The organism is Limnohabitans sp. TEGF003 (genome assembly GCF_055395455.1).
In genome coordinates, this window is sequence record NZ_AP029225.1 from 3258934 (window position 1) to 3372169 (window position 113236).

The following is a 113236-nucleotide window of genomic DNA, read 5'->3' on the forward strand; positions in this document are numbered from 1 at the left end:
GCGGTGCCCCAGATGATGCCTTTGGTGCGTTGGTGGTCCGGCAGCTGGCGGCAAGCCAGTGCAATCACCACGGCGTTGTCACCGCCCAGCAAGATGTCGATCATGATGATCTGGCCGACGGCGAACCAGAAAGCAGGGGTCAGAAATTCTTCCACGGTATTCCTTTGGTCACAGGCACGAAGCCGGTGAAGCATGAGTTCAAAAAAACGGAAAGCCGGATTGTCCCGCAGGACATCCGGCTTTGGCATTGTGGCTAACCACAGCCGCCCGTAAGCGGCCTGAAGTTTACTTCAGCTGGGCTTTGAGCAGTTTGCCCAGCTCAGACGGGTTGCGTGTGACGATGAAACCGCACTCTTCCATGATGGCCAGCTTGGCATCGGCCGTGTCGGCACCGCCAGAGATCAGGGCACCGGCGTGGCCCATGCGCTTGCCGGGAGGGGCGGTCACACCAGCGATGAAACCCACCACAGGCTTCTTCATGTTGGCCTTGCACCACTGGGCGGCTTCGGCTTCGTCCGGGCCACCGATCTCGCCGATCATGATGACGGCGTCGGTGTCGGGATCGTCGTTGAAAGCCTTCATCACGTCGATGTGCTTCAAACCGTTGATCGGGTCGCCACCGATACCGACAGCGCTGGACTGGCCCAGGCCCACTTCGGTCAACATCGCCACGGCTTCATAGGTCAAAGTGCCCGAACGGGACACCACGCCAATGCGGCCTTTGCGGTGGATGTGACCGGGCATGATGCCGATCTTGATTTCGTCGGGCGTGATCAAGCCGGGGCAGTTGGGGCCCAGCAGCAAGGTTTTCTTGCCACCTTTGGCTTCCTTGGCCTTCATCTTGTTGCGCACTTCGAGCATGTCACGCACTGGGATGCCTTCGGTGATGCAGATGGCCATGTCGAGGTCGGCTTCCACAGCTTCCCAGATCGCAGCGGCTGCGCCGGCTGGGGGCACGTAGATCACGGACACGGTCGCGCCGGTTTGCTGGGCGGCTTCCTTGACGGTGGAATAGATCGGAATGTTGAAGATGGACTCGCCAGCCTTCTTGGGGTTCACGCCGGCCACGAAGCAGTTCTTGCCGTTCGCGTATTCCTGGCACTTCTCGGTGTGGAACTGACCGGTTTTGCCGGTGATGCCTTGGGTGATGACTTTGGTGTCTTTGTTGATGTAGATGGACATGGGTTTTCCTAATCAGTTGGGGACAGCGCTGAAGTGCTGTCCCGCAAAGTCATTTATTTGACGGCAGCAACAATCTTGGTCGCGGCTTCGGCCATGGTGTCTGCGGCAATGATCGGCAGACCGGATTCGGCCAACAGCTTCTTGCCCAGCTCTTCGTTGGTGCCCTTCATGCGCACGACCAGTGGCACGGACAGGTTCACGGCCTTGCAAGCGGTGATCACGCCGGTCGCGATGGTGTCGCACTTCATGATGCCGCCGAAGATGTTGACCAGAATGCCTTTGACATTCTTGTTGCCCAACATGATCTTGAAGGCTTCAGTGACCTTCTCGGCTGTTGCGCCGCCGCCCACGTCCAGGAAGTTGGCAGGCTCGCCGCCGAACAACTTGATGGTGTCCATGGTGGCCATGGCCAAGCCAGCGCCGTTGACCAGGCAGCCGATGTTGCCGTCCAGGCTGATGTAGGCCAGATCGAACTTGGAAGCTTCCACTTCCGCGGGATCTTCTTCGTCCAGATCGCGGTAAGCCACGATTTCGGGGTGACGGAACAGGGCGTTGGAGTCGAAGTTGAACTTCGCGTCCAGAGCCATCACGTTGCCTTTGCTGTCGCGGTTCAGCGGGTTGATTTCCACCAACGAAGCGTCGGTTTCCATGTAGCACTGGTACAGCTTCTTGAAGATGTCCACGGCTTGCGCGGTGGAGTCAGCAGGCATGCCAATCGCGTCAGCGATCTTCTTGGCTTGGGCATCGCCCAGACCGCTCAGGGGATCGATGAACTCGGTGATGATTTTCTCGGGGGTGGAGTGGGCCACTTCCTCGATGTCCATGCCGCCTTCGCTCGAAGCGATGAAAGCGATCTTTTGTGTGGCGCGGTCGGTGACCACAGACACGTAATATTCTTTGTTGATGTCAGCGCCGTCTTCGATATAGAGGCGACGGACTTTCTGGCCTTCGGGGCCAGTCTGGTGGGTCTTGAGCTGCATGCCCAGGATCTCGCCAGCCAAACGCTTGACGTCGTCGATGGTTTTGGCCACTTTGACGCCGCCGCCTTTGCCACGGCCACCGGCGTGGATCTGGGCCTTGACCACCCACACTGGGCCGCCCAGTTTTTGAGCGGCTTCAACAGCCTCTTGAACGGTGAATGCCGGGATGCCGCGAGGAACGGGCACACCGAATTGACGCAAGATTTCCTTGCCTTGGTACTCGTGAATCTTCATGAGGTCTTCTCTCAGAGGGGTGGTAATTCGACCGGTCTGCCGGGGTGCCTGAATCAAGCCGGGCACGTCAGCAGGCTCTGGACACTGCAGCCTGCGACTGTATCATGCTGCAATGCACCAATCCTGAGCCTTGCGTCTTACATTGACTTGACGTGCAGGCCCGGAATTCTTCAGAAAGTAATACCCATGGCCAAAATATTCATCGATGGCGAAGCCGGAACGACCGGACTGCAGATCCGCGAGCGGCTGGCATTGATGCCCCAGATCGAGGTGCTCAGCATCGACCCGGCCCGTCGCAAGGACCCCGAGGCCAAACGCGAGTTGATGGCCGCGGCCGATCTGGTGGTGCTGTGCCTGCACGACGATGCGGCCATCGAGTCGGTGGCCATGATCGACAGCCTGCCGGGTAAAAAACCGCGCATTGTGGATGCCTCGACCGCGCACCGCTGCCATCCCGACTGGGTCTTTGGCTTTCCTGAACTGGCCGCCGACCAACTGGCCGCCGTGCAGAAGGCCGAGCGGGTGGCCAACCCCGGTTGCTATGCGACGGGTGCGATCGCCATCTTGCGGCCTTTGGTCGACGCCGGGCTGCTGCCGCGTGATTTCCCGGTCTGCCTGCCTTCAGTGAGTGGTTACTCCGGTGGCGGCCGCAGCATGATCGAAGACTACGAGGCAGGACGGGCTCCCCTGTTTGAAGCCTATGCCCTGGGCCTCAAGCACAAGCACATCCCCGAAATCATGCGCTACACCGGGCTGACTTGCCGCCCCTTGTTTGTGCCGGCGGTGGGCAATTTCCGCCAGGGCATGCTGGTGCAACTGCCCCTGCATTTGGACAGCTTGCCGGGCAAGCCCACAGCGGCTGCCCTGCACGCGGCCTTGCAGGCGCATTACGCGGCCAGCCAGGCTGCAGGCGGCTGGGTGAGCGTGTTGCCGCCCACGGACAACTTGAAACTGGACGCCACGGCCCTGAATGACACCAACCAGCTGGAGATCCGGGTGTTTGCGAATGAAGAGGCTCGCCATGCCGTGGTGATCGCTCGCCTGGACAACCTGGGCAAGGGTGCCAGTGGTGCGGCGGTGCAAAACATCGCGTTGATGCTGGGCTTGTGACGGGTGAGATGCAGGCTGTGTGACACAACACACGGTCACGCCCCGAATTCTTCAAGATACTGAAGCCATCGACAGAGCCCTGTGGCGGCTCTCTCCAGCTTGAAGTGCCCCTTCGGGAGCAAGAGAAAGCAAGGTGGTTTCCCTGGTATCAGGGAGGTTCATTGGGGGGAGCCCTCAGAGGGCTTTGTGGGCTGTGCCTTCAGTTCAGTCTTCGTCGGCGCCTTGCACGATCTTGCGCACCACCTCGGCGTTGAACCCGCGGGTCATCAAAAAGCGAATTTGTCTGGCCCGCTCGTTCGGGTCGACGGCTGGGCGGTCAAACTTTTTGCGCCAAACGGCCAAGGCGCGGCTGAACTCGGTTGCGCGCAGGCCCTCCATCGCGGCGCTCACGGCCTCACCCGACAAACCTTTTGCAGCCAGCTCTTGCTTGACCCGCGCCGCACCCAGCTTGCCCGAGCGGCGGTGCACCACCGACTCGATGGCACGGCCGTCGTTGATGAAGTCCCGTGCTTGCAGCTCGTCCAGGGCTTTGGCCAGCTCGCCGGGCACTTCTTCGTGTGGCGCCAGCTTGCGTTCCAGCTCAGCGCGCGAGTGTTCACGCTGGCTCAAAAGCCGCAGGGCGCGGCCTTTGAGCGAGGGCTGAAAGCCGGGCTTGTTCAAGGCTTGTCTCCGCGCAATGGCCTTTTATTCGCCTTTGGGTTCGGCAATCGCCGATTCCAGCAAGCGGATGCCCAGCGATTCGCGCACCTTGTTCTCGATTTCGCGGGCCAGGGCCGGGTTTTCGCGCAGGAATTCACGGGCGTTGTCACGGCCTTGGCCGATTTTTTCGCCTTGGTAGGCGTACCAAGCCCCCGATTTGTCCACGATCTTGGCGGTCACGCCCATGTCGATGACTTCGCCTTCGCGGCTGATGCCCTCGCCAAACAGGATGTCGAACTCGGCCGTCTTGAAGGGCGGGGCCACTTTGTTCTTGACCACTTTGACTTTGGTCTCGTTGCCGATCGCGTCGTCGCCCTTCTTGATGGTGCCGGTGCGGCGGATGTCGAGGCGCACCGAGGCGTAGAACTTGAGCGCGTTGCCGCCTGTGGTGGTTTCGGGGCTGCCAAACATGACGCCGATCTTCATCCGGATCTGGTTGATGAAGATGACGGTGCAGTTGGTTTTCTTGATGGTGGCGGTGAGCTTGCGCAGGGCCTGGCTCATCAATCGCGCTTGCAGGCCGGGCAGGCTGTCGCCCATGTCGCCTTCGATTTCGGCCTTGGGGGTCAGGGCTGCGACCGAGTCGATGACCACCAGGTCCACCGCGCCGGAGCGCACCAGGCTGTCCACGATTTCCAGGGCTTGCTCGCCGGTGTCGGGCTGGCTGACCAGCAGGTCTTGCAGGTTGACGCCCAGGTTTTGGGCGTATTGCACGTCCAGCGCGTGTTCGGCGTCCACAAAGGCGCAGGTGCCGCCCAGGCGTTGCATTTCAGAGATGACTTGCAGCGTGAGGGTGGTTTTGCCCGACGACTCGGGGCCGTAGATTTCGATCACGCGACCACGGGGCAGACCGCCCACGCCCAAGGCGATGTCCAGGCCCAAAGAGCCGGTAGAGACGACCTGGATGTCGGCGATGGCTTCGCCTTCGCCCAGACGCATGATGGTGCCTTTGCCAAATTGTTTTTCAATCTGGGCCAGGGCGGCTTGCAGGGCTTTGGACTTTTCGCTGTTGTCGTCGCTCATGGGAATCTCCTTGAATATCAATGGGTTGGGGCACCGGTTTCAGCGGGAAGCTGTGTTTACTGGATGCGTGAACAGTACTGTAAACGAGCTGTATAAAGCTGTAAACACTATTTTTGGTCAGTTTGCCTTATCATTTGGGCATGTCAGAAAACACCCTTTCAACCGCCTTGAGCAGCCCGGCGCTGCAGGATGACCGCTGGCGCCAGACGCATCTGGGCCGTTTGCTGGGCCATGCGATGCGGCGTTTTGACGAGCGCGTGTTGCACCTGATGGCGGGCAACGAGGGCGTGCCCTTGGCCTTGGCCAATCTGGCCTCGCGTGACCAGATCAGCGCCGCGCATGTGCACATCACGCGGCACCTGGCGCTGGAAGGCTCTCGCCTGACCGATCTGGCCCGCGCTGCCGGGATGAGCAAGCAGGCCATGGGCGATCTGGTGGACCAGTGCGCCGCCTGGGGTTTGGTGCAGCGCGAAGCCGACCCGCTGGACGCGCGGGCGAGGCGCGTGGTGTTCACGCCCGTGGGGCTGGCTTGGCTGCAGGCCTTCAAAGATGCGGTGGCCCAAGCCGAGGCCGAGTTTCGCGAGGCAGTGGGCAAGGACGTGGCCACGGTAGTGGCCCTAGGGCTGGAGGCCTACGCGCATTGAGCGGGTGCCCGTGTGTGTCCACAGGCAACGCGCAAACCTGACACTAGAATCACAGAGCCGGGACAGACCGCCCAGCGCCGCAGCCACAACAAGAGGAGACAGACATGCGCATTCTGATAGCCGAAGACGACCAGGTGCTTGCCGATGGTTTGTTGCGCACTTTGCGCAGCGCAGGGGCGGCGGTCGACCATGTGGCCAGTGGCAGCGAGGCCGATGCCGCCTTGATGACCAACAACGAATTCGATCTGCTGATCCTCGATCTGGGCTTGCCCAAAATGCACGGTCTGGAAGTGCTCAAGCGACTGCGCGCCCGGGGCTCCACTTTGCCGGTGCTCATCCTCACCGCGGCCGACAGTGTGGAAGAACGCGTCAAGGGCCTGGACTACGGCGCCGACGACTACATGGCCAAGCCCTTCAGCCTGCAGGAACTCGAAGCCCGCGTGCGCGCCCTCACCCGCCGGGGCATGGGGGGTGCCACCTCGCAGATCAAGCACGGCCCACTGATCTATGACCAGTCCGGCCGCGTGGCCACCATCGACGGCAAGATGGTCGAGTTGTCGGCGCGGGAGCTGGGGCTGCTCGAGGTGCTGCTGCAACGCGCGGGCCGCTTGGTGAGCAAAGACCAGTTGGTCGAGCGCCTGTGCGAATGGGGCGAAGAGGTCAGCAACAACGCCATCGAGGTGTACATCCACCGCCTGCGCAAGAAGATCGAAAAAGGCCCGATCCGCATCGCCACCGTGCGCGGTCTTGGCTATTGCTTGGAAAAAATTCCGGGCTGAGCACCGGTTGATGTGACCCCCGCCCGCACCGCACCCAGGATGACGCCACCATGAAATCCCGTGGCTGGCGTGTGCGGCTCTTCAAGCGTGAACAGCGCTCCTTGTTCGGGGAAATTCTCGACTGGATGCTGACGCCGCTCCTGCTGCTGTGGCCCATCAGCCTGGCCCTGACCTGGCTGGTGGCGCAAGGGCTGGCTAACAAGCCCTTTGACCGCGCTTTGGTCTACAACGTGCAGGCCTTGGCCCAGCAGGTCAAGCTGGGGCCAGAGCAGCGCGTGCAGTTCAACCTGCCCCAACCCGCCAGTGAATTGCTGCGCGCCGACGAGACCGATCTGGTGTACTACCAGGTACGAGGTGGGCGTGGCGAACACCTCAGCGGTGAACGCGATCTGCCCATGCCCCCGCCCGATGAAGACAAGGGCAGCAGCTACGAAGTGCACATCCGCGATGACGAGATGCGAGGCCTGGAAGTGCGCGTGGCCTACACCTGGATCCGGCTGGATGCCGAGGGCAAAAACCCGGCCCTGGTGCAGGTGGCCGAGACACGAGAAAAGCGCTCGGTGCTGGCCGCCGAGATCATCAAGGGCGTGATGTTGCCCCAGTTTGCCCTTCTGCCCTTGGCGGTGCTGTTGGTCTGGCTGGCGCTGGTGCGCGGCATCAAGCCGCTGTCTGAACTGGAAGAGCGCATCCGTGCGCGCAAGCCCGACGACCTGAGCCCCTTGGACGACAAAGCCGTGCCCATGGAAGTGGCACCGCTGGTGGTGTCGGTGAACGATTTGCTGGACCGCTTGAAGGACTCCATCGTCACGCAAAAACGCTTTTTGGCCGATGCCGCACACCAGCTCAAAACGCCTTTGGCTGGTTTGCGCATGCAGGCCGATCTGGCGCAGCGCTCAGGCTCCAGCGAAGAGGACCTGAAAAAATCCCTGCAGCAAATTGGCCGTGCCAGCGTGCAGGCCACACACACCGTGAACCAACTCTTGTCGCTGGCCCGTGCGGAAGGTGGCGGGGTGCACTTGACGCAACAAAGCTGCGACATGGTGGTGCTGGCCCAGGAAGTGTTGCAAGACTGCCTGCCCCGCGCCATGGACAAGGGCCTGGACATGGGCTACGAAGGGGTCGATCCCGACACCACGGGCGCACAAGTGCAGGGCAACCCGACTTTGCTCAAGGAAATGCTGCGCAACCTGGTCGAAAACGCGGTGCATTACACCCCCAGCACGCCAGAGCGCCAAGGCGTGGTCACCGTGCGCGTGTTGGTGGACCCGTACAGCAAAGCCCTGGTCATCCAGGTCGAAGACAACGGACTGGGCATTCCGGCGGCCGAGCGCGATCTGGTGTTCCAGCCTTTTTACCGGGCGCTGGGCACCAACGTGGACGGTTCAGGCCTGGGTTTGCCGATCGTCAAGGAAATCGCCCAGCAGCACGGGGCCTCGATCACAGTGGATGCCGCCCACCCCGGACAGACCCCACCAGGGGCTTGCTTCACGCTGCGGTTCAACGCACCTGCTTGAGCACCCGCGCTGCCCGGGACTTTGTGGGAGGCGGCCCCTGTAGCCGAATGCCTGAAATGGCTCTGGCGGTCATTCGCGAGCAGGGACTCGCTCCCACCTGAACATGCAAGCGGTGCGAATTTTGTGGGAGGCTGCCCCTGCGGCCGAATGCCTGAAGGGGCGTTGTCCGCCTTAAGCAGGTTTGCCCATGTTCAGCTGCAAACGCTCGCGCTCCATCACCCGTGCCACGGCAGGTTCAGCGGCCACTTTTTGCACAAAGGCCCACAGCTCGGGGTGTTCTTCGGGGGTGATGCCGGCAATCGTGCCCCAGCGGGCGAGCGTGAGGCTGTAGGCGTCCAGAGGGCCGAAGCGTTCGCCGCTCAACCAGGGCTGGCCTTTGGCGGCAGCGGCCTTCACCAAGGCTTGCAACTCGCCGAGCATGCCCCGGAACAATTGGGTGTTGTAGGGCTTGAGCGCCGCTTGCACTTCGGGTTGATCCGAAAACTTCTGCGGCATGAAGATGTGCGTGAACGTCGGGTGCACCGTGTTGTTCATCCAGGCCAGCGTCGAGAGGGCTTGTGCGCGGGCCAAGGCCTCTGTGGGCAAAAAGCCCATCTGCGGGAAGAGCTGGTCCAGGTGCAGGACGATGGCCACAATTTGTGTGATGGGCTGGCCGTTGTTCACCAGCACGGGCACCTGACCGCGTGGGTTGATGGCTTTGTAGTCGTCGCTGTTTTGCTCGCCTTTGTGCAGCTTGACCATGCTGGGTTCAAATTCGGCACCGCTCATTTCCAGCAGCACGTGCGGCACAAAAGAACAGGCGCCGGGGGCAAAGTAAAGTTTCAGGCTCATGGGTGGGGTCTCCAGAAAAAAATCAAGGGTGAGCGGTTTTCGGGCTTTGGCCTGCGTCAGGGACAGCAGCGCCAGTGACCGGGGCAGTCGGCTCGGCCGCTGCAGGCGGCGTCGTTGCAGAGGGGCTGGCTGCGGACGAGGCTTCAGCTGGCAAGGGTGCCGGAGGGATCTCTATTTTCAGGGCTTCGGGCCGTATCTGTTTCAGCAGGCGTTCAGGTTCCTGCTGGGTGTGCGGGCCCCAACCCCAGCGGGCAAAGGCATCCCATTGCCAGGCGAGTGTGGCCAGGTTCAGAACCAGCAGCAAGGCGATCAGCCAACGCATCATCGGGGCGTCTCCTGCGCCCCAAACGGGCGAACGCTGATTTCGGCGCTGTGGATGTCCTGCACGCCTGCATCGGTTTGCAGACGCAAAGCCCCCTGCGGGCTCACGCCCAGCGCCATGCCTTGTAGGCCGTCGCTGGTGTGCACGCGTCGGCCTTTGAGCACATCGCGTGCTTCAAAGCGGGCTTGCAGCGGTGCGAAGCCCTCGCGCTCAAAGGCCAGCAAGGTCTGGACCAGTGGCAAGGCCAGGCGAAGCAGGGCTGCCGGGGCGGTCAAGTCGGGCAACAGCTCGGTCAGGGCTGCTGGCGCTGTGTTCAGACCCTCTGCAGGACGTGCCCGGATGTTGAGGCCCACACCTACCACCACCTGGCTGCGGCCGCCCATGCTGGCCGCCTCAACCAGGATGCCGCCGAGCTTGCGGTCCTGGAACCACAAATCATTCGGCCACTTCAGGCCCACATCGGGGTGCAGGCTTTCGGCCAGGCTCAGGCCCACGGCCAGCGACAGGCCGGACCAATCCTTGGGCTGGAGGGACAAGCTGAGAGAAAAAGTGAGCGAGTCGCCAGGCTGGCTTTGCCAGACGCGCCCCATGCGGCCCCGCCCTGCGGTCTGGCGCTCGGCCACGAGCAGCGTGGCTTCGTGTTGGCCTGCGCGCGCCCGGCGCATGAGCTCGCTGTTGCTCGAATCGATCTCGGGCAACACCTCGACTGTGAATTCGGGCAGCAGCGGGCACACCTGCTCCCAAACAGCTTCAGCAGGCCAAGCGGTGGGCGTGATCATGGTGGCGGTGGCTCAACGGGCTTGTTGTGGGGGCGAGCCCCTGCTCGCGAAAGTGCGCTGGCCTGTGCATCCCCGTGGGAGCGAGCCCCTGCTCGCGAATGACTGCCGGAGCCATTTCCACATTCGGCCGCAGGGGCGGCCTCCTACAGGGTCAACGCTGCAGGCCAGCATGCGTCAGCCTTTTGGGGTGCCCGCTTTCTTGGGCTTGGTTGCCTTTTGGGCTTTCTCCGCTTTCGCGGGCTTGGCCGCCTTGGGCGCTTTGCCCTTGGCTTTCACCTTGGCATCGGCCTTAGCCTTGTCTTTGGCGGGCTTGTCCTTCGATTTGGCCTTGGTTTTTTTCTGGCTTGGAATCTTGGGCGTGTCCTTGCGCTCTTTGGGCGACAACAGGGTGCCGCGGCAATTGGCGCTGCCGCACCAGCAAGGGTATTCGGCCTTGAGTTTCTTGGTGTAGGGCTCGTCGATGATCAGGCCGTAGTCGTAGCTCAGTTCTTCGCCCGCCAAGATGTTGCGGATGGCCTTGATGAAAATGCGGTCGTTTTCTTCGTCGGCTTCGCAGTTGGGGTCGCAGCTGTGGTTGATCCAGCGCGAAGAGTTGCCGCCGTGCAGCGCGTCGATCACACGGTCTTCGTTCACATGGAAGTAGAAGGTGTGGTTCGGGTCGTTCGGGTCGTGTGGGTGGCGGTCCTGTGCTTCGTCCCAGCTGATGATCTCGCCCACGTACTCGATGATGGTCTCGCCTTCGGCCAGGTCTTGCAGGGCAAAGACGCCCTTGCCATGCACGCCGGAGCGGCGGACCTGGATGCGTTTGCCGGAAGCGCTCGGTGCGGTGCGACTGGGTGAAGAAACAGGGGTTTTGGCCACGGCGTTAAAAATTTGTTATGGTGAATTCATGTGGGCGTGCGCGTGAGCGCGTGCCCGGGCGCGTGCGCACACGCGAGACAACGGGATTGTAATGACATGAAGACATTGGTAATTGCAGAGAAGCCTTCGGTGGCTCAAGACATCGTCAAAGCCTTGACGCCTACGTCGGGCAAGTTCGAAAAACACGACGACCATTTCGAGAACGACCGCTATGTGGTCACCAGCGCGGTGGGCCACCTGGTGGAGATCCAGGCCCCCGAGCAGTACGACGTGAAACGCGGCAAGTGGAGCTTTGCCAACCTGCCCGTGATCCCGCCGCACTTTGACTTGAAGCCGGTGGACAAAACCAAGAGCCGCCTGAGCGCTGTGGTCAAACAGGCCAAGCGCAAAGACGTGGACGCCCTCATCAACGCCTGTGACGCGGGGCGCGAAGGGGAGTTGATCTTCCGCCTGATCGAGCAGTACGCAGGCGGCGCCAAGCCGCTGAACAAACCTGTCAAGCGCCTGTGGCTGCAGTCCATGACGCCGCAAGCGATCCGCGACGGTTTTGACAGCTTGCGCAGCGACACCCAGATGCAGGGCCTGGCCGACGCCGCCCGCAGCCGCTCAGAAGCCGACTGGCTGGTGGGCATCAACGGCACCCGCGCCATGACCGCGTTCAACTCGCGCGATGGCGGCTTCTTTTTGACCACCGTGGGCCGGGTGCAAACGCCCACGCTGGCTGTGGTGGTCGAGCGCGAAGAACAGATCCGCAAGTTCGTGAGCCGCGACTATTGGGAAATCCACGCCGAGTTCGCCGCCGCTGCCGGCACGTATCCGGGCAAATGGTTTGACCCCGCATGGAAAAAGGACGAAGACGCCGAAAAGAAAGCCGACCGGAAGTGGACCGCGGCCGAGGCACAAGCCATTGTCGACGCGGTGCGCGGCCAAACCGCCAGCGTGACCGAAGAGGCCACACCCACCACGCAAGCGAGCCCCGGCCTGTTTGACCTGACCAGCCTGCAGCGCGAGGCCAACGGCAAATTCGGTTTCTCGGCCAAGACCACGCTGGCCCTGGCGCAAAGCCTGTACGAGCGGCACAAGGCCCTGACCTACCCGCGTACCGACTCGCGCCACCTGCCCGAAGACTATGTGCCCGTGGCCAAGCAGACCTTTGAAATGCTGGCCGACAGCGGCATGCGCCACCTGGCCCCGCATGCGCTCACGGCGCTGAACAAAAACTATGTGCGCAAGATCCCGCGCGTGTTCGACAACAAAAAGGTGTCGGACCACTTCGCCATCATCCCCACGCTGCAAGCGCCCAGCGGCTTGTCCGAGGCCGAGCAAAAGCTGTACGACCTGGTGGTGCGCCGCTTCATGGCGGTGTTTTTCCCCAGCGCCGAGTACCAGGTGACCACCCGCATCAGCGTAGCCGCAGGCCACAGCTTCAAGACCGTGGGCAAGGTGCTGGTCAAACCCGGCTGGCTGGCCATCTACGGCAAGGAAGCGGCCAACGAGGTGGAAGACGCCAAAGACGGCGACAAGGGCCAGAACCTGGTGCCGGTGCAGCCGGGCGAGCGCGTGGGTGTCGAGTCGGTCGAGGCCAAGGGCCTCAAGACCCGCCCGCCTGCGCGCTATTCAGAAGCCACATTGCTGGGCGCCATGGAAGGCGCGGGCAAATTGGTGGACGACGACGAACTGCGCGAAGCCATGCAGGAAAAAGGCCTGGGCACGCCCGCCACGCGTGCCGCCATCATCGAAGGCCTGCTGAACGAAAAGTACATGCTGCGCGAAGGCCGCGAGCTGATCCCCACGGCCAAGGCCTTTCAGCTCATGACGCTGCTGCGCGGCTTGCAGGTGGAAGAACTCTCGCGCCCCGAACTCACGGGCGAGTGGGAATACAAGCTCGCGCAGATGGAGCAAGGCAAATTGAGCCGCGCCACCTTCATGGCCGAGATTGCGGCCATGACCGAGCACATCGTCAAGAAAGCCAAAGAATACGACCGCGACACCGTGCCCGGCGACTACGCCACACTCAGTACGCCTTGCCCCAACTGCGGTGGTGTGGTCAAAGAGAACTACCGCAGATACACCTGCACGGGCGCCGACGGCGCGAGCGAAGGCTGCGGCTTCTCGTTTGGCAAGTCGCCCGCAGGCCGCACCTTTGAGCAAGCCGAGGTCGAGCAGTTCATGCGCGACAAGAAGATCGGTCCGCTCGACGGTTTCCGCTCCAAGGCGGGTTGGCCCTTTGTGGCCGAGATGGCGCTCAAGTACAACGAAGAAGAAAAGAACTGGAAGCTCGAATTCGAGTTCGGTGACGACAAGAAAAACGAAGACAGCGGCGAGATCGTCGAGTTCAGCGACGAGGCCTTGGGCGCTTGCCCTAAGTGCGGCAGCCCGGTGCACGAGCACGGCAGCAACTACGTGTGCAGCAAAGCCGTGCCCACGCACGAGCAACCCACGCCGAGCTGCGACTTCAAGACTGGCAAACTGATCTTGCAGCAGCCGATCGAGCGTGATCAGGTCGTCAAACTTCTGGCCAGCGGCAAAACCGATGTGCTCGACAAGTTCGTCAGCAACCGCACCCGCCGCAGCTTCAAGGCCATGCTGGCCTGGAACCCCGAAGAGGGCAAAGTGACGTTTGAGTTCGAGCAGCGCGAAGGCGGCAAGAAATACCCGCCGCGCAAGACCGCGGCCACCAAGACGCCGTTTGGCAAAGTGGCCGCCAAAAAGACGGCCGCCAAAACGGCCAAAGCCCCTGCGGCCAAAAAAGCCGCCAAGACCGCCGCCCCCAAAGCGCCTCGCAAAGCCGCTGTGGGCACTTTGAAGCCCAGCGCCGCATTGGCCGCGGTGATCGGTGACGGCACCTACGCCCGCACCGAGGTGGTCAAGAAAATCTGGGACTACATCAAGGCCCAGGGCTTGCAAGACCCGGCTGACAAGCGCTCGATCAAGGCCGACGGCAAGTTGCAGGCCGTGTTCGGCAAAGACAGCGCCACCATGTTTGAGCTGGCCGGCATCATTGGCAAGCACCTGAGCTGAGCCTGCCAGCCCAAAGGCTGGCTGATCACAGGCTCAGTGTCATCAGGCTGGCATTGCCGCCTGCGGCGGCTGTGTTGGTGCTGATGCTGCGCTCGCTCACCAAGCGGGCCAGCGGTACAGCCGCATCGCCCGGGCGCATGGCCGTGAGCGTGACGATGGCCCCGGGGCGCTGCGCCAGTTGCTTTTGCCAGTGCAGGGCCGTGGCCTCGTCGCCGTGCAGCAGTGCCGCGTCCACCGGCTGAGCTTGCGCAAGGTCTTGCAGCATCACCTGGCTTTGCACCGCAGCAGGCAGCTGCCCGTGCAGCGCCTGTGCAGACAGCGGCCATACCGCGTGGCTGCCCACGGCCAGCACGGCGGCCAGCTGGGTCAGGCGGTCGGCAACGGTGCTGGGCTGATTGCCCGTGAGACACAGCACCCGCGCGCGGGCTTGCACGCGGTAGACATTGCGCTCGCCGGTGGGGCCGCTCAAGGTCGCTTGCAGGCCCGCCGGGCTGGCCGCTGCAAACTGCGCACAGGCATGCGCCAGGGGTAAACGGCCTTGCGCCACCGCCCAGTCGTGCAGGGCTTGCAGCGCAGGCGTGGGCTGCGGCAATGCCGCTGCACCGCTGGTCTGCACACTGCGTAAAGCCGCATCGGGCGGGCAGTGCGCCAGCAGGCGCAACAGGTAAAGCGGGCCACCTGCCTTGGGGCCGGTTCCTGAGAGGCCTTCGCCCCCAAAGGGTTGCACGCCCACCACGGCACCGACCATGTTGCGGTTCACATAGACATTGCCCGCGTGGGTGTGGTCCACGACTTGCGCGATGGTTTCTTCGATGCGCGAGTGCACACCCAGCGTGAGCGCGTAGCCGGTGTCGTGGATGCTTTGCAGCAACTGAGGCAGTTCGCTGCGGGCATAGCGCACGATGTGCAGCACCGGGCCAAACACTTCGCGTGTCAGTTGCGCGATGCTGTCGATCTCGATCAGCGTGGGTTGCACATAGGTGCCTGCGGGCAAGGTGTCCGGCGCTTTGGCGCGGTGAATTTGGCAGCCGCGTTGCGCCATGGCGCTCACATGCGCCTCGATGCCCGCACGGGCCCGTTCGTCGATCACCGGACCCACGTCCACCGCCAGATGCGCGGGCGCACCCAGCGTGATTTCGGCCATCGCGCCTTGCAGCATCTCGACCAAACGGTCCGCCACATCGTCTTGCACGCAGAGCACGCGCAGAGCCGAGCAGCGCTGGCCTGCGGCTTCAAAGGCCGAGGCCATGGCGTCCTGCACGACCTGCTCCAGCAGGGCCGACGAGTCCACCACCATGCAGTTTTGGCCGCCCGTCTCCGCGATCAGAGGCACCACCTGGCCATGTGCGTTCAGACGCTCGGCCAGCGCGGCTTGCAGCACGCGGGCGGTTTCGGTGGAGCCGGTGAACAGCACGCCCTGCACGCGGGCGTCGCGCACCAGTTGCATGCCCACCTCGCGGCCCTCACCCGGCAGCAGTTGCACGGCGGCCCGGGGCACGCCCGCTTGCCACAAGGCCTGCACGGCCAGAGCCGCCACGGCGGGTGTGGCCTCGGCAGGCTTGGCCAGCACCGGGTTGCCTGCGGCCAGCGCCGCGGCCACCTGCCCCACAAAAATCGCCAGCGGAAAATTCCACGGGCTGATGCAGACCACCGAGCCCAGCGGCGTGTGGGTGCTGGGGTCAAAGTCGCGGCGCACCTGCGCGGCGTAGTAGCGCAAGAAGTCCACCGCCTCGCGCAGCTCGGCCACGGCATGGGCCCAGGTCTTGCCCGCCTCGCGCACCAGCAGGGCCATCAAGCGGGGGGCGTCGGCCTGCAGCAGATCGGCGGCCTGCTCCAGCATCGCAGCGCGTTGTGCGGGTGCCGTAGCGGCCCATGCGGGTGCGGCTTCGCTGGCCGCTTGCAGTGCAGCCTCCACATCGGCCGCACTGGCGTATTGCACTGTGCCCAGCATATCGCGGTGGTCGGCGGGGTTGCGCAGGGTGATGCGTTCAGCGCCCACAAAAGGCGTGGCCATCAGAGGTGTCACCGCCACCGTTTGCACCTGCGCTTGCATGTCGGCGGCCAGCTGGCGCAGTGTGGGTTCGTGCGCCACATCCGGGCCGCTGGAGTTGCGGCGGGCCGCGCCATACAGCTGCGCGGGCAGCGCGATTTGCGGGTGAGGCTGGCCTGGGGGGCTGTCTTCACGCTGGGCATCTTCTTCGGTGCGCACCACCGGGTCCTGCACCAGATCGTCAACCGACACACTGGCGTCGGCCATACGGTTGACGAACGAGCTGTTGGCCCCGTTTTCGAGCAGGCGGCGCACCAGGTAGGCCAGCAGGGTTTCGTGCGTGCCCACGGGCGCGTAGATGCGGCAGGGCCGCTGCAGTGGACCCACCACCTGCCGGTACAGCGGCTCGCCCATGCCGTGCAGGCACTGGAACTCGTACTGGCCCGGCACGTAGTCGCCGTGCATGTCCTGCGCCAGTTGCACGACGGCCGCCAGCGTGTGCGCGTTGTGGGTGGCGAATTGCGGGTACACCGCTTCGGGCGCGGCCAGCAGTTTTTGGGCGCAGGCCAGGTAAGACACGTCGGTGTGGTGTTTGCGGGTGAAGACCGGGTAGTCACTTTGCCCGTCGAGCTGGGCGCGTTTGATTTCGCTGTCCCAATACGCGCCTTTGACCAGGCGCACCATCAGCCGGTGGCCTGTGCGGCGTGCCAAGTCCACCACAAAATCGATCACCAAGGGGCAGCGCTTTTGGTAGGCCTGGATCACAAAGCCGATGCCGTGCCAGCCCTGCAGGCTGGGGGCAAAGCACAGCGCTTCGAGCAGGTCGAGCGAGATGTCCAGGCGGTCCACCTCTTCGGCATCGATGTTCAGGCCAATGTCATAGTGCCGGGCCAAGTCGGTGAGCTTCAACACACGCGGCAACAGTTCATCCATCACGCGCTGGTGCTGGGCGCGGCTGTAGCGTGGGTGCAGGGCCGACAGCTTGATCGAGATGCCCGGGCCTTGAATGACGCCCTGCCCGTTGGAGGCCTTGCCAATCGCGTGGATCGCGTTTTCATAGGCACGCATGTAACGCTGAGCGTCGGCTTCGGTCAGCGCCGCTTCACCCAGCATGTCATACGAGTAGCGAAAGCCTTGCGCTTCCATGGCGCGGGCGCGGTGCAGTGCTTCGTCGATGGTTTCGCCGGTCACAAACTGCTCGCCCAGCATCTGCATGGCCAGTTGCACGCCCTGGCGGATCAGCGGCTCACCGCTCTTGCCGATCAGCCGGGTGAGCGAGGCCAGCATCGCGCCCTCGCTGTGCGTGGCCACCAGCTTGCCTGTGAGCAGCAGGCCCCACGATGCGGCGTTCACAAACAGCGAGGGGCTGCGGCCCACATGCTGGTGCCAGTCGCCTTGGCCGATCTTGTCGCGGATCAGCGCATCGCGGGTGGCCTCGTCGGGGATGCGCAGCAGCGCTTCGGCCAGACACATCAGCGCCACGCCCTCTTCGCTGGACAGCGCGTATTCCTGCATCAGGCTTTGCACCCGGCCTGCGCGGCCGCCCTGCTGCGGGCCTTCGCGCATGCCCGTCACCAGCTGGCGGGCCAGCGCGTCGGTGCGCTCGGCTTGCGCGGGGCGCATGCGGGCGGCGGCCAGCAAGGGGGCCAGGGCCTGCGCTTCGGGCAAGCGGGTGGCGCGGGCGATGGCTTCGCGCAGGGCGCTGCGCCCTTGCAGCGGGCCGCCTGGGGTGAAGTGGGCACCTTTGGGCGGGGTGTTTGGGGTCATGGGTGCGTTCATGGTGGTGGCCTTGCGGATTCAATCGGGGTGGTGCAGCGGTCATGTCGGGGCTGAAGCCGCCGACCTACGGAGACAGGTTCTTGTAGGTCGGTGGCTTCAGCCCCGACATCTTTCCGGAACTGCATGAATCGCTATCATCCGGATACGAGACTGAATATTTCGCCAAAATAGAATCAATCGACCGGATAAAAATCAATATGACCACCGAAACACCGGACATTGACCGCATTGACCGCCGCATCCTGGATTTGCTGCAACGCGATGGCCGCATCAGCAACTTGAAGCTCGCCGAAGCCGTGGCGCTCTCGCCCACGGCGGTGCTGGCGCGGGTGCAACGCCTCACGCGCGAGGGCTTCATCCTAGGCTACGAAGCACGTTTGAACCCGCTGAAACTGGGCGCGGGGATGATGGTGTTTGTGGAAATCTTGCTCGACCGCACCAGCCCCAATGTGTTTGAGCAGTTCAAGGCAGCGGTGCAAGTGCGCCCCGAAATCATGGAGTGCCACATGGTGGCCGGGGGCTTTGACTATTTGCTCAAGACCCGCGCCGCCGACATGAACGCCTACCGCGAATTTGCGGGCACGGTGCTGTGGCAGCTGCCCGGCGTGCGCGAGACGCGCACTTATGCGGTGATGGAAGAGGTCAAAAACACGACGGCGTTGGCGCTGTGACTTTTAGCTGCAGTGACTGGAAAACATCCACGTTACGACCGCGCTACCGACAGATGCAGTCCTGTCGCGTTCAAGAGGGCCAGCCATGTCTTGAGCGTTGGATTGCCGCGTGGACCGAGCGCCCGGTAAAGGCTTTCACGCGGCATGCCCGCTCTCTCAGCCACCGCAGACATGCCTTGCGCTTCAGCGATGTGCCGCAAAGCCGTCAGCAAAGCCTGTTGTCCGCCAGGCTGATCGGCTTGGTCGAGCGCGACCGCAAGGTATTCATTGGCAAAATCAGGGTCAGCCTTGAGCATGTCCACAACGGCTTCGTCATGCGGGCGGCTGGTCGTGATGGTCATTTGAGCTTTCTCCTGTGTTGCCAATCCAGCCAGTATTGATGGGCTTTTTCAATGTCGGCTTGTTGTTTGCGTTTGTCACCACCCACCAACAACAGTATCAAGCGCTGGCCTGCCTGCGCGTAGTAGATACGGTATCCGGGTCCCCAATCGATTCGGGCTTCCCAAACGCCTTCGCCTACGGGTTTTACATCCCCCAAATTGCCACTGGCCATGCGACCCACACGAATCAAAATTCGGGCTTTGGCTTGTCGGTCGGCCAGCGAGATCAACCATTGGGCATAAGGGTCATCGCCTTGCGCTGTCAGGTAGTCGCGAACTTCAAACATTGTGAATTATAAGTTACACGTCAATTTGACGGCATCACAGTGACATGGCGGCAGCGAAGACGAGTGAACTTGCCGCCACCAACGAGGTCCATGCGCCAACGAGATTCCCCCAGTAAACAAGACGGGCCCATCCTTGACTGCCTGATATCAAACCTCTGTCCTGGGTGATGGCGGCCAGTGGGGTGGCGATGGTGAAAAGGCTTTGATGCGCAACACGCCATGAATTCACCACTTGTGCAGGTGCTCCCGATTTGATCGCTTTTGCATAAGGCGCACCGTACAACAGTGCAATCAACAACACCAAAGTGCCGTGAAAAATCAAATGTCTTGAAGATAGTTCCAAAATGAGCACCTGTCTGAGTTGAAGAAAATTGGAACTATAGATGTTATTTTCTGTGCATGATGCTCCCAATGTGTTTGACCAGTTCAAGGCCGCCGACATGAACGCCTACCGCGAATTTGCGGGCACCGTGCTGTGGCAGCTGCCCGGCGTGCGCGAGACGTGCACTTATGCGGTGATGGAAGAGGTCAAAAACACGACGGCGTTGGCGCTGTGAGCATGCCCACCACATCCAGTCCGCTGATCGTGGTCTTTGATGGGCAATGCCTGCTGTGCAACGGCTGGGTGCGGTTTTTGCTCAGGCACGACCAGCGCGGTGTGTTCCGTTTTGCGGCCATTCAGGGCCGCACCGGTCAGGCCTTGCTGCAGCAAGCGGGCTTGCAGGTCGAAGGCTTGCAAACCCTGTTGCTGGTGGACGGCACCACCAGCTGGCAGCACACCGGTGCGATCTTGCGCATCCTGCACCATCTGGGCTGGCCTTGGCGTGCCGCTTGGCTGGGCTGGCTGGTGCCCGCCTTACTGCGAGATGCGCTGTACCGCTGGGTGGCCCGTCACCGTTACCGGATTTTTGGGTGGTCAGACCGTTGCATGGTCCCGTCGCCCGATGCGGCCGCCCGATTTCTGGATTGAGCGCAGCGACTCAAGCTGCAAATCCGGCGGCCAGCGACTGGCACTGCGTGGCCACGGTGGCCATGTCAGGTCGGTCGCTGGGCATGGGCAACAGGCAGTTCTGCGCCACTGCATGGAGCGCTTGGCTGGCGGGCGCTGAGGTGTGTGAGGCCAGCTCCTCCAGCAAACAACCCATGGCCCGCACTTCGAGTGCCAACAAACGGCGGCGCATTTCGGGCGGATGGTCAGGCAGTCGGGTGGCCGCGCCCAAGTCGCCCAGCCGTGCCTGACCGTGCACCGGGTCGATCAGGATGTTGTGCGCATACAGATCGCCATGCATCACGCCACGCTGGTGCAAGTGCGCTACCGCATTGGCCACATCACGGGCGATGCCCAGCGCCAGAGGTGCAGGCAGACTGAATCCGGGTGTGTACACATCGCGTGTGCAGGTCTGCAAACTCGGTGGCCCCGCCAGGTTGAGGTGTGCTGGCGGAATGAGGGGCATCAACAAACCTTGGGCTTGCCCAGGGTGGTCGGTTAGCCGGGCCACGGGCGTGGTCAGGCTCGGGTGTTCACCCGCCGCCAGGCACGCGGCCAGTTCGTCTTCGGGCAAGCCATCGCTGGTCACTTCGCCTTTGAACAGCTTGAGCGCCAGCGGCTGCGGCCAGCCAGCAGCCTGCACGCGGTGGATGTGGCCCGAAGCGCCTTCGCCCAGCAGTGGGCCCAAAGTGATGGCAGCCCAGGGCACTTCGGGCAAGGCCGGTGCATGGGCAAATGTCCAGCCCATGGCATTGCCCGCCAGTGCCAGCCAGCTCAGCCGGGGCAAGGTGGTCAGCCAAGCGGGTACTTCACGCAGGCGGTTGGCCGAGATGCGCAGCAATTCCAGTTGGTGTGCGCCCTGCAGGCTTTCAGGCAAAGCCTGCAACTGGTTGCCCGCCAGCATCAGCTTTTGCAGGGCGGGGCGTTGGCCCAGTTCGGCAGGCAAATGGCCAATCGCGTTGTCGGTCAGCGTCAACCAGCGCAAAGCGCGCGGCAACGCGGCGGCGGGCACATCCGCAATGCGGTTGGCTTTGAAGCCGACCATTTGCAACGCAGGGCAGTCGCCCAGCACTTCGGGCAGCACCTCAAACTCGTTGTCCGAGGCAAACAGCACCTGCAGCTTGTACAAACGGCTCAGTTGGTGCGGCAAGTGGCGCAGCCGGTTGCCACTGAGGTTGAGCACTTCCAGTGTGTCGGCCAAGGCAAAAATTTCGGCGGGTAGCTCGGTCAGGTCACAAGCCAGGTCCAGGCGGCGCGTGCCCGCCAGAGCGCCGCTGCGCAGTTGTTCAAGGGTGTGCATGGGGGTCTCAATCAGCCAATGAAAACGCCCATGAAAAGCATGGGCGTTGTCTGCAGATTGTCGGGCATCCAGGGCGCGGAGAACCGGTCCTCTTGCTCACGCGTGCGTGGGCTTATGCCTTGCCCACCACCCGCGCCATCTCCAGGCACTTGTTGGAGTAGCCCCATTCGTTGTCGTACCAGGCCATCACCTTGACGAAGGTGCTGTCCAGGGCCATGCCCGCTTCGGCGTCGAACACGCTGGTGCACACCTCGCCCCTGAAATCGGTCGAAACCACCTTGGCTTCGGTGTAGCCCAACACGCCCTTGAGCGCCCCTTGACTTTGCGCTTTCATCTCGGCGCAAATTTCGGCATAGGTGGCTGGGCTGCTCAGCTCCACTGTCAAATCCACCAGCGACACATCGCTGGTGGGCACACGTACCGCCACACCCGTCAATCGGCCTTTGATTTCGGGGATCACCACACCCACGGCCTTGGCCGCGCCTGTGCTGCTGGGGATGATGTTTTCCAGAATGCCACGGCCACCGCGCCAGTCCTTGTTGCTCGGGCTGTCCACCGTCTTTTGTGTGGCAGTGGCGGCATGCACGGTGGTCATCAGGCCACGTTGGATGCCCCACTTGTCGTTCAGCACCTTGGTGATGGGGGCCAGGCAGTTGGTGGTGCAGCTGGCGTTGCTGATGATGGCTTGCCCGGCGTATGAAGCATGGTTCACGCCATACACAAACATGGGCGTGTCGTCTTTGGAGGGGGCCGACATCACCACCTTTTTGGCACCTGCGGCCAGGTGCTTGCCCGCGCTGTCCTTGTCCAGAAACAGACCGGTGGATTCGATCACCACGTCGGCACCGACCTCGTTCCACTTCAGGTTGGCCGGATCGCGTTCTTGCGTGAGGCGAATCTTTTTGCCATTGACCACCAAGGTGTTGCCTTCCACGGCGATGCTGCCCTTGAATCGGCCGTGCACGCTGTCGTATTGCAGCATGTAAGCCAGGTAGTCGGGCTCCAGCAGGTCGTTGATGCCAACGATCTCGATGTCGTTGAAGTTCTGCACCGCTGCGCGCAGCACCATGCGGCCGATGCGGCCAAATCCGTTGATACCGATTTTGGTCGTCATGTGGGTCTCACTTTCGTTGGATGTGTCTGTGACGGCAGTGCCCTGATGCTGAAGAGTCGCCGATGTAACTATCGTATGCGAATTTATGAAACTTTGTTACATGATGGGCGATTTGCGGAGGTTTGTTCTGGTTTTGTAACTCGTTGCCAACGCTGCTGCGGAACGTCACTGTAGTTGCCAGTTTGCGTCACTGAAGTTGCTAGTTTTCATTGCGCAATCAGGTGTTTGGGGGCAATTCAAGTGGTGTCGAAAGGCATTTCCTTTCCGGCCAGGGCGCCGCGCTATTTGCTGCTGCGTGATGTGCCGTGCCGGGGTCCAGCGCCGGGGGCGAACAGTCCAAGTTTTGCGCCGTCGTCCACGACATGCCTGTGCTGGTCAAGTTCTCACCTGCAGGCGCCGAAAGCCTGAGCGCTGTCGACATACAGACGTTGTGCCTGCTCGCCGCCTTTGGCGACCTGATCGCCAACACCGACCGCCACCACGGTAATGTGTCTCTGCTGCTGTACCAGTACCGCTGGCAACTGGCCCCTGCCTATGACATGTTGCCTATGTTTTATGCCCCGGTGGTGGGCAAAGTGGTCGAACGCGACTGGGCCAGTCCGCTGCCTCGCCCCAACGCCCACACCCTGAGCGTCTGGCCGCAGGCGAAGGCGCTGGCTTTGCCGTTCTGGCAAAGCGCATCCAGTGATGGTTGCATCAGTTCTGAATTTCGTGAACTGGCTCGAATCAACGGTGGTCTGGTTCAGGTGCTTTGAATTTGCTGCCGTTGTGTGAACAGCCTATTGGTTTGAATACTTGAACTCCGCAAGCAGCGGCTAAAAGTAAATATTTATTAACTATTTGTAAGATTTTTATTTGTTAATGGGTGTAAAAATACGCATTTTAAGTTCGGTCAATCATGGTGCGTATATTCATGCGGAAGACGGCGGGTCGGTCAAATTTCACGTCCACGTCTCAGTTTTATCCGCCATGGTTTGTCGCTTGCGGATGCGCATTGGCCGCTTGGGTGCCTGTCGCTGTAGCGCAAACGCCCGTCACTCTTGAAGATGTTTTGCGTGCCAATGAGCGAAGCATCCGTGATGCGCAGCAGCGCAAGGTGCCAGAAGCAGACGTATTTTTGCAAGACAAAACCACACAACCAGAAAAAACCAAATCGAAAGACGCAGACGCTGAGACATGTCGGCCTGTCCTGCAATACGAGCTGGTAGGCCTTCCAGCCTCAATGTCAGCCCCGCCGAACGACCTGCTGCAGCGCTACACCGGACCTTGCGTTGGCGCACTGCAACTCAATGATTTCTTGAGTGAACTGAATGCATGGTTTCAAGCCCAAGGCTGGATCACCACCCGCGCTTACATTGAAGCGCAAAAAATATTGACGGAACGCTTGCAGATACGGGTCGTGCCTGGCCGCATTGAGCGGATTACTTTGAATGGCAACCCCTCAGACACACGCATTGCCAGCGCCTTTCCAGTTCAGACGCAAGGGCTGCTGAATTTGCGAGACCTTGAACAAGGGCTGGAAAACATCAACCGCATTCCCTCACAGCAAGGCACATTCAAACTTTATCCTGGTCAAGAACCGGGCACTTCGGAAATTCGGGTAGAGGTCAAGGACAGCCCTGGATTTCGGGTCTCAGAGATGATCGACAACAGTGGCAGTGCATCCCTTGGCTACTGGAAAAGCACAACCGAATTGGCATGGGACAACCCATTCCAACGCAACGATCAAATGGCCATTGGCTGGCTCCAAAATTTGGACAGAGGCGATTTGAATGCCCGCTTTCAGGGCGTCACCTTCAATTACCTTTTGCCCGTCGGCTATCACCTGTGGACCGCATCCGCATCCTGGATTGACACCCAATTCACCTTGCCAGGCATCAACACTTCCTATCTGTTGCAAACCCAGGCCCAAAAGATGGGCATGGGGTATGAATACCTGTACGCCCGAGACCAACAAAGCAAGCAAAGTCTGGTCGCTGGCATCGATGTCAGTCGGCAAAAGACGCAAGTTCAAGACATTGAGATCAAAAGTCAGACTCGAAGGCTGACCGTGGCCCATGTTGGCCTCAAAGGCAAACATTACAACGGAAACCAGGTGTACGACTGGAGTCTGCGTGCAGAGCAAGGCCTCAAAGCCGTCAATGCACAACTCAGCCTTCCGGACGGCACAGATCCGCAATACCGGTTGCTCAAAATCAAAATGGGTGCCACATGGCCCATGCCGCAAGATCGAGGGCTCTTGCGCAGTGCCCTCACTTTGCAGGCCGCCCCCCACAACACGCCCACATTGGCACAAATACAAATTGGTGGGCGTTACGACGTTCGCGGATTCCAGCAAAACAGCTTGCTGGCTCCGTCAGGTTGGCATGTTCGCAATGAATACGAAAGCGCCAGCTGGCAAGACGGCGCCTGGCGCGTCAACGCGTTTGTGGGCCTTGATGCAGGACGGGTGCAACGCATGCCCAACCGGCAGACCAGCCAACAACACCTCGTCGGTGCCACCCTCGGCTTGAGGGGGGAATACAAAAGCGCCAAAGCCGAATTGGCTTATGCGCGGGCAATGAGCCGACCCACAGAATTTTCAAATGAGAGCAAAAGCCACTGGTACGCCCAGTTGAGCCTGAGTTTTTAAGAGAGCAAGCGCTATGTCAAACCCCACAAGCTTCGTCCACCGTCACCGCAAAGCCATTGCCCAAATCATCATGGCGGTTTATTTGGCCAATCCCTTGTTGGTCACGGCGCAAGTCATCCTCAATGCCAGTACACCCAATGACGGCCGTCGGGCTTTTGTAGACCAGACACAAAATGGCATCACCAAAGTGAACATCGCCAGCCCCAACGGGGCAGGCGTTTCGCACAACACCTATCAGCAATTTGATGTGCCCAAAGCTGGCGTGGTGCTCAACAACGGCGCCACCAACAGCAACACCCGTCTGGCCGGCTGGGTTGAAGGCAACCCCAACTTGTTGCCTGGGCAAGAGGCCAAACTCATCCTCAATGAAGTGGTGGGCGGCAAACCTTCTCAATTGCAAGGCTATGTCGAAGTCGCGGGTAAAAAAGCCGATGTCATCATCGCCAACGAGTATGGCGTGACCTGCAACGGCTGTGGTTTCATCAACACCGAACGCACCACACTGACAACCGGAAAACCAGTTTTCAACGGCGACGGATCTTTGGGGCAATTGCGTGTAGAACAAGGCCAAATTCAAATTGGTACGGAAGGCTTGCAGGCCACAGGTAGCCGCTTGGACATTCTGAGCCGTTATGTCAATGTGCAGGGTGCAGTGCATGCAGACCAAATCAATGTGGTCACGGGCAGCAACACCGTGGATTACGTCAACGGACAAACCACCCGCCTGCAAACGCCTGCCAATGGCAAACCACGTGGGCTGGATGTTGGCCAATTGGGCGGCATGTACGCCAACCAGATCACCCTCATGGCCACAGGCCAAGGCGTGGGCGTGAACTTGGATGGTCAATTGTTGGGGGCTGGCCAGGTCAGCATTCAGTCAGACGGCACACTCCGACACAAAGGCACCACGCAAGGCGATAGCGGTGTCCGCATCGAGGCGAACGAACTGGTCCAAAGCGGACAACTTCAAAGCCAGCAGACCATTCAAGTGCAAGCGGGCAAACTGAACAACAGCGGCACACTGCTAGCAGTGCAACAAGTACAACTGCTTGGCGACGACATGGTGCAAGCGGGTGCCATACAGGCCAGGCAAATTCAGATCAACGCCACGGGCAATATCGACAACAGCGGCACATTGACTGCAGGCACTGGTGGCTTAAGTGTGCAAGCGGGAGCCACGTTGGAAAACCGCACCACAGGCCGCATGCAATCGCAGGCCCAGATCACCTTGCAAGCTGCACAGCTGAACAACGCAGGGCAAATCATGGCCCAAAGTGATGTGCGGCTGCAGGCACAAGACCTGCAAAACAACGCCTCCATACAAGCCGTGGGGCAACTCACAGCCCAGGCACAGCGCATTCAGAACAGCGCCACACTCTTGGCCAATGGCGTGACATTGACCAGCCAGACCCTGAGCAACAGCGGTCGCATCGAAGGCGAACGCCTGACCCTGCAAGCGCAGGACGCCCAATCCACACTGACCAACAGCGGTCAGATTGCCGGCTCCCACATCCAGATACAAGGGCACGCTCAGCTCAACAACACGGGCAAGATCAGCACCGCTGTCGATGCCACGGCGTCCACTGACAACCTGCAAAACCTCAGCATTCAGGTCGGGCAACTGAACAACAACGGCGGGCAATTGATCGCCCGTAACCAGCTGGACCTGCAGACAGAGCGGCTGGACAACCGCAGCGGCACCATCGCCACCATCGACGGTGACCTGCGAATCCAAAGCAACGCCATAGACAACCGAAGCGGCCAAATCTTGCAGCAAGGTGCCACCAAAGTCATGCACTTGCGGGCCACCGGTGCCTTGCACAATGGCAGCGGTCAAATTGAGGGCCAAGGCCAAACTCTGAATTTGGAGGCCGCAGAACTGAGCAACAACAGTGGCCAAATCCAACACACCGCCACGGTGCAACCCGGACAAGCCGAACCGGTTATGACGGTGACGGTGACGCCCAGTGCGCATGGCAGTGGGCAACTGCAAAACATCCAAGGCACCCTCAGCGCAACAGGTCAACTGCGCATTCAAGCCCATGCCTTGATCACCGACGCCAGCGACCCACGGCGTAGCCAAAGCAGCACCTTGCAATTCATGGACAAAGCAGCAGCCCAAAGCGGCTCGGCACCCAGTGGCAGCGGCTACGACTGGCAAGCCGACATTGCAGCCAATGAAAAAGCCAACGGAGCCAAAGCCGAGGCAGACCAAAAAGCGGCGCAAGCCCAAACCGCCGCCCAGCAACTGACCCAGGCCAACACACTCTTGAGTCAGGCACAAACCCAAAAATCCACCACAGCTAGCGCGCTCACGCAAGCCCAAGCGGATCTTAGCGCTGCGCAAACCCAGGCGACAGCGGCGCAAGCTGCAGCACAGGCAGCACCGCAGGACGCCACGCTGGCCCAAGCCGCGCAAACCGCACAAGGCCAAGTCAGCACCGCACAAAATGCGGTCAACCAAGCTCAAACCGCAGACCAACAAGCTCAAACATCACTCACCCAGGCACAAGCCGATGCCCAAGTGGCACAAGCCAGCAAGGCAGCCGCTGACAGCGCCAATGCCACGGCACAAGCTGATTACTTGGCTGCACAGGCCGAAGTCAAAACCGTGACCGATGGCACCAGTGGCAGCAGCACCTCGGCCTCTGATGTCCCCAAACCCACCGATTTGCAACTGAGCACGCCCACCTCACCTGCCGAGACCAACAGCGGTTCATTGGTTCAAGCAGGACGCAAGCTCACCCTCACGTTGGGCGCGGGCGGCCTCGACAACCGCCAAGGTCGTTTGCAAGGTCAAGACATTCAGGTGCAAACGCAGGGCGACATCTGGGCCGGGCAAATCAACGCGCAAAACAGCCTGAGCCTGCAAGCCGACCAAATCGAAGCCGAACAACGCATCCAGGCGAAAACCGTGCACATCAACGCACAGCGCCTCAACAACACAGGCCGCATTGAAGGCACTCAAGAACTCCAAATTGAGGCACAACGCCTGGACAACAGCGGCACCCTGCAAAGCGCCAACACACAACTTCAAGGCCAAACTCCAGGCAGCCCGACAGACCTCGTGCTCAACAACAGCGGCTTGGTGCAAGGCTACGTCAACCTCAACATCGATGGGGTGCAAGTGCTCAACACCGGCACCTTGTCTGCAGGCCAAGCCCAAATCCGGGGCACTGACCAACTGGAAAACCGGGGCGTTATTTTCAGCACCGGCAACATGAGTCTGCAAGGGCAAGACATCGTCAACAACCAGGCCCGCATTTACAGCATGGGCGACCTTACGGTGGAAGGCGCTCAAGCAGGCCAGGCCGCAGGCAGCGTCTTTAACTACGCCGGACGCATTGAGGCGCAAGGCGACGTCAACATCAACGCCGACACGGTGACCAACCGCGCCGTGTTGCCCAGCGTCAACCAGCGTGGCTTTGTGGAACATATCAGCCAAGACGGCAAAATCATCACCCGCGCCACCGACACATTCAACGCCGACGGCAAAAAAGCCGAAATCATCGCCGGCAAAAAGCTCAACATCACCGCCAAGACGGTGAACAACGACTACGGCATTCTCTCGGCCTGGCATCAGGTGAACGTGACCGCAGACACCCTGAACAACACTGCCTACGGCGCCATTCAGACAGAAAACATGGTGGTCAAAGCCGCCTGCTACAACTGCCACCAAACCGTGCGTTACGCCGACAGCTGGGGTGGCCGAATCGAAAGCGGCGGCGCTGCCAATTTGCGTGCCCTGGTCATCAACAACAGAACCACCGACACGCGAGACGGCTTTGCGGGCTTGTCTTCAGACCCACGCGTGGTCATCGTGGACGAACGCTCGGGCACCCAATCGCCCTTGACCAAAGCCTTTGTCGACCGCTTTGGCATCGTCACAGGCCCCAGCACCACAGCAGGCGAGAACGCGCCAGCCCCTCTGCCTGGCCCCCGTTTGCTCAGCGACAACCTGGTGCTCACCGCCTATGGGCGCTTTGACTTCAGCCGCTTTGTGCTGCCTGATGGCAAAACTGGCTTGTTTGAATTGGCCGACCCTGCATCGCCCTACCTCATCCAAGGCCGCACCGACCTGATCCCGCGAGAAACCGGGGCACAAAACACCGTATACAACCAATTCCTGGGTTCTGACTACCTCATGACGCGCCTGGGCCTGATCCCGGGCGGTGCCAAACGCTTGGGAGACGCCTGGTACGAAACTCAGCTTGTGCAAGAACAGCTGTACGCCCTGAGCGGACGACGCTATTTGGTGGCAGGCACCACCAGTGACTACGACCTCATGCGCAGCCTGATGGACGCGGGCCTGCTGGCCCAAGCCCAGCTGCGGCTGGTGGCTGGAGACCCCTTGAGCCCCGAGCAGCAACAAGCGCTCAAGCAAGACGTTGTCTGGCCCGAATGGCAAGACGTGGCGGGCCAGCGCGTGCTGGTGCCCAAGGTGTATCTGGCCCAGAAGCAAGACGTCCCGGGCAGCGCCCAGCGCCAAGTCGGTGCGCTCATTGCCGGGCAAACTGTGGACATTCAGACCACCGAACTGAACCAAAGCCACGGCCACATCGCAGCGGGTGGCCCGCTCAACATCAACGCCAAAGGCGCTGTGCAAGGCTCGGGCAGCTACAGCGGCGGCACCAGTGTGGCTGTGGTGGCGGGCAACATCGACTTGGCCAACGCCAGCGTGCAAAGCGCAGGTTGGCTCAAGCTGCAAACCACCCAAGGCGACCTGAACTTGGCCGCCATCCAAGTCAAAGCCGCAGGCGACGCCACGCTGCAAAGCGCAGGCGCATTGAACCTGACCGCACAAAAGCACGAAGCCCACGTGGTGCGAGGCGATGGCAGCGCAAAAGACGAAGTCAAATACGAAACCACCAACATTCAGGCCGGTGGCAGCGCCACGATCACCAGCGCGGGCGACTTGACGGCACAAGGCAGCACCATCTCCGCAGGCCAAGACCTCAAGCTGCAATCGACCGGTGGCCGAGTGCAACTGCAGGCGGTGACCAACACCGAAGATGTGACCGTCAAGTCCACAGCGCGCACCAGTGGTTTTGTGATTCAAGACACAGAGTCACAAGAGGGCTCATCTTCGCTGCTGAGTGTGTTGAGGCAAAGCACCACCACCCAAAAGCTCAGCCAAAGTCAAACCCAAGACAGCGTGGGCGTGACACTTAAAAGTGGCGGCAGCACCCAAGTGCAAGGCGCCCAAGATGTGACATTGCAAGGCACACAAATCCAAGCCGGTCAAAACATCCAACTCCAATCAGACCAAGGCAATGTGCAACTGCAGGCCATCACCGATATTCAAAATACACAAGAACAAACCAAGAGCACAACCCAAACACGCGGATTTTTTGGCCGTTTGATCCAGCAAAACCTGGACGGGCCCGACACCCAAAACAGTCAAATCAACCATGCCGAGCAAAGCCTGCAAGGCGTGCGCTTGCAAAGCGGCGGCAGCACCCAAATACAGGCGGCCAAAGACATTGCGGCACAAAGCCTGCAACTGCAAGCCAGCCAAAACGCCCAACTGCAAGCTGGTGGGCAGCTGACGCTTGACAGTAGCACGGTGGATGCCAAAGGCACGTTGGGCATCAGCGCGGCCGCGGCAACCATCGCCAACAGCCTGCTGCAAAGTGGCAACAACCTCGGTATCCAAACCACCCAAGGCGACTTGACGCTGAGCGCCAGCGACATCAAAGCCGCAGGCAACGCCACGCTGGACAGCGCAGGCACCTTGCAACTGTTGGCCACCGAGCAAAAATCCACCGTTGACAACACCAGCACCACCCGCCACAACCCCAGCAACGTGCAAGCCGGTGGCAACGCCACGCTCACCAGCCAACGCGACCTGACGGTGCAAGGCAGCACCATCAGTGCAGGCCAAGACCTGAAGCTGCAATCGACTGGCGGCAGTGTGGACCTGCAAGCCCTTAAAAGCAGCAGTGACACCAGCAGCACCAGCACCAGCGGCCGCAGCTTCTTTGCCCGCACCAGCACCACCACGACCCACACCGAAGCGGTGCACGGCCCACAACTGCAAGCCGGTGGCAACGCCCAAGTGCTGGCCGCGCAAAACCTCAACGCCCAAAGCCTGCAACTGCAAGCGGGCGGCAACGCCACCTTGGCAGCCGCAGGCACCCTGGCGCTGACCAGTGAACAAGCCTACAGCCGCACCACAACTGGCAGCGACGTGCGCCAAAGCCTGCAAACCGAGCGCACCCAAATCCAGGCCGCAGGCAACACCACGCTGTACGGCCAGCAAGCCGTGCAAATCGATGCTGCAGATGTGCGCGCAGGCGGCAACGCCCGCGTCAGCAGCCAAGGCAGCGTGGTCCTGGGGTCCAACACCGACACCGAGCAACGCAATTGGACCACCAGCAGCTCCAGCAGCACTTGGTACGGCAAAACCAAAACCACCACCACCCAACACCAAACGCTGGACCAAGAGGCCGAGCGCACCCGCATCCAGGCGGGCAGTGATGCCGTGGTGCTGGGGACCAACGTGGGCAGCATAGGTGCACAGGTTTCTGGCAAAACCCTCACGCAAATCGAGGGGGCAGACCAAACGCTGCTGTACGACGTGCAGGAGGTCCACCAATACAGCGCCAACAGCCAGACCCGCAAAGGTTTCTTGGGCATCACCTACAGCAAAAGCTCAAGCCAAGACAGCAGCCTGCAAAGCAACGCGCTGCCCACCGAGCTCAAGTCAGACCAAGCCGTGCGCGTGGGCGTGGGGGCCGTGACAGACGTGCGCGGTGCGGTGCTCACTGCCCCGCAAATCGAGTTCTACCGAAGCGCCAACGCAGACACCACAAAACCGGGCGAGCTGATTCTGGGCGCGAGCACCAATACAAGCCAAACCAGCCATACAGAAAAAACCACCACGGCCGGCGTGTGGCAAGCGCAAAGCGGCCAAGGGCAAACCAGCCAAACGGCCAACCAGACCCAGATCAACGGCCAGCTGGTGATTGGCCAAGGCATCCAGACCAAGGTGCAAATCCCGGAAGGGGCGCTCAAAGACCAGATCATGCAACTGGCCAGCCAACCGGGGCAGGGCTACATGGCCGAGCTGGCCAGCAACCCCAAAGTCAACTGGGAGCAGATCAAGCTGGTGCACGACCAGTGGCAATACAGCCAGCAAGGGCTGACGGGGGCAGGAGCTGCGCTGCTGGCCATTGTGGTGGCGTACGCCACGGCTGGAATGGGCACGGCCTTGGTGGGCACGACCACCACGACAGCGGCCACGGCGACCACAGCGGCGGTGAGCACCACCACGGCGGCAGGCACAACGCTGGCCACCACCACGGCCGCTACGGCGAGCACGGCGGCTGTGACCGTTTACTCGGCAGCCGGTGCTGCGCTGAACGCGGGGTTCAGCGCCTTGGCCTCCAGTGCGGCGGTGAGTTTTGTGAACAACGGGGGGGATTTGGGGCAAACGCTCAAGGACTTGGGCAGCAAAGACAGCATCAAAAATATCCTGATCTCGATGGCCACGGCGGGAGCGCTTAATGAGCTGGGCAAGGCCAACTTGATTGGCAACAAAGCGCTGAGTCAGATCACGGCAGCAGACGGCTTCACGGCCAACCTGGGCAAGAGTCTGATCAACAACATGGCCAGTGCGACGATGAACAGCGCACTGACGGGGGCCAAGCTGGAGGACAGCCTCAAGACTGCTCTGACGAGTGCGGTGATCAGCGCGGGGGCGGGGCAAGCGGCCAGCACCATCGGTGACATGACCAAGGATAGTCCTGCGGTCAAAGCGCTGGCGCACGCGTTGGCTGGGTGCGTGGCTGGGGCTGCGGGCTCGGGAAGCCAAGGTTGCCAAAGCGGGGCCATTGGGGCGGTAGTTGGCGAGCTTGCAGCCCAGTGGTACGACCCAACAGGTAACAAACCGAAGGGCGAGACACTGGAGTTTGTGAAAGTGGTCTCGGCAGCGGCAGGAGCTTTGACGGGCGACGCCAGCGCAGCCAGCGTGAACACGGCGGTGATGACGGGGGTTAACGCAGCAGAAAACAACTACCTGAACCACACGCAGTGGAAAGAGTTCACAGATAAATTGACTGCATGCAAAGGAGACAGCGGTTGTGAGGGGCGTATTCGTCAGGACTACGTGCAACTCAGTAAATTGCAAGACGCTGAGTTGGCCACCTGTAACAAACGCGGTGATTGCGCCACTTTGAAGAATGATGTGATGCAAGGACGGGATGCCATGCTGACCTTGGTCAACACCGGCAAGCTGCCGGATGCCTATGCCGGTGCCATGGACATGCAATACATGGGCCAAAGATTGGCAACCGATGCCACATTCAGAAAGCAGGTCGCCAATTCGGTCGAATACATGAACTGGTGCGGCAAAAATGCCAGTGCATGCAACCAAGATCAGCTGCAAAAAGCAGCCGGCATGAGCATGCTGGTGTTGGGGCCAGTGATTGCGGTCAATCCGCAACTGGTGGCTGCTGTGTTGTTGGCGCAAAACGGAGAGCGAGCCAGCTCGGCAGTTATTGGTGGGGGCGTGAATGTGCTGGCTCAAGCGCTTAGCTCAGGTCAGGTTGACTCGGTGGATGTGCTCAAGGCGGCAGCTACCGCTTACGCTACTGCTGGTGCAAGCTTGGCCACGACCACGGCGGTCAACGTGGGGGCGGAAGGAGCGGTGAGCTGGGCAAAAGATGAATCCCAGTCGGAGGCGTTGAGCAAGATGTTGCTCAGTGCGTTGGGTACTGGCGTTGGATATAAGCTTGGAGATATTGGGAAAAATCAAATCAGTCAGTTTACTGATTCATTCAAAGCAACTTTGGTATCAAAGCCAACAGGCTTTTTGACGATTGAAGGTCCATATTCGAAAAACATTTTACCCAGTTCTGTAGGCTCAGGTGTAGGCAGTGTTATCGGTGAAAAGGTTTCTACATACAGTGCTGATGTGAAGGATTTCTTGAGTCAGTTTCTTCTATTGGATAAAAAATAATGTATATAAATAAACTTCTATTAATTTCGTTACGAATCCTTGCTGGAACCTTGATTCTTCCTGCGGGTGTTGGTTTGGTTTTAATTGGTGCGATGATTTTTAATGCTCCTTTCAGTTATTTTCTTGGGCGGTGTACGAATTTAGAGACGTGTTTCTTGAGTAGGCTTTCATCTGAACTTCAGCGCAGCGATTTTTGGAAATTCATATTTGCCATGTGGATTTGTGGAGTTTTTATTGTAATCATTCAAATTTACAGAGATTGGAGTGCTCGATGAGCATCAGATGTTGATGTGAATGAAACCTGAAACAATTAATTTTAAATTGAGCGTCAAATGCATAAGGCTCTAATTTTGTTGCTGTTTCGATTATTCCCGATTACTCTCATTGCCCCTGCAGGATTCATTGTTCTTGCAATAGTAATTGGTTTTTTGGTCGGTTCGCTAGGTATTTTTGTTGATGGTTGCAATGGCTTTTATTCTTGTTATTGGGCGCCATTCAAAAATTGGGCTGAATCGGAAAAAACATGGAGGCTTTTGGTGCTGCTTTGGGTAATAGGGTTGGTTGCTGTGTATTGGAATTTATATCGGAGATTAAAAAGTAAACAGTGAACATGAACCTGATGACCGTGTCGTCACCATCCATTAACGACACCTCTGTGTGAATGAGCGAAATGCATGAACAGCCATATCCCCCGCATCATCTTCAACAAATCCAGAGGTTGCTTGATGGTGGTGGGCGAGAACGCCCGCAGCAGCGGTGGATATGGTTGTTCAGCGGTTAGGGGAGTTAGCCGCAGTAAACGTTGCACCACCAGCAGCCAAGACAGCAGCCTGCAAAGCAACGCGCTGCCCACCGAGCTCAAGTCAGACCAAGCCGTGCGCGTGGGCGTGGGGGCCGTCACAGACGTGCGCGGAGCGGTGCTGCAGGCACCTCAAGTCGAGTTCTACCGAAGCGCCAACGCAGACACCACAAAACCGGGCGAGCTGATTCTGGGCGCGAGCACCAATACGAGCCAAACCAGCCATACAGAAAAAACCACCACCGCAGGCGTGTGGCAAGCGCAAAGCGGCCAAGGGCAAACCAGCCAAAGTGCTAACCAGACCCAGATCAACGGCCAGCTGGTGATTGGCCAAGGCATCCAGACCAAGGTGCAAATCCCGGAAGGGGCGCTCAAAGACCAGATCATGCAACTGGCCAGCCAACCGGGTCAGGGCTACATGGCCGAGCTGGCCAGCAACCCCAAAGTCAACTGGGAGCAGATCAAGCTGGTGCACGACCAGTGGCAATACAGCCAGCAAGGGCTGACGGGGGCAGGAGCTGCGCTGTTGGCCATTGTGGTGGCGTACGCCACGGCTGGAATGGGCACGGCCTTGGTGGGCACGACCACCACGACAGCGGCCACGGCGACCACAGCGGCGGTGAGCACCACCACGGCGGCAGGCACAACGCTGGCCACCACCACGGCCGCTACGGCGAGCACGGCGGCTGTGACCGTTTACTCGGCAGCAGGCGCAGCGCTGAACGCGGGCTTCAGCGCCTTGGCCTCCAGTGCGGCGGTGAGTTTTGTGAACAACGGTGGCGATCTGGGCCAAACGCTCAAGGACTTGGGCAGCAAAGACAGCATCAAAAATATCCTGATCTCGATGGCCACAGCCGGAGCGCTGCAAAACCTGAGCGAGGTGATGACGATCGACGGGCAAAAGCTCTCGGCCATCAACGCCAAGGACAGCACCTTTGGAGCGAACCTGGGCAAGAACCTGATCAACAACATGGCCAGTGCGACGATGAACAGCGCACTGACGGGGGCCAAGTTGGAGGACAGTCTCAAGACTGCTCTGACGAGCGCGGTGATCAGCGCGGGGGCGGGGCAAGCGGCCAGCAGCATCGGTGACATGACCAAGGAAAGCCCTGCGGTCAAAGCGCTGGCGCACGCGTTGGCTGGGTGCGTGGCCGGGGCTACGGGCTCGGGCAGCCAAGGGTGCCAAAGCGGGGCCATTGGGGCGGTAGTGGGTGAGCTGGCAGCGCAGTGGGTGAACCCTGATGGGCTCAAATCGAATGGGGAAACGCTGGAATTTGTGCGTTTGGTCAGTGCGGTGGCCGGAGCAATGACTGGCGACGGCAGTGCGCAAAGTGTGAACACGGCGGTGATGACGGGGGTGAATGCGGCGGAGAACAACCGCCTGTTGCACTTTGATGAAAAAGAGCGCATCCGCTTGGTTGCAGGGGGCGACGCGGCTAAGCAAGAGAGGTTGACCAAAGCGGCATGCTTTGAGGTCAAGTGCTGGGCGCAATACCCCGAAGGCAGTGCGCTGTACAAGACCAATTATGTGAGCGTTGCTGAGATGGGTGGCATGCAAGCCGAATGGGATTGGGTGAAAGGACAAAAGAGCCTAGGAACGTTTATCTATACGCCCACCCAACAGTTCACAGACTGGGTGGCGGCAAGCACGGGCCTGGCTACCGGTACGCTGCGCGGCAAGGTGCTGGGCACAAGCGTTGCAGCCATCACCAGCCCATGTGCCAACGGTGATGCAGGTTGCATCACGGGTATCGGGCAGCAACAAAATGCACCGCTGACTGAAGCAGAAAAGAAAGCCCGAGCAGAGTATTTTGGCAGTTGGAGCACGGAGTACCAGCGCAGCGCCAACTTGGCGGCGACGATGAGGCTGCCGCAGGTGGCGTTGTCGTATGAGATAGCTTCGGGTGTGACGGCTTTGCTGGAGCAGGCTTATCAGCCGAGTATGGGGAAGGTGTTGGTTGAACCGAGTTTGGACAAAATTGCAGATGAAGTTGCGAAAAGATCGGGTATTCCTCTTGTTATTGTTCAAGAAGTAGTAAATAACCAAATCAAGCCATCGTTCAAAAATCTGATCGATACGATTGATACCGCAGCAGGTTTGAAGTGAGGAATAAATGAAACTTCTGACGTTAGCTTTAGTGATGGGCTGCGCCCTTCTTTTTGCCCCTTGGTACTTGATAAGTGAACCAGGCATTGGATCGATTGCCCTTTCAATATGTGGTTTCTTGTTGATTGCGATTGTTGGGTACAACGCCCAAGCTAGTTTGATGGGCATGGGCGAACCAGGTGAAGAGCTGTTACAGCAAGCTTTGCGCTGGTTCCGAATCAAGGTGTTACGTCAAAAGCTGGAACCTTTGCCTCAGCCGGAGCCGTTGGAGCCTCATCAAAGCATCGCCCCTGAACCCCCGCTGAGCATGTTGTCCAAATCGGTGCAAGGCATTGGCTTGGTGTTGGTGATCGCGCCCACTTTGTTGGGTTGGAAGGTGGGCAACGACACGCGCATGGCGTTCATTGCCGTGGGCAGTGTGCTTATCATGGCGGCACGTCGCAAGTTACCACCCACGGAACCGAATGATCCCCCCCACGGACAAGAGTGGTTGCAAATGGTTTGGGCTAGGGTTCGGGGCGTGTTCAAAGACAAACTGTGAACAGCCTGCATCACCGCGTCACCTTCAATCAGTCACGAGGCTGCCATATGGTGGTGGGTGAGAACGCTCGCAGCAGTGGTGGACACGGTTGCTCAGGCGTTCGGCGCAGCAGGCGCAACAAACGCCAAAGCGGTCAGGGCAGCAACACCACGGCCGCAGTCATCACCTGCACGGCAGCCAGTGCTGCGCTGAACGCGGCTTCAGCGCTCTCGCCATCAGTGCTGCGGTGAGTTTTGTGAACAACGGGGGAGATTTAGCACAGTATTTTATCTTCACCATTACCTAGTGCTATTGGAGATGTTTGGCATGAATATAAAAGAGAAAATCAAAAATATGATGTGATATCACATCATTTCATTTGACACTTGTATAAATTAACAGTTGCAGTTAATAAGAATTTAATGAAAAATTAAATAACTTATTGGCAATTGCAAAGATGACTTTGTCCACAACCTTGGATCTAATTGGTCGCCCCTGCAAAATTCATTTCAAGCCAGCGCCCAGCGTTGATCTGAGTTTTGCAGTCGTTTGAGGCCGAAGATTTCTGCCAATTTCTCAAACAAACCCGCTAAACCACTCACCTGCAACAGGCACAACAAAAGGCCCAGGCCTTTCTTGGCGATCATCCGCAGCAGCCAGCGGATGTTGTAGCCCGCCGCGCACAGCACCGCGTGCAGCGCATCACCCTCTGAGCCCTTGAGGTGGCAGCGATCCATGCGGTGATCCGCTTTGAGGTGCCCGATGATCGGCTCGATGGCTTGGCGGCGTTTGAGCAGCCTGCGCTCTTCATCTGTGAGCCGCTTGTCCTTGCCACGGTGTTTGATCTCGATGTGCGGGTTGTCCTTGTCCACACCCCGGTAGCCCAGGTCGGCGTACACCACCTCGGGCTTGACCCCCAAGCCTTGCATCAGGATGGCGCTTTGCTCGATCTGCTCGTGCATGGTGTGTCCGTCATACGGGTTACCGGGAAAGCTCCTGGCGCCCACGATCAGATTGCCCTTGAGCGTCATGGCCAGACCCACCTTCACACCAAACTCGTAGGGGTTGCGGCTTTTACCTTTAGAGATGCACTCCACCTCGGGTGCATGCCAGCTGTAGAGCTTGGCGCGGTTGTCCACTGCCTTGCGGCTGCCGGTCTGCGTGACCAAGCGTTTGGCCTTGCCCAAGGTCTGGCCCAAGGTGTCTTGTATGGCTTGGCTGAGCGTGGTCATCTTGCGAGCCACCTCGCGCTGCAGCCGTCCAACGATGGTGCGCTGGCGTTTGATCATTTTGCGCATGCGTTTGAACTGACGGGCATGGGCATAGCGCCCAGCCTTGTAGCCCAGCAGTTGCCCTTCTTTGGCGTAGGTTTGCTTGAGCTCGATGCCATTGGCTTTGGCCACCTCGACCACCTTGGACCGGGCCGTCTCCAGCAGCTTGCTGTCGGTGGGGTGCGCCACGGCTTTCTCTTGCACCGTGGAGTCCACGATCACGCGCGTCAACTCTTTCTTGGCGATCAGCTTGAGCGTGACGGCCACCTCCATGGTGCGGGCCAGCAGCTCTTCCACACCTTCTTCGCCAAGGGCTTTACGGAAGCGCCCCAGTTGTGTCGGGTCGCACGGCCATTGGTGCTCGAAATACTCATTGCCAGAAAAGTATTGCCAAGTGGGGGTCTCGCCCCAACGCTGAATCACGTCTTCATCGCTCTCGTTGAACGCATGCTTGAGGTACAGCAGCGCCACCATCAGACGGGTGGGCAAACGAGGACGGCCAGCATTGGAGACGCCGCCACCGGCAACGGCCGAGACCGGGCCAAACAAATCCAAATCTTCGATCTTCTTGCCCGCCTTGACCTGGCGTGCCCAACGATGGGCGAGGGAAGCTTCGATTTCTTGCCAAGGCATGCGGTTGGCCAGTACCGCAAGCGGGTGACGCAAATCGATCATCTGGTCCAGGCGGTTGCGGAAAAAGTCATCGGTCATGGCGCTGCTTTCAAAAACTCCCAGAAAACAGCCTCCATTGAATAACTATTTGAGAGTTCTGACCATCCGGATTCACCCCAGATCACAAGCATTCATGCGGGTTGCAGGGGTTTTGCAGGGGCGACTAATTGATGCGCAAAAATTGACTCAACTTCGAGTGGAGATGAGGCGAAGAGGCGAGACTGTAACGGGATGGGCACGCCAACATGAGTTCACGCCATCGCTCGTCTATGCGGTATTGGCAGGGCGTTCAAAAGCCCACCGGGGACAGTCTTATGAGATCGCTGTCAAGTTAGGGCTGATCCAGATTAACTGAACACTTTAAGGATTCAACAAAAACAGAACCCATAAAAACAAACGCCAACCCCTCTTGCGAGAGATCGGCGTTGCCAGCAGCAGTGATGCCACCTAGGATTGAGTCCCTTGGGTGAATTTTCTCTGTAGTTGGCAACGACGTCAAGTCACGCCAGTGCGTTCCTGATGTTTCAGGGGCATTGGCTGTCGTTTATTGATCCACCAGAGAAAATCATGGTCAGAAAAGTTATCACCCGCTCGCCTCATCGAGAGGTGGGCACAGTCAATGCGCAGTGGCTGCTTAGTCACCCAGTACATCACGAATCACATTTAGAGCGCAGGTTCATCATGACCTGCCTTGCATGCCCATGTGTGCGCGATGTGGAGCATCAACCAGAAGAAATTGAGATTCCGGGCGACCAGACATCAAAGTACACACCAGATTTCAGGGTGACGTTCGACGATGGTCAGCAAGAAATCGTTGAGGTCAAACCACGCAAATTCGTCGCAAAGCACCAAGACAAGTTAGACGCGGCAAACAAGCTGTACCGCAAAAAAGGCCTGAAATTTCACGTCATCACTGACGAAGAAATTGATAGAAATGGACTGGGTTTGCGGGCCATACATCTGATGAGTTTTGCGAGGATGTGGATTTCACAAGATCTAGAAGATGCATTGGTGAAGGAACTCGAAGGAAGTTTTGGAGGTTCTACACAGGTCGAAAAATTGGTCGCCAAAGGTTTTTCAAGTTATGTGATCTGGAACCTTGTCGCTCGACAGAAGTTGAGAATTCCTCCAGGCATCAATCTGAGCGATGCCGAAACAGTTTCCATCAATCAAACCAAGGAGGATGCAAGTGATCTCTTTCACTCGTGGTTTGATATTACGTAAGGGCATGCGTGAACTGGAATTTGAACGACAGATCGAGCACGAAAAAGTGCAGTTCAAATTTCTAGATACGCATGAAGTGATGACGTACAACTTGGCCAAGTTGTACAAGCAAATTCAGTCCGGTGAATACGCGGTTGTGAAGTCACTGCCAGGTGATGCACCAGCCAATCAAAATGGGCAAACATTTGAGCTGCCATCAAAGCTGACCACAGCCCAAGAGGCGGTGATTGCATTTCGACTTAAGTTCGTGGCAAAGGCTCGCAAGCTTGGCATCACCAAGGGAGCGATCTCTCGACTCAAGGAAGTGGTGGAAAAAGTTCAGGTCCTTGATGGCATCGACAAAGAGGAGAGTGAAATATTCCGGTCGATGAAAAAGCCCAGTCCTTGGTCCATAAGTCGCTGGATCAATTTGTACGAATCCAGTGGTGAAAATTCCTACGCACTTCTGGATCGCCGTGTGGTCAAAAAGTCTGTGCTTCGGTTGAGTGCTCAGGCAGAGTCATTCATGGAGCAATTGATTGCCAAGGTCTATCTGCAGTTATCCGGGCCGACCATGCGAAAAACACATGAAATTCTCGGCAGAGAAATCCGACAGCACAATCTGATGCAAGGTGAGAGTGTTGCGATACCGTCACTCAGCACTTTAGAAAGGCGTATCGAACAAATACCTGGGTACATCGTCGATTACAAACGACTGGGTCCGGGCTACGCAAAAAATAAGTGGCGTTACAGCCTTGCAGGGGATCAGAGCAAGCGAGTTCTTGAGCGCACGGAGATTGACCACACATTGCTGGATGTTTGGGTGCTGGACCCCAAGTCGGGCTTGCCGCTTGGTAGACCCTGGATCACCGTTTTGATTGACCGGTACTCAGGGTACATCCTGGGAGTCTATATCTCGTTTTATGGACCCTCAGCTTCAACTGTTGCGGCCTCAGTGAAGATGGCCATATCACCTAAATCAGGGCTACTTGAGGTGATCCCAGATGTGAAGTACCCATGGACTGCAATGGGTGTTCCTGAGTCGATTGTTGTGGATAACGGCATGGAGTTTCACTCTGCAGCGTTCCGGCGCATTGCGTGGGAACTACGTACAGATGTGATCTTCAATCCAGTAAGGCAACCATGGTTGAAGTCATCAATTGAGCGAACCATGATGGAGTTCAACCGTGTCTTGCCAATGCATGGACGCGTTTATCCGCCGTTAAAAAATGCAGATCGCATAGATCCCAGGAAAACGGCATTGATTGAGTTTTATGACTTGTGTCGTTGCCTCATGGTCTGGGCAGTAGATGAGTTTCCGCGACATATTCACCCCAAGACTCTGGTTCGTCCTATCGATTTATGGGAAGAGGGATTGCAGGAGGTTCCCCCTCCTCGTTTGCCACTTCAAACTTTGCAACTAGATCTTGCAATGGGTTTACAGGCCAGCAGAGTGGTGGATGGTGATGGTGTTTTTTTCAAGTACCTCAGGTTCAATAGCCCGGAACTGCAAGATTATCGCAGCAGCATGCGGGGAAATTTCCGCACAGAGCTTCGTATTAATCCCGACAACATCGGTTCCATGCATGTGCACCTGCCAAAGGTGGATAAGTGGATTGTGGTTCCCATGCAAAGGCCATCACATGCTTATGGTCAGGGGTTCTCATTGATGCAGCACGAGTTGATACGAAGAGAAGCCAAAGCCAAGTTGACCAAGTCCAACGCATACGAAGTGCTTGAGCAAGTCCGACTACAGACTGAGGAAATCTGGGGTTCTTTCGCCAAGCGCGGCAAACAAATCAGAAAGGCAACGGATCTCATTCGAAGCCAGGGGTTGACGTCCGCAAAGTTGGTTGTTGAAGAACCCTCCTCTCCCCCATTACCCGTCCCAGAGGTCTGTAAATTGTTTGAGAAGAATTTGCCCAAAGTGATTCCATTCAAGGGATTTTCTATGGCGGAGGACGAATGATGTTTGATGAAGTAAATCGCTTCAATTCGCCGAAAGCCATAGAGGCCGGAAAGCAAGTCATGGCGGTGGTTGTTCAGCACAATAAATTCAACCAAGTTTTTAACAACTGTATTCAGCAGATTGAATTGATGCAGTCAATTCGAACGCCTGGGGGAATTTTGATTCAAGCCGATCCTGGTATGGGCAAGACGCTCATGCTGCAGATGGTGAAAAAGCATCTGACAGATCAGGGTAACGCCAAAGAAGCCAACCGATGCCTTCATATCCAACTGGATAGTGGTGTGGACACACACAAGCTGGCTACATCTATGGTCTATGGACTTGGATTTCCGATGATGCCCGCAAGGCTGTCTTTGGAAAACATGAATCAGATGATCAGCAAGGGAATGGAACGCTTGCGTCCATTGGCGCTGCTAATCGATGAGGCTCAGCACATGTGCGAGGGTAACAGGGACATCACAGCCAGAGCTTTGACTGATTGGCTCAAAGTTCGAATGGATCTTTTTGGCATGCCGGTCATCTGTACGGGGACCAGGACGTTGGAGCGGTTATCGATGATCAATCCGCAGTTTGTCAGCCGTGCCTCGACAACTTTTGTTATGGATGCTTTTGACGCGGGAGATGAGTGGCGTCAAGTGCTGGCTGCTTTTGCGCAGATGGTGACGGCTGTTGATTTGTCTGTGTTGACCGGACCAATGTTCAAGCCCATTCACTTTGCGACAAAAGGCAACATGCGGGCGCTCAAGAAACTGCTTCTGTTTGGTGTGATGCATGCCGCTGAAAATCATAAAAATGGCGACAAGCCGATATTGACGTTGACTGATTTGAGTGTCGCTTATGAATTCACCTACGGAGAAGTCACCGGACGAGCTAATCCATTTATCAAATGAAAATCAGTTCAAAGACTGGAATAAGCCGTCGAGGAAAAATTGCTTCGACGGTCATCTTCCCAATAGCACCACAGCCATTTAATGATGAGAGCCCCATTTCGTGGGTGCAACGCCTGTGCGGTGAGCACCACTGCAGTTATGTCGCTCTGGGAAAATTGCTCCGAAAACTTCCGCCGAACCATGACTGGGACACTTCCTGTAGTGCGGAAGCATGGATAGAACTTTGCCAGTTGGCGGATCAAAAAAGTATTGCATGCAGTATTGCGATATGGGGATATCAAGCGTTGTTTTCTGCCGTTGGCCATGATCTTTGGCCGTTGCGTCAGCAAAAGTATCCAAGTTACAAGTGGTGCACTGAATGCTGGCGTGATGACTCTGTGCCGTACTTACGATGGACGTGGCGATTGGAAAGAGTAAGGACTTGCAGCATTCATTACACCGAATTGGTGAAGAGGTGTCCGTGGTGCGATTCGCCTATGGCATTGACGCGAGCATTGCTTACGACAAGTGGAGCATTTGCAGGTGTACCCAACCTCTCGTTTTGCGGCAAATGTGCGTTACCGATGGCTGATACAAGTGTCGGTGTTGGTAGCCAAATTAAAAGAACTTTACGGGAATTTTTTGGGGACTCATGGTGTTATTTGCATGAGGAATCTCTAAAGATACAAGCCAAGATATCAATCTTGCGCGCCCAGCTTGCGCTAGAAAAAATTCAAACATGGCAATCAATTGAAGAGCTTGACCTTCTAAAAAAGAAACTGATACGGACACAAAAATCTGCACAACTATTTTTGGAGCAGTTCATGTCTGACAAGGGAGTGCCCCTTTGAAAACCATTTATTGGGAAGGTCCGAGTGACGATGTTGTTTCAAACATCGGAAGTGAGGACGCATATCCGGTGCAGGATGACATTCGAACGGGTGAGTCTGGCCAAGGTTATGTCTTGAGAATGGCGCGTGCCAACTTCTTGACCGGATTGGCTGAAATTCGCAGGCGACTTGGCAAACATTTTTCCACTACGCTGATCACGATAGACGCATCCTATCTCTCTCAATGGTTTGGCGCGGATCTGGCAAATCTGAAGTGGGCATTTGAGGAGGTCGACAACATAGATGGTGTTGGTCTTGTTAACGACAAAAATTCATGTTTCTATGCCGGTCACTTCATCCCGAGGCGTAACTTTCTGAATCGAATGGCTCCCAGAGTTTGTCCTGCCTGTCTTGCCGAGGGTGATCACTGCCGAGTGACCTGGGATTTTTCGTTTGTAACAGCTTGTCCAAAGCACGAATGCTTGTTGATCGATCAGTGCCCTGGATGCTTGAAGGCCATCAGTTGGCAGCGACCGGCTGTTGATATCTGCAACTGCGGAACTTATTTGAATGATCCGGATCTTTGTTTGCAAGATCCATCAAATGTGTTGGACCTTGAGGTTTCACGGTGGATGTGCCAATGGATAGAGGGTTTGCCAACTCAGAAAACGAGTTCAACGGGTGACTTGCCTTTGCTTCGATTAATCAGGCCTTTGTCATTTCGTGGTGGCATGCACATTCTTTGGGTGCTCAGTTTGGCGGAAGAGACCAAGGTGATAAACAACAACTCCGTCATCGATGGGCAGATGCTGGAGCGTTGTCGTAAGACCATTTTGAAAGCGAACGAGTTCAGCCAAAAATTGGCAATGAATGATCTTGAGACTTTTCGTTCAAAGAAGAGGCAGACACTGATTCCGCAGCTTGCGCTGTTCATGCATAAGTCATATACGTATGAAGATCGAAGTTTGGCGCAGTCATTGATATCAACGATCTTGAGAGCTTCGGGGAAATATCCAAAGACTATTGGTGGGCTGCATGTTCAGCTGTCGCTGTTTTCGGACTGAATGACAACTTCCGTAAAGCTATTATTTCAATACGAGAGATTCAAATGCCAAATGGAAAGACTTCAAAAAAGGGCAAGCAGTGAATCGCCCCGGATTTTGAGGAGGCTCCACACTTTGAGAAGATGGAGCCATGAGCAAGAAATCAAACCGTTTTTCACCCGAAGTGCGCGAACGCGCTGTCCGCATGGTGCTCGAACACCGCGGCGAGTACCCATCTCTTTGGGCCACCATTGAATCAATTGCCCCCAAGATCGGGTGTGTGCCGCAAACCCTCAACGACTGGGTTCGCCAGCACGAAGTTGATGCAGGCATGCGCGATGGCCTCAGCTCTGACGAGCGAGCCCGCATCAAAGACCTTGAGCGTGAAGTCAAAGAACTGCGCAAAGCCAACGAGATCCTCAAGCTGGCGAGCGCTTTTTTTGCCCAGGCGGAGCTCGACCGCCGACTCAAGTCCTGAGAGCCTTTGTAGATAGTCGCCCCTGCAAAACCCCTGCAACCCGCATGAATGCTTGTGATCTGGGGTGAATCCGGATGGTCAGAACTCTCAAATAGTTATTCAATGGAGGCTGTTTTCTGGGAGTTTTTGAAAGCAGCGCCATGACCGATGACTTTTTCCGCAACCGCCTGGACCAGATGATCGATTTGCGTCACCCGCTTGCGGTACTGGCCAACCGCATGCCTTGGCAAGAAATCGAAGCTTCCCTCGCCCATCGTTGGGCACGCCAGGTCAAGGCGGGCAAGAAGATCGAAGATTTGGATTTGTTTGGCCCGGTCTCGGCCGTTGCCGGTGGCGGCGTCTCCAATGCTGGCCGTCCTCGTTTGCCCACCCGTCTGATGGTGGCGCTGCTGTACCTCAAGCATGCGTTCAACGAGAGCGATGAAGACGTGATTCAGCGTTGGGGCGAGACCCCCACTTGGCAATACTTTTCTGGCAATGAGTATTTCGAGCACCAATGGCCGTGCGACCCGACACAACTGGGGCGCTTCCGTAAAGCCCTTGGCGAAGAAGGTGTGGAAGAGCTGCTGGCCCGCACCATGGAGGTGGCCGTCACGCTCAAGCTGATCGCCAAGAAAGAGTTGACGCGCGTGATCGTGGACTCCACGGTGCAAGAGAAAGCCGTGGCGCACCCCACCGACAGCAAGCTGCTGGAGACGGCCCGGTCCAAGGTGGTCGAGGTGGCCAAAGCCAATGGCATCGAGCTCAAGCAAACCTACGCCAAAGAAGGGCAACTGCTGGGCTACAAGGCTGGGCGCTATGCCCATGCCCGTCAGTTCAAACGCATGCGCAAAATGATCAAACGCCAGCGCACCATCGTTGGACGGCTGCAGCGCGAGGTGGCTCGCAAGATGACCACGCTCAGCCAAGCCATACAAGACACCTTGGGCCAGACCTTGGGCAAGGCCAAACGCTTGGTCACGCAGACCGGCAGCCGCAAGGCAGTGGACAACCGCGCCAAGCTCTACAGCTGGCATGCACCCGAGGTGGAGTGCATCTCTAAAGGTAAAAGCCGCAACCCCTACGAGTTTGGTGTGAAGGTGGGTCTGGCCATGACGCTCAAGGGCAATCTGATCGTGGGCGCCAGGAGCTTTCCCGGTAACCCGTATGACGGACACACCATGCACGAGCAGATCGAGCAAAGCGCCATCCTGATGCAAGGCTTGGGGGTCAAGCCCGAGGTGGTGTACGCCGACCTGGGCTACCGGGGTGTGGACAAGGACAACCCGCACATCGAGATCAAACACCGTGGCAAGGACAAGCGGCTCACAGATGAAGAGCGCAGGCTGCTCAAACGCCGCCAAGCCATCGAGCCGATCATCGGGCACCTCAAAGCGGATCACCGCATGGATCGCTGCCACCTCAAGGGCTCAGAGGGTGATGCGCTGCACGCGGTGCTGTGCGCGGCGGGCTACAACATCCGCTGGCTGCTGCGGATGATCGCCAAGAAAGGCCTGGGCCTTTTGTTGTGCCTGTTGCAGGTGAGTGGTTTAGCGGGTTTGTTTGAGAAATTGGCAGAAATCTTCGGCCTCAAACGACTGCAAAACTCAGATCAACGCTGGGCGCTGGCTTGAAATGAATTTTGCAGGGGCGACTAGATAAACATCGTGCCACCTACGGGGTCGAGCCGATTTGCAAAGTGCTGCAAATTGCCCCCTCTGGTTACAGATGCCATGCTGCCCGCCAACGCAAACCCGAACTGCTTTGCGCCCGAGCCAAACGCGATGAAGCCCTGATGCCAAAGATCCAAGCCGTCTGGCAGGCCAATATGCAGGTCTATGGGGCCGACAAGGTCTGGCACCAGATGAATCGTGAAGGAACTGAGGTGGCGCGTTGTACGGTCGAGCGGCTCATGAAACGCATGGGGTTGCAGGGTGTGCGCAGGGGCAAGGTCGTGCGCACGACAGTCCCGGACAAAGCAGCTCCCTGCCCGTTGGACCGGGTCAACCGTCAATTCAAGGCCGATCGGCCCAACCAGCTGTGGGTGTCGGACTTCACCTACGTCAGCACCTGGCAGGGCTGGCAATACGTGGCCTTTGTGATCGATGTGTTTGCCCGGCGCATCGTGGGCTGGCGGGTGAGCAGCTCCATGCGCACGGACTTTGTGCTCGATGCGCTGGAGCAAGCGCTGTTTGACAGGCAACCCGAGCGCTCGGATGCCTTGATACATCACTCGGACAGGGGGTCACAATATGTTTCCATTCTCTACACCGAACGCCTGGCCCAAGCTGGGATAGAGCCCTCGGTGGGCAGCCGTGGCGACAGCTACGACAACGCCTTGGCCGAGACGATCAATGGGCTGTACAAGGCCGAATTGATCCACCGCTGTGCGCCTTGGAAAACCAAGGAGGCACTGGAGCTGGCGACCCTGGAATGGGTGGCTTGGTTCAACCACCACCGACTGCTCAGCTCGATTGGGTATATTCCACCGGCTGAAGCTGAGGAGAACTACTACCGGCAGCTAGCCGGCAAGAACGAGACCGAGGTCTCAACTTAAACCAACTGGCCTCCACGAAAACCGGGGCGATTCATTGTGAATGGCTTGACGTTGCTACTGCAATCGCTTCCAGCATAAACTTTGCTTCTTATGTTGGTGCTCCTCAGACCGTTTTCGTTTCTTTCCATTCGCCACTCGTCAAGTTTGCCGATATGGGTGAACTGGGCTTTGCCGCTGGTGGCTACCAGCGTGTCTTTGCTTGCTTTGCACCTGCTGGGCGCAGATGTAAATGTAAATGTGTTCGGCACGCAGGGACTGCTGGACAGGGTGCTAGCTTTCGTCCAAACCTTAGCGGGCTTCTACATTGCGGCGTTGGCTGCGGTGTCTTCGTTCAATAGCCCGTATCTGGACCAGAAGATGCCTGCGCCGGCGCCCACTATGTACATCATGTACAACAAAGGAATGGAGCGTGTAGCCCTGACGCGCAGACGCTTTCTAACCTCGATGTTTGCCTACCTCACCTCTTTGAGCTTCTTATTTAGTCTGATGGCCATCGTTACCCTAGTGCTGGCACCTGCGCTCAAGCAGTCCCTGCCCAATGCCGTTTATGTTTTGCATTGGGTGGGCGCAGGGCTTTTCTTGATTGCACTTTTTCAGATGACGTGCGTGACATTCTGGGGTCTGTTCTATTTGGGTGAACGAATGATCACGCCGGACTGATGTTGGAGCAAATCTATAGCATTCGAATGGTTAGCATCCCCCGAATGACCGCTACCTGCCACGGTTTCAACTAGTCGATGCTGAGGGTAAAGCCAATGACAATTCACGGTGTAAACCAGTCCATTTGACTGTCGCCTTGGGCGCGTAGAAAGACCAAATTGGTATCCTCAGAAAAATTGCAACTTCAGTGACGCAAAACCGGAAAAGTAGCAACTTCGGTGACGCATTGATAGCAAGTACTGTGACGTAAATTTCAGTTCGCCTATAAATATCAATAACTTAGAAACCTAGGGTTAGCAACTTCAATGACGTTCCGCAGCTGCTGCGGAACGTCACTGTCTTTGCTCTGCGTTACCGATGACGAGACGACCAGCCCATGAAAAAAGGAAACATGCTTTCACATGTTTCCTTTGCGTATTCCAGGCCCGGCAGCCCTGACTGACAGGTTTCTGGATGAGGCCCTTGGCCTTGATTACGGCAGCGGGTCGAATTTCAATTCAGACAGCGGCACCACTTTCTCGTCACGCGTCATTTTGAACTCGGTATTCGGGCCAAGCCATTTGTCCCAGATGCGGTTGATTTCACCCGATTTGTCCATGGCCAACAGGGCGTCGTTCACCTTGGCGAGCAATTGGGGTTCGTCTTTTTTCATGCCGACACCGATGGGCTGAAAGGCCATGGGTTCCTGGATCATCTTCATTTCCACGGCACCACCGGTTTTGGATTGGGCCACCAGTTTGGTGATGGTCATGGTGTTGGCCACCATGCCCAGCGCCTTGTTTTGCTGAACCGCCATGTAGACAGAGCCGGTGTCCTGGAAGGTCACAGGTTCGGAGCCATTGAGTTTGATGGACAACTCGGATGTGGAGCCTTTGGTGGAGGCGATGCGCTTGCCTTTGAAGTCGGCCTTTTTGGTGCCGGCATCAGAAGCCTTGACCGCCAGCATTTCCTTGGCCAGGTAGTAGGGGTGGCTGAACTGGATTTGCTCAGCACGACCCAAGGTGTAGGCCAGGTTGGCCACCGTGACGTCCACGCGACCTGTCTTGACTTCAGGCACACGTGCTTCAACGGACACGGGTGTGACCGAAGCTTTCAGGCCCAGATGTTTGGCCAGCGCGTTGCACATGTCGACATCAAAACCGACCATTTCACGTGTCTTGGGATCGGGTGCTGCAAATGGGGGAACGTCGGCAAATGTGGCGCAGCGCAGCTCTTTGCGTTGCTGCATGTCTGACCATTGGTCGGCGAATGCAGACGCAGAAACAGACGCCAGCGCAATCAGACCGGCGGTAAATCGAATCGAGTGACGAACTTGCATGGTGAGCTCCAAGGGGTTGGGAAACGAAATCAATGTGCACGCAGATCCGACAGGAAGCGTTGTGCGCGTGGGTGTTGCGGATTTTTGAAGAAGGCTTCGGGTTCAGCTTTCTCCAGGATGGAACCGTCGTCCATGAACCAGACGCGGTCAGCAACTTCTCTGGCAAAACCCATCTCGTGGGTGACGCACATCATGGTCATGCCGTCATGGGCCAGACTGCGCATGACCGCCAGCACCTCGCCCACCATCTCGGGGTCCAGGGCGCTGGTGGGTTCATCGAACAGCATGGCGGGGGGCTCCATGGCCAGCGCCCGGGCAATTGCCACGCGCTGCTGCTGGCCACCCGACAGCTGTGCCGGATAGGCTTGGGCTTTGTGGGCCAGACCCACTCTGTCGAGCAAGGCCATGGATTTTTCATGGGCCTGTGTCTTGTTCAAACCCGACACCCGCATGGGCGAGAAGGCGATGTTCTCGATCACCGACATGTGCGGAAACAGGTTGAAGCTCTGGAAGACGAAACCGATTTGGCTGCGCAGTCTGTTCAACTGCTGGCTGCTCATGGGGCTGTGAACCTGCTGCCCATTGAACTGGAGTTCACCGGACTGGATTTCTTCCAGTCGGTTGACGGTGCGGATCAGGGTGGATTTGCCTGAGCCGGAAGGACCGCAAACGACCACCACTTCGCCTTGCTTGACTTCAGCGGAGATGTCCACCAGGGCGTGGTAGTCACCGTACCATTTGTTGACGTTGGAAAAGGAAATCATGGCAAGGGCCTCATGGGCTGTGAGCCGGGTGGCAATGCCGGCGAAGAAGTCTTGACTTGAGGGGTATGGGTGCCCTGACGCTTGGTCGCAATCCGGCGCTCCAGCCATTCGGCGGCCTGGGTCAGGCTCCAGCACACGATGAAATAAATCACGGCCAGGATGAAGAAGACGTGAAAAGGTTTGGTGAGCAACTGGTTGTTCACCTGGCTGGCTGCAAACGTGAGTTCATGGACGTTGATCACATAGCCCAGGGTGGTTTCCTTGATGGTGGACACGAACTGACTCAACATGCTGGGCAGCATGTTGTAAAGCGCTTGGGGCAGGATGACATGGAACATGGCACCCAGGTAGCTGTGCCCCAATGCGCGTGCGGCTTCCATCTGGCCTTTGGGCAATGCTTCAATGCCGGCACGAACGATCTCTGCCAGGAATGCCGCCTCGTAGATCACCAATGTCACCACCATGGTGGTGAAGCCGGAGATGTTGCGACCGATCAGCATGGGCACCAGAAAATAGACCCACAAAATGATCAACAACAAAGGGATGCCGCGTGCGCCATAGACCAACGCCGATGCAGGCCAGCGCAGGAAGGTGTAGCGCGAAATCCGGGCCAGTGCGATCAGCACACTCAAAGGAAAAGCCAGGGTGATGCCCAGTACGGACAGCATCAGGGTGCAGGCCAGTCCCCCCAAGGGGCCGTTGGGGTATTGCCCCACCAGCAGCAGCAGCCAGTTGTCGTTGAGGATGGAGATCAGATCGCTCATGATCACCTCGCCGTCGTCAAGGCGGTGCGCCGCTCGATCCAGCTGCCGACCGCCATGATCAGCAAGGAAATGATCAGAAAAATCACGGTCGCTATCAGATAAGCCTCAAAGGCCCGGAAGGTGCGGCTTTCCATCTCCTTGACGGCGTGCGTGAGTTCGGCTGCGCCAATGGCCATGGCCAGGCTGCTGTTCTTGAACAAGGAAACACTGTGGTTGACCAGTGCCGGGACGGCGTTGCGCACAGCCTGTGGCATCAGAACATGCCGCATGGCACCGGTGTAGCTGTGTCCCAAAGCGCGTGCGGCTTCGGTTTGCCCCATCGGCACGGCACGAAAGCCCGAACGAAGGTCTTCGCAAAAATAAGCCGCCTGGCACAGACCCAAAGCGATGACCGCAAAAACCGCCTCGGCCTGGTTTTCTGCCAACCAGGCTTGCACGGTGTCAGGCAAGAAGTTGGCGATCCCGAAGTACCACAGCATCATCTGAACCAGGGTCGGGATGTTTCGGTGGTACGAAATATAGGCTTCGACGACCCTTTGTGCCATGCGGCTGGGGCTCAAGCGCACCGCCAGTAAAACGACCGCCAGGCTCATGGCCAGCAACCAGGAGCCGAGCGCCACGAACAGGGTGACTTTCAAACCGGACAAGAGCATGCTGCTGAACTCGGGGTTCAGCAGCAAGGCCATCACGTTGAAGTCTTTCATGGGACGGTCTTCAGGTTCAGGCTTGTGCGGTTTCCGGCCGCGCCGTTGACAAGCCGCCGGGCACTTGCAGGGTGGGGGTGATTTCCATGTGGCCGATGTTCACGGCCACGGGTGCCGCGATGGCAAACGCAATGGCGTCGGCAATGTCTTCGGCCTGTGGCAGTTCAAAGCCATCGATGAAGCGTTCGCGGATCTCGGGCGAATCGCCATGCACATGCGAAAAAATATCGGTGGCGACGCGGCCAGGGCAAATCTCGGTCACCCGGACCCGTTTGCCAAAGGCATCGACGCGCAGCTGGCGCGACAGCATGCTCACGGCGGCTTTGGTGGCGTGGTAAGTGCTGTTGCCATTGAAGTTGTAGGCCCCGGCAATGGAACTGATGTTGACCACATGGCCCCGGTCACGCGCATGCATGCCCGGCACCACCAGCCGGCACAGGTGTAAAACCGCACGCAGATTCACGTCGACCAGCAAATCTATGTCATCGGCTTGTGATTTGAGGAAAGAGCGGGGACGGTCTACGCCAGCGTTGTTGACCAGAATGTCGAAGGGCACTTGCTGTGTGAGGCGTGTCACGGCTTCAAGGTCGGTGACATCCAGCGCGTGCGCGATGCACCCGGTTTCTGCGGCCAATGCCTGCAAGCTGTCTTGGGAGCGGGCCAGTGCATGCACTTCCAAGCCTTCACGGCGCAAACGGCGCACCACGGCAGCCCCGATGCCGGAGGATGCACCTGTGACCAGCGCTGTTTTGTAATCGGAAAAAGGCATCTCTTATCCTTGGTTGACTGTGAATTTATAGGGGAGTGGGGCGCAATGCCAAGACGGAATGGCTGTGTTGGTATAAGCCCGGCTTATCACCGGTTAAACCCTGAGTCCCGTTGCACCGAGATGGGCACGATGCGGCCCCCATGGGCTTCAATCTCGTGGCGGATGGTGCGCGCCAGTGACACGGCCCCCGGGGTGTCGCCGTGCACCAAAATGGACCGCGCCTTGGCCGGTATCACGGTGCCGCTGTAAGTGGTCACTGTACCCGTGGTCAGCAATTGGCGGACCCGCTCCAGAACGGCCTGTGGGTCCTTGATGACCGAATTGGGCAACTTGCGTGGCACCAGCAGGCCTTGATCGTCATAAGCGCGGTCTGCCAGAAACGAGGTGGCCACCACCAGTCCGTGCTGCGCTCCGGCGTCTTCGATGGCCCGGCTGGAAGAGGAGCTGATGATCAGCTTGGGGTCGAAACGGGCAACGGCCTCCAGCAAGGGATTGGCCAAAACCGGGTCTGCGGCCGCCATGTTGCCCAGTGCACCATGAAAGCTCATGTGCGTCATCCGGCAGCCTGCCGCTTGCGCCAGACCGCTCAAGGCCCCCAGCTGATAGACCACCATGGCAGCCAATTCAACGGTGTCGATCTGCATCACGCGCCGACCAAACCCCTGGCGGTCCGGGAAACCCACATGGGCTCCTACATCAATGCCTTTTGCTTTTGCCATGCGCAAGGTCTGCGCCATGATCAGCGGGTCACCCGCATGGAATCCGCAAGCGATGTTGGCCGAGGAAATGACCTCGAACAGGGCCTCGTCTTCGCCCATCTTCCAGGGCCCCAGGCCCTCGCCCACATCGGCATTCAGGTCAATTTGCATGGGTGCCCTCTTTTTCGATCTCCACAAGACTCTCGCCATACCCGACGATGTGCCCATTGTCGGCCAGCACCTGGAGCACCACACCATCGTGTGGGGCGGGCACGGGCAGCAGCACAGCGCCGACTTTCAACAGGGCCACTGTTTGCCCCGCACGCACCTGTTGCCCGATTTGGACCAGTGGATCGTCCCGGAGTGGATGGGCATGCATCACCACACCGACCGAGCCTGCGCGCACGATGGTGGAGGTCGCGTCTTCCGGTCGAGCGACAGCGCCTGCCCCTGCCACCGGGTCAGGGTTGTGGCCCGTGGCTTGCGTCAGGTGAATGAAGGTTCCGGGGCCACGCAATTCCAGCGTGTGGATCGGGGTCTTGCGCAACCACGCCTCCAGCTGGTGGGCGATGTCGGTCATGGGTGCATTCATGCGGCACTCCGGGTGTCATGGTGCAGTCGAATCTGGCGCTCGATGTCGGCCAGCCATGCCTGTGTCTGTTGCAGCGCTGCCAGTGCTTCTTCCCAGTTGGTTTGCATGAAGCGGATGCGGCTGCCAATGGGCATCTGACCGAGCCGCCAGAGGTCGGCCTCGATCACCGTGCCTATTTTGGGATAACCCCCCGTGGGTTGTGCGTCGCGCATTTGAACAATGGGTTGCCCGTCGGGTGGAACCTGTATCACGCCGGGCACGATGCCATGAGAGCGCATTTCCAATGGCGCAATGGCTTGCAATGGCTCACCCGCTAGACGGAAGCCGTAACGGTCGCTTTGGGGTGTGATTTTCCATTCGCCAGCCCAAAAGGCGGCTTGCGACGCAGCGGTGTATTGCGCATATTCGGCAGCGGGCAAGACCCGCACGGCAGGGCAACCGTCCAGGTGCAGCGGCATGGCCACCTCGGGAGGGACCAGTCCCAAGGTGCGGCCCTCAACGCATGTGGGCGTTGTCGCCTGCAAGGTATCCCCGGTGCGCAGCGCCCGTCCACCGACACCGCCAAATGCACCGCGCAGTTGGGTGCTGCGCGAATTCAGGACGATGGGCACATCCACGCCACCCGGCAAGCACAGGTAGCTGCGGCTTCGGCGAAAGGCCCCCAGGCGTGGCAAATTCAGTGTCAGGATCTGGCCTGCGCAGGCGCTATGAGCGGCCCAGGGCATCAAGGGTTTGTCATCCAGCCGGGCATCGCAGTCTGCCCCGGTCAGGGCGAAGTCGCAGTGGGCCAGAAAGCGGACCTTGAACGGGAAAACCTGGACTTCAACCGCGGCGCAGTTGGCACCATTGCCCAGCAAGAGATTGCCCGCCGCCAAAGCCAGGCCATCCATGGCACCCGCCGTGCCGACACCCCAGCGCAGGCAACCGTCGCGGCCCAGATCCTGGACGGTGTTGAGTGCACCGGTGCTCAGTACCTCGATCATCGGATCACCTTTTCCACGCGAAAACGGATGCTGTCACCCGGCTGCAGCAACGCAGGCATGGACAGTTCGGGGTCAAAAAAGGACATGCTGGACGAACCGATGGTGTTCCAGCCACTGGGGCCTGCCGAAGCCGACACGCCGGTTTGGAATCCGCCGATCGAGACCGCCCCGCCGGGAATCCGAAGCACAGGCACCTGACGGCGTGGGGTGGCAATGCGCTCATCCATGCCGCCCAGATAGCAGTAGCCGGGGTGACTGCCTAGGGCATAGACGGGGTAAACAGGTGCGCTGTGCAGGGCCACGATGTCATCCACACTCAGACCCGTGTGCGCCACCACATCGCTCATGTGCGGGCCGCCCTCGCCGCCGTAGACCACGGGCAATTCGATGACGCGCCCGTCCAGCACCATGGGCGACGCTGTGGCCCAGGCCGTGGTCAGACGCTCGCGCAGTGCGGCAATGTCGCGGGGTGGTGTGGAGAACGCCAGCATCAGGTTGTTCATGCCCGGCACGGCTTCCCGGACTTCGGGCCAGGTTTGGGTCTCTTTGGCCAGCGCCCAGATGCGCTGTTGCCGCGCCAGGTCCATGGCAGGGCCGGGTGCCTCGAACAGCGCGGCCGTCGTGCCGAGCAAACTGAAGATGGGTTTTGCGTCGGTCATGCAAGCGCGCTTTCCTTGAGCCAGCGTTCCAGGTAATGGATGTCCACCCCGCCTTCGGCAAAGCCTGCGTCTACCATCAGCTCACGGTGCAAAGGCAGATTGGTCGAGATGCCGCCGACCTGCATTTCATCCAGTGCCGCCCGCATCCTCCGCAAAGCGTCTTCACGGTCAACGCCATGCACGATGAGTTTGCCCACCATGGCATCGTAGTAAGGCGGCACACGGTAGCCTTTTTGTGCGTGTGTATCCACGCGCACCCCCCAGCCACCTGGCAAACGCCACGCCGTGATCTCACCGGGCGAAGGCAGAAAGCTTTTGGGATCTTCGGCATTGATGCGGCATTCCAGCGCATGTCCGTGGCATGGGACATCGGCCTGTCGGATCGTCAGTGGCTCGCCCCTGGCCATCCGGATTTGTTGCTCGACGATGTCGATGCCCGTGGTCAATTCGGTGACCGGGTGTTCCACCTGCAGACGGGTGTTCATCTCGATGAAATAGAAAGCACCGTCTTCGTACAAAAACTCGAAAGTGCCGACGCCGCTGTACCCGATGCTGAGGCAAGCCTGCACGCAGCGCTCGCTCAACTGGGCCAACAGCGCAGGCGAAATGTGCGGGGCCGGGGCTTCTTCGATGACTTTCTGGTGCCGCCGCTGCAAAGAGCAGTCCCGCGATCCCAGCCAGACCGCATGGCCGTGCTGATCGGCCAGGATCTGGATTTCGACATGGCGCGGATGCAGCAAAAACTTCTCGATGTAGACCTCCGGGTTGCCGAAGGCGCGGGCCGCCTCTTCACGCGTCACCGACAGCGCGGACAGCAATTGCGCTGGTTCGTGCACCACGCGCATGCCGCGTCCGCCACCGCCACCCGCTGCTTTCACAATGACCGGATAACCAATGTCGCGGGCGATGGCCCGCACCTGTTGGGGGTCATCGGGCAGTGACGTGTCCGGGCCGGGCACACAAGGCACGCCTGCGGCGCGCATCGCATGCTTGGCAGACACTTTGTCACCCATCAGGCGGATGCACGCTGCGCTGGGGCCAATGAAACGCAACCCGGCCTGCTCTACTTGGGCCACAAACTCGGCGTTTTCTGACAAGAAGCCATAGCCGGGGTGAATCGCCTGTGCGCCGCTGACCTGGGCCGCCGCCAGAATGGCCGACTGTTTCAGGTAACTCTGACGGGGAGCAGCCGGCCCGATGCACAGGGCCTGATCGGCCAGAGCGAGGTACGGTGCGTGTTTGTCGGCCTCTGAATACACCAGCACCGTGCGCAAACCGAGCGTGCGGCATGCGCGCAGGATGCGCAACGCAATTTCTCCGCGATTGGCGATCAGAACCGTATCAAACATGGGTGCCTTGTTCGACCACCACCAGCACCTGACCGGCTTCCACCTCGGTGCCCGTGACCACGCGAACCGCTACAACCCGGCCCGCATGCTCACAGGCCACTTCGTTGAAGACCTTCATGGCTTCGATGGTGCAAACCGTTTGCCCTGCCCGAACCTGTTCACCCACCTGCACGAAAGGGGGCTGACCGGGAGAGGCTTGCAGGTGCACGACGCCAAACACGGGGGCCAGGATGTCGCAGACCGACGCAGAGGAAGTTGCCTGGGGTCGTGGCGACGCCAGGGGTTTCACGCTCGCCGGTGCAGCCCCCGTGGTGGCGTGCCTGACAAGCCGCAGGGTCCAGCCTTCGTGGCTGACTTCCATTTCGCTCAGGTCCGATGCGGCCATCGAGTCGATGGCGGCCTTCATGTGGTGTAAATCCATAGCGATCCTAGTTTCGGCACTGGGGCATCGGCGTGGTCAGCAGGGGCGAGCTCATCCGTTCGATCTGGCTCATGCGGTTTTCAGTTGACGGCACGTGCTTCAAGCGCCGCAATGAATGAACGGTCCCAGCGGCCCTGGTTGATCTCATCCATTTGTTGCTCTTCCTTGCCCTGTTGAATCAGGGCTTGCTGGATCAGCGTGGCCGCTTCGGATGGAGGAAACGCCAGCAGACCATCCTGGTCGCCCACGATGATGTCGCCAGGTTGCACCACCATGCCGCCGATGCACACAGGCACGTTGATTTCGCCCGGGCCATTTTTGTAGGGGCCACGGTGGCTGACGCCTCGGGCATAGACCGGAAACTCGCGCTCACGGATTTCGGCCACATCGCGGATGGCCCCGTCAAGCACCATGCCGGCCAAACCCAGCATGGCCGCGCCGGCCGTGATGATGCCGCCGACAATGGCGTTGCTCACATCGCCACCAGCGTCAATAACCAGCACGTCACCCGGACGGCAGTAATCCAGGGCGCGCAGCGTCAGCAGGTTGTCACCGCCACGGGTGCGCACCGTGACGGCGGTGCCGGCCATCGTCCATTTTGTGGGCTTGTGATAAGGCGAGATGCCCAGGCTGCCCGTGCCGCGGTGCATGTTGTCCGACAAAAGGGCAACCGCCAATTTGCGCAATTGGTCGATCTGTGTTTTCTCGGCCTGTGGCAGAGAGGGCATGCGCCGGGCTCCAAGTTCAGTCATGGCAATCCTTGTGAAAAATCGGTCGGGTTAGCCGACAGTTCACAGAGCGTATGCAAGGACGGGGTGCCCGGCAAAGACCAAATGTGTATTTCCAGATAAGGTTCGCTTATGGAACGCTAGACATTCGGTCGAAATTTTCGGCTTGGCGTTCAGCTCAGTTGCTGCTCCCGGCAGGCTGGGCGCGTGACCCGGGACTGAGAAAACTGCCCGGAATGTCGGCAATGACCTCCAGCAAGATGTCCTTGACGGCTTTGGCCGGTTCGGACAAAGGCAGGTGATCCGACTGACACAAGGAAAGCCGCGCTTCGATTTCAGGCTCGATGATGCGGGCCTGCCAGGCATTGCAGTCCTCCACCAGTTCCCGTGCCAGCGAGGTGGGCACCACTGCCGCCCCCAAGCCATCGCTGATCAGGGCCGACAAGGTCTTGGCCGACTCGATCTCCGCGACCACACGGGGTTTCAGTCCCAGGCTGGCAAATGCCTCATCCACCAGACGGCGCAGGTAGTTGTAGCTGCGCGGCAAATACAGATCAAATTCGGCCAGCTCTCGCACGGTGATGGTCTCGGCCGGGGCTGGCGTGGATGGTGGTCCCACCAGATACAGTGATTCACGCAACAAGGGCAGGAATTGCAGGCCATGAATGGCATCCCGTCCGCCGTAGAGCACAGCCAGGTCCATGCGGCCACTCATGACCAGCTCAGACAAAGTGGTGCCGTAGTTTTCATTCAGGTAGGGCACGATGCCCGGGTGTCTGGCCCGCAAAATGCGAAGCAGGGGTAAAGCCAGGGTGGCGGCCATGGTGCCGGGTGCCAGGCCAATGCACACAGAGCCTGATATGCCGCTGCTCGCCGTTTGCATGTCGACCACGGCCTGGTCACATTGCCGCAGTATCAGTTGTGCATGCCGATACAGCACTTTGCCCGCTTCTGTCGGGGTGACCCCTCTTTTGGTTCGCAGCAACAGTTGCTGGCGCACCTCCGCCTCCAGGGTGGCCAGTTGCTGGCTGATTGCGGGCTGGGCAATGTGCAGCAGGTCGGCGGCCTGGGTCAGGCTGCCGACATCCACGATTTTTACAAAGTATTTGAGCCGCCTGAGATTGATCGTCATGGCGGTCATTATCTATCCATAAGCGTTACCTATTAAGGCAGAGGAAAGCCGTCTTGGCATTTCGGGCCGTGTCGCCCTACCTTTACGGCCATCAAAGGAGTTCACTACATGAGTACGCCCCAACTTGCAGCCAGGCTTCGACGCATCAAGCCTTCCCCCAGTACGTTTGCCGCTGACCGTGCCAGCGAACTGCGTCGGCAGGGCAAATCCATTGTCAATCTGGTGGTCGGTGAGCCTGACTTCGACACACCCGTTCACATCCGTGAGGCCGCAGTCGAGGCCATGAACAAGGGGCAAACGCGCTACACGCTGATGGCGGGTACGGTCGACGTGCGCCAGGCGATTGTGGCCAAGCTCCAGCGTGAGAACGGCCTGCACTACGAGATGGACGAAATCATCGTGACCAGCGGTGCCAAAAGTGCCATCTTCAGCGCGTTTGCGATCACCATCGAGGCAGGTGATGAGGTGATCATTCCTGCCCCCTATTGGGTCTCTTACCCTGACATGGTGCTGGCCTGCGATGGAACGCCCGTGACGGTGGTGTGTCCCGAGGCCAATGGGTTCAAGCTGACCCCGGAACAGCTTGAAGCCAGCATCACCCCGCGCACGCGCTGGCTTTTGATCAACTCACCCAGCAACCCCACGGGGGCGAGCTACACGATGGAGGAATACCAGGCTCTGGCGCAGGTGCTGGACCGCCATCCCGGCGTGATGGTCATGACCGATGACATTTACGAGCACATCCGCTTCGATGGCCAGCGCACGCCGCACTTGTTGCAAGCAGCGCCACAGCTGCGTGACCGCACGCTGGTGATCAATGGGGTCTCCAAAACTTACGCGATGACCGGCTGGCGCATTGGCTACATCGCAGGTCGACGTGAATACATCAAAGCACTGGACACCCTGTTGTCTCAATCCACGGGCAGTTGCTGTGCCATCAGCCAGGCGGCTTCCGCGGCGGCATTCAATGGTGATCAGAGCTTTGTGACGGAAAGCGTGGCCGTCTACAAGCAACGGCGGGACCGCACTGTCCAGGCGCTCAACGCCATTGAGGGCATCAGCTGCCGATTGCCCGAGGGCGCGTTTTATTTGTATGTCAATTGCGCGGGCCTGTTGGGCCGCAAGACCCCTGACGGCAAAGTGCTGAAAGAGGACACCGATGTCGTCATGTACTTGCTGGAAAGCGAGGGCGTGGCGGTGGTGGCAGGCACGGCGTATGGACTTGCGCCTTATTTCCGGATGTCGATTGCCACATCGATCGACATACTTGATGAAGGTTGCAAGCGCATAGCGCGTGCAGTGGCCCAACTGGCCTGAGGGCCTTTTTGCAGGTGCTGCACTGATGGGGGCGTGTTCACTGGCATCCTGACCGCGTGGGTTGTGTGTCTTTGACCGCTTGCCGGATTCGTCCGCAATGGGCTTGGCGATAAGATTCAGCCAGACCCCAAGCCAGGACGCAGCCCAGTGAACACCGCACACATCAACACCGACAACTTCAACCGCGAATGTTTTTGCATCAGCCTGGACGACCAGGCTTTGGCGCAAACCATGGCGGCAGACATTGGCAATCCGGCACTGTTTGACCTGGTGCGCGACCGCTTGCCTTCGCTGTTTTCGGCACGGCCAGTGGTGCTTTCGCAGGCGCAAGTGCAGCGCATGGCCCGTCTGATTTCGGCCCTGGAGTCTGTGGTCGCGTTGCCGGCTTACCGCGAAGAAGTGCTGTCCCGCTCGGACCCGATTGCAAGGCATCCAACGCGTGCCAAAAGCGTGTTCATGGGCTATGACTTTCATGTCCACGGCAACGAACATGGCCAGGGCTTTGGCCTGATCGAGGTGAACACCAATGCCGGCGGGGCGCTGCTCAACGCCTTGCTGGCGCGGGCGCAGCGTGCTTGCTGCCCGGAGATCGAAGCCATGGTGCCCACGGCGGCGCAGGTCGACGCGCTGGAGTCCGCTTTCGTGGCGATGTTTCAAAACGAGTGGCGACTGGCCCAGCTCGACCGCCCCTTGCAAACCGTGGCCATTGTCGATGCGTCTCCTGAGCAGCAATACCTGTACCCGGAGTTTTTGCTGTTCCAGAGTTTGTTCAAACGCCATGGCGTGCAGGCGGTCATTGCCGACCCTTCGCAACTCGTCTGGCGTGACAACCGGCTTTGGTTCGACAACACCGCGATTGATTTGGTCTACAACCGCTTGACCGACTTCGCATTGAGTGAACCGGCCCATGCTCATCTGCGTGAAGCCTATTTGCAGGATGCCGTGGTCTTGACGCCCCACCCGCAAGCCCACGCCTTGCTGGCCGACAAGCGCAACCTGGCTTTGCTGTGCAACGCAGACAGCTTGACGGCCATGGGTGTACCGATGGCCACGCAAGCGGTGTTGCTGGACGGCATTCCACAAACCGTGGTGGTGACCCCGGCCAACGCCGAGCATTTGTGGGCGCAGCGCAAGCACCATTTCTTCAAGCCATTTGCGGGCTATGGCGGCAAGGCGACGTACCGGGGCGACAAACTGACCCACCGGGTCTGGGCGGAAATCCTGGCGGGCAACTACATCGCCCAAGCCTTGGTGGCCCCGGGCGAGCGCACCATCTCGGGGGGTGAAGCGGCGCAGGTGCTCAAGTTCGATGTGCGCAATTACACCTACAACGGGCAAGTGCAATCGCTGGCCGCCCGTTTGTACCAAGGTCAGACCACCAACTTCAGGACACTTGGCGGCGGCTTTGCACCGGTGTACGTGGGGCTCTGATCGACTGACCAACAAGGCGAAAACGCCAACGAAAGGGAGAGATGAGCACTTTGGATTTTGACTACATCGTCGTGGGCGGTGGCTCGGCGGGTTGTGTGTTGGCTGCCCGTTTGAGCGAAGACCCGGCCGTGCAGGTCGCCTTGATCGAAGCAGGTCCGCCCGACACCAGTGCCTTGATCCATTGCCCTGCAGGCATTGCGCTCATGGCCCGCACCGAAATCGTCTCGCAAGGCCTGAGCACCGTGCCGCAGCCCGGCTTGCTGGGGCGCAGCGGTTTTCAGCCGCGTGGCCGCACTTTGGGTGGCTCCAGCTCGACCAATGCGATGGCCTACATCCGTGGCCAACAGGTCGACTACGACACCTGGGCCGACATGGGCTGCGAAGGTTGGGCGTGGGCTGATGTGTTGCCCTACTTTCTCAAGGCCGAGCACAACGAGCGCATCCACAACGAATGGCATGGTCAAAACGGCCCTTTGAACGTGGCCGATCTGCAAAGCCCCAACCCGTTTGCCAAGCGCTTTGTCGAGGCGGGTGTGCAAGCGGGCTTGCCCCACACCACCGACTTCAATGGCCCCACCCAAGAAGGCGTGGGCCTGTACCAGGTCACCCAGCGTGCGGGCGAGCGTTTCAGTGCCGCCAAGGCCTACCTCACGCCGAATCGGGGGCGTCCCAATTTGCATGTCATGACCGGTGTCACCGTGGACCGGATTGGCCTGGTCGACGGCGTGGCGCGCCAGGTGCACACCTTGCAGGGTGGCAAGGCACAGACTTTGACCGCTCGGCGCGAGATCATTTTGAGCGCAGGCGCTTTCCAGTCGCCTGCCATCCTCATGCGCTCGGGTATCGGGCCAGCTGCGCATTTGCAAAGCCTGGGCATCGAGGTGCTGCGCGACTTGCCCGGCGTGGGCGAAAACTTGCACGACCACCCGGACGCGGTGCTGGTGGCCGATGCGCCGGGGCAAACCGATTTGATCGGCGTGTCACCCCGCGGCGCTTGGCACACCTTGCAGGCTTTGTGGGCTTGGCGTCAACACCGCACTGGGCGGCTCACCACCAACTTTGCAGAGGGCGGTGCGTTTTACAAAAGCCGCCCCCATGAGGCACACCCCGACATCCAGCTGCATTTTGTGGTGGCCAAACTGGTGGACCATGGCCGCCAGTTGACGCTGGGGCATGGTTACTCTTTGCATGTGTGTTTGCTGCAGCCGGACAGCCGAGGCCGTGTGCAATTGGCCGACCGCAACCCGCACAGCGTACCGCTCATTGACCCGCAGTTTTTGAGCGACCCGCGTGACCTGCAGCGCTTGCGCGATGGCGTCCGCCAAGCCCAGCGCATCCTGGCCCAGCCTGCGCTGGCGGCGTATGGCAAAGAGTGGGCGGCTTCGGCCGATGCCCGCACCGATGAACAGCTGGAACACTGGATTCGTCAAAACGCCGACACGGTCTACCACCCGGTGGGCACTTGCCGCATGGGGCAAGACAACATGGCAGTGGTAGATGCGCAATTGCGTGTGCACGGCGTGCCGGGGCTGCGGGTGGTCGATGCGTCCGTCATGCCGCGCATCGTGAGCGGCAATACCAATGCACCGACCATCATGATCGCCGAGAAGGCGGCGGATTGGATCAAAGCGACACGCTGATCGGGTTAAAAGTCATCTGAATTTTGTGGGAGGCTGCCCCTGCGACCGACCCAGCAGAAGCTCACTTCTTCTTGGCCACCACCCGCACCATCTCCAGGCACTGCTTGGCGTAGCCCCATTCGTTGTCATACCAAGCGACGATCTTGACGAAGCTCTTGTCGAGCGCAATACCGGCGGTCGCGTCGAACACGCTGGCGCAGGGCTCGCCGCGGAAATCGGTGGAAACCACCTTTTCGTCGGTGTAGCCCAGCACGCCCTTGAGCGCGCCTTCGCTTTGCGCTTTCATTTCGGCGCAGATCTCGGCGTAGCTGGCGTCGCTGTTCAGCTCCACGGTCAGGTCGACCACCGACACATCGGAGGTGGGCACGCGGAAGGCCATGCCGGTGATCTTGCCCTTGATCTCGGGGATCACCACGCCTACGGCCTTGGCCGCGCCTGTGCTGCTGGGGATGATGTTTTCCAGAATGCCGCGTCCGCCGCGCCAGTCTTTGCGCGACGAGCCGTCCACCGTCATTTGGCTGGCGGTGGCGGCGTGCACCGTGGTCATCAAACCGCGCTTGATGCCCCATTTGTCGTGGAGCACCTTGACCACGGGGGCCAGGCAGTTGGTGGTGCACGAAGCGTTCGAGATGATGGCTTCGCCTGCGTATTTTTTGTGGTTCACGCCGTAAACGAACATGGGGATGCTGTCTTTGGACGGGGCCGAGATCACGACCTTCTTGGCACCGGCTGCGATGTGCATCTGGCTGGTGGGCTCGGTCAGGTAGTGGCCCGTGCATTCGAGCACGATGTCCACACCCATCTGGCCCCAGCGCAGGTTGTGCGCGTCGCGCTCGTGCGAGAGTTTGATCTTCTTGCCGTTGACGATCAGGCTGTCTTCGGTGAAATCCACCGTGCCATCAAAGCGGCCGTGCACGCTGTCGTACTTGAGCATGTAGGCCAGGTAGTCCGACGGCTTGGGGTCGTTGATGCCGACGATCTGGATGTCGTTGAAGCCGTGTTTGAGTGCAGCGCGCAGGGCCAGGCGGCCAATGCGCCCGAATCCGTTGATACCCAACTTGATGGTCATGGTGAAAGCCTCGGGATAAAGTTACTAAACCGTTACGTAACCGGATTGGAAATCAAAACCCTTGCATGGGCCTGATCCTTGAACGTGCATCAGCGCGGGGCCCAACCCATGGCGCTGAAGAGGTTCATCCGGCGGGCCTGAATCAGGCCTTGAGCAGCGCCGCATGGACCGTGTCGGCCACGTTTTCGGCGGTGAAGCCGAAGTGTTTGAACAGCACGGGGGCCGGGGCCGATTCGCCGTAGGTGTCGATGCCGACCACGGCGGCGCAGCCGTATTTCCACCAGCCGTCGGTGGAGCCCATCTCGACCGCCACGCGGGGCAGGCCTTTGGGCAACACGCTTTGCTTGTATTCGGTGTCCTGGCGGTCAAACACATTGGTGCTGGGCATGGAGACCACGCGCACACCGATCTTGCGTTCGGCCAGCAGCTTTTGCGCGGCCAGGGCCAGTTGCACTTCAGAGCCGGTGGCGATGATCACGCTGTGGGTCTTCTTCATGCCGACGTGTTCAGGCTCGGACAGCACATAAGCGCCGCGGCTGATGTCGCCCAGATCGCTCTTGGGCGAGTAGGCCAGGTTCTGGCGGCTGAGCAGCAGGGCCGAGGGACGGTTGGCGTTTTGCAGGGCCACGGCCCAGGCCACGGCGGTCTCGGCCGTGTCAGCGGGACGCCACACGTCCAGACCGGGGATCAGGCGCAGGCTGGCGGCGTGCTCGATCGACTGGTGGGTCGGGCCGTCTTCGCCCAGGCCAATGGAGTCGTGGGTGAAGACATGGATCACGCGCTGCTTCATCAGCGCGGCCATGCGGATGGCGTTGCGTGAATAGTCTGAGAAGGTCAGGAAAGTGCCGCCGTAAGGGATGTAGCCACCGTGCAGGGCCACGCCGTTCATGATGGCGGCCATGCCGAATTCGCGCACGCCGTAGTTGATGTGGCGACCAATCTGGCCTTCTGCTGTTTTGACCACATCACCAGCCAAGTCCACGCGGAAGGCGGCGGTGCTCTTGGTGTTGGTCAGGTTGGAGCCGGTCAGGTCGGCCGAGCCGCCCAGCATTTCGGGCAGGGCGGCGGTGAAGGCTTCCAGCGCGATCTGGCTGGCCTTGCGGCTGGCCACGGTCTCGGCCTTGGTGTGGGCGGCGACCACGGCGTCGAACGCCACCTGGTTGAAGTTCTTGGGCAGCTCGCCCTTCATGCGGCGCACGAACTCTTTGGCTTGCGCCGGGAAGGCGGCTTTGTAAGCGGCAAAGGCGGTGTTCCAGGCGGCTTCGCGGGCTTTGCCAGCAGCCTTGGCATCCCAGTCGGCATAAACCTCTTTGGGAATCTTGAAGGGCTCGTGGCCCCAGCCCAAGGCTTCGCGGGTGAGCTTGATTTCTTCGGCACCCAGCGGTTCTCCGTGGGCTTTGGAAGTGCCTGCGCGGTTGGGCGAGCCTTTGCCGATGGCGGTCTTGCAGACGATCAGCGTGGGTTTGTCAGCGCTGTGTTTGGCCGAGGCAATCGCTTTGGAGATGGCGGCAGCGTCGTGGCCATCCACGGCGTCGATCACGTTCCAGCCGCAGGCGGCAAAGCGCTGGGGCGTGTTGTCGATGAACCAAGGGGCCACTTGGCCGTCGATCGAGATGCCGTTGTCGTCGTACAGGGCAATCAGCTTGTTCAGCTTCCAGGCGCCGGCCAAGGCCACGGCTTCGTGGCTGATGCCTTCCATCAGGCAGCCGTCACCCAGGAACACATAGGTGTGGTGGTTGACGATGGCGTGACCGGGTTGGTTGAACTCGGCGGCCAGCATTTTTTCGGCCAGCGCCATGCCCACGGCGTTGGTGATGCCCTGACCCAGCGGGCCGGTGGTGGTTTCCACGCCGGGGGTCACGCCCACTTCGGGGTGGCCTGCGGTTTTGCTGTGCAGCTGGCGGAAATTCTTGATTTCTTCGATCGGCAGCTTGTAGCCCGTCAGGTGCAGCACCGAATAGATCAGCATCGAAGCGTGGCCGTTGGACAGCACAAAGCGGTCGCGGTTGGCCCAATGCGGGTTGGCAGGGTTGTGTTGCAGGTGATCGCCCCACAGCGCCACAGCCATGTCGGCCATGCCCATGGGGGCACCGGGGTGACCGGAGTTGGCTTGTTGGACGGCGTCCATTGCGAGGGCGCGGATGGCGTTCGCCATTTGCTGTGTATTGGCCATGTGGGGCAACTCCGGGTAGTAATTCGGGAAAACCCCTTATTTTAACGGCCGAGCTTGCCCCTTTTCCTGTTCCCTGGACCGGCCAGACGGTGACCACGGTCCGTCCCCCGCTGGAGTTTTGTGGGAGCGGTGCCCTCGCCGAGATGTCTGGCTGTGCGCCTGGACTTGCCCCCGGTTCATGGCAACATCGCCCCATGACTGTTTCCTCCAGACCGCCTGCCCAGGCCATGGTCCTGGCCGCAGGCCGGGGCGAGCGCATGCGCCCTTTGACCGACGCAATCCCCAAGCCCTTGCTGCCCGTGCGCGGCCAGCCGCTCATGCAGTGGCCCATGCAAGGCCTGGCGCGTGGCGGCTTCACCCGCCAGCTGGTCAATACCGCCTGGCTGGGCGAGCAGATCCCGGCGTACTTTGGCGACCGTGTCACCTGGCCCGGCTTGCCCGAGGTGCAGATCAGCTACTCCCATGAAGGTCAGGACTTTGGCCAGGCGCTGGAGACTGCGGGCGGCATTGTGCGTGCCCTGCCCCTGCTGGATGAGGTGTTTTGGGTGGTGGCGGGGGATGTGTTCGCACCCGACTTTGTGTTCACGGCGCAGGCGGTGCAGCGTTTTGCCGCCAGCCCGGCGCTGGCCCATCTGTGGCTGGTGCCCAATCCGGCGCACAACCCGGGCGGCGACTTTGGCCTGTCGGCCACGGGTCAGGTGCTCAACCTGCCCAAAGGGGCGGCGGGCCGTGACCAAACCTTCAGCACCATCGCACTCTACAAACGGGTCTTTTTTGCCGATTGCGGCCTGCCTGCGGGCAACCCCCAAGGCGTCGCGCTGGCGCTGGCGCCCTTGCTGCGTGCGGCCATGGACCGGGGGCAGGTGACGGGCGAGGTGTATGCGGGCGACTGGACCGATGTGGGGACGCCCGAGCGGCTGGCGCAGCTCAACCAAGGCTAAGCTCCTCCAAGCTGTCGTCTTTCGTGGGAGCGAGCCCCTGCTCGCGAATGGGTCTAGGGGCCCACAGACATTCGGCCGCAGGGGCGGCCTCCTACAATGTTCAGATGACCTCCAACACGATCTACGCCCAACGCCGTGCCCGCCTCGCTGCCCAACTGGGCGCAGGAGGTATTGCCATCATCCCTACTGCGCCCGAGCGCCCGCGCAACCGTGACAGCGATTACCTGTACCGGCACGACAGCTACTTTTATTACCTGACCGGTTTCACCGAGCCCCATGCAAGCCTGGTGATCACGGCCGAGGGCGAGACCACGCTGTTTTGCCAGCCCAAAGACCTGGAGCGCGAAATCTGGGACGGCATCCGCCTGGGGCCAGACGCCGCGCCCGCCGCTTTGGGCGTGAGTCGGGCTTTGCCCATCGGCGAGATGGCGGCGCACATGCCCAAATTGCTGGAAAACCGCAGCACCGTTTGGTACCCCTTTGCCATCCACTCTGGCTTGGAGAGTTTGGTGAACGGCTGGCTGCAGTCGGTCCGCGCACGGGTGCGTTACGGCGCTTTGTGCCCCGAGCAGCAACGCGATGTGTGCAGCCTGCTCGACGAAATGCGTCTGGTGAAAGACCCACACGAGCAGGACATCATGCGCCGCGCCAGCGCCATCAGCGCTCGCGCCCACATCCGCGCCATGCAGCGCAGCGCCGCCATGCTGCGTGCGGGGCAAGAGGTGCGTGAATACCACCTGGACGCTGAGTTGCTGCACGAGTTCCGCCAAAGCGGTTCGCAGTACCCGGCCTACGGCTCCATCGTGGCGGGCGGGGCCAATGCCTGCGTACTGCATTACCGCGCCGACACCGCCTTGATCCAAAACGGCGATCTGGTGTTGATCGATGCCGGTTGCGAGCTGGATGGTTACGCCAGCGACATCACCCGCACCTTCCCGGCCAACGGCACATTCACCGGGCCGCAACGCACTTTGTACGACCTGGTGCTGGCTTCGCAAGACGCGGCCGTGGCCGCGACCAAGGCCGGGGCCCGTTTTGTCGACCCGCACGAGGCCACCGTGGCCGTGCTGGCACAGGGCCTGCTCGATGTGGGCTTGCTCGATAAGAACAAGGTCGGCAACGCGCAAGACGTGATCGCCAACCGCAGCTATTTCCAGTTTTACATGCACCGCACCGGCCACTGGCTGGGCATGGACGTGCACGACTGCGGCAGCTATGTCGAGCCTACGCAGGTGGGCCAGATCAGCGAGCGCAAAGACCCGCTGAGCGGCGAGATCATCAAGGACCGCCCCAGCCGCATCCTGCAGCCGGGCATGGTGCTGACCATCGAGCCGGGCTTGTATGTGCGCCCGGCACCCGGCGTGCCCGAAAAGTTCCACAACATCGGCATCCGCATCGAAGACGACGCCATCGTGACCGCCACGGGTTGCGAGTTGATCACGCGCGGTGTGCCGGTCCAGGCCGACGAGATCGAAGCCTTGATGCGCGGCTGAACGGCCCATGCAGTCGAGTTCGCCGCCGGGTTTTTCAGGCACGCTGCTCGCCATCCAGATCGGCCAGGTGCGCCCGCTGATGGTGGGCGGGCGCAAGCTGGTGTCGGCCATTGGCAAAACCACGGTCGCTGGCCCCATCGAGGTCGGTGTCCTGGGCCTGGTCGGTGACGAGCAAGCCGATTTGTCGGTGCATGGGGGCCTCGGCAAAGCGGTGTACGCCTTGCCTACGGAGCACCTGCCCTGGTGGCAGGCGCAGCGGCAGGCCCAGGGTGTGACGATGTTTGAAGAAGCTTTGGCACCGGGCTTTTTGGGTGAAAACCTGAGCCTGCAAGGCGTGCTCGAACAAGACCTTTTTGTGGGTGACCGCCTGGACTTTGGTGATGTGGTCTTGCGTGTGACCCAGCCACGCGAGCCCTGCGGCAAATTCAATGCCGTCATGGGTTACGCCCAGGCCGCCAAGGACATGGTGCAAAGCGGGCGCTGCGGCTTTTATTTGGCGGTGGACCAGCCGGGTCGTTTGCAAGCCGGTGCGTCTTTTCAGATCATTCCAGGGCAACGCTCGGTCAGCGTGGCGCAGGCCTTGCAGCACAAAGCCTGGAAGCATTTGCGCTGAACAGCCGCCATTTCGCCCTTCATTTGTGCGCAAAAGTCAAAAGCCAACTCACTGGCGAAGGGCATTACCCAGGCCTTGAGCGTTGAATGCGGGGTCTACAATGAAAATACCGCCTGACTGTCGCCCTGGATGTTGACAAATTCTTTGCCATCCAGATCCGTTGTCGAACCCCGGCAACCCCGACAGCACATCCCTACAACGGAGCCAAAACAATGACCAACAAGGTCCAAGCCGAAGAAAAACGCGCCCAGCTGCGCAAAGCCGCACTCGAATACCACGAGTTCCCCACCCCCGGCAAAATCGCTATCGCCCCGACCAAGCAACTGGTCAACCAGCACGACCTGGCGCTGGCCTATTCGCCCGGCGTGGCAGCCCCTTGCGAAGAAATCGTCAAGGACCCGGCCAACGCCTTCAAGTACACCAGCCGGGGCAACCTGGTGGGCGTGGTGACCAACGGCACCGCCGTGCTGGGCCTGGGCGACATCGGCCCGCTGGCCAGCAAGCCGGTCATGGAAGGCAAGGGGGTGCTGTTCAAGAAGTTTTCGGGCATCGACGTGTTCGACATCGAGATCAACGAAAAAGACCCGGACAAGCTGGTCGAGATCATCGCCTCCTTGGAGCCGACCTTTGGCGGCATCAACCTCGAAGACATCAAGGCCCCGGACTGCTTCTACATCGAGCGCAAGTTGCGCGAGCGCATGAAGATCCCGGTCTTCCACGACGACCAGCACGGCACCGCCATCGTGGTGGGCGCAGCCATCTTGAACGGCCTGAAGATCGTGGGCAAAGACCCGAAAAAGATCAAACTGGTCACCTCGGGCGCGGGCGCAGCGGCCCTGGCTTGCTTGGGTTTGCTGGTCAAGCTGGGCATCCCGCGCGAAAACATCTGGGTCACCGACCTGGCGGGTGTGGTCTACGAAGGCCGCACCGAGCTGATGGACGAAGACAAGATCCAGTTCGTGCAAAAGACCGATCTGCGCACGCTGCGCGAAGTGATCGCCGGAGCCGACGTGTTCCTGGGCCTGTCGGCCGGGGGCGTGCTCAAGCAGGACATGGTCCAGTCCATGGCCGCCAAGCCGCTGATTTTTGCGCTGGCCAACCCCAACCCCGAAATCGACCCGGCCGATGTGAAGGCCGTACGCGACGACGCCATCATGGCCACGGGCCGCACCGATTACCCCAATCAGGTCAACAACGTCCTGTGCTTCCCCTACATCTTCCGGGGCGCACTGGACTCGGGCGCGACCACCATCACGCTGGAGATGGAAATTGCGGCCGTGCACGCCATTGCCGAGCTGGCGCAGGCCGAACAAAGCGAAGTGGTGGCTGCAGCCTATGTGGGCGAGCCCCTGGCCTTTGGCCCCGAATACCTGATCCCCAAGCCGTTCGACCCGCGCCTGATGATGAAGATCGCGCCCGCCGTGGCGAAAGCCGCTGCAGAAAGCGGCGTGGCCCTGCGCCCGATCAAAGACCTGGACGCTTACCGCGAAAAACTGCAAGGCTTTGTCTACGCCTCGGGCACCATGATGAAGCCGATTTTCACGGCCGCCAAACGCGCCCTGAAAAAACGCATCGCCTACAGCGAGGGGGAAGAAGAACGCGTGCTGCGTGCCGCGCAGATCGTGGTGGACGAGGGCATTGCCCGCCCCACGCTGATCGGCCGCCCCGCCGTGATCGCCGAGCGCATCGAGAAATTCGGCTTGCGCCTGAAGGAAGAGCTGGACTACGACGTGGTCAACGTCGAAATGGACCACCGCTACCGCGATTTCTGGCAGACCTACCACCGCATGACCGAGCGCAAAGGCATCACCCAGCAGATCGCCAAGATCGAGATGCGACGCCGTTTGTCGCTGATTGGCGCCATGTTGCTGCACAAAGGCGACGTGGACGGCATGATTTGCGGCACTTGGGGCACCAACCCCATGCACCTGAACTACATCGACCAGGTGGTGGGCAAGCGCAAAGGCGTGAACACCTTCGCCTGCATGAACGGTTTGATGTTGCCGGGCCGTCAGGTGTTCATGGTCGACACCCATGTGAACTACGACCCCACGGCCGAGCAGTTGGCCGAATTCACCGTCATGGCCGCTGAAGAAATGCGCCGTTTCGGCATCCAGCCCAAGGCAGCCTTGTTGTCGCACTCCAACTTTGGCTCGTCGAACCAGCCCAGCGCCGTCAAGATGCGGCAGGTCTTGGACTTGTTGCGTCAAAACGCGCCCTGGCTGGAAGTGGACGGTGAAATGCACGGCGACGTGGCCCTGGACGCCGCAGCACGCCAGGCCCTCATGCCCAACAGCAGCCTGATCGGCGACGCGAATTTGTTGGTTTTGCCAAACATCGATGCCGCCAATATCGCTTACAACCTGCTCAAGACCGCAGCTGGTGGCAACATCGCTGTGGGGCCTGTTTTGCTGGGTGCGGCCAAACCGGTCCACATCCTCACGCCGAGCACCACAGTCAGGCGGATCGTGAACATGACCGCCCTGACGGTGGCCGATGCCAACGCAGCGCGTTAAGGCATAAAACAAGAGTCTGTGCTCACTTAAAGCGCGAATGTCCGGACAGGTTTTGCCTGTTTATTGGGCATTCGCTTGCTTTTTTATGTCGTTTGCCTCACACTAGCGCCTTCGAGTGTTCGGGTTAACCCGGGGACTTCTGAAAGGTGTTTTCATGAAGGTGGCGCGACAATTCGCCTCCCTGCAGCGCTGGTTACCGGTGCTTTTGGGGTTGATGTTATCAATTTGCACTATTTTGGTGCAAGCCCGTCCAGCCACCGATGCCCAAACTTCACCCGTTGTGCGGGTGACAGATTTGCCGCGAGAAGGCCAAGAAACGTACCAACTCATCCGCAAGGGCGGTCCTTTTCCCTACGAAAAGGACGGGACGGTTTTTGGCAATCGCGAGCGACTTCTGCCCCGCGAAGCGCGGGGGTTTTACCGTGAATACACCGTCAGAACACCCGGGGTGAAGCACCGGGGAGCGCGGCGCATCGTTTGCGGTGGCCAAATTCCCCGTGATCCACAGACCTGTTACTACACACAAGACCATTACGCGAGTTTTCGCATGATTGTCGACAAGCCTTGATTTTTTGACTCTAGAGAAAGACCACGGAGATGGACACGCCGATTCGTCATGACCAAGAGACGCCCCTGAAGGGCGTGCGGTCTAACATCGTGCAGTCGATCCGCGCTTACCGCGTGAGCGACTTGCAAGATGCCGCCCAAGGCCTGGGCCACCACTTTTTGTATGCCAACCTGGCCGAAGCCCAGAGCAAGCAAGACGTGCTGGACCTGATTGGTGCGCAATTCACATTGCCCTCGCACTTTGGCAAGAACTTCGATGCCTTGTACGACTGCATGACCGACCCGTTGCACAAGTCGGGCCCACAGCCTGGCTTCATCGTGGTGCTGGAGCAGATTCCCGCACACGCCAAGTTCGACAAGGAAGCCCGCGAGCAGTTGCTGGACATCTTCCGCGACACAGCCGATTACTGGGGAGACCGGAAGATACCCTTCCGATGCTTCTATTCTTTTCGGTAGCCCGTTCTGCACAAAACAGCCAAGCAGGACGGGCGAATGAGGCACAAAACGAAGACGCCGCCATGGCCGATTCGATCGAAGAAGGCGAAAAAATGCCCACCGACAAACTGGTGGACGTCTCGCCCCTGGCGCTGCGCATGAGCAGTCCATTCAACGCAGGTTACTGGCTCGCAGCTGCCTGAAACCCGCCCGGTCGCTCACGCGGCACCCATGAAAAAGCCCGTCAACGACGGGCTTTTTCTTTGGCGCGGAGCCCCCTGACGCGTCAGACAGCTTGAGCCAAAGCCACAAACTCGGCCACGGGCACCTCTTCGGCGCGGCGCTGCAAGTCGAAGTGGCCTGCAAAGCCTTTCTCATCGAGCCATTGGCCCAGGGTGTTGCGCAAAATCTTGCGGCGCTGGCTGAATGCCACCTGCACCAAGGTCTCCAGGGTCTTGACGTTGACCTGAGGCGGCTCGGCCAGCGGCACCATGCGCACCACCGCGCTGTCCACCCGTGGCGGTGGGTCAAAGCTTTCGGGCGGCACAAACAGCACGTTGGCCATGTCGTAGCGCCACTGCAGCATCACCGACAGGCGGCTGTAATCCGAGGTGGCGGGTTGGGCCACCATGCGGTCGATCACCTCTTTTTGCAGCATGAAGTGCTGGTCTTCGATCACATCGACCTGGTCCAGCAAATGGAACAGGATGGGGGTGGAGATGTTGTAGGGCAGGTTGCCGACGACGCGGATTTTGGCGGTGGAGGTGGCTGGCGTTTGGGCGCTGGCCAGCATGTGCGAGGCCAGCGCTCTGAAATCGACCTTCAACACGTCCGACTCGACCACTGAGAGGTGAGGGTGCTCGCGCAAGCGCACGGCCAGATCGCGGTCGAGCTCGATCACCGTGAGGTGACCCAAGCGCTCCACCAGGGGTTGGGTCAAAGCGGCCAGACCGGGGCCGATTTCGACCATGGGCTGGCCAGGCTCGGGGTGGATCGCGTCGACGATGGCATCGATGATGCCGCCGTCGGTCAGGAAATGCTGGCCAAACCGTTTGCGCGCGATGTGCTTCATTGCGGCGGCTCGCGCATCTCGACGTAAGCCCGGCCGCGAATGTCTTCGACCCAGGCGGCATAAGCTTCGTCAAGCTTCTTTTCACGCAAGGCATTGCGTGCCATGGTGCGCTGCTCCTGATCGCTCATGGGTGCGTTACGGCGGTCGGTGACTTCGATCAGATGAACACCAAACCGGGAGACCAAAGGCTCTGCCACCTGGCCTGGACGCAGGCGGTTCATGACCTGTTCAAACTCGGGTACAAACATGCCGGGGTTGGCCCAGCCCAGATCGCCGCCTTGTTGGGCGCTGCCGTCTTGTGACATCTGGCGGGCCACGGCGGCGAAATCGGCCTTGCCGGAGACCACGGCCTGACGCACTTCAGTCAGTTTGGCCACGGCCTGGGCTTGGGACATTTGTGCGCTTGGCCGCAGCAAGATGTGGCGTGCCCGTGTTTGCGTGACGAGCAAGGTGTTGGCCTGGCGGCGCTCCAGCACCTTCAGGATGTGAAAGCCCGCTGCGGAACGCACAGGCGCGGACACTTCACCCGTCTTCAGATTGCGCGTGGCGTCCAGGAAGAGTTCGGGGTAGCGGTCAGCGGGGCGCAAACCCATTTCGCCGCCATTGGCCCCCCGGTCGGCGGCTTGAGAAGTTGCTTTGGCCAATTCGGCAAAGTTTTCACCCGCCCGTGCGCGCCGGGCCACGTCGGCGGCACGTTCACCCAAAGCCTGCACGGCAGCCTCGCTGCTGTTTTCGGGCACCGCAATCAAGATCATGCCCAAATTCAATTGGGCGGGCACTTGGGCGGCTTGCGCCTTCAGTTGTTCGCGCAGGAATTGCTCGACTTCCAGGTCGCTCACACGCACGCGTCCTTCGATCTCCCGCTCGCGCAGGCGGCTGAGCGTCAGCTGGGTGCGCAATTGCTCGCGAAAGCTGCTCAGCGCGATGCCGTCTTGGGCCAGGCGTTTGTGCATTTCCTCGCGTGTCAACTGGTTGCTGGCCGCTACATTGAGCTCGGCCTGGTCGATGGCCTCGCTGTCGATCTTGATGCCCGCTTCACGGGCCTGCTGCATCTGCGCTTTTTCATTGATCAACTGCTCCAGGGCCAGCCGCGTGAGCTCGCTGGCATCGGGCCGGTTGCCCCCGCGTGCGGCGGCTTCGTTGGCCAGGCGTTGGCGCAGCACCTGAACATCCCGGTTGGTGATGGGCTCGGAATTGACCACCGCCACAATGAAGTCGGCCTGACGGTTGCTGGTGGTCGGCGCTGCCGTTTGCGCCCAAGCGCCAGTGCTGGCGAGCAAACCCATGACGCCCCAAACAGACGCCACAAATGCGGAGCGGGCAGGAGAAAACAGTTTATTCATAGTGCTGGAACCGACTGGGTTGAACCGTGCTGTCGCGCAGGTATTGGTAGCGGGGAATGTTGTCACTGAGGCTCTTGAGGGGGCTGATGCCCACGCGGGCGAAACCGATGAATTCAAGCTGGAAAAGGATGCGGCTGTTCGAGCTCGTTGGGCTGGCTGCGGAAACGTTGGTCTGCAGCCGTTGAAAAGCCACCCGCCCCAACCAGCAGCCCGCATCGTATTCCAGGCCCAGCAAGGTGTCGACCAGGCTGCGCTCTTTCAGGCTGTAGTTCAGACGGCCCACGGTGTACCAGCGGTCTGGCCCCAGGCCTTGACCGGGTGTGCGGGACCAGGCCGTTTCGGCTTGCCGGTCGGTGTTGCCCACCAGGTCGCTCAAAGGCCATTGCCAACCTACATCCACAAACTCGGATGCTGTTGTGCCAGGCGTGACCTGGTTATTAGCCCGGTAAGCTGCGTTGATCACCCGGTAGGGGCTGTGGCTGTAGCGGGCCTGCAAGGTGGTGCGGGCGATGTCGTGCGTCTGGTTGTTGGCTTGCAGGGTTCCGTCAAAGGACCAGCGGTCGTCCCAGCGGATACCGGCACCGAACAAAATGTCGCTCAAACCGGCCTTGACCGGGGGAGGATTGCTTTGAAGTCCGACAAGTTGGTCTGAAAACCGGATGCGCTGTGCGACACCCACCCGAAGCATTTCTGCACCGTTGTTCGCATCAAAAAAGCGGCTGCTCACACCCAAGGTCAGCGCGTCGTTGTCGGCCAATCGGTCATGGCCCACATAGGTGTTTTCGCTGTAGATCGTGGACAGGTTGAAGTCGGTGGCACCGCTGTCGTAAAGCGGCAGCATGCTCTGGTCCTTGTAAGGTGTGCGGGCGTAAAAGGCCCGGGGCTCCAGGGTCTGCAGCACGTCGCGCCCGAACCAGCGGGTTTCGCGTTCAAACACCAGCCCGGAATCCAGGCTGAAGGTCGGCAACACCCGGTTCACCGCCGTGGCCCCGTTGTTCAGTGCCCGGTCCATCTGGTAGCGCGTGGCATGCAGTTGCAGCTTGGGCGTCACGAAGCCCCAAGGGCGAATCCAGGGGCGGCTGACCTGGGCCTGCACGAAACTGCGCTCGCCGTTGCGCGGCAGGCCCGCATTGGCGATGCGCGAGTAGTCGGCCTCAAAACGCGTGGTGTCGCCCACCACCGACCAGTCCAGGCCTTCGGCATTCCATTGACCATAGCGCATGGTGATCTGCGGTGCCCTGTCGTAAGGCGGCGCGGCTTCTTGCAGGTTTTGCCAGCGCTGCACCTGTGCGCTCATGCTGAAGTCGCCCCGACCCCAGGACAGCACGCCCGTGGAAGGCAGCACGCGTTGTGTCAGCACCAGACCTGAGCGTGGAAAGTCCCGCCAGTAGTTGTTGTCGCTCACGCGGTTCAGGGTCAGGCCCAGGCCAATGCGGCCCACGCTGTCCAGTCCGGTGTCGATGCCGCCGTTGTGTTGGCTGGTCAAGCCCCAGCGTGTTTGCGAGCGCAGTTTGTCGCCGGGCATCAGGTTCAAGCGAACCTGTCCGTTGTAGTCGCGTTCCAGGTAACGGAATTCGGAGTCGACCGCGACGCCCCGTTGGCTCATGACGTGGGTGGTCACCGTCGCATCGCGGTTGGGCGCGATGTCGAAGTAGTAGGGCTGCGCCACTTCGACGCCGTTGACCGTGTCGATGCTCAGCAGGGGCGGCAACAGGCCGGACTTGCGTTCGTTGGTCAACGGCAGGCTGATCGAGGGGGCTGCAAAAACGGGCACGTCCTGGAATCGGAACTGCACGCCTTCGGCCTGGATGGTCGATTCCTCTTCGTCCACCGTCAGTTTGGCGGCTTTCAGCAACCAGGCGGGCAGCCATTCCGGGCCGGGTGTGCGGCGGCATGTGGTGTAGTTGGCCTGGCGAAGGAGGGTCCGCGTGTTGTCCACAAACTCGACTTGGGCGGCTTGGCCATAGCCGCCACTGCTGTACAACTCGAAGTCGGGCTTTTCAAAGGTGCCCTGAAAGCTGTCGACCTTGAGCCTGAGGTGTGGACCGGTGAAGACGCTGGTCTCGGTGCTCACGCGCACCTGGCCTTTGGCGTCCACCACGTCCTGTGTCTGGTCGTAGTCCACCCGGTCAGCGCTCAAGGCCAGTCCGGGCCGCCGCACGCTGGCCTGGCCCTCGACCACCAGGTCCATGTCGGGCCGTGCGGTGATTTGGTCGCCTTTGACAAACACCGCCCCTTCGGACTTCTGGCGATCCGTGACGGCTTCTTCCAGCAAAGGGCTGCTGCGCAGTAGCAAACCGGCAGGTTGGGCCTGCACCCAGCTGCTCCCCAGGGCCCACAGCAGCGCCACAGCCACCGAGCAGGGGGCCAAGGCCATGGGGGGAGTCAGCGGCAAGGAAGGCAAAGCGGAATGGGTGGCCACAAATAGCGAAAGTGATGAAAAAGACAGGCTGTCATCGCCCCTTGGGGGCACAGGCAGGCTTTGTAGAATGGGATTATCCATGAGCCACCCCTCTCTATCTTCCATGCCCTCGCCAGCGCCTGTTTCTGTGGTCCATTGGACCGACCCCCTTCGTCAGGATCTGTTCCAGCAATGGCTGGCAGGCATCGCACCCACCCAGGGTCTTTTGCCGGATACCTTGCGGGTGGCATCGGCCGACGCCAGCTTTCGCCGCTACCTGCGGGTGGACACGATTCAGGGCGGCAGCCGCATCGTCATGGACGCGCCGCCCGACAAGGAAAACTCCGAGCCCTTCGTCCGCATTGCCGCCTTGATGAAGGCCGCGGGCCTGAATGCCCCCGAGGTGCTGGATTGGCACGAGGCCCACGGCTTCATGCTGCTGAGCGACCTGGGCGATGCCACCATGATGTCGGCCATCGACCCCGAACGCCCGCAAGCCAACCACGGCCTGTACATGCAGGCGGTCGATACGCTGGTGCAGTGGCAGTTGGCCTCGCGCCCTGGCTTGCTGCCGCCCTATGACGCCGCGCTGTTGAACAGAGAGCTGAGCCTGTTCCCCGATTGGTATTTGGCCCAGCACCGGGGCGTGCAATTGCAAGGCGCGCAGCGCGAGGTGTTCGACAAGGCTTTTGCCCTGATCGTGCAGCGCAACCTGGCCGCACCCAGCGTGTACGTGCACCGCGACTTCATGCCACGCAATTTGATGATGCCGTTTGGCGCGAATCCTCAACTCGGCGTTTTGGACTTCCAGGACGCGGTCTATGGCCCCATCACCTACGACATCGCCAGCCTGATGCGCGACGCCTTCCTCACCTGGGAGGAAGACTTTGTGCTCGACATCACCATCCGCTATTGGGAAAAAGCCCGCAAGGCGGGGCTGATGGACTTTGAAGACTGGCACAGTGACTTTGGTGCGTTTTACCGCGCGGTCGAGTGGATGGGCCTGCAGCGCCACCTGAAAGTGGCGGGCATCTTTGCCCGCCTGACCCTGCGCGACGGCAAGCCCAAGTACCTGGCCGATGCGCCGCGTTTCATCGACTACATCCGCAAGGCCTGCGACCGTTACCGCGAGCTGGGTCCTTTGCTCAAGCTCATCGACGAGATCGAAGGCACCACACCTCAAGTCGGCTTCGCCTACGGGCGCATGTGAGCATGCCGCGCTTTTTTTGCCCTGCCCCTTTGGTCACTGGCCTGGCCTTGAGCCTGCCTGCGGGCGCGGCCCGCCATGTGCAGGTGCTGCGCCTGCAGCCGGGCGATGTGATCACCTTGTTCAACGGCGAAGGCGGCGAGTTTGACGCCACGGTGACCCGCATGGGCCGCAGCGATGTCGAGGTCGAAGTCGGTGTGCACCGCGCAGTCGAGCGCGAAGCCAGCCGTGCCGTGCACCTGCTGGCCGGTATCACCGCCAACGAGCGCATGGACTGGCTGGTCGAAAAAGCCACCGAGCTGGGCGTGGCCAGCATCACGCCGCTGGTGGCCGAGCGCAGCGTGCTCAAGCTCAAGGGCGAGCGCGCCGAGAAAAAACTGGCGCACTGGCAAGGCGTGGCCGTGGCTGCCGCCGAGCAGTGCGGGCGCAACCGCGTGCCGCTGATCCATCCGGCCGTGAGCCTGAAAGAGTGGCTGGCACATGCCGCGCCTGGTGAACGCTGGGTGCTGTCTTTGTCCGATGGCACCCGGCCGTTGTCGGAGATGGCAGGCACCGACACCGTGACGGTGCTCAGCGGCCCCGAGGGCGGGCTGAGTCCCGCAGAACAGACCGCCGCCTTGGCCGCAGGCTTTGCACCCGTGACCCTGGGCCCCCGCGTGCTGCGGGCCGAGACCGCGCCTTTGGCCGTCTTGGCCGTTTGTGCCTGATCTGGGCCAAGCGCCGGGTGTCGCTTTGGGCGACATCCCTTCATAAGTCGCAGGCGATACACTGGCCCACATGAACGCCAACCTCATCCTCCTCACGCTCTGCCAGGGCCTGTTTTTCACCAACAACGTCACCTTCATCGCCATCAACGGGCTGGTGGGTTTGTCCATGGCGCCGCTGGGCTGGATGGCGACCCTGCCCGTCATGGGCTATGTGGTGGGGGGTGCGCTGTCGACCGGGCTGGTGGCCAAGAGTCAGTCGCGCTGGGGGCGCAAGGTGTCGTTTCAGCTGGGGCTGGGCGTGGCTTTGTTTTCGGCACTGCTGGCCGCTTACGCCGCCTGGAGCCACAACTTCTGGTTGCTGGTGGCGGCCACGGTAATTGCCGGTTATTACAGCGCCAACGGCCAGTTGTACCGTTTCGCGGCGGCCGAGTTGGCGGCCGACGGCTTCAAGGAAAAAGCGGTCTCGCTCGTGTTGGCCGGGGGTTTGATCGGCGCCATCGTGGGCCCTAACCTCGCCTCGCGCACCCGTACTTTGTACGAGGTGCCGTTTTTGGGCGCTTACATGGCGCTGGGCATTGTGGCCATCTTGGCCATGGTGTGCATGGCCTTCATCCGCTTCCCGGCGGTGCCCGCCAAAAAGCCGGGCGACAGCGCGGGCAGGCCCCTGTCCGAGATCATGCGCCAGCCCGTGTTCATTGTGGCGGCGGCTGCGGCAGCGCTCAGCTACGGTGTGATGAACCTGCTGATGGCCGCCACACCGCTGGCCATGCAGGTGTGCGGGTTCAGTTTTGACGACGCGGCGCTGGTGCTGGAGTGGCATGTCATCGGCATGTTCGCGCCGGGCTTTTTCACGGGGCACCTGATCAAGAAATTCGGCACCCTGCAGATCATGGGTGCGGGCGTGCTGATCAATTTCGCCTGCATCGCCATCGCGCTCACGGGTGTGAATCTGCACCAATTCCTCATTGCGCTGTTCCTGCTGGGCCTGGGCTGGAATTTCCTGTTCACCGGCAGCACCACCTTGGCGATGAAAGCCTGGACCCCCGCCGAAAAAGACCGGGGTCAGGCGGCGATCAACTTCTTTGTGTTCACCACCATGGCGGTGACTTCGTTCGCTTCCGGTGCTTTGGTCACCACCCAGGGCTGGATGTGGCTGAACATCGGCTCGTTGTTCCCGGTGGCCCTGACCGGGGTGGCGCTGGTCTGGATGGTGCTCAAACAGAAGGCTGCGCAGAAAACCGCGCCAGCAGCCAGCGCTTGAGCGCGGTGAACACCTGGGCGCGGTAGAGGTCGTTGAAGACCTCGTGGTACATGGCCTCAAAGCATTGGGCTTGCACCACTGCCTGGGGTGCCGCATCGGCAAAGTCTGCGGTGGCCTGCGCATTGACCAGCTTGTCTTGCCCTGCGTAAAGCAGCAGGGTCGGCACCTGCCACTGCGGGGCATCGCGCAGGGTTTGCTCGCCTTGCGACAGAATCCAGGCGGCCAGTCCTGTGGCGATGCGGCGGTGCACCAGCGGATCGGCTTGGTAGGCTTTCACCACATCCGGGTCGCGTGACACGAACTCGGTTTTCAGGCCGTTGTCCACCCGCACATGGGGCACCACGCGGGGCAGGGTGGCCAGCAGCATGCGCTGAAAAAAGGTCGGGAACGCGCCCAGTGCCGGAGACGACAAGACCGCCGCATCCACCGGGCGCAGTTGTTCGGCCAAGGTGCGTGCCACCACCAGGCCGCCCATGCTGTGGCCCAACACAATGAGGGGCGTGTTGGCCAAAGCCGGGCGTTGGCGCGTATCGTCGATCACCCGGCACAAATCGGCCTGCAAGCTGCCAGGGCGCAGCAGGTCGCCCCGTGCGCCTTCGGATTGGCCGTGCCCTTGCTGGTCGTAGCCGCGCACCGCAAAACCCCATTGGTGCAAATTCGCGGCCAATTCGCCATAGCGCCCGGCGTGCTCGCCCAAGCCGTGCACCAACAGCACGGTGCCCAAGGGCTTGGTCGCAGGCAAGACCCAGTCGTACACCGCCAGCTGGCCCGCTTCGCCCTGCAGGCTTGACGTGGTCGGGCGCGAGATCGACAGCCGTTGCGACAACATCACGGCATGCGGGCCATGACTTCGGCCACGGCAGCGGTGAGTTTCTTGGCATAGGGCACATGCAAAAACTCATTCGGCCCGTGCGCGTTGCTTTTGGGGCCTAGCACGCCGCAGACCATCATTTGCGCTTGGGGGAAACCGGCGCTCAGCATGTTCATGAGCGGGATGGTGCCGCCTTGGCCGATGTAGCCCACACCTGCACCAAAGTGCGCCTGGCTGGAGGCGTTGAGCGCCTGCTCGAACCAGGGCAAGGTGTCGGGGGCGTTCCAGCCTGTGGCGCCGCCGCCGCTTTCAAAGGTGACTTTGGCCTGGTAAGGCGCGTTGTCTTCGAGCAGGGCTTTCATCTCGGCCACGGCCTGCGCCGCGTCCACCAGCGGGGGCAGGCGCAGGCTGAGCTTGAAGGCGGTATAGGGCCTGAGCACATTGCCCGCGTCTTTCAGCGCCGGGAAGCCTTCGGCCCCGGTCACGCTCAGCGTGGGCGTCCAGGTGCGGTTCAGCAGGGCCTGCACCGGGTCGGTGGTGGTGGGCAGGGCAAAGGTGGTCGAGCCGCCGCAGTCGTAATGCGCCCACGGGAAGCGCTTGTACACCTCGTCGCCCAAGATGGCGGCGGTGGCCTGCGCTTGCGCCAGCCGCTCGGCAGGCACTTCGCAGTGGAAGCTGGCGGGCAGCAATCGGCCCGTGGTGCTGTCTTCGAGGCGGTCCAGCACCTGGCGCATGATGCGAAAGCTTGACGGCACCAGGCCCGAGGCGTCGCCCGAGTGGATGCCCTCGGTCAGCACCTGCACCTTGAGCGTGCCGCTGGCCATGCCACGCAGGCTGGTGGTGAGCCACAGCTGGTCGTAGTTGCCCGCGCCGCTGTCCAGGCAAATCACCAGGCCCACATCGCCCAGGCGGGTGCGCAGCGCGTCCACATAGGGCAGCAGATCGTAGGAGCCGGACTCTTCGCAGGTCTCGATCAGGCCGACGATGCGCGGGTGCGGTGTCTTCTGGGCCTTGAGGGCCTGCACGGCGGCGATGCTGGCGTACACCGCATAACCGTCGTCCGCGCCGCCCCGGCCATAGAGCTTGCCGTCTTCATAAACCGGGGTCCAGGGGCCCAGGTCATTGCGCCAGCCGTTGAACTCGGGCTGCTTGTCCAGGTGGCCGTACATCAGCACCGTCTGGCCCGAGCCCTCGCTGGCGGCGCGGGTGGCGGCCACTTCAAAAAACATGACCGGCGTGCGCCCGGGCAGGCGGATGATTTCGAGCGTCAGGCCTTCGACTTTCTGCGCCTCCACCCATTGCGCCGCATGGCGCAGCACCGACTCGATGTGGCCGTGCGCGGCCCAGTCGGCATCGAACGCGGGCGACTTGGCCGGGATTTCGATGTATTTCTTCAACTCGGGCAGGATGGTGCTGTCCCAGGCTTGGGTGACATCCTGAAGGGCGCGGGCGCTGTCGAGCGTGCCTTCGGGCATTTCGCGGTGCAGGGGAGCGTTCATGGGGCGGAGTTCCTCGGGTCATCGTCAAAGAAAAACACTGTAGCGCTTTTGCGCGGGGCTGGCCACGCCAGCTGTTCGCTGCGGTGACAGGAGGGTGACGGTGCCCACCCAGGAGGGCGGCACAATGGGCACCCTGTCCATGCCAAAAGGTGTCCGATTGAACATGCTGGCGCTTGCATCACCCACACCGGGGTCTGTACCGCGCATCGGTGCGCTTGTGCTGGCCGCAGGTGCGGGCAGCCGCATGGGCCATCGGCCCAAATGCCTGCTGCAGCAAGGCGGCATGAGCTTGCTGGAGCGGCAATTGCAGGCTTTGTCATTGGCGGGTGTGGCACCCATTCGGGTGGTACTGGGGCACCACGCCAAGCGGATCCTGCAAGAGGGGGCATTGGCCCGCTGGTCAGCACAACCGGTGCTCAATCCGCAACCCGATGATGGTCACGTCAGCTCACTGCGTGCCGGTTTGCGCGCCTTGCCATCCGGGCTCGATGCGGTGGTGGTGGCCTTGGCTGACCAGCCCTTGATCGATGTGCGGGCGGTGCAAGCGTTGCTGCAAGCTTTTGCGCAACGCCCTGTCGGCACGCAGCTGCTGCAACCGAGCGTGCAAGGCCTGCCAGGCAACCCGGTGGTCTTTACCTGCACCGTCATGGCGCAAATTCTGGCGGGTGATGTGGACATGGGCGCACGCCAATGGCAGCAGGCGCACCCCGAAGCCGTGTACCGCTGGGAAACACGCGATGGCCATTACCGTCTGGACGTGGACAATGAAGCCGACCGCCAGGCGGTGGAGCAGTTGACAGGTCAAAGCCTGCGCTGGCCGCACGATTTGGACCTCTAAAAACAGACGCACATGCACAGCATCGACATCGACGTGATCCGCACCGCCCTCGATTGGCAAAGCCGGGGCCACCGCGTGGTCATGGGCACGGTGGTGCGCACCTGGGGTTCGGCCCCGCGCCCGCCAGGCTCGCTCATGGTCATCCGGGGCGATGGCCAGGTGGCCGGCTCGGTGTCGGGCGGCTGCATCGAAGACGATCTGATCCGCCGCGTGGCCGCTGGCGAGCTGGCGCTGCGCCTGCCCGAAACTACCACCTATGGCCAGACCGCCGAAGAAGCGCGCCGCTTTGGCCTGCCCTGCGGCGGCACGGTACAGGTGGTGCTGGAGCCGCTGTCGCCTCAATCGCAACTGCGCGAATTGCTGGTGCTGATCGAGCAACACCAGCGCGTGGAGCGCCGTCTGGACATGGCCACAGGCCTGGTGCGCATGGGGGCCGCCACCACAGGCGACAAGCTGCAGTTTGACGGCCAGAGCCTCACCACGGTGCACGGCCCGCGTTTGCGTTTGCTCATCATTGGCGGCGGGCAACTCTCGCGTTATCTGGCCAGCATGGCCGTGATGCTGGACTACCAGGTCACCGTGTGCGAGCCGCGCACCGAATACCGCGAAGGCTGGAACACCATGGCCGACGTGACCCTGTCCACCCAGATGCCCGATGACCTGGTGCTGGCCATGTGCCTGGACCACAACAGCGCTGTGGTCGCGCTGACCCACGACCCCAAGCTCGATGACCTGGCCCTGATGGAGGCGCTGCGCACGCCCGCTTTTTATGTGGGGGCTTTGGGCTCGCTGCACAACAATGCGCAACGCCGCAAGCGCTTGTTGGCGTTTGATTTGAGCGAAGCCGAGGTGCGCCAGTTGCACGGTCCGGTGGGGCTCAACATGGGTGCTTTGACCCCGCCCGAAATCGCGCTGAGCATCGTGGCCGAAATGACCGCCATGCGTCGCGGCGTGGACCTCGGTCAGGCACTCAGCAACTGGGAAGGCTCGCAGACGGTGTGCAGGTCGGGTTGAAGGGGTTCAAGCCCGGACAACGTCCAGGATCAATTTCAGTGACACCAACAGCAAGCCCACCTGCACCCATTTGAAGAACCAGTCGTCGGCGATTTTGCGCGTCAGATAAGCCCCGACCACTGTGCCCACCAGGGCAAACGGGATCAGCACCAGTGCGCCCGTCAGTTCATGGGGGCCATAGGGCTGCAGCTGGTGATAAGGCCCCAGTTTGGCCAGGTTGATGACGGCGAAAAACAAAGTCGAGGTACCGGCAAACACCAGCTTGGGCAGTTGTTGGGGCAGCAGGTAAACCTGAAACGGTGGGCCACCCGCATGCGAGATGAAGCTGGTAAAACCGGACAAACCGCCCCACAGCAGTCCCTTTTGCCAGTTGGCTGACCTTGGTGCTTGCGCGGTGTTGCGCTTGCGCCAGGCGTTGAGCACAAAGCCCACGCCCATGAGACCGATCATCATTTTCACGGCCGTGTCGGACACCAGCGAGGCGGTGAGCCAGCCCACCAACACACCGCCCACACCAGCCGGAACGAGGATTTTCAGGTTGATGGCGCTGAAATTTTTGCGGTACAACCACAACCCGACCATGTCAGAGATGATGTAGATGGGCAGCAGCATCACGACCGCTTTGACCGGGGACATGAACAGCGAAAGAATGGGCACGGACAGCATGCCCACCGTGGGCAAGCCCCCTTTGGACAGACCCACCATGGCAGCAGCCAGACCCGCCCAAATCAGGTAATGAAGATCATCCATCACAGCTCAGGTCACAAGGTCTCGGGTTCACAGGTAAGGACGCACCCAGCCCAAGCCGCGTGAGGTGCCCCCCGCCGAAGCATCGGCCGGGTTGTACTCGCAGCCAATCCAGCCGTCCCAGCCGCATTCGGCCGACACCTTGTCGATGGTCTGGAAGATGTGGGTCCAGTTCACCTCGCCCGTGCCCGGCTCGTGGCGGTGCGGCACTTCGGCGATCTGGAAATGCCCCACCCGGCCCGTGGGCAGGTACTGGGCGATCTTGGCGCTCAAATCGCCCTCGACGATCTGGCAGTGGAACAGGTCCATCTGCACTTTCACATTGGTCGCACCCACGGCCTGCACGATGCGGTGCGCATGGTCCTGGCGGTTGAGGTGAAAGCCCGGCACGCTGCGCGTGTTGATCGGCTCCACCAGCACATCGCGCCCGGCCTTGGCGGCTTCAACGGCGGCCCATTGCAGGTTGCCGATGAGTGTGGCGTCAGCCGCTTCAGGGCTGGCTCCCTCGGCCCGCAGGCCCACCATGGCGTGGATGCGCGGGCAGTTCAGCGCCTCGGCATACACCAGGGCTTGCGCAAAGCCGGTGCGAAACTCGGCTTCGCGCCCGGGCACACTGGCCGTGCCCCGTTGGCCCGTCTCCCAAGCCTTGCCAAAGCTGTCGGTATCGGTGCCGCCCGGCGGGGCGTTGAACAGGACCTGTTGCAGTCCGTTCCCCTTCAGGCGGGCGGCCAGCTCTTGCGCAGGAAAGGCATAAGGAAACAAATACTCCACGGCCTTGAAACCGTCTTTGGCCGCCGCTTCAAAGCGGTCCAGAAACGGCAGATCGGGGTACATCATCGAGAGGTTGGCGGCAAAACGTGGCATGGGTTTCTTTCGATAAAACGTGATGGAGGTCGGGGGTTCGGGCGCGAGGTGCCATTGTCAGACTCAGACACAACATGCCCTTGTCTGTCTCAGGCCTAACAAGCCACTGTCACCCCGGACTTGATCCGGGGTCCATGTGCACTCACCCATGCTGGATCCCGGCTCGGAGGCCGGGATGACAAGCTGAAGATATCCATGGGCTGGCGCATCACCACCGCGCTCCAAAGACTTGGCGCAGTTCGTCCAGCTCGCTGGCGTGCAGGGGGGGCGTGTGGGCTTGCAGCTGCATCAGCCGTGCCGTTTCTTCCAGCTCTTCGAGCGTGGCCATGGCGGCGGCGGGCGTGTCGTGCCAGACATTGGGCCCCAGGCGGGCGAGCATCACCGCACGGATGGGCGTGCCGCCAGCGGCATATTGGCGGATCAGGTCGGCCACAGTTTGCGCGGCATTGGGGCTGCCCGGGCGGTGGTAAGGCACCAGTGGCACATGGCCGACCTTCATCACAAAGTAAGGCGTGATGGGCGGCAGCAGTTCAGGGCCTTGAGCGTTCAGGCTGAGGGCCACGCAGTGCGTGCTGTGCGTGTGGATCACGCAGCGCGTGTCGGCATCGTGCTCGCAAGCTGCGGCGTAAATCTGACGGTGCAAGGCGATGGTTTTGCTGCCTTTGTCACCGCTGATTTGCTGGCCTTGCAGGTCCAGCTTGGCCAGGCGTGCCGGGTCCAGAAAACCCAGACACGCATCGGTGGGCGTGATCAGGAAGCCGTCATGGAGCCGCACGCTGATGTTGCCCGCCGTGGCGTGCACATAACCGCGCTCGAACAGGCTGCGGCCCACGCGGCAGATCTCTTCGCGGGCTTGGGATTCATTCATGCGCGGTCTCCGGATGGCATGGGGGCATTGTAGGAGCGGCCGTTTTTGTGGGAGGTCGCCCCTGCGGCCGAATACTGGCTGTGGCACAGACCCACATTCGCGAGCGGGGGCTCGCTCCTACAGGGAGATGGCTCATTGCAAGGTCGCAAAGGCTTTGGTGAAAAAATCCTCGGTGCCAAAGTTGCCCGACTTGAGCGTGATGTGCACACCGGAAGGCGCATGGCACCAGGGCACACCCGGGTCGATTTGCGGGCCGATTTGCAGCTGCGCGATGCCCAGCGCCTGCACACAAGCGCCCGAGGTTTCACCGCCCGCCACCACCAGCTGCTTCACACCCAGACCGACCAATCCACGCGCCACAGCGGCCAGTGCGTGTTCGACCAAAGCACCCGCTTCGGCCACGCCCAGCTGCGCCTGCACGGCTTTCACGGCATCGGGTTCGGCGGTGGAGTACACCAGCACCGGGCCGTCTTTCAAGAGCGGTGCGGCCCAGGCCAGCACCTGCTGCACCACGGCCTCACTTTGGCCATGCATCAAGCTGGCGGGGCCAATGGCCCGAGCGGGCCGACCAGTGGCTTTGAAATGCGCCACCTGCGCGTTGGTGGCCACCGAGCAGCTGCCCGAAACCACCGCCTGCAAGCCACTGGCCGCAGGCAACTGGCTCGCTTGCAGCGAAGGCTTGAGGCCAAAGTTGGCGGGCAGGCCAATCGCCACGCCCGAACCCGCGGTGACGAGCGGCATGCCCTTCAAGGCAGGCCCGAGCCGATGCAGGTCGTCGTTGCTGGTCGCGTCCACCACGGCCACGCCCACACCTTCGGCGCGCAGCGCGGCGATGTGTTCGCGAATCGCCGCTTCGCCCTGTGCCACGGTTTTGTAGTCGATCAAGCCCACCTTGCGCTTCGTTTGCGCCTGCATCACACGCACCAAGTTGGCGTCGGTCATCGGTGTGAGCGGGTGGTTTTGCATGCCCGACTCGTTCAGCAGCACATGGCCTGCAAACAGGTAACCCTTGAACACGGTGCGACCGTTGTCCGGAAAGGCTGGGGTGGCGATGGTGAAGTCCGTGCCCAGCGCGTCCATCAGCGCTTCGGTCACCGGGCCGATATTGCCTTCGGGCGTGCTGTCAAAGGTCGAGCAATATTTGAAATAAATTTGCTCTGCGCCTTGCGCCTGCAGCCACTTCAAGGCGTCAAGCGATTGGGCGATCGCCTCGGCCGCTGGAATGGTGCGCGACTTGAGCGCCACCACCACCGCATCCACCTCGGCGGCCAGGGGCCCTGTGGGCACACCGATGGTCTGCACCACCCGCATGCCTGAGCGCACCAGGTTGTTGGCCAGGTCCGTGGCACCTGTGAAGTCGTCTGCAATACAGCCCAGTTTCAATGTTTTGGTCATGGTTGGCTTGTGTTGGGGTGTTGTTGTGGGAGCGCGCCCCTGCGCGCGAAGGCTTTCGGCCGTAGGGGCGGCCACCCACAAGCTTCAGGAACCTTTGGGACCAGGCAACTCAATGCCAGGAAAAATTTTGATCACCGCGCTGTCGTCTTCCTTGGCAAAACCCGCGGTGCTGGCCTGCATGAACATCTGGTGCGCGGTGCTCGACAGCGGCAGCGGGAACTTGCTGGCACGCGCCATGTCCAGCACGATGCCCAGATCCTTCACAAAAATGTCCACGGCTGAGAGTGGCGTGTAGTCCGCCGCCAGCACATGGGCCATGCGGTTTTCAAACATCCAGCTGTTGCCCGCGCTGTTCGTGATCACCTCGTACAAAGCCGCAGGGTCCACACCTTCGCGCAGGCCCAGGGCCATGGCTTCGGCCGCCGCGGCGATGTGCACGCCCGCCAGCAATTGGTTGATGATCTTGACCTTGCTGCCCGCGCCCGCGCTGTCGCCCAGCTTGTAGACCTTGGCGGCCATGGCGTTCAAAAAGGGCTCGGCCAATGCATAAGCCTCGGGCTTGCCCGCCGTCATCATGGTCATCTGACCACTGGCCGCCTTGGCCGCGCCGCCCGAGATGGGTGCGTCCACATAACGCAGACCCATGGCCTCCAGCCGGGCTTCGAGCGCGACCGACCAATTCGGGTCCACGGTGGAGCACATCACGAACACGCTGCCGGGCTTCATGCTGGCCGCGCAACCGGGGGTGGTGCCGTCGCCAAACAGCACGCTCTCGGTCTGTGCAGCGTTGACCACCACCGACACGATCACATCACACGCCGCGCCCAGCGACGCCAGCGAGTCGTGCGCCACGCCGCCGTCTTGTGCAAAGGCTGCGGCCACTTCGCGGCGCACATCAAACACCTGCACGCTGTGCCCGGCGCGGCGCAGCGATGCGGCCATGCCCGAGCCCATGGCCCCCAAACCAATCAATCCGACTGTGCTCATGTTCGTGCTCTCAATCCAGTGTGATCTTGGCGTAGGCCGCCACTTTTTTCCATTGCGCCATGTCGGCCTGCATGAAGCTGGCCATGCCTTGCGCGTTCACCCAGGTGGGCTCGGCACCGGCTTTCTGGATGGCGGCCTGGACTTCGGGCTGCTTGGCCACGCGCTCCAGGGCTTGTTCCAGTTTTTGCGCGACCGGTGCAGGCAAGCCCGCAGGCGCAGCCACGCCGAACCATGCAAACACTTGGTAACCCTTGACGCCAGCTTCCTCCATGGTGGGCACACCCGGCAAGGCGCTGCTGCGCTGCGGTGTGGTCACGGCCAGGGCCTTGAGCTTGCCGCCATTGATCAGGCCCAGGGCCGAAGGCAGGTTGTCAAACATCATGCTGACCTCGTCGGCCATCACCGCCGTCAAGCCCGCCGCCGCACCCCGGTAGGGGATGTGCGTGATGAACAGGCCGGACATGCTTTTGTAGAGCTCGGCGCTCAGGTGCAAGGACGTGCCTTGGCCGTTGGACGCGTAGTTGAGTTGGCCGGGCTTGGCCTTGATGCGGGCGCTCAGGTCGGCCACGCTCTGGATGCCCGAAGCCGGGTTGACCACCAGCACATTGGGCACACGGCCCAGCAAGCCGACCGGCACGATCTGTTCAGGCTTATAGGGCAGCTTGGCATAGAGCGCCGGGCTGATGGTGAGAGGTGGCGACGCCATCAACAGCGTGTAGCCGTCGGCCGCTGCGCGGGCCGCTTCGGCCGCACCCAGGTTGCCCCCGGCACCGGGTTTGTTGTCGATCACGATGGGTTGCCCCAACTCTTGCGACAACTTGGGCGCCACCAAACGGGCCATGTTGTCGATCAGGCCGCCGGGCGGAAAGGGCACCACCAGTTTGATGGGGCGAGCCGGCCAGGCCTGCGCCAAAGCGTTGGTGGCCAAAAAGGGCGACATGGCCACCACGGCTGCGGCCGCCGCCATCCAGTTTCTGCGTTGCATGGGGAACTCCTGATTCAAATTAATCAGGTCATCATACAAATTTTGCAAGACCCCAGCATCAGGGAGAACACGGGGAACCCCGTCGCAGCCGTCATGCCTCCTCTTGTCATTCCGCGTTGACCCTTGTTGTCATTCCCGCTCGCACCCTTCTTGTCAATCCCGCCCTTACCCTTCTTGTCATTCCCGCGAATGCGGGAATCCATGTCCGCACCGCCAACCCACCATCAACCCGCCCCAACCCATCGCCCAACCTGCCCCCCCACGCCCTTGGGTGACAGCGCAAACCCTGCATGCCCTTGTAAGCTGGACTCTCAAAACCCAGAAAGTGAGACGCGGCATGGACACGGTCAAACAAGTTTTCATCACAGGGGGCACCAGCGGGATTGGTGCGGCCATTGCCCGGGCATTCGCCGCCACGGGTGCGCGTGTGACGGCCACAGGGGCCACGCCCGCCGAGGTCGCGGCGGCGCAGGCTTTGCCTGCCAACCAACGCATTGCATTCCAGGTGCTGGATGTGCGGCACAACGAACAGGTGCAAAAAAGTTTGGCTGAATTCACCGAGCTGGATGTGTTGGTCAATTGCGCGGGCATCGTGCAGCGCGGGGTCGAGCATGACCCGGAGGTGTTCGCGAAAACCGTGGACATCAACCTGAACGGGACCATGCGCGCCTGCGCTGCGGCGCGTGCCGCCTTGAAAGCCCGTCAGGGCTGCATCGTCAACATCGCCTCGATGTTGAGCTTTTTTGGCAGCAGCCCGACGCCGGGCTACAGCGCGAGCAAGGGTGGTGTGGCGCAGCTGACCAAGTCGCTGGCCATTGCGTATGCGGTCGACGGCATCCGGGTGAACGCGGTGGCCCCGGGCTGGATCGCCACGCCTTTGACGCAGGCCTTGCAAGACGACCCGACGCGCAGCGCCCAGATCGTGGGCCGCACGCCCATGGGCCGTTGGGGCCAGCCCGAAGAAGTGGCCGATCCGGTGCTGTTTTTGGCCAGCCCGGCAGCCCGCTTTGTGACGGGCGTGATCCTGCCGGTGGATGGGGGCTACCTGGTGCAGTGAAGACCGAGCCCGGGCGGCGCATGCGGCCACCCAAGCGGCTCAGGGTTGCGGGCCCCAGGGGGCCGACAGCATGAGCTTGTTGTTTTGCTCCCGCATCAGCGGGCGGATCTTGGCGGCAAAGGCCATGAATTCCGGGTCGGCAAACACCCCGGCCCAAAAGGCGCGGCGGTCGGCGTCATCGTCGAACTTCCAAACGTGGATCAGCTCATTGATCGCCCCCACATCGCCCGTGAAATAGCCCACCAGTTTTGGCGGGTGCTTGGCCAGCGCAGGCCAGCCTTCGTTTTTGTAGTGCGAGATGACTTCGGACATTTTTCCGACGATCACGGAATAGGTGCGCAGCTCGTAAATGGCCATGGAGACTCCAGAGGTTGAGGGAGGGATGCATGTCCACTTTAGAGGCAGCCGCAGCCGACCCATGTCGGCAAGGTGACGCGGCCGGGCGCTTGGCCCGGTAAGATCAGGCGCCCCAGTTGGAACCCCTTTTGAACGGAGTCCCCCATGAACGCCCCGCTTCCTCAAGCTGCCCTGTCCTCGGTCCAGGCCACCGACCTGGCCGCCCTGCCCCTGATCGAAAAATGGATCGCCTTTGCCACCGTCTCGCGCGACAGCAACCTGGCCTTGCTGGATTGGACTGAGGCTTACCTGAAGGACTTGGGCATTGCCTGCAGCCGCACCTACGACGACAGCGGCCAAAAAGCCAACCTCTGGGCCACGCTGCCTGCGCACGACGGCGAAACCAAGGTGGGTGGGCTGGTGCTCTCGGGCCACACCGACGTGGTGCCCGTCGACGGCCAGCCCTGGGACACCGACCCGTTCAAGGTCGTGATTCAAGGCGACAAGATGTACGGCCGCGGCGTGACCGACATGAAGAGTTTTGGCGCGATCTGTCTGATGATGGTGCCCGAGTTGTTGAAAAGAAAACTCAAGCGCCCGATCCATTTGGCTTTCAGCTATGACGAAGAAGTCGGCTGCATTGGCGTGCGCCGCATGATCGCCGACATGCAGGCCCAGGGCTTCAAGCCCGCAGGCTGCATTGTGGGCGAGCCCACGGGCATGCAGGTGGTGATCGCGCACAAAGGCAAGCATTCGTACAAAACCACGGTGCACGGTTTTGAGGCGCATTCTTCCCTCACGCCGTTGGGCGTGAACGCGGTCGAGATCGCTTGCGAGTTTGTTGCTCACCTGAAAAGCATGCACCGCGAACTGGCGCAAAACGGCCCGTTCGACCCGATCTACGACGTGCCCCACACCACCATCCACACAGGCGTGATCGCAGGGGGCACGGCGCTCAACATCATCCCGCGCCAGTGCGAGGTGACCTGGGAGATTCGCCACCACCACATGAACACGCCCGAAGAGCTGTTTGCACGGGCCAAGGCCTTTGGCGAGAGCCTGGTGCCCGCCATGCAGGCGGTCGCACCCGACACGGGCATCACGCACGAACTCAAATCGGTGTTGCCCGGCTTTGCCACGGGGGCCGACAGCGAGATCGCGCAGCTGTGTTTTGACTGCGCCGAGGTCGATCCGGCCAGCGGTGCTGGCAAGGTCTCGTTTGGCACGGAAGCTGCTCTGTTTCACCAGGCGGGTGTGCCCACCATCGTCTGCGGCCCCGGCCACATTGCGCAGGCGCACCAGCCCAACGAATGGGTCACGCTGGAACAACTGGCCTGGTGCGAGCGCTTCATGCGCCGCCTGGCCGACCGGGTGTGCGTGGCCTGATTTTTGAATGAACAGAAAACTTTTCAAGGAAACACACATGATTCAACGGCGTGAACTTTTGGCGTCCAGCTTGGGCACGGCTTTGCTGTCGGCGGTGGGCATGGCCCAGGCCCAATCCACCAAACCGGTGCGCATCGTGGTGCCTTTTGCACCGGGTGGCGTGCAGGACATCCTGGCGCGTTCGTTCTCGGTCGAGATGGGGGCGGCTTTGGGTCAAACGGTGATCGTGGAAAACCGCGCGGGCGCAGGTGGCACGATTGGCAACGCCTATGTGGCCCGCGCCGAAGCCGATGGTTCGGTCATGGTCATGGCCGCGGCCAGCCACAACATTGCAGGCTCGCTGTACACCAAACTGACCTACGACCCGCAAAAAGACTTTGCGCCACTGGGCCACATCGGCAGCGCCAGCTATGTGCTCATGGTGCACCCCGACGTGCCCGCCAAGACGGCGGCCGAATTCATCCGCCACGCCAAGGCCAACCCCGGCAAGATGAACTACGCCAGCGCTGGTGTGGGCAGTGCCACGCACCTGGCCATGGCGTACTTCACGGGCCTGGCAGGCATCGATGTGGTGCATGTGCCGCTCAAGGCCACGGGCGAGGCGATCAACGAAGTCATTTCCGGCCGTGCCCAAGCGGTCATCGCTGCCAGCATCGGCGCTTTGGCCTTCTCCAAGGACAGCCGCATCCGTTTGCTAGGTGTGACCTCGCCCAAGCGCAGCAAATACCTGCCCGACTTGCCCACCCTGGCCGAAAGCGGCTTGCCGGGTTACCAGTTCGATTCGTGGTTTGGTTTGCTCGGCCCTGCAGGCGTGCCCGCAGAGCAGGCCAACCGCATCCATGCGGCGGTGAGCAAGCTGCTCAAGGACCCGGTGATCCTGGAGCGCCTGGACAAGCAGGGCATCGAGCCACGCGACATGAGCAATCCCGACTTTGCCAAGTTGCTGGCGGCCGACTATGTGCGCATGGCGCAGGTGGTCAAGGCGTCGGGCGCGAAGATCGACTGACCTTCAACCCCGAATGCGTGGGTCAATCAAAACCCCGCACCATCAGCACCGGCACAGGTGACATGCGCATGACCTGCTCGGCACCACTGCCGAGCAGAACCCGCCCAATACCCCGGCGACCATGGGTGCCGAGCACCACCAGATCGGCGCCCCATTCGCCTGCGGCGTCGGCCACCGATTCGCCCAGGCGTTGCCCCACGCGGTCGATCAGCCGTGTGTCGGCCTTCACTTTGGCGGTGCTGGCCAGCGCCATGCCGCTTTCCAACACCTTGTGACCGTTTTCCCGCGCCAGCTGCGCGATCTCGCCCGAGTATTCATGGTTGCTCAGCAATGAGAGCTCGTCGATGCAGTACACCAGACGCACCTCCGCCTGGTCGGCTTGCGCCAGCTTGAGCGCGTAATCCAGCGCTTTGCTGGCGGTCTGGCTGCCATCGATAGGCACCAAAATTTTCTTGAACAAGGACATCGTGGTCTCCACAGCAGGACGCAACCCATATCCCATGAGGGGGCGTATGTCGGGTCGCATGGGGTTACAAGGCTTCTGAAAGAAAGGAGCTTCGATGTTAGAAAAGCCAGGTTCCTGCGACCATGCATCGGACGGTCAATTTGCCTCTGCCTCCAGTGCTATACCGATGGGTGGGTGTGGGTGTTGCAATAAAAAAAGCCACCCCGGGATGTCCGGGGTGGCTTGGACTGAAAGAGCAAAAAGACTCAGGGTGCGACGGCTTCGATGGCGATGTCGATGCGCACCTCGTCACCCACATAAGGCGCGAATTTACCGGCGTTGAACTCGGTGCGCTTGATGGTGGTGAACGCGTTGGCGCCCAAAGCGGGCTTTTTCATCATGGGGTGGGGCATGGCCAGGAAGTTGGTCACCTGCAGGGTCACGGGCTTGGTCACGCCCTTGATGGTCAGGTTGCCTTCGATGGCCTTGGGTTTGTCGCCTTCAAACACCACCTTGGTCGACTTGAAGGTCGCGGTGGGGAACTTGGCGGTGTCCAAAAAGTCCTCGCCCTGGATGTGGCCGTTGAAATCGGCAAAACCGGTGTTGACCGACTTCATGTCGATGGTGATGTCCACCGAGCCGGTCTTGGCTTCGGCGTCAAACACCACTTTGCCGCTGGTGTTGCTGAAGCTGCTCAGCTGTGTAGACAGGCCGAAGTGCGAGTACGAGAAGCGCGGGAAAGTGTGCGAACTGTCCACGTTGTAGGTCACGGGTGCAGCCAGTGCCGAGCCTGCGGCCACCGATGCAAAGGCCAAAGCGGCGGCGAGTTGTTTGAAAGATGTCATGAGAAAGCTCCTGTTGAAAAAAAGTGAGTGGAGAGAAAAAAGAAATGGTTCTGGGGGCATGGATATCCGCATGCGCTGGTATGACAAACCATCGTCACCCCCGACTCGATCGGGTTTTATCCCGCTGTCACGACTCGATCGGGGGTCCATGCCTCCGGTTGCGATGGATACCCGCCTTCGCGGGTATGACAAGAGGGCGGGTACGACAAGCCACCGTCACCCACGACTTGATCGGGTTTTATCCCGCTGTCACCCCCGACTCGATCGGGGGTCCATGTCTTGGACTTGTTCATTTGCCCTGTGACGCGGTGATCGAAAAGTTGACCTGGATGTCGTTGGCCACCACATCGAACTTGGCCCACATGCCTTCGCCGATGCTGTAGTCGGCGCGCTTCAAGGTGAAGCCGCCTGTGAGCAGGCCGTCCTTGCCTTGGGGCGTGTGCTTGAGGGGAAACTTCACCTCCCGGCTTTGGCCTTTGATGGTCAGCGTGCCCAGCACTTCGTATTGGTTGGGCGCGGTCTGTTTGATCTGTTTGCTCACAAACTGGGCTTTGGGGAAAGCGGCCGTGTTGAACCACGACTTGGTCACCACTTCCTGATCGGCTTCGCCCGATCCGGTGTCCACGCTGGCCAGCTCGACTTCAAAGCTGGCTTTGCCTTGCTCGGCCTTGGCCGGGTCAAAGTTCACTTGCGCAGCGAACTTTTTGAAGCGCCCATCGGCGCTCACGCCCATCTGTTTGAAGTGAAAGGTGATGCTGCTTTTGGCAGGCACGATGGATTGGTAAGGCGCGGCCTGCACTTGCGAGGCGAGCGCGGCGACCGACAGGGCCAGCAGGGATTTCAAAACGGTGTTCATGGGGTTCCTTTTTTATGGGCGTTGAGCGTTCGGCGTTCGGCTTTCAGCGGGCCGGCAACATGCGGCGCAGCGTGTCGTCTTTGTGCACGACGTGGTGCCACAGCGCTGCCGCTGCATGCCCTGCGATCAAGAGCAGCAAGCCCACATTCAAAGCCCAGTGCAGCTGGGCAAGTTGCTCGCCCAAGGCCTTGTCCTTGCCGATCAGGTCGGGGATCGGCAGCACACCGAACCAGATGGTCTGAAAGCCTTTGGCCGAGCTCATCAGCCAGCCACTCAAGGGGATGGCGATCATCAGTGCATAGAGCAGAAAGTGTCCGAAGTGCGCTGCCCATTGCATGGGCGCGGACAGGCTGTCCGGCAGTGCGGGTGGGCGGTGGGTGATGCGCCAGGCCAGGCGCAGCCAGACCAGTGCGAACACCGTGACCCCGGCCCACTTGTGCCAGGAGTAGTACTGCAGTTTTTCGGGCGACAGGGGCAGGTCGCTCATGTAAAAGCCCAGGGCCAGCAGGCCGAAAATCATCAGGGCCATCAGCCAGTGCAGGCTTTTGGCGGTGCGGGTGTAGTGCGTGTTCATGCGGTGCAATCTCTTGAAAAGTTCGGCTCAGTGGAAGGCGTAGCCGTCCATGGCGATGACGTGGTCACTGATGCCCCGGAAAAACGCTTCGGGTTGCGCATCGGCTCCTGCCGCGCCCAGGGCGGTGAACAGCGGCAGCAGGTGTTCGTCGCTGGGGTGTGCGCGTTGGCCAGCCGCTTGCTGGCGGTAGGCCAGCAGGCCGGGCACATCGCGCTCGGTCATGTGGGTGTGGATCCAGTCGGCGAAGGTCTGCACATAAGCGGGTGTCGCGCCGCCTTGCATGCGCACCACCATGAAGTCGCGCAGGTTGTGCGTGATGTTGCCGGAAGCCAGCACCAAAATGCCTTGCTGCGCCAGACCGGCCAGCGCCTGGCCCACACGGTAGGCGTGCTCGGGGCCCAGGTGGCTTTGCACCGACAGCGGCACCACCGGCACGTCGGCGTCGGGGAACATCTGGCGCAGGGGAATCCAGGCGCCGTGGTCCAGGCCTCGCTGGGCGTCTTGCGCCACGGGCAGGCCCGCCGTTTGCAGGGCGGTCACCACTTGGGCGGCCACCTCGGGGCAGCCGGTGGCAGGGTATTGCATCTCGTACAGGCGCGGGTCAAAGCCGCCAAAGTCGTGGATGGTCTCGGGCCGGGTGGCAAAACCGACCGTGGGCACCGCCGTTTCCCAGTGCGGGCTGACCACCACGATGGCGCGGGGCGTGCCCAGCTGCGCCGCCACCTGCGTCATGGCCGCGCCCGCCGCACCCGGATGCAGGGCAAACATGGGGGAGCCGTGGGGCACAAACAGGACAGAGCGTGGGGCGGTCATGGTGGTGGGCAATCCAAAGTTCGGAACAAATCCGGGTTGAGGGGCGGCTCTAAAACAGGTTGGTGTGCCACCGATGGGTCGAACTTTAGGCGCTTCAATCGATTAGAAAAAGTGGCAAATCTACAAATGCTTGTTGCATTGATTGCAACAATTGAAGGGCAGAACAGCTTTGGGTGGGGAATCAGCAGGGGGCTGTCCCTGCGCGGGATGCCAATATTTGTAGGAGGCTGCCCCTGCGGCCGAACGGTTGCAGGGGCCAGGGCACGCATTCGCGAGCGGGGGCTCGCTCCCACAATGAACTTGTGGGCGGGGGGCGGCCTCAGGCCTTGAGTGCGCCCTTGGCCAACTGGCCCACCAGCTCGGGCAGCAGGGTTTGCGGATCGATCGACTGGCAGGCCGCAGCCAGCGTGGCCTGCATGGCTTGGGCGGCGGCGTCGTGCGAGCCGGTTTCGCGGGCCATGTCGGCGTAGTAGCCCAGGTCCTTGAGGGCGTTGCCCATCGAAAAACGCAGGCCCGAGGTTTCGCCGCGCAGCAGGTAGGGCTTGAGGCGCTCGAGCGCCGCGCCCCAGCCACCGCCTTTTTCCAGCACCTCGACAAACACCGCGTCGTCGATGCCCGAGCGGCGTGCGCACGCCGCCGCCTCGGCCAGCAGCGTGACCGAGCCGAGCGAGACGAAGTTGTGCAGCAGCTTCATGCTGTGGCCTGCGCTCACGCCACCGGCATGCACGATGTTTTCGGCAAAGGTGGACAGCAGGGGGCGCACTTCTTCAAGCAGCGCCGCGTCCCCACCGATCAGCAGGTTCAAGCGGCCTTGCATGGCTTCGTTGGGCGTGCGGGTCATGGCCGCGTCCATGAAGCGCACGCCACGCTGGGCCAGCGTAGCGGCCACTTGCTGGGTGGAGCCGGGGATGCTGGTGGAGCAGTCGATCACCGTCATGCCTGCGCGCAAGCCCGCCAGCAGGCCGGTGTCGCCCGCCAGGATGGCCTCGACCTGCGCCGAGCCGTTGACGCAGAGGATGACGATGTCATTGGCCTGCGCCACGGCCTGCGCGGTCGCTGCGGTTTGGGCGCCCGCAGCGATCAGGTCGCCCAAAGGCTGGTTGCCTGGGTGCTCCATGGCGGTGAGCGCGAAGCCTTTTTTGACGATGTTGGTGGCGATGCCCAGGCCCATCAGGCCCAGGCCGATCATGCCGATGCGGGGGTTTTGCATGTGTGGCTCCAACGGCGTTCAGCCGTGCTTGATGGTGACGGTCTTGAGCGTGGTGAAGCTGTAGAGCGCTTCGAAGCCTTTTTCGCGGCCATGGCCGCTGGCCTTGACGCCGCCAAACGGCAACTCGATGCCGCCGCCTGCGCCGAAGTTGTTGACGAAGACCTGGCCACTTTGCAGGCGACGCGCCATGCGCAACTGGCGACCGCCGTCCTGCGTCCACAGCGCGGCGGCCAGGCCGTATTCGGTGCCATTGGCCAGTTCGATGGCGTGGTCTTCGTCGTCAAAGGGGCTGATGGCCAGCACCGGGCCGAAGATTTCTTCTTGCGCGATGCGGTGTTCGATCGGCACGTCGCGGATCAGCGTGGGCACCTGGTAAAAGCCACCTTTTGGCGCTTCGTGCACCAGCTGGCCTTGTGCGGCGATCGGCAGGCCATCGCTCTTGGCGAGTTCCACAAAGCTGCGCACGCGCTGCATTTGCGATTCGCGGATCAAGGGGCCGCAGTTGAGGTCCATGCTGGCCGGGCCGGTGCGGGTGGCGGCAAAGGATTTGGCCAGCCGCTCGACCACGGCCTCGTACACCGGGCGGTGCACCAAGGCGCGGCTACCCGCCGAGCAGGTTTGACCGGCGTTTTGCACGATGGCATTGGTCACCACCGTGGTCATGGCGTCCATGTCGGCGTCGCCAAAAATGATCTGTGGCGATTTGCCGCCCAGCTCCAGCGTCACAGGCGCATGGTGTTCGGCCGCGGCCTGGATCACCAGCTGGCCCACGCGGGGCGAGCCGGTGAAGGACACATGGTCCACCCCGGGGTGGCGCACCAGCAGGTCGCCCGCCTCGTGGCCGTAGCCGGTGACGATGTTCAGCGCCCCGGCCGGGAAGCCGACCTCGGCCGCCATCTCGGCCACACGCAGGATCGACAGGCAGGCGTCTTCGGCGGGCTTGACCACGCAGGCATTGCCCACCGCCAGCGAGGCCGCCACGCTGCGGCCAAAAATCTGCAGCGGGTAGTTCCAGGGGATCACATGGCCCGTCACACCAAACGGTTCGCGCAGGGTGAACACGGTATGGCCGTTGTAGAAGGGGATGGTCTCGCCCATGAGTTTGTCGGCGGCCCCGGCATAGAACTCGAAATAACGCGCCACCGCCGTCACGTCGCCGCGCGCCAAGGTGGTGGGTTTGCCGCAGTCGCGTGACTCGATGGCGGCCAGCTCGTCGATGTGGGCCAGCATGTGCTGGGCCAGGCGTTGCAACAGGCGCCCGCGCTCGGTGGCGCTCAGGCGGCCCCAGTCGCCTTGGAAGGCGTCGCGGGCGGCGTGCACGGCGCGGTCGATGTCGGCCGCGTTGCCTCGGGCGATGGCGTCGAACTGCTCACCGGTAGAGGGGTCGATGACCGGGATGTCCTGGCCCGATGCCGGGGCGATGTGCTGGTTGGCGATGTAGTGCAGTTTCATGGGGCCGATCTCCGATATTTTTCATTCAGTTTACCGCTTGCTTTGGGACCACCCTGTCTTGTTGCAGAATCAGCAACAATGGACAAGCTCGATGCAATGCAAATCTTTGTGCGTGTGGCCGAGGCGGGCACATTCACCGCCGTGGCCGACCAGCTGCAGGTGGCCCGCTCGGTGGTCACGCGCCAGATCGCGGCGCTGGAAAAGCACCTGCGCGTCAAGCTCATCACGCGCAGCACCCGCAGCCTGACCCTCACGCCCGCAGGCGCGGCCTACCTCGAAAAATGCCGTGTCATCCTGAACATGGTGGACGCCGCAGAGTCCAGCCTGGACGAAGAAAAAGCCGTGCCGCGCGGACGCATCCGCCTGGGCCTGCCCCTGAGTTTTGGCCTGCAGCGGCTCATGCCCGCACTGCTCCAGTTTGCCCAAGCGCAACCGCACATCGAGCTGCTGATGGACTTTTCGGACCAGCGGGCCAACCTGATCGAAGAGGGCATTGACCTGTCGATCCGCATCACCGCCGACCTGCAGCCCGGCGACATCGTGCGCAGCCTGGGGCATTGCCGTTTGCTGACGCTGGCCTCGCCCGCCTACCTTTCTGAACACGGCAGCGTGCGCCACCCCGAGGAGTTGCGTCACCACGAGTGTCTGGTTTATTCCATGAGCCCCAAGGGGGCGAGCTGGCCCTACCGTGTGCAAGGCCAGCTGCAGTCGTTTGCGGTGCGCGGCCGCATCCAGGCCAACAACGGCCTGGCCCTGGTGCAGGCCACCGCACAAGGCATGGGCATCACCTTGCAGCCCGACTTCATTGCCGAGCCCTTTTTGAAAAGCGGCGAGGTGGTCGAAATCCTGCAGGACTTTGAGGCCCCGCCGCTGGGCATTTACGCCGTCTTGCCCAGCAACCGCTACATCCCGCACCGGGTGAATGTGCTGATCGAGCACCTCTCGCTTGCCCTGCAAGGGGCGTGACCCGTCATCCCGTGCCGTGTCACAGTGTTGACGGCACGCGCCCGGTTTCCCGCCACAATGGCTTTTTTGTTTGTTTGCCCACTGGACGCCTTATGACCTACCCCCACACCCAACTCTTCATCAACGGCCAATGGTGCGATGCCGAAGGCGGCCGCACCTTGCCCGTGTTCAACCCTGCCACCGGCACCGAAATCGGCCGTCTGGCCCATGCCGGCATCCCCGACCTGGAGCGGGCTGCGCAAGCCGCGCAAAAGGGTTTCGAGTTGTGGCGCGATGTGCCTGCCAACGAGCGCAGCGCGATCATGCGCAAGGCCGCAGCCCTGATGCGCGAACGCGCCCCGCAAATTGCCGAACTGCTCACCCAAGAACAAGGCAAGCCCCTGGCCGAAGCCAAAGTCGAGGCCATGTCGGCCGCCGACATCATCGAGTGGTTTGCCGAAGAAGGCCGCCGCGTGTATGGCCGCATCGTGCCGCCACGCAACATCCAGGTGCAGCAGCAAGTCCTCAAGTTGCCCGTGGGGCCTGTTGCCGCCTTTACGCCCTGGAACTTCCCGATCAACCAGGCCGTGCGCAAGATGTCTGCCGCTTTGGCTACCGGCTGCTCCATCATCGTCAAAGCGCCCGAAGAAACGCCCGCAGCCCCTGCCGAGCTGATCCGCGCTTTCCATGATGCGGGCGTGCCTGCGGGCGTCATCGGTCTGGTCTACGGCACCCCCGCCGAAATCTCGAACTACCTGATCGCGCACCCCCTGATCCGCAAGATCACCTTCACCGGCTCCACGCCCGTGGGCAAACAACTGGCCGCCTTGGCGGGTCAGCACATGAAGCGCGTGACCATGGAGCTGGGCGGCCACGCCCCGGTCATCCTGGCCGAAGACGCCGACATCGCGCTGGCCCTGAAGACGGCCGGTGCGGCCAAGTTCCGCAACGCGGGCCAGGTCTGCATCTCGCCCACCCGCTTTTTGGTGCACCACAGCATTGCCGACGCCTTTGCCGAACAATTTGCCGCGCAGGCGCAGGCCCTGCAGGTGGGCGACGGCCTGGCCGCAGGCACGCAGATGGGGCCGCTGGCCAACGATCGCCGCCTGGCCGCCATGCAGGCCATCGTGCAGGACGCCCGCGCCAAAGGCGCCAAGGTGCTCACGGGCGGTGAGCGCATTGGCACCCAAGGCAACTTCTTTGCGCCCACGGTGCTCTCGCATGTGCCGCTCGATGCCGATGTGGTGGTCAACGAGCCTTTTGGTCCGATTGCCGCGATCCGCAGCTTCGAGAAGATCGAAGACGCGATGGCCGAAGCCAACCGCCTGCCCTTTGGCCTGGCCGGTTACGCCTTCACCAACTCCATGAAAACCATGCACCAGCTCAGCCAGCGCCTGGACGTGGGCATGCTTTGGGTCAACCAGCCCGCTGCGCCTTGGCCCGAGCTGCCCTTTGGCGGCATGAAGGATTCCGGTTACGGCTCTGAAGGTGGCCCCGAGGCGCTGGAGGCTTACCTCAACACCAAAACCGTGTCGATCTTCAACGCCTGAAAGGCCCGGCGTTCATGCGTGTCCTGGTCACGGGTTTCGAGCCCTTTGGCGGGCAAAGCCTCAACCCGTCCTGGGAGGTGACCCGTGCCTTGCAGGGTGCGGTGATCGCCGGGGCGCAGGTCACAGCCGTGCAGCTGCCTTGTGTGTTTGCCCAAGCCCTGCCCGCATTGCAGCAGGCCTTGGCGCAGCACCGCCCCGACATCGTGCTGGCGCTGGGCCAGGCCGAGGGGCGTTGCGATTTCTCGGTCGAGCGCGTGGCCATCAATGTCATGGACGCCCGCATCCCCGACAACGCGGGGGCCCAGCCCATCGATGTGCCGGTGATTGCGGGGGAACCAGCAGCCTACTTCAGCACCTTGCCCATCAAGTCTTTGGTGGCGGGGTTGAAGGCCGCGGGTTTTCCGGCCTCGGTGTCGCAAACAGCGGGCACCTTTGTCTGCAACCAGGTGTTTTATGCCCTGCAGCACACGCTGGCCGGGCGGGGTGTGCACAGCGGCTTCATGCACTTGCCGCTCTTGCCCGAGCAAGCCGCCCAGTGGCCCGGACCGACCTTGCCCAGCTGGCCTGCCGCTGTGCAGGTGGCGGGCGTGCAGCAAGCGCTGGCCTTGTTGGTGGCGCATCGGCAGCAGGGGCTGGGTGACGCGGCCATCAGCGGCGGCACGCTGAACTGACTACCGCTTAACCGGTAAGCGCCGCAGGGCAGACGGTAAGCCCTGGCCGATAGACGGTACCCGTTTGGGCGTGCCAACGCACAGACCTTGCGGGCCTCGGTCCCGATGATGAGGCTCTTGCAAAACAACAGGAGCCAAGATGAACACACAAACCATTTGCCGCTGCGTGATCGCCAGCATCCTCAGCGTCACGGCCGCGTCGTGGGCGCAGACCTCGGTCAGCCTGGGCCGCGTGGATTACAAGGACAACTGCGCCAGCTGCCACGGCGCATCGGGCAAGGGCGATGGCCCGGTGCAATCATTTCTGGTCAAGCCGCCGTCCGATCTGACGCGGATTGCGCAGCGCAACGGCGGCAAGTTTCCGCAGGAGTTGATGTGGGAAGTGATCGATGGCCGCTGGTCAGGCGACACCGGCCCGCATGGCTCGCGTGAGATGCCGGTGTGGGGCAACGAGTTCAAGGCCCGCGCCATGACCCAGCCCAGCGACTCGCCCCGCACCGCCGAGTGGTCGGCGCGCAACCGCATCGTGTCCTTGCTCATGTACCTGGAGACGATTCAGCAGCCTTGAAGCCTGGCGCCATGCGCTGACGGGCGCGTGCCGCCACACCCGTGTCGGCGAAGGTCCAGGCCAGCGATGCGCCCATGCCTTGCAAGGCGGTGCGCACCGCGGCTTGCTCCAACGGGCAGCTGCGTTCGCGCCCCAGCATGTCCAGCGCCCAGTCAGGCAGCATCTGGAAGGCGGCTCGAACGATCAGACCGATCAAGGGCCGGTCCAGCGGCGCACAGGGGTAGTGCTCGATCAGTGCAATCGTTTCCCGCGTGCGCTCGTCCACCCGCAGCTCCGGGCGAAAGGCTTGCAGCTGCGTCAGGGCCTGGTGGCGCGTCAGCGGCAAGTCGTGGGCGCCCAGGCGCTCGCCGATTTGCGCCATTTCGGCAAAGTACAGGTCTTGCCTGTCTGTGGGCAAAGGCTGCAAAGACAGGTCTTGGTAAGCCCGCAAAAAGCTGGTCGTCTCGCCCAGGTGCACCCAGCGGATCAGCTCCGGGTCATTGGCCACATAGGGCGTGCCGTCGGGCAGCGTGCCGCGAATCTGCGCGTGGATGCGGTTGACCCGCTCGATGGTCTGCAAGGCGGCGGCCGTGCCGCCGTAGGTGGTGGTGGCCACAAACAAGGCGGTGCGCCCCAGCCGCGCCTGCAACTGGGTGCGAAAACTGGAGTGGTCCCAAACGGCGGCCAGCGCCCGGGGGTGCAGGGCCTGCAGCATCAGCGACGACAAGCCCCCGGTCATCATGGCCACAAAGTGCGCATGCACCTGCCAGGCGGCCGAATCGGGCCCGAACAGGCCGGGGTCGCCCGCAGGCTGCAAAAAGTCCCGCGCATCCCCCGTGGCCCCGGTCATGGCCCGCACGCGCTGGCCCAGCTGGGCTTTCACGGTTGCCGAAAGCGATTCGGTCAGCGGGCTCAGCACAGGGCAGTCCCCAAGCTTGCGGGGCGGTAAATAACGGGCGGGGTTGAACATGGTGGGCAATGAAAGACAGGCCGCAGTTTGGGTCAGGCCCGTCCCGGGCGCAGGGGGTGGGGTAATGGCCGTGAGTTGCCACGGGTTTTTTGGCAATACCCCGGCGCTTTGTGGGTCTATTCACAGGCTGGGGTGTCTGCCCACCCCGCCATGACCGAACATGCACGGCTTATTTGGAGACCCCTATGGCCTGGCTGGACTTTTTGAAAAACGGCAACGAACTGAGCGAACTGCTGATCGAGGGCCACAACCCCTACGGTGCGCAACTGCTCAAGCAAGCCGATGTGGACCAGATGCGAGACCACATCCAGCCCGGCGAGCGTGTGCTCGGCTACGTGCTGGGCCGCGTGGTGTTGGCCGGTCGCGGTCTGTGGTTGTTGACCGATCAGAACCTGCTGATTTCAGAAAACGACAGCGGCAACCTGGTGCACCACTTCGCCCTGAAAGACATCACCCAGGCCGAGTGCGTCAAAGGCAAATACGGCTACACCTTGCGCGTGACCGCCGCGGGCCAGCAGCGCAGCGTGTATGGCGCGTCAAGCCATCTGGCGGCGGTGTTTTACCGCGCCCTGGGCCAAAAAGCGCCTTGCAGCCCGGTCTACAAACCCACCGCCTTGGATGCTGACGATGTGGCCGAGGTGGTTCACCACTTCTCGGACGCTGCATTGCGCTTGCAACCTGTGGCTTGGGTCAACGCCGATGCCCGCGCCCTGATCGCGCAACTGGCGCAAGACGCTGCGGGCCAAGGTTGGCTGCAGGCCAGCGAAGCGGGCCAAGTGCGCGTGGCCGAAGCCGCGCACTGACCTTCAAGCTCTTTTCTTGTGGCAACTCAGCCCCGTGCGCGAAAGCTCTCAGGGCTTGCTGGCTTCGATCCGTTTCAGGTTGAAGCCCAACTTCTCCAGCTTGGCCAGCAAGGTCTGGTAAGTGGCCGCAGGCATTTGCGGTGTGCGCGACAAAATCCACAGGTACTCACGCTGGGGCTCACTCACCACCACCCATTGGTAGTCCGGGTCCAGATCGATGATCCAGTAATCCCCCCACACCAGTGGAATGAAGGACAGCCACTCGGGTGCAAATCGCACCTTGAGCTGGGGTGAGGTCGGCCCGCCGATTTGCCGGGCCGCGCCCAAGGCCTCGCTCCATTCGCCCTTGTCGGTTTTGCAGCGGTTGAGCACCTGCACTTGCCCATTGGCTTGCAGTGTGTAGGTGGCCTGCGTGCTGCTGGCGCATTTCTTCTGGAACCAGTTGGGGTACTTGGCGATTTCGTGCCAGGTGCCCATGTAGCGCGGCACATCGACCGAGGGCACGGTTTGCAGCGGTGCCAGTTCGGCCTGCGCCGCCCCCATCGCTGCCCAGACCAACAGACCTGTGGCAATGCATTGTTTGGCGGTGTTCAGCAGGCGGTGAGACTTTGTCGTGAAAAGGGTCATGGTGTCTGGGTCTCCAAAAAGAGGGATTGCCTGGCCGAGCTTGGCACACGCCCGCAAGCTCATCCGTTATTTACACCACGATCGGATTCAGCGCCCCGTCCATGCTCATGCAAATGCCGGTGATGTAGCTGGCTTTGGACGAGGCCAGAAACAGCACGGCGTTGGCGATTTCTTCGGGCTCGGCCATGCGGCCCAGTGGAATTTTGGCCACGGCTTGTGCCATGGCTTCTTCGGTGTTGATGCCCTTGAGGCGCGCATCGGCCGCCATGCCCTCTTGCAGGCGGTCCGTCAAAGTCAGTCCGGGGTTCACCGCATTCACGCGGATGCCTTGTGGCCCGTAAGCGGCCGCCATGCCGGCGCTCACCAGCATCAAGGCCGCATTCGCCGCGCCGCCAGGCAGGTGGATCGGGCTGGCCACTTTGCCGCCGTTGCCCACCACGTTCACCACCGTGCCCTGGCCACGCTGTGCCATGCGCTGGATGGTGGGTGTGAGCATGTGGATGGTGGTGAAGTATTTGGCTTGCATGGCATCGGCAAAAGCTTCGGGCGTCAGTTCGGGGGCGGGCGTGCGCTTGGCAGCACCCGCCGAGTTGACCAAAACATCGACCGGACCGAATGCGGCTTCTGCCGAGTTCAGCGCCGTCAGGGCCTCGCCTGCATCGCGCAAATTGGCGGACACGGTGTGGATGCGATCGGCAGCAAAACGGGCCTGCAGTTTTTGCAACGCATGGTTCAGATTGGCCGTGTCACGGGACACCAACGTCACCTTGGCCCCTTCCTCCAAAAAAGCCTGGGCGCAAGCCAGGCCAATGCCTTTGCTGCCGCCGGTGATCAAAACATGCTTGTCGCTGAGGTGCAGATTCATGGGAGGCTTTCAAAAAAGTGGGTTGACGACTCTGTGAGGATTTTTGAGGCACTCAGCCCCGCAGCCCTTTGACCAGGGGCTGCGCCAGCCGCTCGCCTTCTTGCACCCAGAAGGCCGGGTCTGCGCTGCGGATGCGGGTGATGGCGTTGCCCATGTGCGTGGCAGCAGCTTGTCTGGCCGCAGCAGCGTCACCGGCTTTGACGGCTTGCAAGATGGCTTGGTGTTCGGTTTGTACTTCGGCTGCAAAGTCGATGCGCCGCGCTTCGTTGGCTCGGGTCACTTGTGTGGCCCCGTGCAAAAACTGGCCCAGGTACTCCAGTGTCTGGATCAGGAATGGGTTGCTCGTGGCGTCGGCAATGGCCCGGTGAAAGTTCACGTCTTCGGCCACACCATCGCCGCCCGACTGGACGGCGGCATCAAGGGCCTGAACGGCTTGCTCGATCTTGCGAAGATCGCGTGCGCTGCGCCGTTCGGCGGCCAGTGCGGCCACTTCGGCTTCGAGAGCGCGGCGCACCTCCACCATCTGGATCACGGCCTCTTGCGAGGCGGCATGCTGCGCCTCGAAGTTGAGCGGCGCGAAGGGCAGCTGCGGGTTGACAAACACCCCGCTGCCTTGGCGCGAATCGACCAGGCCCAAAGACTTGAGCCTGGACACGGCCTCGCGCACCACGGTGCGGCTGACTTCAAACTGCTCCACCAGGCGTGCCTCGGTGGGTAGTTTGTCGCCGGGCAAAAGGCGGCCTTGTTTGATTTCGTTGGCCAGTTGCTCGGCCACCTGGTCAGACAGGCGAGCGCCGCTGGACACGGGGGTGAAATGCTGGATCATGAAGTTGTCATACAAAAGACGGACCTTGAGCATAGCCTGACTGCGGTTTTCACGCTGTCAATCTGGTTCGTGGTCGCGTGAAAAACAAAAATTCCTGCAAGTTTAAAATTACGGATAGGTAAATTAATTTATCTATAGTAAATTACCGTTTGTCGCACCGAAAGGTGTTTACCTCATGGCCGGAGACCACGCATGGGCGCTTACATCAACCCGATCTATCCCTACAAGTCGCCTGCCGATTTGATGTCCACACCGCCGCAGCGCAAACCGCTGATCGTCATTGGCGCAGGGCCAGTGGGCCTGGCCGCCGCCATCGATGCCCGATTGCAGGGTTTGGATGTGTTGGTGCTGGACGACGACAAAACCGTCTCGGTGGGGTCGCGCGCCGTCTGCTACGCCAAACGCTCGCTCGAAATCCTCGACCGCTTGGGCGTTGCCGAGCAGGCCTGCAACATGGGCGTGAGCTGGAACATCGGTCGCACTTTTTTGGAAGAGGACGAGGTCTACCAGTTCAACCTGGTGCCCGACGCGGGCCACAAGCGCCCGGGCATGATCAACCTGCAGCAGTACCACGTCGAGGAAATGCTGATCGCCCGCGCCTTGGAGCTGGGCGCGGACATCCGTTGGCAGCACAAGGTCACCGCAGTCACCCGCCACGACGATCACGCCACCCTCACGGTGGAAACGCCTGACGGCACCTTCGACATCGAAGCCGACTGGCTGGTGGTGGCCGACGGCGCACGAAGCCCCATTCGCCGCCACCTGGGGCTGGACATCGAAGGCCGTGTGTTCCAGGACCGCTTTTTGATCGCCGACGTGATCATGAAAGCCGACTACCCGGCCGAGCGTTGGTTCTGGTTCGACCCGCCGTTTCACCCCAACCAGAGCGTGTTGCTGCACAAGCAGAGCAACAACGTCTGGCGCATCGACTTCCAGCTCGGTTGGGACGCCGACCCCGAAGAAGAAAAGAAGCCCGAAAAAGTCATCCCGCGCCTGCAGGCCATGCTGGGCGACGACCGGCCGTTTGAGCTGGAGTGGGTGAGCATCTACACCTTCCAGTGCCGCCGCATGACCGATTTTCGCCACGGCCGCGTGCTGTTTGTGGGCGATGCGGCACACCAGGTCTCGCCCTTTGGCGCACGTGGCGCCAACTCGGGCTTTCAGGACGCAGACGATCTGATGTGGAAACTGGGCTTGGTCATCAAAGGCCAAGCCAGCGAGAAACTGCTCGACACCTACGCGCACGATCGCCAGTTTGCCGCCGACGAGAACATCATGAACTCGACCCGCTCGACCGACTTCATCACGCCCAAGAGCCGCACCAGCAAAACCTTCCGCAACCAGGTGCTGGCACTGGCCAAGCACTACGCGTTTGCGCGCAAGCTGGTGAACTCGGGCCGATTGTCCATGCCGTCTTTCCTGACCGAGTCGGTCCTCAACACGCCCGACACAGACGTGTTTGAAGGCCAGATGGTGCCCGGCGCACCGATGGACGATGCACCCGTGCAAGTGAACGGGCAAGACGCCTGGCTGCTCGACCAAGTGGGCAAGGGCTTTCAGGTCTTGTTGTTTGCCGACGCCGTGCCCTCGCCCGAAGTGCTGGCGCAAATCGCATCCTGTGGGAGCGCGCCCCTGCGCGCGAATGCCGTTTCACCATCCCGTGGGAGCTTGCCCCTGCAAGCGAACGAGCCCGTCCAAGTGACCCCCCTCATCGTCGCATCCAGCCCCCTGCACATCCCCGGCGTCAATGTGATCGTCGACACCCAAGGTCTGGTGGCCAAACGCTACGACGCACGGCCCGGGACCACCTACCTGCTGCGCCCGGATCAGCATGTGGTCGCCCGCTGGCGCACGCTGGACACCCACGCCGTGCAGGCCGCACTGGCCCGCGCCCTCGGAAGCCACATCGGCCAGGCCTGAACCGCACCAAGGACTGACATGAAAACCGACATGCACACCGCCCTGAAAACAGACCCCAACTTCCACGAAGCGGGCCGCCGTTTCTTCCGCGACTTCTCACCCGGCGACGAGTTCTATGAACACCTGATCGAAGCCCACAACGGCCTGACGGACGAACAAAGCGAAGCGCTCAACGCCCGCCTGATCTTGCTGCTGGCCAATCACATTGGGGATTTGGGGGTGTTGCGGGAGGCGCTGGACAAGGCACGGGCGGGGGCTTGAGCGAAATTTTTGCGCGGGCTGATTTGTTCAGATTGAGGTTTTCTGATTGATGACGGGGTAGACAGCGTCGCCCCACAGTGCATTTGAGTTCTCCATCATCAGCGCGATGATCACGGATACGAGCTTGCCCGGCAAACGAGTGCAATCATGCAACTGGTCGCTGTTGATCCTTCCAGTCGTTTGGGACTCGACGCCTCTGGCTGTGCTGGGTCATTGGCTCAAGCAGTCATTTTTGATTGTTGTGTTGATACCAATTTGGTATCATAATGGGTCATGCGAATCGTTGCGATATCTACACTTCGTGCCTTTTGGACAAAGCATCCTGATGCACAAACACCGTTAACGGCTTGGTACGCGTTGGCCAGCAGGGCGCAATGGAGGTCGCCATCTGACATCAAAAATGCCTACAGAAATGCCAGCTTTACAGCCAACAATCGGGTGGTGTTCAACATCAAGGGCAATGACTACCGGTTGGTGGTGCTGGTTCGCTATGACAAAGGCTTGTTGTTTGTGAAGTTTGTGGGTACGCATGCGCAATACGACAAGATCGATGTGTTGACTGTTTGAAGGAGAACCCTGTGGAAATCCGCACCATTCACAACAAAAAAGAATACAAGGCAGCCCTGGAAGCCATCGAGCAACTTTGGGATGCTCCAGCCAAGTCTGCCGAAGCCGAGCGTTTGGATGTGCTCACTCTGCTGGTGGAACATTACGAGAAAACGCACTTTCCGATCGCTGACCCAGACCCGATTGAGCTGATTGAGCACGTCATGGAGAGCCGTGGGCTGACCCGCAAAGATCTTGAACCCATGATTGGCCCCCGTGGCCGTGTGGCTGATATTTTGAACAGAACGCGCCCATTGACGCTCGAAATGATCCGCCGCTTGGTCGCTCAGCTTGATTTGCCCGCAGACGTCTTGGTGAAACCCTACTTGTTGCGCGAAGAGTTATTGGCTGCTTGAGACGGCTGACCCCACGCCCGTAGACATGACGATGAAGTTGTAGATCGGTACCTTCAGGTCCGACATGGTGGGCTTCGGTTCAAATCGCATGTCGGCTCTGTTGCCACCGACCTAAGGGCTGTCGACAACAGCCCAATCAAACGCTCAGCTCAATACGCGACAACATCTTCCTTGATCGCCCTCGCCAGCAACCCC

Annotated in this window: 103 protein-coding genes and 3 pseudogenes (2 of these 106 running past the window's edge); 51 read left to right on the forward strand and 55 right to left on the reverse strand. The window is 60.8% G+C overall.

The genetic code is table 11. The features are described 5' to 3' along the window. The 3 genes from ACZ5RT_RS15495 to sucC form a co-directional block, all read right to left on the reverse strand. On the reverse strand, positions 1 to 155 hold the 5' portion of the coding sequence (locus ACZ5RT_RS15495; RefSeq protein WP_464453045.1) for a TerC family protein. 562 nt of this gene lie to the left of the window's left edge; the window shows 155 of its 717 coding nt (coding positions 1-155); its start codon is at positions 153 to 155; its stop codon lies beyond the left edge, outside the window. A 130-nt stretch (positions 156 to 285) separates the two neighbouring features. Continuing rightward, a complete protein-coding gene (gene sucD, locus ACZ5RT_RS15500; RefSeq protein WP_422169896.1) occupies positions 286 to 1182 on the reverse strand; it encodes a succinate--CoA ligase subunit alpha in 897 nt (298 codons plus the stop codon). A gap of 53 nt (positions 1183 to 1235) precedes the next feature. Continuing rightward, positions 1236 to 2396, reverse strand: a complete 1161-nt coding sequence (sucC, locus tag ACZ5RT_RS15505; protein ID WP_464453046.1) for an ADP-forming succinate--CoA ligase subunit beta — start codon at positions 2394 to 2396, stop codon at positions 1236 to 1238. 186 nt (positions 2397 to 2582) lie between these two features. On the opposite strand from sucC, the gene argC reads away from it, so the two are divergent. Then, a complete protein-coding gene (gene argC, locus ACZ5RT_RS15510; RefSeq protein ID WP_464453047.1) occupies positions 2583 to 3506 on the forward strand; it encodes an N-acetyl-gamma-glutamyl-phosphate reductase in 924 nt (307 codons plus the stop codon). A 204-nt stretch (positions 3507 to 3710) separates the two neighbouring features. On the opposite strand, the gene recX is transcribed toward argC, so the two are convergent. Next, entirely contained in the window at positions 3711 to 4166 is a 456-nt protein-coding gene (recX, locus tag ACZ5RT_RS15515; RefSeq protein WP_464453048.1) for a recombination regulator RecX, read from the reverse strand. Positions 4167 to 4190: 24 nt separating this feature from the next. Further along, a complete protein-coding gene (recA, locus tag ACZ5RT_RS15520; protein ID WP_108312311.1) occupies positions 4191 to 5228 on the reverse strand; it encodes a recombinase RecA in 1038 nt (345 codons plus the stop codon). A 140-nt stretch (positions 5229 to 5368) separates the two neighbouring features. Between recA and ACZ5RT_RS15525 the strand changes: the two genes are divergently transcribed. The 3 genes from ACZ5RT_RS15525 (at position 5369) to ACZ5RT_RS15535 (ending at position 8165) form a co-directional block, all read left to right on the forward strand. Beyond that, positions 5369 to 5872 carry a MarR family winged helix-turn-helix transcriptional regulator gene (locus ACZ5RT_RS15525; protein ID WP_464453049.1) on the forward strand — a complete coding sequence of 168 codons (504 nt, stop codon included), beginning with the start codon at positions 5369 to 5371 and terminating at the stop codon, positions 5870 to 5872. Positions 5873 to 5976: 104 nt separating this feature from the next. Continuing rightward, entirely contained in the window at positions 5977 to 6651 is a 675-nt protein-coding gene (locus ACZ5RT_RS15530; protein ID WP_108406347.1) for a response regulator, read from the forward strand. A 50-nt stretch (positions 6652 to 6701) separates the two neighbouring features. Further along, the gene (locus ACZ5RT_RS15535; RefSeq protein ID WP_291925534.1) at positions 6702 to 8165 is read left to right on the forward strand and encodes a sensor histidine kinase; all 1464 of its coding nucleotides are present in this window, start codon (positions 6702 to 6704) and stop codon (positions 8163 to 8165) included. Positions 8166 to 8336: 171 nt separating this feature from the next. On the opposite strand, the gene ACZ5RT_RS15540 is transcribed toward ACZ5RT_RS15535, so the two are convergent. From ACZ5RT_RS15540 to ACZ5RT_RS15555, 4 genes are all read right to left on the reverse strand, one after another. Then, positions 8337 to 8996: a glutathione S-transferase family protein gene (locus ACZ5RT_RS15540; protein WP_464453050.1), complete on the reverse strand. Its 660-nt coding sequence runs from the start codon at positions 8994 to 8996 to the stop codon at positions 8337 to 8339. A 22-nt stretch (positions 8997 to 9018) separates the two neighbouring features. Beyond that, complete coding sequence (locus tag ACZ5RT_RS15545; protein WP_464453051.1) at positions 9019 to 9321, reverse strand: hypothetical protein; 303 nt, start codon at positions 9319 to 9321, stop codon at positions 9019 to 9021. Next, positions 9318 to 10097 (reverse strand): biotin--[acetyl-CoA-carboxylase] ligase, encoded by a 780-nt coding sequence (locus ACZ5RT_RS15550; protein WP_464453052.1) that lies wholly within the window; start codon positions 10095 to 10097, stop codon positions 9318 to 9320. The genes ACZ5RT_RS15545 and ACZ5RT_RS15550 overlap by 4 nt, the downstream gene beginning before the upstream one ends. A gap of 174 nt (positions 10098 to 10271) precedes the next feature. Then, positions 10272 to 10958 carry an SET domain-containing protein gene (locus tag ACZ5RT_RS15555; protein WP_464453053.1) on the reverse strand — a complete coding sequence of 229 codons (687 nt, stop codon included), beginning with the start codon at positions 10956 to 10958 and terminating at the stop codon, positions 10272 to 10274. A 96-nt stretch (positions 10959 to 11054) separates the two neighbouring features. On the opposite strand from ACZ5RT_RS15555, the gene ACZ5RT_RS15560 reads away from it, so the two are divergent. Further along, positions 11055 to 13979 carry a DNA topoisomerase III gene (locus ACZ5RT_RS15560; protein ID WP_464453054.1) on the forward strand — a complete coding sequence of 975 codons (2925 nt, stop codon included), beginning with the start codon at positions 11055 to 11057 and terminating at the stop codon, positions 13977 to 13979. Between the two features lie 25 nt (positions 13980 to 14004). Here the strand turns inward: ACZ5RT_RS15560 and putA are convergent, their stop codons facing one another. Then, a complete protein-coding gene (putA, locus tag ACZ5RT_RS15565) occupies positions 14005 to 17748 on the reverse strand; it encodes a trifunctional transcriptional regulator/proline dehydrogenase/L-glutamate gamma-semialdehyde dehydrogenase (protein WP_464453055.1) in 3744 nt (1247 codons plus the stop codon). 197 nt (positions 17749 to 17945) lie between these two features. Between putA and ACZ5RT_RS15570 the strand changes: the two genes are divergently transcribed. Further along, the gene (locus ACZ5RT_RS15570) at positions 17946 to 18419 is read left to right on the forward strand and encodes an Lrp/AsnC ligand binding domain-containing protein (protein WP_464453056.1); all 474 of its coding nucleotides are present in this window, start codon (positions 17946 to 17948) and stop codon (positions 18417 to 18419) included. Positions 18420 to 18451: 32 nt separating this feature from the next. Here the strand turns inward: ACZ5RT_RS15570 and ACZ5RT_RS15575 are convergent, their stop codons facing one another. From ACZ5RT_RS15575 to ACZ5RT_RS15585, 3 genes are read right to left on the reverse strand one after another with little or no spacing between them, the layout of a single operon-like run. Further along, a complete protein-coding gene (locus ACZ5RT_RS15575) occupies positions 18452 to 18760 on the reverse strand; it encodes an addiction module antidote protein (RefSeq protein ID WP_464453057.1) in 309 nt (102 codons plus the stop codon). Continuing rightward, a complete protein-coding gene (locus tag ACZ5RT_RS15580) occupies positions 18757 to 19086 on the reverse strand; it encodes a type II toxin-antitoxin system RelE/ParE family toxin (RefSeq protein WP_464453058.1) in 330 nt (109 codons plus the stop codon). Before ACZ5RT_RS15580 ends, ACZ5RT_RS15575 begins: the two co-directional genes overlap by 4 nt. A gap of 34 nt (positions 19087 to 19120) precedes the next feature. Next, positions 19121 to 19429: a hypothetical protein gene (locus tag ACZ5RT_RS15585; RefSeq protein ID WP_464453059.1), complete on the reverse strand. Its 309-nt coding sequence runs from the start codon at positions 19427 to 19429 to the stop codon at positions 19121 to 19123. Positions 19430 to 19493: 64 nt separating this feature from the next. Here ACZ5RT_RS15585 and ACZ5RT_RS15590 point away from each other — a divergent pair. Both ACZ5RT_RS15590 and ACZ5RT_RS15595 read left to right on the forward strand, forming a co-directional pair. Further along, a pseudogene (locus tag ACZ5RT_RS15590) lies at positions 19494 to 19643 on the forward strand (Lrp/AsnC ligand binding domain-containing protein); the annotation flags it as partial. A gap of 23 nt (positions 19644 to 19666) precedes the next feature. Next, the gene (locus ACZ5RT_RS15595) at positions 19667 to 20056 is read left to right on the forward strand and encodes a thiol-disulfide oxidoreductase DCC family protein (protein ID WP_464454233.1); all 390 of its coding nucleotides are present in this window, start codon (positions 19667 to 19669) and stop codon (positions 20054 to 20056) included. Positions 20057 to 20066: 10 nt separating this feature from the next. On the opposite strand, the gene ACZ5RT_RS15600 is transcribed toward ACZ5RT_RS15595, so the two are convergent. Both ACZ5RT_RS15600 and gap (ACZ5RT_RS15605) read right to left on the reverse strand, forming a co-directional pair. Continuing rightward, complete coding sequence (locus ACZ5RT_RS15600) at positions 20067 to 21374, reverse strand: leucine-rich repeat-containing protein kinase family protein (RefSeq protein ID WP_464453060.1); 1308 nt, start codon at positions 21372 to 21374, stop codon at positions 20067 to 20069. A gap of 112 nt (positions 21375 to 21486) precedes the next feature. Beyond that, positions 21487 to 22488 carry a type I glyceraldehyde-3-phosphate dehydrogenase gene (gap, locus tag ACZ5RT_RS15605; protein ID WP_464453061.1) on the reverse strand — a complete coding sequence of 334 codons (1002 nt, stop codon included), beginning with the start codon at positions 22486 to 22488 and terminating at the stop codon, positions 21487 to 21489. Between the two features lie 305 nt (positions 22489 to 22793). On the opposite strand from gap (ACZ5RT_RS15605), the gene ACZ5RT_RS15610 reads away from it, so the two are divergent. The 7 genes from ACZ5RT_RS15610 (at position 22794) to ACZ5RT_RS15640 (ending at position 37759) form a co-directional block, all read left to right on the forward strand. Beyond that, positions 22794 to 23243 (forward strand): HipA domain-containing protein, encoded by a 450-nt coding sequence (locus tag ACZ5RT_RS15610; RefSeq protein WP_464453062.1) that lies wholly within the window; start codon positions 22794 to 22796, stop codon positions 23241 to 23243. A 158-nt stretch (positions 23244 to 23401) separates the two neighbouring features. Further along, positions 23402 to 25120: a ShlB/FhaC/HecB family hemolysin secretion/activation protein gene (locus ACZ5RT_RS15615; RefSeq protein WP_464453063.1), complete on the forward strand. Its 1719-nt coding sequence runs from the start codon at positions 23402 to 23404 to the stop codon at positions 25118 to 25120. Between the two features lie 13 nt (positions 25121 to 25133). Then, positions 25134 to 34082, forward strand: a complete 8949-nt coding sequence (locus ACZ5RT_RS15620) for a two-partner secretion domain-containing protein (RefSeq protein ID WP_464453064.1) — start codon at positions 25134 to 25136, stop codon at positions 34080 to 34082. Between the two features lie 332 nt (positions 34083 to 34414). Continuing rightward, positions 34415 to 34690: a hypothetical protein gene (locus ACZ5RT_RS15625; protein WP_464453065.1), complete on the forward strand. Its 276-nt coding sequence runs from the start codon at positions 34415 to 34417 to the stop codon at positions 34688 to 34690. Between the two features lie 66 nt (positions 34691 to 34756). Beyond that, a complete protein-coding gene (locus ACZ5RT_RS15630; RefSeq protein ID WP_464453066.1) occupies positions 34757 to 36988 on the forward strand; it encodes a DUF637 domain-containing protein in 2232 nt (743 codons plus the stop codon). A gap of 7 nt (positions 36989 to 36995) precedes the next feature. Continuing rightward, positions 36996 to 37529 (forward strand): hypothetical protein, encoded by a 534-nt coding sequence (locus ACZ5RT_RS15635; RefSeq protein ID WP_464453067.1) that lies wholly within the window; start codon positions 36996 to 36998, stop codon positions 37527 to 37529. Beyond that, entirely contained in the window at positions 37526 to 37759 is a 234-nt protein-coding gene (locus ACZ5RT_RS15640) for an ESPR-type extended signal peptide-containing protein (protein ID WP_464453068.1), read from the forward strand. Before ACZ5RT_RS15635 ends, ACZ5RT_RS15640 begins: the two co-directional genes overlap by 4 nt. Before the next feature lie 258 nt (positions 37760 to 38017). Here the strand turns inward: ACZ5RT_RS15640 and ACZ5RT_RS15645 are convergent, their stop codons facing one another. Continuing rightward, complete coding sequence (locus tag ACZ5RT_RS15645) at positions 38018 to 39490, reverse strand: IS5 family transposase (RefSeq protein WP_464452555.1); 1473 nt, start codon at positions 39488 to 39490, stop codon at positions 38018 to 38020. A gap of 94 nt (positions 39491 to 39584) precedes the next feature. Here ACZ5RT_RS15645 and ACZ5RT_RS15650 point away from each other — a divergent pair, with 94 nt between their 5' ends. From ACZ5RT_RS15650 to ACZ5RT_RS15695, 10 genes and pseudogenes are all read left to right on the forward strand, one after another. Next, positions 39585 to 39806 (forward strand): helix-turn-helix domain-containing protein, encoded by a 222-nt coding sequence (locus tag ACZ5RT_RS15650; protein WP_464454234.1) that lies wholly within the window; start codon positions 39585 to 39587, stop codon positions 39804 to 39806. A gap of 212 nt (positions 39807 to 40018) precedes the next feature. Continuing rightward, positions 40019 to 40675 (forward strand): Tn7 transposase TnsA N-terminal domain-containing protein, encoded by a 657-nt coding sequence (locus ACZ5RT_RS15655; RefSeq protein WP_464453069.1) that lies wholly within the window; start codon positions 40019 to 40021, stop codon positions 40673 to 40675. Next, positions 40641 to 42623 (forward strand): DNA-binding domain-containing protein, encoded by a 1983-nt coding sequence (locus ACZ5RT_RS15660; protein WP_464453070.1) that lies wholly within the window; start codon positions 40641 to 40643, stop codon positions 42621 to 42623. The genes ACZ5RT_RS15655 and ACZ5RT_RS15660 overlap by 35 nt, the downstream gene beginning before the upstream one ends. Further along, complete coding sequence (locus ACZ5RT_RS15665; protein ID WP_464453071.1) at positions 42623 to 43513, forward strand: TniB family NTP-binding protein; 891 nt, start codon at positions 42623 to 42625, stop codon at positions 43511 to 43513. Before ACZ5RT_RS15660 ends, ACZ5RT_RS15665 begins: the two co-directional genes overlap by 1 nt. After that, entirely contained in the window at positions 43510 to 44343 is an 834-nt protein-coding gene (locus ACZ5RT_RS15670) for a TniQ family protein (protein ID WP_464453072.1), read from the forward strand. The genes ACZ5RT_RS15665 and ACZ5RT_RS15670 overlap by 4 nt, the downstream gene beginning before the upstream one ends. After that, the gene (locus tag ACZ5RT_RS15675; protein WP_464453073.1) at positions 44340 to 45386 is read left to right on the forward strand and encodes a TniQ family protein; all 1047 of its coding nucleotides are present in this window, start codon (positions 44340 to 44342) and stop codon (positions 45384 to 45386) included. Before ACZ5RT_RS15670 ends, ACZ5RT_RS15675 begins: the two co-directional genes overlap by 4 nt. Before the next feature lie 130 nt (positions 45387 to 45516). Continuing rightward, positions 45517 to 45857 (forward strand): annotated as a pseudogene (locus ACZ5RT_RS15680) (transposase); the annotation flags it as partial. A 126-nt stretch (positions 45858 to 45983) separates the two neighbouring features. After that, positions 45984 to 47456, forward strand: coding sequence for an IS5 family transposase (locus tag ACZ5RT_RS15685; protein WP_464452555.1), 1473 nt, complete (start codon positions 45984 to 45986; stop codon positions 47454 to 47456). 20 nt (positions 47457 to 47476) lie between these two features. Continuing rightward, positions 47477 to 48379, forward strand: a pseudogene (locus tag ACZ5RT_RS15690) (IS3 family transposase); the annotation flags it as partial. Between the two features lie 90 nt (positions 48380 to 48469). Next, positions 48470 to 49039 (forward strand): hypothetical protein, encoded by a 570-nt coding sequence (locus tag ACZ5RT_RS15695; protein WP_464453074.1) that lies wholly within the window; start codon positions 48470 to 48472, stop codon positions 49037 to 49039. Between the two features lie 472 nt (positions 49040 to 49511). Here the strand turns inward: ACZ5RT_RS15695 and ACZ5RT_RS15700 are convergent, their stop codons facing one another. The 13 genes from ACZ5RT_RS15700 to nac form a co-directional block, all read right to left on the reverse strand. After that, positions 49512 to 50357, reverse strand: a complete 846-nt coding sequence (locus tag ACZ5RT_RS15700; RefSeq protein WP_464453075.1) for an ABC transporter substrate-binding protein — start codon at positions 50355 to 50357, stop codon at positions 49512 to 49514. Positions 50358 to 50386: 29 nt separating this feature from the next. After that, positions 50387 to 51121: an amino acid ABC transporter ATP-binding protein gene (locus tag ACZ5RT_RS15705; RefSeq protein WP_464453076.1), complete on the reverse strand. Its 735-nt coding sequence runs from the start codon at positions 51119 to 51121 to the stop codon at positions 50387 to 50389. Then, the gene (locus ACZ5RT_RS15710) at positions 51118 to 51885 is read right to left on the reverse strand and encodes an amino acid ABC transporter permease (RefSeq protein WP_464453077.1); all 768 of its coding nucleotides are present in this window, start codon (positions 51883 to 51885) and stop codon (positions 51118 to 51120) included. The genes ACZ5RT_RS15705 and ACZ5RT_RS15710 overlap by 4 nt, the downstream gene beginning before the upstream one ends. 2 nt (positions 51886 to 51887) lie before the next feature. Beyond that, positions 51888 to 52589, reverse strand: a complete 702-nt coding sequence (locus tag ACZ5RT_RS15715; protein WP_464453078.1) for an amino acid ABC transporter permease — start codon at positions 52587 to 52589, stop codon at positions 51888 to 51890. Positions 52590 to 52605: 16 nt separating this feature from the next. Further along, complete coding sequence (locus ACZ5RT_RS15720) at positions 52606 to 53358, reverse strand: SDR family oxidoreductase (RefSeq protein WP_464453079.1); 753 nt, start codon at positions 53356 to 53358, stop codon at positions 52606 to 52608. An 86-nt stretch (positions 53359 to 53444) separates the two neighbouring features. Further along, positions 53445 to 54227 (reverse strand): LamB/YcsF family protein, encoded by a 783-nt coding sequence (locus ACZ5RT_RS15725; protein ID WP_464453080.1) that lies wholly within the window; start codon positions 54225 to 54227, stop codon positions 53445 to 53447. Beyond that, entirely contained in the window at positions 54217 to 54648 is a 432-nt protein-coding gene (locus tag ACZ5RT_RS15730; protein WP_464453081.1) for an acetyl-CoA carboxylase biotin carboxyl carrier protein, read from the reverse strand. The genes ACZ5RT_RS15725 and ACZ5RT_RS15730 overlap by 11 nt, the downstream gene beginning before the upstream one ends. After that, positions 54645 to 55631, reverse strand: coding sequence for a 5-oxoprolinase subunit C family protein (locus ACZ5RT_RS15735; protein WP_464453082.1), 987 nt, complete (start codon positions 55629 to 55631; stop codon positions 54645 to 54647). The genes ACZ5RT_RS15730 and ACZ5RT_RS15735 overlap by 4 nt, the downstream gene beginning before the upstream one ends. Further along, positions 55628 to 56290 carry a 5-oxoprolinase subunit PxpB gene (pxpB, locus tag ACZ5RT_RS15740; RefSeq protein WP_464453083.1) on the reverse strand — a complete coding sequence of 221 codons (663 nt, stop codon included), beginning with the start codon at positions 56288 to 56290 and terminating at the stop codon, positions 55628 to 55630. The genes ACZ5RT_RS15735 and pxpB overlap by 4 nt, the downstream gene beginning before the upstream one ends. After that, complete coding sequence (gene accC, locus ACZ5RT_RS15745; RefSeq protein ID WP_464453084.1) at positions 56287 to 57639, reverse strand: acetyl-CoA carboxylase biotin carboxylase subunit; 1353 nt, start codon at positions 57637 to 57639, stop codon at positions 56287 to 56289. Before accC ends, pxpB begins: the two co-directional genes overlap by 4 nt. Next, on the reverse strand, positions 57632 to 58060 hold the full coding sequence (locus tag ACZ5RT_RS15750) for an acetyl-CoA carboxylase biotin carboxyl carrier protein (RefSeq protein ID WP_464453085.1): 429 nt from the start codon (positions 58058 to 58060) through the stop codon (positions 57632 to 57634). Before ACZ5RT_RS15750 ends, accC begins: the two co-directional genes overlap by 8 nt. A gap of 80 nt (positions 58061 to 58140) precedes the next feature. Continuing rightward, complete coding sequence (locus ACZ5RT_RS15755; protein ID WP_464453086.1) at positions 58141 to 58812, reverse strand: RraA family protein; 672 nt, start codon at positions 58810 to 58812, stop codon at positions 58141 to 58143. A gap of 154 nt (positions 58813 to 58966) precedes the next feature. Continuing rightward, positions 58967 to 59914, reverse strand: coding sequence for a nitrogen assimilation transcriptional regulator NAC (gene nac, locus ACZ5RT_RS15760; protein ID WP_464454235.1), 948 nt, complete (start codon positions 59912 to 59914; stop codon positions 58967 to 58969). Positions 59915 to 60028: 114 nt separating this feature from the next. On the opposite strand from nac, the gene ACZ5RT_RS15765 reads away from it, so the two are divergent. The 3 genes from ACZ5RT_RS15765 to ACZ5RT_RS15775 all read left to right on the forward strand — a co-directional run bounded on the left by ACZ5RT_RS15765 (position 60029) and on the right by ACZ5RT_RS15775 (position 64308). Then, complete coding sequence (locus ACZ5RT_RS15765) at positions 60029 to 61237, forward strand: aspartate transaminase (protein WP_464453087.1); 1209 nt, start codon at positions 60029 to 60031, stop codon at positions 61235 to 61237. A gap of 147 nt (positions 61238 to 61384) precedes the next feature. After that, a complete protein-coding gene (locus tag ACZ5RT_RS15770) occupies positions 61385 to 62668 on the forward strand; it encodes a hypothetical protein (protein ID WP_464453088.1) in 1284 nt (427 codons plus the stop codon). Positions 62669 to 62709: 41 nt separating this feature from the next. After that, on the forward strand, positions 62710 to 64308 hold the full coding sequence (locus ACZ5RT_RS15775; RefSeq protein ID WP_464453089.1) for a GMC family oxidoreductase: 1599 nt from the start codon (positions 62710 to 62712) through the stop codon (positions 64306 to 64308). Positions 64309 to 64369: 61 nt separating this feature from the next. On the opposite strand, the gene gap (ACZ5RT_RS15780) is transcribed toward ACZ5RT_RS15775, so the two are convergent. Both gap (ACZ5RT_RS15780) and tkt read right to left on the reverse strand, forming a co-directional pair. Beyond that, the gene (gene gap, locus ACZ5RT_RS15780) at positions 64370 to 65377 is read right to left on the reverse strand and encodes a type I glyceraldehyde-3-phosphate dehydrogenase (RefSeq protein ID WP_464453090.1); all 1008 of its coding nucleotides are present in this window, start codon (positions 65375 to 65377) and stop codon (positions 64370 to 64372) included. 142 nt (positions 65378 to 65519) lie between these two features. Next, entirely contained in the window at positions 65520 to 67550 is a 2031-nt protein-coding gene (gene tkt / locus ACZ5RT_RS15785; protein WP_464453091.1) for a transketolase, read from the reverse strand. 194 nt (positions 67551 to 67744) lie between these two features. On the opposite strand from tkt, the gene ACZ5RT_RS15790 reads away from it, so the two are divergent. The 6 genes from ACZ5RT_RS15790 (at position 67745) to ACZ5RT_RS15815 (ending at position 74136) form a co-directional block, all read left to right on the forward strand. Then, positions 67745 to 68491: a nucleotidyltransferase family protein gene (locus tag ACZ5RT_RS15790; RefSeq protein ID WP_464453092.1), complete on the forward strand. Its 747-nt coding sequence runs from the start codon at positions 67745 to 67747 to the stop codon at positions 68489 to 68491. Positions 68492 to 68595: 104 nt separating this feature from the next. Continuing rightward, on the forward strand, positions 68596 to 69984 hold the full coding sequence (locus ACZ5RT_RS15795; protein WP_464453093.1) for an aminopeptidase P N-terminal domain-containing protein: 1389 nt from the start codon (positions 68596 to 68598) through the stop codon (positions 69982 to 69984). 7 nt (positions 69985 to 69991) lie between these two features. Next, complete coding sequence (locus ACZ5RT_RS15800) at positions 69992 to 70597, forward strand: MOSC domain-containing protein (RefSeq protein ID WP_464453094.1); 606 nt, start codon at positions 69992 to 69994, stop codon at positions 70595 to 70597. 212 nt (positions 70598 to 70809) lie between these two features. Next, the gene (locus ACZ5RT_RS15805) at positions 70810 to 73113 is read left to right on the forward strand and encodes an NADP-dependent malic enzyme (protein WP_464453095.1); all 2304 of its coding nucleotides are present in this window, start codon (positions 70810 to 70812) and stop codon (positions 73111 to 73113) included. Positions 73114 to 73267: 154 nt separating this feature from the next. After that, complete coding sequence (locus ACZ5RT_RS15810) at positions 73268 to 73681, forward strand: guanyl-specific ribonuclease (RefSeq protein ID WP_291924659.1); 414 nt, start codon at positions 73268 to 73270, stop codon at positions 73679 to 73681. Positions 73682 to 73710: 29 nt separating this feature from the next. Then, positions 73711 to 74136, forward strand: coding sequence for a barstar family protein (locus tag ACZ5RT_RS15815; protein WP_108428128.1), 426 nt, complete (start codon positions 73711 to 73713; stop codon positions 74134 to 74136). A gap of 265 nt (positions 74137 to 74401) precedes the next feature. Here the strand turns inward: ACZ5RT_RS15815 and rsmA are convergent, their stop codons facing one another. The 3 genes from rsmA to ACZ5RT_RS15830 are packed head-to-tail and all read right to left on the reverse strand — an operon-like array spanning position 74402 to position 78907. After that, positions 74402 to 75187 (reverse strand): 16S rRNA (adenine(1518)-N(6)/adenine(1519)-N(6))-dimethyltransferase RsmA, encoded by a 786-nt coding sequence (gene rsmA / locus ACZ5RT_RS15820; RefSeq protein ID WP_422170514.1) that lies wholly within the window; start codon positions 75185 to 75187, stop codon positions 74402 to 74404. Beyond that, positions 75184 to 76530, reverse strand: coding sequence for a peptidylprolyl isomerase (locus ACZ5RT_RS15825; protein WP_464453096.1), 1347 nt, complete (start codon positions 76528 to 76530; stop codon positions 75184 to 75186). Before ACZ5RT_RS15825 ends, rsmA begins: the two co-directional genes overlap by 4 nt. Then, a complete protein-coding gene (locus tag ACZ5RT_RS15830; RefSeq protein WP_464453097.1) occupies positions 76523 to 78907 on the reverse strand; it encodes an LPS-assembly protein LptD in 2385 nt (794 codons plus the stop codon). The genes ACZ5RT_RS15825 and ACZ5RT_RS15830 overlap by 8 nt, the downstream gene beginning before the upstream one ends. Positions 78908 to 79031: 124 nt before the next feature. Here ACZ5RT_RS15830 and ACZ5RT_RS15835 point away from each other — a divergent pair, with 124 nt between their 5' ends. From ACZ5RT_RS15835 to ACZ5RT_RS15845, 3 genes are all read left to right on the forward strand, one after another. After that, the gene (locus ACZ5RT_RS15835; protein ID WP_422170520.1) at positions 79032 to 80141 is read left to right on the forward strand and encodes an aminoglycoside phosphotransferase family protein; all 1110 of its coding nucleotides are present in this window, start codon (positions 79032 to 79034) and stop codon (positions 80139 to 80141) included. A gap of 2 nt (positions 80142 to 80143) precedes the next feature. Continuing rightward, complete coding sequence (locus ACZ5RT_RS15840; RefSeq protein ID WP_464453098.1) at positions 80144 to 80845, forward strand: 16S rRNA (uracil(1498)-N(3))-methyltransferase; 702 nt, start codon at positions 80144 to 80146, stop codon at positions 80843 to 80845. Between the two features lie 70 nt (positions 80846 to 80915). Continuing rightward, positions 80916 to 82106, forward strand: coding sequence for an MFS transporter (locus ACZ5RT_RS15845; protein ID WP_108428135.1), 1191 nt, complete (start codon positions 80916 to 80918; stop codon positions 82104 to 82106). Here the strand turns inward: ACZ5RT_RS15845 and ACZ5RT_RS15850 are convergent. Together ACZ5RT_RS15850 and ACZ5RT_RS15855 are read right to left on the reverse strand one after the other, a co-directional pair. Next, positions 82060 to 82935 carry an alpha/beta hydrolase gene (locus tag ACZ5RT_RS15850; protein WP_464453099.1) on the reverse strand — a complete coding sequence of 292 codons (876 nt, stop codon included), beginning with the start codon at positions 82933 to 82935 and terminating at the stop codon, positions 82060 to 82062. The genes ACZ5RT_RS15845 and ACZ5RT_RS15850 overlap by 47 nt on opposite strands. Next, complete coding sequence (locus tag ACZ5RT_RS15855) at positions 82935 to 84416, reverse strand: M20 family metallopeptidase (RefSeq protein WP_291924640.1); 1482 nt, start codon at positions 84414 to 84416, stop codon at positions 82935 to 82937. The genes ACZ5RT_RS15850 and ACZ5RT_RS15855 overlap by 1 nt, the downstream gene beginning before the upstream one ends. Positions 84417 to 84516: 100 nt before the next feature. Here ACZ5RT_RS15855 and ACZ5RT_RS15860 point away from each other — a divergent pair, with 100 nt between their 5' ends. Beyond that, a complete protein-coding gene (locus ACZ5RT_RS15860) occupies positions 84517 to 85254 on the forward strand; it encodes a nucleotidyltransferase family protein (RefSeq protein WP_464453100.1) in 738 nt (245 codons plus the stop codon). A 12-nt stretch (positions 85255 to 85266) separates the two neighbouring features. Further along, the gene (locus ACZ5RT_RS15865; RefSeq protein ID WP_464453101.1) at positions 85267 to 86268 is read left to right on the forward strand and encodes an XdhC family protein; all 1002 of its coding nucleotides are present in this window, start codon (positions 85267 to 85269) and stop codon (positions 86266 to 86268) included. A 6-nt stretch (positions 86269 to 86274) separates the two neighbouring features. Here the strand turns inward: ACZ5RT_RS15865 and ACZ5RT_RS15870 are convergent, their stop codons facing one another. The 6 genes from ACZ5RT_RS15870 to ACZ5RT_RS15895 form a co-directional block, all read right to left on the reverse strand. Then, positions 86275 to 87018, reverse strand: a complete 744-nt coding sequence (locus ACZ5RT_RS15870; protein ID WP_291924634.1) for a sulfite exporter TauE/SafE family protein — start codon at positions 87016 to 87018, stop codon at positions 86275 to 86277. A 27-nt stretch (positions 87019 to 87045) separates the two neighbouring features. Next, on the reverse strand, positions 87046 to 87879 hold the full coding sequence (gene otnI, locus ACZ5RT_RS15875; protein ID WP_464453102.1) for a 2-oxo-tetronate isomerase: 834 nt from the start codon (positions 87877 to 87879) through the stop codon (positions 87046 to 87048). 208 nt (positions 87880 to 88087) lie between these two features. Continuing rightward, positions 88088 to 88747, reverse strand: a complete 660-nt coding sequence (locus tag ACZ5RT_RS15880; RefSeq protein WP_464453103.1) for a class II aldolase/adducin family protein — start codon at positions 88745 to 88747, stop codon at positions 88088 to 88090. Positions 88748 to 88879: 132 nt separating this feature from the next. Further along, complete coding sequence (gene otnK / locus ACZ5RT_RS15885; RefSeq protein ID WP_464453104.1) at positions 88880 to 90142, reverse strand: 3-oxo-tetronate kinase; 1263 nt, start codon at positions 90140 to 90142, stop codon at positions 88880 to 88882. 84 nt (positions 90143 to 90226) lie between these two features. After that, on the reverse strand, positions 90227 to 91129 hold the full coding sequence (gene ltnD, locus ACZ5RT_RS15890) for an L-threonate dehydrogenase (RefSeq protein WP_464453105.1): 903 nt from the start codon (positions 91127 to 91129) through the stop codon (positions 90227 to 90229). Positions 91130 to 91139: 10 nt separating this feature from the next. Next, complete coding sequence (locus ACZ5RT_RS15895) at positions 91140 to 92114, reverse strand: Bug family tripartite tricarboxylate transporter substrate binding protein (RefSeq protein WP_464453106.1); 975 nt, start codon at positions 92112 to 92114, stop codon at positions 91140 to 91142. 337 nt (positions 92115 to 92451) lie between these two features. Between ACZ5RT_RS15895 and ACZ5RT_RS15900 the strand changes: the two genes are divergently transcribed. Beyond that, on the forward strand, positions 92452 to 93171 hold the full coding sequence (locus ACZ5RT_RS15900) for an SDR family NAD(P)-dependent oxidoreductase (RefSeq protein ID WP_422170270.1): 720 nt from the start codon (positions 92452 to 92454) through the stop codon (positions 93169 to 93171). 39 nt (positions 93172 to 93210) lie between these two features. Here the strand turns inward: ACZ5RT_RS15900 and ACZ5RT_RS15905 are convergent, their stop codons facing one another. Next, positions 93211 to 93528: an NIPSNAP family protein gene (locus ACZ5RT_RS15905; RefSeq protein WP_464453107.1), complete on the reverse strand. Its 318-nt coding sequence runs from the start codon at positions 93526 to 93528 to the stop codon at positions 93211 to 93213. A 144-nt stretch (positions 93529 to 93672) separates the two neighbouring features. Here ACZ5RT_RS15905 and argE point away from each other — a divergent pair, with 144 nt between their 5' ends. Continuing rightward, on the forward strand, positions 93673 to 94893 hold the full coding sequence (gene argE / locus ACZ5RT_RS15910) for an acetylornithine deacetylase (protein WP_464453108.1): 1221 nt from the start codon (positions 93673 to 93675) through the stop codon (positions 94891 to 94893). Positions 94894 to 94930: 37 nt separating this feature from the next. Further along, positions 94931 to 95899 (forward strand): tripartite tricarboxylate transporter substrate binding protein, encoded by a 969-nt coding sequence (locus ACZ5RT_RS15915; protein ID WP_464453109.1) that lies wholly within the window; start codon positions 94931 to 94933, stop codon positions 95897 to 95899. A 22-nt stretch (positions 95900 to 95921) separates the two neighbouring features. Here ACZ5RT_RS15915 and ACZ5RT_RS15920 read toward each other — a convergent pair whose 3' ends face one another. The 7 genes from ACZ5RT_RS15920 to ACZ5RT_RS15950 form a co-directional block, all read right to left on the reverse strand. After that, complete coding sequence (locus tag ACZ5RT_RS15920; protein ID WP_291924616.1) at positions 95922 to 96365, reverse strand: universal stress protein; 444 nt, start codon at positions 96363 to 96365, stop codon at positions 95922 to 95924. 245 nt (positions 96366 to 96610) lie between these two features. After that, positions 96611 to 97189 (reverse strand): YceI family protein, encoded by a 579-nt coding sequence (locus ACZ5RT_RS15925; protein WP_291924614.1) that lies wholly within the window; start codon positions 97187 to 97189, stop codon positions 96611 to 96613. 289 nt (positions 97190 to 97478) lie between these two features. Continuing rightward, positions 97479 to 98045, reverse strand: a complete 567-nt coding sequence (locus tag ACZ5RT_RS15930) for a YceI family protein (RefSeq protein ID WP_464453110.1) — start codon at positions 98043 to 98045, stop codon at positions 97479 to 97481. Positions 98046 to 98088: 43 nt separating this feature from the next. After that, positions 98089 to 98619 (reverse strand): cytochrome b, encoded by a 531-nt coding sequence (locus ACZ5RT_RS15935; protein ID WP_291924610.1) that lies wholly within the window; start codon positions 98617 to 98619, stop codon positions 98089 to 98091. Positions 98620 to 98646: 27 nt separating this feature from the next. After that, entirely contained in the window at positions 98647 to 99432 is a 786-nt protein-coding gene (locus tag ACZ5RT_RS15940) for a dioxygenase family protein (protein ID WP_464453111.1), read from the reverse strand. Positions 99433 to 99751: 319 nt separating this feature from the next. Next, complete coding sequence (locus tag ACZ5RT_RS15945; RefSeq protein ID WP_464453112.1) at positions 99752 to 100642, reverse strand: NAD(P)-dependent oxidoreductase; 891 nt, start codon at positions 100640 to 100642, stop codon at positions 99752 to 99754. An 18-nt stretch (positions 100643 to 100660) separates the two neighbouring features. Beyond that, the gene (locus ACZ5RT_RS15950) at positions 100661 to 102094 is read right to left on the reverse strand and encodes an aldehyde dehydrogenase family protein (RefSeq protein ID WP_464453113.1); all 1434 of its coding nucleotides are present in this window, start codon (positions 102092 to 102094) and stop codon (positions 100661 to 100663) included. A 78-nt stretch (positions 102095 to 102172) separates the two neighbouring features. Between ACZ5RT_RS15950 and ACZ5RT_RS15955 the strand changes: the two genes are divergently transcribed. The 4 genes from ACZ5RT_RS15955 to ACZ5RT_RS15970 all read left to right on the forward strand — a co-directional run bounded on the left by ACZ5RT_RS15955 (position 102173) and on the right by ACZ5RT_RS15970 (position 105828). Then, the gene (locus ACZ5RT_RS15955) at positions 102173 to 103060 is read left to right on the forward strand and encodes a LysR family transcriptional regulator (protein ID WP_464453114.1); all 888 of its coding nucleotides are present in this window, start codon (positions 102173 to 102175) and stop codon (positions 103058 to 103060) included. Between the two features lie 92 nt (positions 103061 to 103152). After that, positions 103153 to 104589: an NAD-dependent succinate-semialdehyde dehydrogenase gene (locus ACZ5RT_RS15960; protein ID WP_464453115.1), complete on the forward strand. Its 1437-nt coding sequence runs from the start codon at positions 103153 to 103155 to the stop codon at positions 104587 to 104589. Between the two features lie 14 nt (positions 104590 to 104603). Further along, complete coding sequence (pcp, locus tag ACZ5RT_RS15965) at positions 104604 to 105260, forward strand: pyroglutamyl-peptidase I (protein ID WP_464453116.1); 657 nt, start codon at positions 104604 to 104606, stop codon at positions 105258 to 105260. 139 nt (positions 105261 to 105399) lie between these two features. Continuing rightward, entirely contained in the window at positions 105400 to 105828 is a 429-nt protein-coding gene (locus tag ACZ5RT_RS15970) for a c-type cytochrome (RefSeq protein ID WP_422169544.1), read from the forward strand. Here the strand turns inward: ACZ5RT_RS15970 and ACZ5RT_RS15975 are convergent. Then, positions 105797 to 106777 carry an oxygenase MpaB family protein gene (locus ACZ5RT_RS15975; RefSeq protein ID WP_464453117.1) on the reverse strand — a complete coding sequence of 327 codons (981 nt, stop codon included), beginning with the start codon at positions 106775 to 106777 and terminating at the stop codon, positions 105797 to 105799. The two genes, ACZ5RT_RS15970 and ACZ5RT_RS15975, sit on opposite strands and share 32 nt — an antisense overlap. Before the next feature lie 185 nt (positions 106778 to 106962). On the opposite strand from ACZ5RT_RS15975, the gene ACZ5RT_RS15980 reads away from it, so the two are divergent. Further along, on the forward strand, positions 106963 to 107580 hold the full coding sequence (locus tag ACZ5RT_RS15980) for a hypothetical protein (protein ID WP_291924592.1): 618 nt from the start codon (positions 106963 to 106965) through the stop codon (positions 107578 to 107580). Positions 107581 to 107628: 48 nt separating this feature from the next. Here the strand turns inward: ACZ5RT_RS15980 and ACZ5RT_RS15985 are convergent, their stop codons facing one another. The 3 genes from ACZ5RT_RS15985 to ACZ5RT_RS15995 all read right to left on the reverse strand — a co-directional run bounded on the left by ACZ5RT_RS15985 (position 107629) and on the right by ACZ5RT_RS15995 (position 109898). Beyond that, positions 107629 to 108207: a lipocalin family protein gene (locus ACZ5RT_RS15985; protein ID WP_464453118.1), complete on the reverse strand. Its 579-nt coding sequence runs from the start codon at positions 108205 to 108207 to the stop codon at positions 107629 to 107631. A gap of 70 nt (positions 108208 to 108277) precedes the next feature. After that, positions 108278 to 109072: an SDR family oxidoreductase gene (locus tag ACZ5RT_RS15990; protein ID WP_422169540.1), complete on the reverse strand. Its 795-nt coding sequence runs from the start codon at positions 109070 to 109072 to the stop codon at positions 108278 to 108280. A 52-nt stretch (positions 109073 to 109124) separates the two neighbouring features. Continuing rightward, entirely contained in the window at positions 109125 to 109898 is a 774-nt protein-coding gene (locus ACZ5RT_RS15995; RefSeq protein WP_464453119.1) for a FadR/GntR family transcriptional regulator, read from the reverse strand. Positions 109899 to 110090: 192 nt separating this feature from the next. Here ACZ5RT_RS15995 and ACZ5RT_RS16000 point away from each other — a divergent pair, with 192 nt between their 5' ends. From ACZ5RT_RS16000 to ACZ5RT_RS16015, 4 genes are all read left to right on the forward strand, one after another. Then, positions 110091 to 111818, forward strand: coding sequence for an FAD-dependent oxidoreductase (locus ACZ5RT_RS16000; RefSeq protein ID WP_464453120.1), 1728 nt, complete (start codon positions 110091 to 110093; stop codon positions 111816 to 111818). An 18-nt stretch (positions 111819 to 111836) separates the two neighbouring features. Beyond that, positions 111837 to 112079 (forward strand): DUF2783 domain-containing protein, encoded by a 243-nt coding sequence (locus tag ACZ5RT_RS16005; protein WP_464453121.1) that lies wholly within the window; start codon positions 111837 to 111839, stop codon positions 112077 to 112079. Between the two features lie 273 nt (positions 112080 to 112352). Then, complete coding sequence (locus tag ACZ5RT_RS16010; protein WP_108427196.1) at positions 112353 to 112646, forward strand: type II toxin-antitoxin system HigB family toxin; 294 nt, start codon at positions 112353 to 112355, stop codon at positions 112644 to 112646. Between the two features lie 11 nt (positions 112647 to 112657). Next, entirely contained in the window at positions 112658 to 113041 is a 384-nt protein-coding gene (locus ACZ5RT_RS16015) for a helix-turn-helix domain-containing protein (protein WP_108427197.1), read from the forward strand. Positions 113042 to 113190: 149 nt separating this feature from the next. On the opposite strand, the gene ACZ5RT_RS16020 is transcribed toward ACZ5RT_RS16015, so the two are convergent. After that, positions 113191 to 113236 carry the 3' end of a ribose-phosphate diphosphokinase gene (locus ACZ5RT_RS16020; protein WP_464453122.1) on the reverse strand. It continues 851 nt past the right edge of the window, so only the last 46 of its 897 coding nucleotides appear in the window; its start codon lies beyond the right edge, outside the window; its stop codon occupies positions 113191 to 113193.

Bases quoted from the DNA above. Each gene is read 5' to 3' on its own strand.
- sucD (WP_422169896.1), bottom strand. From the start codon at position 1,182: ATGTCCATCTACATCAACAAAGACACCAAAGTCATCACCCAAGGCATC.
- sucC (WP_464453046.1), bottom strand. From the start codon at position 2,396: ATGAAGATTCACGAGTACCAAGGCAAGGAAATCTTGCGTCAATTCGGT.
- argC (WP_464453047.1), top strand. From the start codon at position 2,583: ATGGCCAAAATATTCATCGATGGCGAAGCCGGAACGACCGGACTGCAG.
- recA (WP_108312311.1), bottom strand. From the start codon at position 5,228: ATGAGCGACGACAACAGCGAAAAGTCCAAAGCCCTGCAAGCCGCCCTG.
- ACZ5RT_RS15525 (WP_464453049.1), top strand. From the start codon at position 5,369: ATGTCAGAAAACACCCTTTCAACCGCCTTGAGCAGCCCGGCGCTGCAG.
- ACZ5RT_RS15530 (WP_108406347.1), top strand. From the start codon at position 5,977: ATGCGCATTCTGATAGCCGAAGACGACCAGGTGCTTGCCGATGGTTTG.
- ACZ5RT_RS15535 (WP_291925534.1), top strand. From the start codon at position 6,702: ATGAAATCCCGTGGCTGGCGTGTGCGGCTCTTCAAGCGTGAACAGCGC.
- ACZ5RT_RS15540 (WP_464453050.1), bottom strand. From the start codon at position 8,996: ATGAGCCTGAAACTTTACTTTGCCCCCGGCGCCTGTTCTTTTGTGCCG.
- ACZ5RT_RS15545 (WP_464453051.1), bottom strand. From the start codon at position 9,321: ATGATGCGTTGGCTGATCGCCTTGCTGCTGGTTCTGAACCTGGCCACA.
- ACZ5RT_RS15550 (WP_464453052.1), bottom strand. From the start codon at position 10,097: ATGATCACGCCCACCGCTTGGCCTGCTGAAGCTGTTTGGGAGCAGGTG.
- ACZ5RT_RS15560 (WP_464453054.1), top strand. From the start codon at position 11,055: ATGAAGACATTGGTAATTGCAGAGAAGCCTTCGGTGGCTCAAGACATC.
- putA (WP_464453055.1), bottom strand. From the start codon at position 17,748: ATGAACGCACCCATGACCCCAAACACCCCGCCCAAAGGTGCCCACTTC.
- ACZ5RT_RS15570 (WP_464453056.1), top strand. From the start codon at position 17,946: ATGACCACCGAAACACCGGACATTGACCGCATTGACCGCCGCATCCTG.
- ACZ5RT_RS15575 (WP_464453057.1), bottom strand. From the start codon at position 18,760: ATGACCATCACGACCAGCCGCCCGCATGACGAAGCCGTTGTGGACATG.
- ACZ5RT_RS15580 (WP_464453058.1), bottom strand. From the start codon at position 19,086: ATGTTTGAAGTTCGCGACTACCTGACAGCGCAAGGCGATGACCCTTAT.
- ACZ5RT_RS15600 (WP_464453060.1), bottom strand. From the start codon at position 21,374: ATGCACACCCTTGAACAACTGCGCAGCGGCGCTCTGGCGGGCACGCGC.
- gap (WP_464453061.1), bottom strand. From the start codon at position 22,488: ATGACGACCAAAATCGGTATCAACGGATTTGGCCGCATCGGCCGCATG.
- ACZ5RT_RS15615 (WP_464453063.1), top strand. From the start codon at position 23,402: ATGCGGAAGACGGCGGGTCGGTCAAATTTCACGTCCACGTCTCAGTTT.
- ACZ5RT_RS15620 (WP_464453064.1), top strand. From the start codon at position 25,134: ATGTCAAACCCCACAAGCTTCGTCCACCGTCACCGCAAAGCCATTGCC.
- ACZ5RT_RS15625 (WP_464453065.1), top strand. From the start codon at position 34,415: ATGCATAAGGCTCTAATTTTGTTGCTGTTTCGATTATTCCCGATTACT.
- ACZ5RT_RS15630 (WP_464453066.1), top strand. From the start codon at position 34,757: ATGAACAGCCATATCCCCCGCATCATCTTCAACAAATCCAGAGGTTGC.
- ACZ5RT_RS15635 (WP_464453067.1), top strand. From the start codon at position 36,996: ATGAAACTTCTGACGTTAGCTTTAGTGATGGGCTGCGCCCTTCTTTTT.
- ACZ5RT_RS15645 (WP_464452555.1), bottom strand. From the start codon at position 39,490: ATGACCGATGACTTTTTCCGCAACCGCCTGGACCAGATGATCGATTTG.
- ACZ5RT_RS15650 (WP_464454234.1), top strand. From the start codon at position 39,585: ATGCGGGTTGCAGGGGTTTTGCAGGGGCGACTAATTGATGCGCAAAAA.
- ACZ5RT_RS15655 (WP_464453069.1), top strand. From the start codon at position 40,019: ATGGTCAGAAAAGTTATCACCCGCTCGCCTCATCGAGAGGTGGGCACA.
- ACZ5RT_RS15665 (WP_464453071.1), top strand. From the start codon at position 42,623: ATGTTTGATGAAGTAAATCGCTTCAATTCGCCGAAAGCCATAGAGGCC.
- ACZ5RT_RS15670 (WP_464453072.1), top strand. From the start codon at position 43,510: ATGAAAATCAGTTCAAAGACTGGAATAAGCCGTCGAGGAAAAATTGCT.
- ACZ5RT_RS15685 (WP_464452555.1), top strand. From the start codon at position 45,984: ATGACCGATGACTTTTTCCGCAACCGCCTGGACCAGATGATCGATTTG.
- ACZ5RT_RS15695 (WP_464453074.1), top strand. From the start codon at position 48,470: ATGTTGGTGCTCCTCAGACCGTTTTCGTTTCTTTCCATTCGCCACTCG.
- ACZ5RT_RS15700 (WP_464453075.1), bottom strand. From the start codon at position 50,357: ATGCAAGTTCGTCACTCGATTCGATTTACCGCCGGTCTGATTGCGCTG.
- ACZ5RT_RS15705 (WP_464453076.1), bottom strand. From the start codon at position 51,121: ATGATTTCCTTTTCCAACGTCAACAAATGGTACGGTGACTACCACGCC.
- ACZ5RT_RS15710 (WP_464453077.1), bottom strand. From the start codon at position 51,885: ATGAGCGATCTGATCTCCATCCTCAACGACAACTGGCTGCTGCTGCTG.
- ACZ5RT_RS15715 (WP_464453078.1), bottom strand. From the start codon at position 52,589: ATGAAAGACTTCAACGTGATGGCCTTGCTGCTGAACCCCGAGTTCAGC.
- ACZ5RT_RS15720 (WP_464453079.1), bottom strand. From the start codon at position 53,358: ATGCCTTTTTCCGATTACAAAACAGCGCTGGTCACAGGTGCATCCTCC.
- ACZ5RT_RS15725 (WP_464453080.1), bottom strand. From the start codon at position 54,227: ATGCAAATTGACCTGAATGCCGATGTGGGCGAGGGCCTGGGGCCCTGG.
- ACZ5RT_RS15730 (WP_464453081.1), bottom strand. From the start codon at position 54,648: ATGAATGCACCCATGACCGACATCGCCCACCAGCTGGAGGCGTGGTTG.
- ACZ5RT_RS15735 (WP_464453082.1), bottom strand. From the start codon at position 55,631: ATGATCGAGGTACTGAGCACCGGTGCACTCAACACCGTCCAGGATCTG.
- pxpB (WP_464453083.1), bottom strand. From the start codon at position 56,290: ATGACCGACGCAAAACCCATCTTCAGTTTGCTCGGCACGACGGCCGCG.
- accC (WP_464453084.1), bottom strand. From the start codon at position 57,639: ATGTTTGATACGGTTCTGATCGCCAATCGCGGAGAAATTGCGTTGCGC.
- ACZ5RT_RS15750 (WP_464453085.1), bottom strand. From the start codon at position 58,060: ATGGATTTACACCACATGAAGGCCGCCATCGACTCGATGGCCGCATCG.
- ACZ5RT_RS15755 (WP_464453086.1), bottom strand. From the start codon at position 58,812: ATGACTGAACTTGGAGCCCGGCGCATGCCCTCTCTGCCACAGGCCGAG.
- ACZ5RT_RS15765 (WP_464453087.1), top strand. From the start codon at position 60,029: ATGAGTACGCCCCAACTTGCAGCCAGGCTTCGACGCATCAAGCCTTCC.
- ACZ5RT_RS15775 (WP_464453089.1), top strand. From the start codon at position 62,710: ATGAGCACTTTGGATTTTGACTACATCGTCGTGGGCGGTGGCTCGGCG.
- gap (WP_464453090.1), bottom strand. From the start codon at position 65,377: ATGACCATCAAGTTGGGTATCAACGGATTCGGGCGCATTGGCCGCCTG.
- tkt (WP_464453091.1), bottom strand. From the start codon at position 67,550: ATGGCCAATACACAGCAAATGGCGAACGCCATCCGCGCCCTCGCAATG.
- ACZ5RT_RS15790 (WP_464453092.1), top strand. From the start codon at position 67,745: ATGACTGTTTCCTCCAGACCGCCTGCCCAGGCCATGGTCCTGGCCGCA.
- ACZ5RT_RS15795 (WP_464453093.1), top strand. From the start codon at position 68,596: ATGACCTCCAACACGATCTACGCCCAACGCCGTGCCCGCCTCGCTGCC.
- ACZ5RT_RS15800 (WP_464453094.1), top strand. From the start codon at position 69,992: ATGCAGTCGAGTTCGCCGCCGGGTTTTTCAGGCACGCTGCTCGCCATC.
- ACZ5RT_RS15805 (WP_464453095.1), top strand. From the start codon at position 70,810: ATGACCAACAAGGTCCAAGCCGAAGAAAAACGCGCCCAGCTGCGCAAA.
- ACZ5RT_RS15810 (WP_291924659.1), top strand. From the start codon at position 73,268: ATGAAGGTGGCGCGACAATTCGCCTCCCTGCAGCGCTGGTTACCGGTG.
- ACZ5RT_RS15815 (WP_108428128.1), top strand. From the start codon at position 73,711: ATGGACACGCCGATTCGTCATGACCAAGAGACGCCCCTGAAGGGCGTG.
- rsmA (WP_422170514.1), bottom strand. From the start codon at position 75,187: ATGAAGCACATCGCGCGCAAACGGTTTGGCCAGCATTTCCTGACCGAC.
- ACZ5RT_RS15825 (WP_464453096.1), bottom strand. From the start codon at position 76,530: ATGAATAAACTGTTTTCTCCTGCCCGCTCCGCATTTGTGGCGTCTGTT.
- ACZ5RT_RS15830 (WP_464453097.1), bottom strand. From the start codon at position 78,907: ATGGCCTTGGCCCCCTGCTCGGTGGCTGTGGCGCTGCTGTGGGCCCTG.
- ACZ5RT_RS15835 (WP_422170520.1), top strand. From the start codon at position 79,032: ATGAGCCACCCCTCTCTATCTTCCATGCCCTCGCCAGCGCCTGTTTCT.
- ACZ5RT_RS15840 (WP_464453098.1), top strand. From the start codon at position 80,144: ATGCCGCGCTTTTTTTGCCCTGCCCCTTTGGTCACTGGCCTGGCCTTG.
- ACZ5RT_RS15845 (WP_108428135.1), top strand. From the start codon at position 80,916: ATGAACGCCAACCTCATCCTCCTCACGCTCTGCCAGGGCCTGTTTTTC.
- ACZ5RT_RS15850 (WP_464453099.1), bottom strand. From the start codon at position 82,935: ATGTTGTCGCAACGGCTGTCGATCTCGCGCCCGACCACGTCAAGCCTG.
- ACZ5RT_RS15855 (WP_291924640.1), bottom strand. From the start codon at position 84,416: ATGAACGCTCCCCTGCACCGCGAAATGCCCGAAGGCACGCTCGACAGC.
- ACZ5RT_RS15865 (WP_464453101.1), top strand. From the start codon at position 85,267: ATGCACAGCATCGACATCGACGTGATCCGCACCGCCCTCGATTGGCAA.
- ACZ5RT_RS15870 (WP_291924634.1), bottom strand. From the start codon at position 87,018: ATGGATGATCTTCATTACCTGATTTGGGCGGGTCTGGCTGCTGCCATG.
- otnI (WP_464453102.1), bottom strand. From the start codon at position 87,879: ATGCCACGTTTTGCCGCCAACCTCTCGATGATGTACCCCGATCTGCCG.
- ACZ5RT_RS15880 (WP_464453103.1), bottom strand. From the start codon at position 88,747: ATGAATGAATCCCAAGCCCGCGAAGAGATCTGCCGCGTGGGCCGCAGC.
- otnK (WP_464453104.1), bottom strand. From the start codon at position 90,142: ATGACCAAAACATTGAAACTGGGCTGTATTGCAGACGACTTCACAGGT.
- ltnD (WP_464453105.1), bottom strand. From the start codon at position 91,129: ATGAGCACAGTCGGATTGATTGGTTTGGGGGCCATGGGCTCGGGCATG.
- ACZ5RT_RS15895 (WP_464453106.1), bottom strand. From the start codon at position 92,114: ATGCAACGCAGAAACTGGATGGCGGCGGCCGCAGCCGTGGTGGCCATG.
- ACZ5RT_RS15900 (WP_422170270.1), top strand. From the start codon at position 92,452: ATGGACACGGTCAAACAAGTTTTCATCACAGGGGGCACCAGCGGGATT.
- ACZ5RT_RS15905 (WP_464453107.1), bottom strand. From the start codon at position 93,528: ATGGCCATTTACGAGCTGCGCACCTATTCCGTGATCGTCGGAAAAATG.
- argE (WP_464453108.1), top strand. From the start codon at position 93,673: ATGAACGCCCCGCTTCCTCAAGCTGCCCTGTCCTCGGTCCAGGCCACC.
- ACZ5RT_RS15915 (WP_464453109.1), top strand. From the start codon at position 94,931: ATGATTCAACGGCGTGAACTTTTGGCGTCCAGCTTGGGCACGGCTTTG.
- ACZ5RT_RS15920 (WP_291924616.1), bottom strand. From the start codon at position 96,365: ATGTCCTTGTTCAAGAAAATTTTGGTGCCTATCGATGGCAGCCAGACC.
- ACZ5RT_RS15925 (WP_291924614.1), bottom strand. From the start codon at position 97,189: ATGACATCTTTCAAACAACTCGCCGCCGCTTTGGCCTTTGCATCGGTG.
- ACZ5RT_RS15930 (WP_464453110.1), bottom strand. From the start codon at position 98,045: ATGAACACCGTTTTGAAATCCCTGCTGGCCCTGTCGGTCGCCGCGCTC.
- ACZ5RT_RS15935 (WP_291924610.1), bottom strand. From the start codon at position 98,619: ATGAACACGCACTACACCCGCACCGCCAAAAGCCTGCACTGGCTGATG.
- ACZ5RT_RS15940 (WP_464453111.1), bottom strand. From the start codon at position 99,432: ATGACCGCCCCACGCTCTGTCCTGTTTGTGCCCCACGGCTCCCCCATG.
- ACZ5RT_RS15945 (WP_464453112.1), bottom strand. From the start codon at position 100,642: ATGCAAAACCCCCGCATCGGCATGATCGGCCTGGGCCTGATGGGCCTG.
- ACZ5RT_RS15950 (WP_464453113.1), bottom strand. From the start codon at position 102,094: ATGAAACTGCACTACATCGCCAACCAGCACATCGCCCCGGCATCGGGC.
- ACZ5RT_RS15955 (WP_464453114.1), top strand. From the start codon at position 102,173: ATGGACAAGCTCGATGCAATGCAAATCTTTGTGCGTGTGGCCGAGGCG.
- ACZ5RT_RS15960 (WP_464453115.1), top strand. From the start codon at position 103,153: ATGACCTACCCCCACACCCAACTCTTCATCAACGGCCAATGGTGCGAT.
- pcp (WP_464453116.1), top strand. From the start codon at position 104,604: ATGCGTGTCCTGGTCACGGGTTTCGAGCCCTTTGGCGGGCAAAGCCTC.
- ACZ5RT_RS15970 (WP_422169544.1), top strand. From the start codon at position 105,400: ATGAACACACAAACCATTTGCCGCTGCGTGATCGCCAGCATCCTCAGC.
- ACZ5RT_RS15975 (WP_464453117.1), bottom strand. From the start codon at position 106,777: ATGTTCAACCCCGCCCGTTATTTACCGCCCCGCAAGCTTGGGGACTGC.
- ACZ5RT_RS15980 (WP_291924592.1), top strand. From the start codon at position 106,963: ATGGCCTGGCTGGACTTTTTGAAAAACGGCAACGAACTGAGCGAACTG.
- ACZ5RT_RS15985 (WP_464453118.1), bottom strand. From the start codon at position 108,207: ATGACCCTTTTCACGACAAAGTCTCACCGCCTGCTGAACACCGCCAAA.
- ACZ5RT_RS15990 (WP_422169540.1), bottom strand. From the start codon at position 109,072: ATGAATCTGCACCTCAGCGACAAGCATGTTTTGATCACCGGCGGCAGC.
- ACZ5RT_RS15995 (WP_464453119.1), bottom strand. From the start codon at position 109,898: ATGATCCAGCATTTCACCCCCGTGTCCAGCGGCGCTCGCCTGTCTGAC.
- ACZ5RT_RS16000 (WP_464453120.1), top strand. From the start codon at position 110,091: ATGGGCGCTTACATCAACCCGATCTATCCCTACAAGTCGCCTGCCGAT.
- ACZ5RT_RS16005 (WP_464453121.1), top strand. From the start codon at position 111,837: ATGAAAACCGACATGCACACCGCCCTGAAAACAGACCCCAACTTCCAC.
- ACZ5RT_RS16010 (WP_108427196.1), top strand. From the start codon at position 112,353: ATGCGAATCGTTGCGATATCTACACTTCGTGCCTTTTGGACAAAGCAT.